The sequence below is a fragment of the Streptomyces sp. NBC_00328 genome (assembly GCF_036139655.1).
Classification (GTDB): domain Bacteria; phylum Actinomycetota; class Actinomycetes; order Streptomycetales; family Streptomycetaceae; genus Streptomyces.
In genome coordinates this window covers 3,278,433-3,392,330 of record NZ_CP108013.1, presented here as the reverse complement: position 1 = coordinate 3,392,330, position 113,898 = coordinate 3,278,433, and the positions used below count along the sequence as shown (strand labels likewise).

Sequence of the window (113,898 nt, the reverse complement as noted above, 5' to 3'; positions counted from 1 at the left end):
ACGGTCCTGGCTTCCCGGACCGTCCGGACGCTCGGGTTCCGCGGGGTGCTCCGGGCCGCCGGCGCCGGTCAGTGCCGGTGTATTCGGTTGGCGACCGCGTGGCCGATGAACAGGTAGACGACGGCGGCGAGGCCGTAGCCGGCGACGACACGCGCCCACTCCTTGTCGAAGGTGAACAGGTCGCGCGACCAGCCGGCCAGCCAGGCCGCGGTGCTGTGGATGAACTGCACGAGGTCGTTGCCACGATTGGCGTCGAGCAGATACATCAGGATCCAGAGACCCAGGATGACGGCCATGACATCCGCGATGATCGCGATGACCGTACCCGCCTGATTCGAACCGTTGCGATATCTAGGGGACATGTCCAGCGGATTGCCCGTCGGCCCCGGATGAAACCCGAACGGGCCGCGCCGACCGGCACGGCCCGTTCGGGCCCGGGTGGGGCTGCCGGGGAGAGCGCGGGCGCGGAGGTCGGGGACAAGGCGGCGTCGGCGTCCCGGCTAGGTGGCGGCCGACGACGCCGTCGGGGCGTCCTAGGCGTTCAGCTCGGCCAGTACGCGCAGGGTGTGGGGGTCCGGGGACAGGACCAGCAGGTCGGTCACCGGGCCCTTGCGCCACAACTCCAGCCGCTCGGCGATGCGTTCACGCGGTCCGACGAGCGAGATCTCGTCCGCGAAGGCGTCGGGGACGGCCAGGACGGCCTCTTCCCGGCGCCCTTCCAGGAACAGCCGCTGGATCCTGCGGGCTTCCTCCTCGAAGCCCATCCGGGCCATCAGATCGGCGTGGAAGTTGCGGGCCGCGTGCCCCATCCCGCCGATGTAGAAGCCGAGCATCGCCTTGACCGGCAGCAGCCCTTCGGCGACGTCGTCACAGACGTGCGCGCGGGCCATCGGCGCCACGAGGAAGCCCTCGGGCAGCTCGGTGAGCGAGGCCTCGTACGCCTGGGGACGCGTCGGCGACCAGTACAGCGGCAGCCAGCCGTCCGCGATCCGCGTCGTCTGCGCGATGTTCTTCGGGCCTTCGGCGCCGAGCAGGATGGGCAGTTCGGCCCGCAGGGGGTGCGTGATCGGCTTGAGCGCCTTGCCGAGTCCCGTTCCGTCGGCGCCCCGGTAGGGGTGGGAGTGGAAGCGGCCGTCCAGCTCGATGGGCCCCTCGCGCCGCAGGACCTGGCGTACGACGTCGACGTACTCCCGGGTCGCGGTCAGCGGCGACTTCGGGAACGGCCGCCCGTACCAGCCCTCGACGACCTGGGGCCCCGACAGACCGAGCCCCAGCATCATGCGCCCGCCCGACAGATGGTCGAGGGTGAGCGCGTGCATCGCGGTGGTGGTGGGGGAGCGGGCCGCCATCTGCGCGATCGCCGTGCCGAGCCGGATGCGCGTGGTCTTCGCGGCGATCCAGGTGAGCGGGGTGAACGCGTCCGAGCCCCAGGACTCCGCCGTCCACACCGAGTCGTAGCCGAGCCGCTCCGCCTCGACGGCGAGCGGCACATGGTCCGCCGAGGGGCCGCGCCCCCAGTAGCCGAGCGCGAGACCGAGCCGCATGTCGCCTCCAGAAACAGAGTCCTGATGGTCCGTCAGATCATGGCGTGCTGCGACTGTACGACAACGGCCCCCCGCCGGAAAGGGCGAGGGGCCGTCGCGAGAGCGATGCGCGGATCAGCCGCGCTGGATCCCCGAGGTGTCCTGAAGCACACCGCGACGGCCGTCCTGCGTCTGCGCCACCAGGGTCGCACCACGCTGCTCGACGGCCAGGTACCAGGTGCCCGGCGCCAGTTCGGCGATCGGCGACGGCGAACCGTCCTCACCGAACAGCGGCCGCGCGACCGGAACGGCGAACCAGAACGGCGAGAAGTCCTGGGCCGGGGTCTGCGTCTGCGGCGTCGACGGCAGGCTCGGCTGGCCGCCGAACGGCTGCGTGGGCTGCGAGGGCTGGGCGCCGTAGGGCTGCTGGCCGGGCTGACCGGGCTGGCCGGGCTGCGAGGCGCCCGGGTAGCCGTAACCACCCTGCGGCTGGCCGCCGTAGGGCTGAGGGGCGATCGGGGTCGGGGCGCCGACGAGCGCGGCCTGGAGGGCCGGAACGAGCGGGGTCGCGACGGCCGCGCCGGCCAGGACGAGGGCCGCGATGAAGCCGAGGATGAGGCCGGCGGAGGCGCTGGCGGTGTCCGGGACGTCCACGATCGACCAGAACAGGGTCCAGGCCACCAGCACCGTGAAGGCCGCACCGACCGTGCCCAGGTCGAGTCCGAGAACCTTGCGCGGCTGCGGCAGGCAGCGGTTGACGACGATCAGGGCCGCGCCGATGACCCCGCCCATGTAGATGCCGAGGCCTTCGCCGAGGCTGTCCCAGGCGTTCGAGTCAACGCTGTACCCGGAAAAGGAGTAGAGATTGAGGAACGACGCGATGAACAGCAACACCGCTGCTCCGATCACCACGCCGTCGCCTCGAGTGAGGGAGCGGATATTCACTTCAGGTCCTTCGTCAGTCGTCTCGTCGTCGGTGAGGCATCGCTGTGCACCGTGTCGCCGACATAGTGCCGTTGTCAGGACTCGGTGTGAAGCGCGGGGGTGGCCCTTTATCGTACGGACGACCTTATCGCCCGGACGATCAGGGTGTCCGCCGGGTTGAGTCCGTAGATCACTACCCGTGCAGGAAACCAACGATTCCTTCAGAGATCCCCCGTGCCGCCTTCTCTCGCCACGCGCCACTGGTGAGCAGCGCAGCGTCCTTCGTATCGCGCATGTTGCCGCACTCGATGAACACCTTGGGAACCGTTGACAGATTGAGACCGCCGAGATCCTTACGGACCACCAGTCCGGTGCCGTCACCGACGTAGTTGGAGGGCGCGCTGCCCGTCTCGCGGACGAACAGCCCGGCGATGTGCTCGCCGAGGTCGCGGGAAGAGGCGACGATCGGACGGGTGTCGGCGGCGCCCGCGTGCACCGACGCCGGGAGGATCACGTGGAAGCCGCGGTTGCCGGCCCCCGACCCGTCGGCGTGGAGGGAGACGACCGCGTCCGCGTGCGCCGTGTTGCCGATACGGGCCCGCTCGTCGACGCAGGGGCCGAAGGACCGGTCGCCGTCCTGGGTCAACTTCACCGTGGCGCCCTGCTTTTCGAGGATGGCCCGCATCCGGTGCGCGACGTCGAGGGTGAACCGGGCCTCCGTGTAACCCGCGTTGGTCGACGTGCCGGTCGTGTCGCACTCCTTCCAGTTCGTCCCGATGTTCACCTTGCGGTTGATCTCGGACGTGTGCCGGAAGTTGTCGGGGTTGTGCCCCGGGTCGATGACGATGACCTTGCCCTTGAGGGAGCCGGAGGCGGCGGGCTTCGAGGACGAGGAGGACGAGGACGAGGAGGACGAGGGCGCCGGGGTCGACGGCGTATCCCCCCTGCCGTCGTCCGTCGTGGAGGCGGATGCCCGCGAGGAGGGGGAGACGGAGCCGGGCGCGGAGGACGACGAAGCGGGAACGGCCCGGTCGGAACCGCCCCCCGAATCGTCTCCCACGGCCTGCCACACCACGTACCCGGCCAGTGCGCCGGGTACGAGCGCGGCGAGCGCGACGGTGAGCGGACCGCGCCGGGAGCGGCGCGGCTGGGGCGGATCGAAGTCAGGGCCTACGTACGACACGTCAGCCACCATACCGGCTGTCCATGGTGTGCATCGGGAATCAGCGGAAGCCGAAATACCAGGTCAGAGGCGCCGAATCGCATCACCGCACACAGTTTGTGAGGCACGCGTGATACGGCGCACTGCCGGTGCGGAAACACCGGCAGGCGCCTAGACCCGACCCGTCTGAACCAAGGAGGCAGGCCAATCGTGTGGACCGGTGACCACGGCGACGTGACGTTCCCCGAACCGTTCTGGTGCCTGGGAGAGCACGGGCAGGAGAGCCACCGCCCGCGCTTCGTTCCTTGAGGCCGGGGCTTTCGCGTGTCCTGGTACAGCCAGCCGACCAACGCGGCGTAGGCGGCGCCGACCCGGAGCAGGCCGCGCCTGGTCTCGCCCTTCGCCGACCGGACCAGCTTGTCGATCAGCTGGTACTGGGCAGAGACGGTGCCGATCAGGTCGTGCGGGCCGAGGAACATGTCCGCCCGGTAGTGGCCCTCCAGCTGCTGCTGAAAGTAGGTGATCAGGGCGGGGTCGACGTGCTGCGGCGCGATCGGGCCGACGATGAGCGCGGCAGCGGTGACGGACACGAACGCGCGGCGCTTCACATCGGCCTCTTCGTGATGCTCGGGGCGGATCCAACCGGGCGGCGTGGTGAATCCCAGATCTTCGGGCCAGCGGCCGAGCGCGTCATGCAGGACGATCGCGGTCTCCTCGGCCGGCCAGCCGGGACGCTCCCCTTCCCAGCGTCGCCAGGTACGCGCCGAGACGGTGAACTGGTTGTCATCGAGAAGCCGTTGCCCGTGCTCCGTCACCTCGACGGCGGCCTGCCCGATGGTCCGCCAGCCGGCACGGAGCCGTGCGGCTCTCAGCGCGTCGTTGTGGCCCATGCGTCCAGTCTGAGGTGTCATCGCGCCCTGCCCCGGCCGTGGCCGCTACGTGGCCGCGCGTGGCCACGCTGCGACCTATCCGCGTCTCACCGTGCACATTCATCATCGCGGTGTGGCTATGGGACGTACACAGAACGCGGCAGAGGACACCGAGGCAGAGCAGGGCTCACGCCCGGTGGACATCGAGACGATGCGCGCCTGCACGCGCCGACTGCTCGCTGAGGACGCCCCAGTTCCCGACCCGGACGAACTCGACACGCTAACGCTTCAGTTGCGCGGGCACATCATGCTCCTCATCCCCGGAGTCGAGGAGGCCGCGGCTCGTCTGCCGAAGAACGACATCCCCCGCTATTGCGCGCTCGCCTGCATCGGCGAAGCCCGCGGCAAGCTGAATGCCCGCCCGCGTCCTGGCCACGCAACCGAACTGGCTCACGCCCGCCGTCTGGCCCGCGTTGTCAACGCCCTCGTCGACCATTACGAGAGTCTCGGCTGAGCAGGCTCCCGCCCGTCCTCGCATCGCGTTGCGCCTGGGCAAGGGAGGGAACAAGCGGCCCCGGTCAGTGGGTGCATCCCGGCCGGGGTCCACTCGTACACTCCGCGCATGGATGGGTGGAAGTTCTGGTGGGGGATCGCTGCGTTCTTTCTCGGCGGCCTGTCGACGCAGTTGAACGGGTGGTTGACGTATCGGCGGCAGCGTGCAGACAAGAAGGCGGACGACGCGGCTGCAACGCAGGCCCGCAGTGACGAGTTCGAGTTGCAGCACCTCGTCGAGTTCAATCAGCTGCTACGCAATGCTGCCGAAGCACTGCATGCCTGGGAACAGGCAGACCGCCAGTTTCGGCATCTGAGGGATACCAACAGCCTGGACGACGACGCCGCAGAACGTCGGATGCAGGCGCACGATGCCTCAGAAGCCGCCATCGGCGCGGCTGAATCCCAGGTCGGCTACATCCTCGTAGATGAGATCAGAACCGCAGCTCACCGAGCCGTAGACGACTTCTACGCCCTCAACGCAATGATTTTCGAGGGCGTCGGTGATCATGGAATGATTCGCTTGCACGACCAGACGGCCGAGGTTCACAGTGCCATTGGGGCGCGAGTGCGGGGCATTTACGCTGGCCGGAACGCCATTTAGTGATCGGGCGTGATTATGCTGGCCCCTTTGTTTCTGAGACAGGGGGCCTTGCTTCCGGCTCCTGCTAAGGCGCTGGCGGCAGGTCCTCCGGACGAGCCTGGACGCCGAACTTAGGCATGCCTCTTCTCCCAGCGGGCACGGTTGACATCCCGCCTGGTGAGGAAGCCGCGCATCGCGGGTGAGAGGGGGCCGCGGACGAGGAAGTCGTCGCCATAGGTGGCTTCGAGGTCAGCCCACGCGATGGGCATGAGGCGTCGGCCGCGTTCGAAGGGATGGATCCAGATCCAATCCAGCACGCGATGCCCCTCCGCGAACGACAGCCCAGCAGCGCCGGCCGCGATCGGGAACGTCGCCGAGACCTCCTGTGCATCGAACAGGACCACTTCGGCTCCGTTCAACTGCCCGTAGAAGTCGATGAACGCAGCCTCGAAAGGTGGGAAGTCGAATCGCATCTCCCGCCGGAAGCACTTACCGAACGCCTCAACGATCCTCCGCAGGCGCATCTCTTCCCTTGCTGGGATGAGCGCATGACCATACTCGGGCTTGTCCGCGTACAGCAGCGGATACATCTTGATGGCGGTTCTCTCGCTGGCCCCGTCAGCGCCGGGCCAAAAGCCTGCCAACTCCTCACGACGCTCAGCTATAACGGCCTTACGGGTCTCGGGCGGCAACTCACTCAGGGACATGCCACCGTCCTTGCCGGTCACAGCCAGAGCAGCAGCGAAAAGCGGCGACTCCAACCGGGAGCTCAGATCCCCGTTCCGGTTCGCCGCAGGACGCGCAGGGAGCCGGTCACCGTGATCTCGGTGAACGCGCCCGATTCCAGGGCCCGGAGGTAGACGCGGTAGGGGGCCTGGCCGGTGAACTCGTCGGCGGGGTCCGGGAACACGTCGTGGATGACGAGGAGGCCGCCCTCGGCGACATGCGGCGCCCAGCCCTCGTAGTCGCCGCTCGCGTGCTCGTCGGTGTGGCCGCCGTCGATGAAGACCAGGCCGAGGGGCGTGCCCCAGAAGGCGGCGATCTGCGGCGAGCGGCCGACCAGCGCGACCACGTGGTCCTCCAGGCCCGCCCGGTGAAGGGTGCGGCGGAAGGTGGGGAGTGTGTCCATCAGGCCGATCTCCGGGTCGACCGTGGACGGGTCGTGGTACTCCCAGCCCGGCTGCTGCTCCTCGCTGCCCCGGTGGTGGTCGACCGTGATCGCGGTCACCCCGGCCTCGCGGGCCGCGTCGGCGAGCAGGATCGTGGAACGTCCGCAGTAGGTGCCGACCTCCAGGAGCGGCAGCCCGAGCCGTCCGGCCTCGACGGCGGCCTCGTACAGCGCGAGTCCCTCACCCCGCGGCATGAACCCCTTCGCGGCCTCGAAGGCGGCGAGGATCTCGGGCTTGGGTGCCGCGGGCATGGGTTCCTCCATCGGTGCGAACAACAGGGGTGCGTGGAGCACTGCCCGGGTGTACGGATCCCCGGCCGCCCCATCGTGCACCACACCCCCGCCGCACGGGCGGCGGGGGTGGCGATGATCACTCGTGGGGAAGGTCCCCGGGTCAGGCCGTGACCTCGGCGTTCTCGCCCGGCAGCGACAGGTCGAGGGCGACCGGACGGTCGTCGCCGGTGTGCGTCGCCGACGAGGCGAGCGGGCCGTGGCCGGCGGCACGGGCGGCGAGCACGTAGGCGCCCTCGGCCGGTACGGCGAGCGCGTAGCTGCCGTCCTCGGCGGAGAAGGTGGCGCCCGCCTGGCGGCCGCGCCGGTCGATCAGGGTGACCTTGGCACGGGCGACCGGGCCGCCCTCGGCGTCCAGGACCTGGCCGCGGAAACCGCCGAGCACCTCGTGCGCCCGCTCCAGCGCCGCGTCCTCCTCGCTGCTGGCCACCAGCGAGGGCTTGGTGGCCGGTCGGCGGCCGGGCAGGAACAGTGCCATGAGCACGCCGACCGCGACCGCGCCCGTGGCGATCAGGAAGGACACGCGGAAGCCGTGCATGGTCGGGACGGCGGCCCCGCCGACGTGGTGCGCCGTGTTGGCGAGCACCATGCCGATGACGGCGCTCGACACCGACGTACCGATGGAGCGCATCAGGGTGTTCAGACCGTTGGCCGCGCCCGTCTCCGAGGCAGGGACGGAACCGATGATCAGGGCGGGCAGCGAGGAGTAGGCGAGGCCGATGCCCGCGCCCAGGATCACCGCGATGACCAGCGACTGCCAGGCGGCGCTCATCAGGCCGAGACCGGCGCCGTAGCCGATCCCGATGATCACCATGCCGATGATCAGCGTGACCTTCGGGCCGTACTTCGCCGACAGCCGGGCGTACACGGGGGCGGTGAGCATCATCGTCAGGCCGAGCGGTGCCACGATCAGGCCCGCGTTCACCATCGACTGGCCGAGGCCGTACCCGGTGGACGTCGGGAGCTGGAGGAGCTGCGGCAGGACCAGCGAGACGACGTAGAAGGAGACACCGACCATGATCGAGGCGAGGTTGGTGAAGAGGACCGCGGGGCGGGCCGTGGTGCGCAGGTCGACCAGGGGGGCTTTCAGCCGCAGCTCCATCACGCCCCACAGCAGCAGTACGGCGACGGACGCGCCGAACAGGCCGAGCGTGGTGGGCGCGGTCCAGCCCCAGTCGCTGCCCTTGGTGATCGGCAGCAGGAAGAGCACGAGCCCGGCGGACAGGCCGATAGCGCCCAGCACGTCGAAGGTGCCCTCGGCGCGCATCGGGGACTCCGGCACGAAGACGAGGGTGAGGATGATCGAGAGGACGCCGAGGCCGGCGGCGCCGTAGAAGAGGGCGTGCCAGTCCGCGTGCTGCGCGACGAGGGCCGCGGCGGGCAGCGCGAGTCCGCCGCCGACGCCGATCGAGGAACTCATCAGGGCCATCGAGGAGCCGAGCTTCTCGCGGGGGAGCAGGTCGCGCATCAGGCCGATGCCCAGCGGGATCGCACCCATCGCGAAGCCCTGGAGCGAACGGCCCACGATCATCGGCAGCAGTGCGCTGGTCAGCGCGCTGACGAGGGCGCCGACCACCATGATCGACAGGCTGGTCAGCAGCATGCGCCGCTTGCCGAAGAGGTCGCCGAGGCGGCCCATGATCGGGGTGGCGACCGCGCCCGCGAGCAGGGTCGAGGTCAGGACCCAGGTGGCGTTGCTGGGCGCGGTGTCCAGGAGCGTCGGCAGATCCTTGATGACCGGGACGAGCAGGGTCTGCATCACCGCGACAACGATGCCCGCGAAGGCGAGCACCGGCACGGTCGCGCCGCCCGGCCTGCGCGCGGTCCTGCCGGTCGTCGTGTGCGTCATTGCGGGGGGCCTCCAGGCCGTGAGTAAAGGGGGCTCTCGGGAGAGCGAGGGGAGGGGCGGTCCCTGTGGATGCGGGGAGGGCGGTCTGTCTGGTGATCCCTGGGGGCAGGGGGACGCCGGTCGGGTGGTCCACGCGGGTACGTGCAGAGGGAACCGGTCCGCCCGGGCAACTATTCCGATGCTTCGGCGTACTAACGAATTCTTGACCGAGCCATGGGTATCTGACCTATCGTCAGAATGGAACGTGTTCTAGTCTGGCGCGGATCCACGCACCTTGGGCCTTTGGGGAGGCATGCATGGGCATCGCGGTCACGCCGGAGCAACGGGAGCTCGCCGAGGCCGCGCGCGGCTGGATCGCCCGCGCCGTGCCGCCCGAGGAGGTCCGCAAGCTCCTGGACGCGCCGGGTGGCGGCAGGCCTCCGTTCTGGGACGCGCTCGCCGCGCAGGGGCTGCTCGCCGTGCACCTTCCCGAGGCCTGCGGCGGTGGCGGCGGCGACCTCGTCGATCTCGCCGTCGTCGTGGAGGAGGCCGCGCGGGCGGCACTGCCGGGACCGTTCGCCGCGAACGTCCTGGCGGCCGCGGTGCTGGCGGCGGAGCTTCTGGGCGAAGCGGGCGAGGCAGGTGAAGCGGATGATTCTGCGCGCGGGCCCGGGTTCGACCCTCCGGTGGGGGCGCCGGGGCACGAGGGCCTCGTACGGGAGGGGCCGGCTGATCTCGTACGGGATCCGGGTCGTGCTGATTTCTTAAGGGATCCGGGTCGTGCTGATCTCTTACGGGCGCTGGGGTGCGGGGAGCGCATCGGCGCCGTCGCGTTCGGCGCGGGCTCCCTGACGGCCCGGGCGGTGGACGGCGGATACGTGCTGGACGGGGCAGCGCCGCCCGTGCTGTCCGGTGCCGACGCGGACGTGCTCGTACTGGCGGCGTCGAGTGCCGTGTCCGGACACCCGCTCGGTGCGGGTGCCGTGTCCGATCGCACCCCCGACACGGGCGGCGTGTCCGAGCGCACCCTCTGGCTGGTGGTGGACGCCGTCGATCTGGAGGTCCGGCCGCACGACAGTGCCGATCCGACCCGGGGGACAGCCGAGGTCCGGGCCCGGGGGGTGCGGGTCCCCGCCGGCCGTGTCCTCGCGGTCGGCCCCTCACTGGTCCGGGACCTGGCCGCCGTCGTCCTCGCCGCGGACGCCTGTGGCACCGCGGCCTGGTCGCTGGACACGGCCGCCGGGCACGCCAGGGTCCGCGAGCAGTTCGGCCGCCCCATCGGACACTTCCAGGGCGTCAAGCACCTGTGCGCCGACATGCTGCTGCGGCTGGAACAGGCGAGGGCGCTCACCTGGGACGCGGCACGCGCCGGACAGGAGCCGCACGGCGTAAGGGAGTTGGCGGCCGCACTCGCGGCCGGCACCGCCCTCGACGCCGCCTGCTCCTGCGCCAAGGACTGCGTCCAGATCCTCGGCGGCATCGGGTTCACCTGGGAGCACGACGCCCATCTGTATCTGCGCCGGGCCCTGGTGGCACGGCAGTTGCTCGGGGCCGGGAGCGGACATCTGCGGCGGGCGGTACGGCTCGCGCGCGACGGCGTACGGCGGGAACTGCGCCTCGAACTGCCGCCGGAGGCGTCCGCGTACCGGGCCGGGACCCGGGAGGTGATCGACCGGGTGCGCGGGCTCGCTCCGGCGGACGCCCGCCGGTCCCTGGCGCCCACCGGGTACGCCGCCCCGCATCTGCCGCCGCCGTACGGCCTCGGCGCGGGGCCTGTACAACAGCTCGCCGTACAGCAGGAGTTGAACGAAGCCGGAGTGCGGATCAGTGATCTGGGGATCGCGACCTGGGTCGTGCCGTCCCTCATCGCGCACGGGACCCACCGGCAGCAGGAGCGCTATCTGCTGCCCACCCTGCGCGGCGACCTCCTGTGGTGCCAGCTCTTCTCGGAGCCCGGCGCCGGATCCGACCTCGCCTCGCTGCGCACCCGCGCCGAGCGCACCGCCGACGGGCGGTGGCGGATCAACGGACAGAAGGTGTGGACGAGCGCGGCGCAGTGGGCCGACCACGGGATCCTCCTCGCCCGGACGAACCCGGCCGCGCCCAAGCACAAGGGGCTCACCTACTTCGTCGTCGACATGAAGAACACGGACGGCATCGACATCCGCCCCCTGAAGGAGATCACCGGGGACTCCCTCTTCAACGAGGTCTGGTTCGACGACGTGCTGCTGCCCGCGGACGCCGTCGTCGGTGAGGTCGACGACGGCTGGCGGGTCGCGCGCAACACGCTCGGCAACGAACGCGTCCACATGGCCGACCAGTTGACCTTCGACACCGGCCTGGAGGCGCTGATACCGGCCGACGCCGACGGCCCCCGGCTGGGAGCACTGCTGGCCGAGGCGCACGCCCTGGCCTGCATCACCCTGCGTACCACCCTCCGCCAGGTCTCCGGCGTCGAACCGGGCGCGGGCGCCTCCGTCCGCAAACTCGTGCAGACGGCACATCAGCAGAAGGTCGCCGAGCTCGCACTCGAACTCCTCGGCCCCGAAGGCGCGTTGTGCGAGGGCCCCGGCGAGCGGGCCGTGCACGGCTTCCTGCTCTCCCGGTGCCTGACCATCGCGGGCGGCACCACCCAGGTCCAGCTCAACCTCGTCGCCGAGCGCATACTCGGCCTGCCGCGAGACTAGGAGTGCCATGACGGCCAGGAAGACGTACGTCGTCGGTGTCGGTATGACGAAGTTCGAGAAACCCGAGACCCGGGACTGGCAGTACTGGGACATGGTCCGGGAGGCCGGCTCGGGCGCCCTGGCCGACGCGGGGATCTCGTACACGGACGTGGAACAGGTCCCCGTCGGCTACTGCTTCCAGGCGTCCACCGCCGGCCAGCGCGCCGCCTACGAACTCGGCCTGACCGGCGTGCCCGTCTACAACGTCAACAACAACTGCGCCACCGGAGCGAGCGCGTTGATGCTGGCCCGGCAGTTCGTCGAGGGCGGCATCAGCGACTGCGTCCTCGCGCTGGGCTTCGAGAAGATGAAGCGGGGCTCGCTCGGATCGGGCGCCGACGGCGGGGACTTCGCCACATCACCCGTCGCCCGCCACTACGGAGTCATGGCCGCCCGGCACGGCTTCGAGATGTCCCCGCCCACCGCGCAGATCTTCGGCGACGCGGCCCGCGAGCACATGGAGCGGTACGGTACGACCGAGGCCCAGCTCGCCGCCGTCGGCGCCAAGAACCACCGCCACTCCGCGAACAACCCGTACGCCCAGTTCCAGGACGTGTACTCCGTCGAGGAGATCCTCGCCGCGAAGGCCGTGCACCGGCCGCTGACCCGGCTCCAGTGCTCACCCACCTCCGACGGGGCCGCCGCTGCCGTCGTCGTGTCCGAACGGTTCGCCGAGCGGCACGCGTTGGAGGACAGGGCGGTCGAGATCGTCGCGCAGGCGATGACCACCGACACCGAGGAGTCCTTCGCCTCCGGCTCCTGCGTCGACGTCGTTGGGCAGCCGATGTCGCGGGAGGCCGCGCGCCAGGTCTACGAGCGCTCCGGACTCGGCATCGAGGACGTGGACGTCGTGGAGCTCCACGACTGCTTCTCCGTCAACGAACTGCTGACCTACGAGGCGCTCGGCATGTGCGCGGAGGGCGAGTCGGGCGCACTCGTCGAGTCGGGGGCGACGACGTACGGCGGTCGCTGGGTGGTGAATCCCTCCGGCGGGCTGATCTCCAAGGGCCACCCCCTGGGGGCCACCGGGATCGCGCAAGTGGCCGAGCTCGTATGGCAGTTGAGGGGACAGGCCGAGGCGCGCCAGGTCCGGGGGGCGCGGGTCGGACTCGCGCACAACATCGGGCTGGGCGGCGCGGCGGTGGTCACGCTGCTGCGCGCGGGAGCCTGACCGGTCCTAGGTCCCATGCCGTACGCCGGCCTGCGCCGAAATCCTGATGCAAGGGGTGTAAGCGGGTTGAGAGCATGACAGCCATGCTCCGAGCCGCTGAAGACATCCGGACATCCGCCCCTGCCGCCCCGCCCACCTGGGTGGTGATCGCGCTCGCGTGTGCCGGGCAGTTCCTGGTCGTCCTGGACGTGTCCGTCGTCAACGTGGCCCTGCCCTCCATGCGGGCCGACCTGGGGCTGAGCGCCCCCGGACTCCAGTGGGTGGTGAACGCCTACTCCATCGCCTTCGCCGGATTCATGCTCCTCGGCGGGCGGGCGGGTGATCTGTACGGGCGCAAGCGGATGTTCCTGGTGGGCCTCGCGCTCTTCACGCTCGCCTCGGTCGCCGGCGGCCTCGCCCAGGAGGGCACCCAGCTGCTGCTCGCCCGCGCCGCGCAGGGCCTGGGGGCTGCGGTGCTCGCGCCCTCGACACTCACGATCCTGACGTCGGCCGTCCCCGAGGGCGCCGCACGCGCGCGGGCCATCGCGACCTGGACCGCCGTGGGCGCCGGCGGCGGCGCGGCGGGCGGACTCGTCGGCGGACTGCTGGTCGACGGGCTGTCGTGGCGCTGGGTGCTCCTCATCAACGTGCCCGTCGGCGCGATCGTGCTGGCCGGCGCGGCGCGATGGCTGGTGGAGAGCCGGGCCGGGGACGGGCGACGGCTCGACCTGCCGGGCGCGCTCCTGGTGACGGCGGGACTCGCGACCCTGGCGTACGGGATCGTCCAGACGGAGGCCGACGGCTGGACCGCGGCGGCGACGCTCGTACCGCTGTGCGCGGGAGCGGCTCTCATCGGGCTCTTCCTGGTCGTCGAGGCGCGGACGAGGGCGCCCCTGATGCCGCTGAAGCTGCTGCGGCTGCGGTCGGTGTCGTCGGCGAACGCGGCTGTGTTCGTCTCCGGCTCGGCGATGTTCTGCATGTGGTTCTTCATGACGCTGTACGCCCAGAACGTGCTCGGCTACTCGCCGCTCGGCGCGGGCCTCGCCCTCGTGCCGAGCTCGCTCGCCGTCGTCATCGGCTCGAAGTCGGCGCCCCGCCTCATGCCGGTCGTCGGCGCGCGCAACGTGGCGGTCCTCGGCACCCTTCTCGCCGCGGCAGGGTTCGGCTGGCAGTCGACCATGACGGCGGACGGCCCGTACCTCACGGCCATCATGTTCCCCGGCATCCTGATGATGGCGGGCGCCGGCCTGGCCGCGACGCCGCTGGCCGCGCTCGCGACCTCGGGCGCGGCGCCGGAGGACGCGGGAGTGGTCTCGGGCCTCGTCAACACCTCCCGGGTGATGGGCGGTTCACTGGGGCTCGCGGTCATGTCCACGATCGCTGCGTCCCGTACCGGGGGAAGCGTCGCCGGGGAGGCACTGACCGCCGGGTACGCGCTGGCGTTCCGCGTCAGCGGCGTGATGCTGCTGGCCGGGGCGGTCCTGATGCTGCTTTGGCTGCCGCGGAGTGCCGCGCGGCGGTGAGGCAACGAAATCCGATGCTCGCGGACTCCTTCAAATATCTAGGAGGTGCTCATGGGGGATCGGAAACAGGCTCGGGACGAGGAGTTCCAGAGCTTCGTCGTCGGCCGCTGGCCGCGGCTGATGCGTACGGCATTTCTCCTGACGGGGGAGCAGCACGCCGCGGAGGACCTGGTCCAGACGACGCTGGAGCAGGTGTACGTGGCATGGCGCAGGGTCGGTGCGGCCGACGAACCGGATGCGTATGTGCGGCGCGTGATGATCAACGCGCACGCTCGCAAACACCGCAGAAAACTCAAGGAGTTCCTTGCGCCGAAGGACGACTCGGGGCTGAACCGCGAGGTCCCCGACAGCGGTGACCCGATCGCCCGCGCCGACGACCGCGGCGCCCTGATCACCGCGCTCGCCCAACTGCCTCCGCGCCAGCGCCAGGCGGTGGTCCTGCGCTACTGGGAGGACCTGAGCGAGAGCCGGACGGCCGAGGCGATGGGCTGCTCGGTGGGCGCGGTGAAGAGCAACGCGGCCAAGGGGATCGCGAAACTCCGTGTCATACCGGGCCTTGCGGACACGGTGACGCACGGAGGGCGGAAATGATGAGTGCGAACCGGGAGATGAATCACGACATGGCGACGGACGCGGACATCGCCCTCCTGCTGGCCGAGGCGGCGGACGAGGTCGAGATCGGTATAGCTCCGTACCAGGCGGTGCTGCGCGGCGGCCGACGCCGCAAGGCCCGCCGCTGGGCGTTGGTGGCAGCGGCGGCCCTGGTCGTCGCCGGTTCCACGGGGACGCTGGCGTTGGCGGGGGGAACGGACGACCACGGTGGGCGGGTCGAGCCGGCCGTGACCGCGCCGTCGACGCCCGAGCAGCGGCACGTGTACGAGCCGCAGAGGACCACGCTGGCCACGGCGTGGGACCACGGCAAGGAGTGGAACCTCGACGTCAGCATCTGGGGGGCGCCGGAGAACGAGGCGGAGGCGCAGTACCAGCGGGCCGGAATGAGCGACTACGCCCTCACGCCGACGGGCACCCAGGTCGCCTCGGACCTCATCGGCAAGGGCTGGGTGTTCGTCCGGCTCGCGGTGGGGGACGACAGTCCGGCAACGGTGCTCGACGGGCCGGTCGAGAAGGGCGACTCGTTCTCGGGCACGGACATCGAGGCCGCGGCGGTGCCGCTGCGGACCGGCCGGGCCGGTACGGCGGGGGCCTATCGGCTGCTGGTGATCGGCAAGGTCGCAACGACCGCCCGGGAGGTCACCTGCCGGTGGGACGACGGCACGTCGACCCGGGTTCCGATGGCGCCCGAGGGCGCCGGTTTCACCATGGAGTTCAAGCCGATGATCCGCCGGGTCGCGGGTTCCTCGGCGAACTGGTTCGTGTGCCTCGCCCCGGTGGGTACGAACTACAAGTCGGCGGCGGTGACGAGGTGAGGTGAGCGGAGGGGCGCGCCCCGCCCGTACCACCCGGGCGGGACGTGCGCCGGCGGGCGCCGGCCGAGGGATCGCGGGCCGGTGCCCGCTACAGCCACCCCTGTTGGCGGGCCTCCCGCATCGCCTCCATGCGGTTGCGGGTGCCCGTCTTGCCGATGGCGGAGGACAGGTAGTTGCGGACGGTGGACTCGGAGAGGTGCAGCTTGCCGGCGATGTCGGCGACAGTGGCACCGTCCACCGAGGCCTTCAGCACGTCGCACTCGCGGGCCGTGAGCGGATTGGGCCCGGCGCTCAGTGCGGCGGCGGCGAGCGCCGGATCGATGACGGTCTCCCCGGTCAGCACCCGGCGGATCGCCTCGGCCAGTTCCTCCACGGGCCCGTCCTTGACCAGGAACCCGGCGGCACCCGCCTCCATGGCCCGCCGCAGATAGCCGGGGCGGCCGAACGTGGTGAGGATCAGCACCCGGCAGTCGGGAGCCTGCTCACGCAGTTCGGCGGCGGCGTCCAGCCCGCTCATCCCCGGCAACTCGATGTCCAGCAGGGCCACATCGGGCCGGCTGGTCAGCACCGTGTCCACGATCTCGTCCCCCGCGGACACCTGCGCGACCACCTCGATGTCCGGCTCCATCCCGAGCAGCAGGGCGAGCGCCCCGCGCATCATCTGCTGGTCCTCGGCGAGCAGGACACGGACGGACTTGGCGGGCCGGTGGTCCCGGGGCATCTCGTTCACGCCGCCAAGCGTAAGGCGAGAGGGGTGCCCGGCCGCCCGTTCCGCACGCTCCGGCGGCCTTCCGAAAAATCGCCCTGGTTCCTGTCCGCGCGTCTTGACGGCCCCCGGTCGCGGGCAAATAATCGCCTCGGAATTCAGCGCTCCCCTTTGTCATTCCCGAGCCGGGCCGCTTTCCGTAAACGTTCGGAATTTCGACCGGGAATTGGTTCGGTATCTCGATCGAACAATGTCCGGTATATCGAACCGGGCACCCGCACTGTCCAACAAGGAACGGAAGAGGTGCACCGTGATGTCATCCTTCGTGCGCTTACAACACCTCAGAAACACGGTCCTGGCCGTGCTGTCGGTGATGGCGGCCGTCGTCGCGTTCGCCGTCGGCGCGCCGCAGGCCACCGCCGCGGGGTCGCTCCCCTGCGACATCTACGCCACCGCGGGCACCCCCTGCGTCGCCGCGCACAGCCTCGTCAGGGCGCTCTACTCGTCGTACAACGGCTCGCTCTACCAGGTGCAGCGCGCCTCCGACGGCGCCACCGCGAACATCGGTCTCCTGGCGGCCGGAGGATACGCGAACGCGGCGGCGCAGGACTCCTTCTGCAACGGCACCACCTGCATCATCACGAAGATCTACGACCAGTCCTCGCGCCACAACGACCTCACGATCGAGGGCGCGGGCGGGGCGGGCGCGGCCGACGTCGGGGCGCCCGCGGACGCGCTGCCGGTGACCGCCGGCGGCCACCAGGTCTACGGTCTGGAGATCTCGGCCGGCATGGGCTACCGGGACAACTCCACCTCGGGAGTCGCCACGAACGGTGCCGCCGAGGGGATGTACATGGTGACCTCCGGCACCCACGTCAACGGCAGCTGCTGTTTCGACTACGGCAACGCCGAGACCAACAACCTGGACACCGGCAACGGCCACATGGACGCGATCAACTTCGGCACCGAGTGCTGGTTCTCGCCCTGCTACGGCCAGGGCCCGTGGGTGCAGGCCGACCTGGAGAACGGGCTCTTCCAGTCGGACGCCGGATACAGCAAGAACACGTCGAACACCGGAACCGGTGCGATGCCCTTCGTGACCGCTTTGCTGAAAAACAACGGTCAGGACCATTTCGCGCTGAAATACGGCAACGCCCAATCGGGCAGTCTCACGACCACCTATTCCGGGGGTGAACCCACCGCCGGCGGCTACTCGCCCATGCACCAGGAGGGCGCGATCGTCCTGGGCACCGGCGGCGACAACAGCAACGGCTCCATCGGGTCCTTCTTCGAGGGTGTCATGACCTCGGGCATCCCGACGGACGCCGCGGACAGCCTGGTGCAGTCGAACATCGTCTCCGTCGGCTACGGCGGACCGACCGGCGTCACCGGCTCGCTGACGGCCGGGTCCGAGATCTCGCTGCGCGCGACCACCTCGTGCTGCACCACCGACTACATCCGCCACCAGGCCAACGCGGCGGTCGTCTCGGCGATCACGTCGAGCAGTCCGGCACTCGACAAGAGCGACGCCACCTGGATCGTCCGCCGGGGTCTGGCCGACAGCTCCTGCTACTCCTTCGAGTCGCGGAACTACCCGGGCGACTTCCTGCGGCACTACAACTACCAGCTCCTCCGGCAGCCCATGACCGGCACCACGCAGTTCAGACAGGACGCCACGTTCTGCGCCCAGGCCGGCAAGAGCGGTACGGGGACCTCGTTCGCGTCGTACAACTACCCGACGAGATACCTCCGGCACTACAACTACAACGTCTACATAGCGAGCAACGGCGGCTCGAACGCCTTCGACAGCGCCACCTCGTGGACGGACGACGTGAGCTGGGCCGTCACGGCCCCCTGGGCTCCGTAGCCGCCCGGCCGAAACGCGGCGGCGGGCCGGCCCGTGAGGGCCCGGCCCGCCGCCCCCTTCGAGGGGGTGCCGCTCACACCGGCGCCTCCGTCAGATCCACCGCCTCCACGGGGAGTTCGGCCCGCACCTCGAAGCCGCCGCGCGCAGTCCGTCCCGCCCGCAGGGAGCCGCCGGCCGTCGCGAGGCGTTCGGTGAGGCCCTTGAGGCCGGTGCCGCCGAGGCCCGGATCGGGATCCGCCGGGGAGGCGTCGGTGCCGTTGTCCGAGACGGTCAGACGGACGAGGTCCGCGGTTCCGTCCACGGTGATCTCGCAGCGCGTCGCGTCGCTGTGGCGTACGACGTTGGTGACGGCCTCACGCAGCACCCAGCCGAGCAGGGCCTCGGTCTGCGGGACCAGGGGCGGCCCCGACTGCCGGACGACCGGCTCCACCCGCGCGGCGGACAGCGCCGAGCGGGCGCCGTCCAGCTCCGTGGCGAGGCTGCCCTGGCGATAGCCGGTGACCGCCTCGCGGATCTCCGTCAGCGCCTGCCGGCCGACCGACTCGATGTCCGTGACCTGCACGAGTGCCGCGTCCAGATCGCGGGGAGCGAGGCGACGGGCCGCCTCCGACTTCACCACGATCACGGAGAGCGTGTGCCCGAGCAGGTCGTGCAGGTCGCGGGAGAAGCGCATCCGCTCCTTCTCCACCGCCCGGCGCGCCAACTCCTCGCGGGCCGAACGCAGTTCGCGTACCGCCTCGGACAGGGAGAGGATCGCGGCCGTCACCATCGTGGACAGGAACGTGCCGTAGGCGACGTTCACAGCGTCCCAGCCCGCCCGGACGACGGAGACCGCCGCGGCGACCGCCGTCAGACCGAGGCCGATCCTCCCGAGCCAGGGGCCGCGCACCACCGCCCCGGTGGCCAGCCCGAGCAGTGGGAAGAAGAACAGCCAGCTTCCGCCGTACCCGAGGGCCAACGCGAAGGTGATCACCCCCATCAGGACGAGCGCGACCCGGGTGGAGCGGGCCTCCCGCTTCGACTTCACGAACGCGCGGAACGTGACGTAGATGTACAGCGAGTTGAAGACGAACAGGCCCAGTGCGCCGACCCAGGGCTGCGGTGTCCTGCCCTGGAAGAGGTTGGAGAAGGCACCCATCCCCAGCAGCAGCCATGGCAGCAGTGCGAAGCCGGTCGGCGGCGGGCCTGGGTACTCGGGCGTCTCGCCGTCGCTCCCGCGCGCGGTCCGCCGCTCGGCCTTGAACCGTTCCATGTCGGCCTTCCAGCGGCTCCGGTCGGCCCGCAACGCGCGGACCTGGCAGCCGACGCCTCTCATCCAGGACATGTTCCGATCCCCGTTCAGACGGTTCGTGCGGATCGACGGTACGAGACCACAGCGTACGAACCGAACGCCAGCAGCCAGGCGATCAGCACCGCCACCGCCGTGAGGTCCGGCGCCCGGCCCTCGGTGACCGACACGCCGAGCTGCGCGAAGCGGTTCGTGGGCGTGTACGCCGAGACCGAGCGCAGCCAGCCGGGGAAGAGGGCGAGCGGGAACCACAGGCCGCCGACCACCGCCAGCCCCAGATTGCACACCATGTTCGCGACACCCGTCGTCTGCGCGGTCATCCGGTATCCGTTGCCGAGGCCCAGCAGGGTGAAGGGGACCGAGCCGAGCCACAGCAGCAGGGCCGTCGCGGCCCACTGCCAGGCGTCCAGCCGTACGCCGTTGACCAGGCCGCCGGCCGCGAGCACCGCGACGATCGCGGGCAGCACGGTCACCGAACCGGTCAGCGCCCGCCCGAGCACCACCTCGCGCGACGTCATCGGGGTCACCCGGAGCTGCCGCAGCCAGCCGGTCACCTTGTCCTCGGCGACCCCGCCGCCCGTGTTCAGCGCCGAGCCGACCGCCCCGTACGCGGCCATGCCGACCATCGACGCGGTCTTCCACGCGCCGTCGTCGCCACCGCCGAGGTTGGTGAACAGCAGGTACATCATCACCGGCATCGCGATGCCGCCGATCACGAAGCCGGCGTCGCGCAGCGTCCGGCGCACTTCGAGCCGCAGATAGTCGAACATCACACCGTCTCCCGGTCGTGCGAGGTGAGGGCCATGAACGCGTCGTCCAGGGACGCGGGGACGACCTCCAGGCGGCGTATCGCCCCCCGCTCGGCCAGCGCGATCACCGTCGCGTCCGAGTCGTCCGTGCGCAGCCGGGCCCGGGGCCCGCGCACCTCCACGGCCACCACGCCGGGCAGCAGCGCCAGATCCTCCGTGCCGAGCCCCGCCAGGTCGAAGGAGACCAGATTGCCGCCCGCCGACCGCCTGAGCTCCGCCCCGGTCCCGTTCGCGACGATCCGCCCCCGGTCGACGACGACGATCCGGTCGGCGTGCGCGTCGGCCTCCTCCAGGTAGTGCGTGGAGAACAGCACGGTGTGGCCGCGCCGGGCGTAGGCCCGCATCGACTCCCAGAACGCGTGCCGTGCCTCCACGTCGAGCGCTGCGGTGGGCTCGTCGAGCACGATCAGCGCGGGATCGCCGGCGAGCGCCACCGCGAACCGCACCCGCTGCGCCTGCCCTCCGGACAGCCGGTCGACGCGCCGCCCGGCCAGTTCCGTGATGCCCGCGAGCCGCAGCGCCTCGGCCACCGGCAGGGGCGCCGGATAGCGGCCCGCCACGAAGGACACCAGTTCCTGGACGGTGACCCGCGGTACCGGCCGGGCGTCCTGGAGCATCGCGCCGACCCGTCCGGCGCGCACCGACTCCTGCGGGCTGCCGCCGAAGAGCGCCACCGAGCCCTCGTCCGGCTCGTTCAGCCCGAGCAGCAGGGAGATCGCCGTCGACTTGCCCGCGCCGTTGCGGCCCAGCAGCGCCACCGTATCGCCGCTCGCCACGTCGAGGTCGAGACCGTCCACGGCGCGCACGTCGCCGAACGTCTTGACCGCACCCCTGAAGCGCACTGCCGGTGTCGTCCCCGTCGGCGGCGGTGCGGACGTTCCCCGCGGCTCGCGCGCCGTTGTCCCCGTTGTCCGTGTCATGAGAACGACGCTAGAGGTCCGGGGCGGTGCCCCGGCAGATGCACTTGTCGGCGATCGGCCGGGACAAATGTCACGGCCGTCGGCGCGACGCGTTCCCCTGAAGGACCGGTACGGCCACTCGATCTGACATGGCGTCAGTAGTCTTCACAAGTACTGCACGCTGGGCTATACAAGGGTGCGCCGGACTGGAACGCGTTCTAGAACGAGCGGGTTCCACGGCCCAGTGTCGACCTCGGTGCGGCCGACGGTGCGGACGGCCGCACCGAGGTCTTTCGCGCAGTCGAGTCAGGAGCCCCATGCCCATTGACGCCGCCAAGGCCGTCGCAGCGGAACCGCGGACCGGCGAGATCGCCTGGAGCCACAAGGACGTCCAGCTCTACCACCTGGGCCTGGGCGCGGGCGTCCCCGCGACCGACCCCGACGAGCTGCGGTACACCCTCGAATCCAGGCTGCACGTCCTGCCGAGCTTCGCCACCGTCGCGGGCGCCGGCTCACCGGGAGTGATCAGCGGGCTCTCGATGCCCGGCGTCGACGTCGACCTCGCCCGCGTCCTGCACGGCGGCCAGAGCGTCCGGCTGCACCGCCCGATCCCCGCCGAGGGCACGGCCACCGCCACCGGGCGCATCGCCGCGGTCTACGACAAGGGCACCGCCGCCATCCTCGTCATGCGCACCGAAGTGGCGGACGCCCAGGGCCCGTTGTGGACCAACGACGCCCAGATCTTCGTGCGCGGCGAAGGCGGCTGGGGCGGCGACCGCGGACCGGGCACCCGCCTCGAAGCCCCCGCCGGCCCGCCGGAGCGAACCGTGGAACGCCCGGTCCGCGAGGACCAGGCCCTGCTCTACCGGCTGTCCGGGGACTGGAACCCGCTGCACGCCGACCCCGAGTTCGCCAAGCTCGCCGGGTTCGACCGGCCCATCCTGCACGGGCTCTGCACGTACGGCATGACGCTCAAGGCCGTCGTCGACACCCTGCTCGGCGGCGATGTGACCCGGGTCCGCTCGTACACCACCCGTTTCGCCGGAGTCGTCTTCCCCGGCGAGACCCTGCGCATCCGGATGTGGCGGAGCGACGGCCGGGTCCGGGTAGCGGTGAGCGCGGTCGAGCGGGAGGACGCGCCGGTCCTCGCCGACACCGTCGTCGAACACGTCTGACACCCGTACGAACCGTCCTGAGGGGAGCCGCACCATGCGCGCAGCCGTACTGCACGAGATAGGCCAGGACAAACTCGAGGTCCTCGACGACGTCGAGGCGGTGGGCTTCGGGCCCGGCAAGGTGCGCATCCGGGTGCGGGCCACGGGACTGTGCCACTCGGACCTGTCCGCGATGAACGGTGTGCTGCCCCAGCCCGCGCCGTTCGTGCCCGGGCACGAGGGAGCCGGCGAGATCACCGAGGTCGGCGAGGGCGTCACCCATGTGAAGCCCGGCGACCGTGTCGTCATCTGCTGGCTTCCCGCCTGCGGCGCCTGTCCGGCCTGCAAGCGGGGTCAGACCGAACTGTGCCTGGCTGGATTCATGAACGCGGGCACCCCCAACTTCAAGCGCCCCGGCGGTGACGTCTTCGGCTTCGCCGGCACCGGCACCTTCGCCGAGGAGGTCGTCGTCGCGGCCGGCTGCGCGGTCCCCGTCCCCGACGACGTGCCCTTCGACATCGCCGCCCTGATCGGCTGCGGCGTCACCACCGGACTCGGCGCGGCCCTCAACACCGCCGACGTGGAAGCCGGTTCGTCGGTCGCCGTGATCGGCTGCGGAGGCGTCGGCATCTCCGCGATCCAGGGCGCCCGGCTCATGGGGGCCGCCGAGATCGTCGCCGTCGACCCGGTCGCCTCACGCCGGGAGGCCGCCCTCGGCTTCGGCGCCACCAAGGCCGTCTCGCCCGACGAACTCGCCGACGCCAAACAGTCGGTGACCGCGGGCGAGGGCTTCGACTACGTCTTCGAGGTCGTCGGCAAGTCCGCCACCGCGCGCGCCGCCTACGACCACACCCGCCGCGGCGGCACCCTCGTGGTCGTCGGCGCCGGCGCCATGGACGACTTCCTCCAGCTCAACATGTTCGAGCTGTTCTTCGACGAGAAGCGCATCCTGCCCTCCATGTACGGCGGCGGGGACGTCCTGCGGTCCTACGAGCGCACGATCGCCCTGTGGCGCGCGGGCCGCATCGACCTCGAAGGCCTGATCACCCACCGGGTGCCGCTGGCCGGGATCAACGAGGCGCTCGACCAGATGCGTTCGGGCACCGCGCTCCGGACGTGCATCGAGATCTGACCCGGGCGGCCGCCTGCGCGGACCTCCACCACAACCGCTAAGGACCCTGATGTCACTGCCACTCGAAGGGCTCACCGCGATCGTCACCGGCGCGGGCCGCGGGCTCGGCCGGGCCGAGGCGCTGGAACTCGGCCGGCTGGGGGCGGCCGTCGTCGTCAACGACTACGGACAGCCAGGACGGGACGGGTCGGGCGCGGCCTCGGCCACCCCGGCCGAGGAGGTCGCCGCCGGGATCCGTGCGGCGGGCGGCCGGGCCACAGCCCACACCGGGGACGTCGCCGATCACGAACAGGCCCGCGAACTGGTCGAGTCGGCCGTCGCGGAGTTCGGGAAACTGGACATCCTCGTCAACAACGCGGGCATCCTGCGCGACCGGATGGTCTTCTCGATGACCGAGGACGAGTGGGACTCGGTCATCAGGGTCCACCTCAAAGGCCACTTCAACACCACCCACTTCGCCTCCGCGCACTGGCGGGCCCGCGCCAAGGCGGCCGACGGTCCCGTCTACGGACGGATCGTGAACACCTCCTCGGAAGCCTTCCTCGCGGGTTCCGCCGGACAGCCCAACTATGCGGCGGCGAAAGGCGGGATCGTCGGCCTGACCACCTCGACGGCGCTGGCACTCGCCAAGTACGGCGTAACGGCCAACGTCATCTGCCCGCGCGCCCGCACCCGTATGACAGAGGACGTCTTCGCCGGACTCGGACAGCCCGACCAGGGCCTGGACCCGCTCGCCCCCGAGCATGTCGCCCCGCTCGTCGGCTACTTGGCCTCGCCCGCCGCCGGGCACGTCAACGGGCAGCTCCTCGTCGTGCACGGAGGGATGGTCGCGGTCGTCGAACGCCCGCGGGTGGCCGCGAAGTTCGACAGCAAGCAGGACACGTTCAGCCACGACGAACTCGACGCGCTGCTCACCCCGTACTACGCGCAGCGCCCGAGCGGCGAGACGTTCGCGGCGATGGAGGTCCTGGGGCTCAAGCGGGAGGGCGCTCCGCACTGAGCGGACGTCCGCCGGCGAGAGACCCGTACGCCCCATGCGGATACAGCGATACAGCCCCGCTCGCCATGGTGCGAGCGGGGCTGTATCCCGGTTTCTGCTTGCCGTGAGATTCGTCAGGCCGTCGTGGCCGACTGGCCGGACGGCTTGCGGTGGCGGCCCTGAGTGGGCGCCTCGCCGTCGTGGCCGGAGACCGGGCCGCGGTGTCTGCCGTGGCCTTCGGACCAGGCCGCCGACGTCTCGTGGACGTCCGTGCCCGGTGCTTCCATGGTGCTCGAGTCGTTCATTGAAGTGTTCACCCCGTATGCAAGATCCTTCTTTACAGCCGGGGGAGTCTAACGTGCGGTCATCGCACGGGAGTCGGAGGGTGACGTTTCTTCGCCCGTACTGCCCCTTTTCTCCTTGTCCGTGTGGGCGGGTACACACGGACCCCCGGATTCCGCGGGCGTCCGCGGCAGGGTGGCGAGTGTCCCCGCCACGGTGGTGAGCGCCGAGGCCGGTCGGGTGTCGGAACCCGGACGGCCGACCGCGGGCCTCAGGGTCACCTGGCCCCTGAACTCGCCGACGGCCGGCAGCGCGTCGCTGGTCCCGTCCCCGAGAACGGTGCCGCCCGCGGGTGTTGTACCGGCCCGGGTGCCGAGGCTCATGCCGGCCGGGGGCGTTTCGGCGACCTTGGTCCAGAGACCGGGCTCGGTGGTGGAGGCCCCGGCGACACCGGTGACGCCCGCCCACGGGTTCGGCGGGAACGGCTCGGCGGGAACGGCGGAGGGGCTCGCGACGGCCGGGAGGGGGCCGGTGGTCCCGTGACCGGGGCCCGCGACGGCCGGGAGCGGCTCGGCGGTCCGGGCGCGGTGACCCGCGACGGGCGGGAGCGGTCCGGCCGGGAGGGGTCCTTCGACGGACGGGGTCCCGCCGTCGGCACGGGTACGCGCGGTGACCCCGGCACCGTTACCGGCATGCGTGACGGCACCGGCAGCGGCACCGGCCCCCCGACCCGGATGGGTGTCGGCCCCGGTGGCGGCCGTGGTCTCGGTGCCGGAGCCGATGTCGGGACCGCCACCGATTCTCATGACCGGGGGGAGCGGCTGTGCCGTTTCGACGACGACGGTCATGCCGCCCGGAAGCGTCCCGTCGGCCCTGGTCCTGAGGCCCATGCCGGGTGGGGGCGTTTCGGCGACCTTGGTCCAGAGGTTCGCCTCGGTCGTGGGTGTTCCGGCGGGCTCGGCCCGGCGCTCCGGCGCGGGCGCGGGCGGCAGGAAAACCCTGGTCCAGCGGCTCGGCTGGGGCCGGGCGGCCGGTTCGCCGGATTCGGGGGCGCGTCGCACGACCGGCCGGGACGGTTCGGACTGTCCGTCGGCGGGCCGCACGACCGGCGGGAGCGCCCCGCCGGGCTCGTGGCCGGGGTTCGTGTCCGCCCGCCGCGCTTCCGCGGGGGAGGCGGAGGACGTCCTGGGGGTGAGGCTCGCGACCGTCGACAGCGGCTCCCCGCCCCCGGGCGCGGGGCCCGTACCGGCGGACGGCACCCGGTGTCCGTCGAGGGCGCGGACCGCGTCGTCCTCCGGGGCGCGGGCGGTGCCGCTGCCCAGGGCCAGGTGGGCCGGGAGTGCCCGGGGCGGCTCGGCTCCCGGGGCCGGGTGCGGCCGGCCGACCGGGCGGTCCGTCCGCAGGTGTGCCTGCTGGAGCGGGACCGGCCGCGGTGCGGGGAGCCCCGGGGAAGCCGGATCCCCCGTGTCCGGCTTCCCCGCACGCTCGGGCGCTTCCAGCCGGGCGACACCACACGGGACGGCACCCGTGGCGTACGGCAGGCGGAGCACCCCCTCGGCGGTCCACAGCCCGGTGCCGGGGAACCAGCCCTCCGGCACCGGACGGTGGTGGATCCGGCGCTCGGCCGGGCGCCACACACCCACCCAGGTGCCGCCCGGCCCGTCCATGCGCAGGGCGACCGCGCAGGACTCCGGGGTCAGCACCTGGCCCGGCTGGATCGCGAACGGGCTGACCGAACAGCCCGTCGCGGACAGACAGTCCGGGAAGCGGACGGGCAGGGTGCTGCCGAGCACGCCCCAGCCGAGACGGTCCCGGCCGGGGGACGGCGCGTCGGACCGGATGAGCAGAAGTCCGCTGTCCGCGTCCGCGAGGAGCAGCCGGTCGTTGCTGTGCTCGGCGATCTGGAGGAGCGGCGACACCTCTCCGCCGCGCTCCAGATCGACGACCACGGTCTTCGTGCGGCCGTTCTGGAAGCGGTCGAGCGCGAGCAGGCGCCCCGTGCCGTCCAGCCACACCCCTCCCGAGCAGTGGCCCGGCACCTCGGCCAGGTGCTCCGGGCCGAACGCGCCGCCCGCCACCAGCCACACCGCCGTCGACCCCCGGCCCACCGCGAGGGCGTAGGCGCGCTCCCCGTCCGGCGCGGGCGGCAGCAGCCGCAGCACGGTGCCCGCGTCGGGGCACTCCACCGCGCCCAGCGGGAGCTCGCCGGTGCCCGGCCCGGTCGGATACAGGAGGGAGAAGGCGTGGCGCCCGTCGTCCACCCGATGGATCAGCACCCTGCCGTCGGTCAGCGGCAGCACCTCGGTGCCCGGCTCCTCCGGCTGCGGACCGGGCAGCGGCACGGCGTACGGCTCGGGGCCGTCCAGGGTCCAGCGCTCCGGGTACCAGGACTCGCCGTCGCGGGCGAGCCGTGCTCCGTAGGTGCCGTCGGCGGTGAGCACGCAGACGGGAGGAGCGGCCCACCGGCTCGCGCTGTCACCGTACTCGCCGCCGTTCGCGCGCTCGCTCCGCAGCATGGGTTCTCTCGCACCGGCCGTCATCGTTCGGTCACCTCCGGCGACGAAGGTAGTTTTCGTACGCACAGGCGGGGGAGCGACGGGCTGTTGCTTCACACATAAGGGTGGCCCTGTCGGGATTCGCCTGAGGGAACGGGTCGGATGTGCTGAACCATGGCGGGAAGGCGCGCGCCGGGAGGGGCGGGATCCACGTCCCGGCGGCCGCCCCGGCACGGGCCCCGCACGTCCGCCGGCCGTCCCGGCAGGAGCCCGTGGGCCGCGACCGGTCGGACAGGGACATAAGACAGGTAGCCTTTTCCCCGTGCCCCGTCTGTCTGAAGTCATCGCCGCGCTCGACGCCCTCTGGCCTCCGGAGCGGGCCGAGGGGTGGGACGCGGTCGGTACCGTCTGCGGCGACCCCGACCAGGACGTCACGCGCGTCCTGTTCGCCGTCGACCCGGTCCAGGACATCGTCGACGAGGCGGTGAAACTGGAAGCCGACCTGCTCGTCACCCACCACCCGCTCTATCTGCGCGGTACGACGACGGTGGCGGCCGGCACCTTCAAGGGCCGCGTCGTGCACACGCTGATCAAGAACGACATCGCGCTGCACGTCGCCCACACCAACGCCGACCGTGCCGACCCGGGAGTCAGCGACGCGCTGGCCGGGGCCCTGGACCTGCGGGTCGTACGGCCCCTCGTGCCCGACGCGACCGACCCCGAGGGACGCCGTGGCCTCGGCCGCGTCTGCGAGCTGGACCATCCGCTGACCTTGCGCGAACTCGCCGCCCGGGCCGCCGAGCGGCTGCCCGCCACCGCGCAGGGCATCCGCGTCGCGGGCGACCCCGAGACGCTGGTGCGGACCGTCGCGGTCAGCGGCGGCTCCGGGGACAGCCTCTTCGACGACGTCCGCGCCGCGGGCGTGGACGCGTTCCTCACCGCGGACCTGCGGCACCACCCGGTGTCGGAGGCCCGCGCCCACAGTCCTCTCGCGCTGCTCGACGCGGCGCACTGGGCCACCGAGTGGCCCTGGTGCGAGCTGGCCGCCGCCCAGCTCGACGAGATCTCCGACCGGAAGGGATGGGGACTGCGCGTCCACGTCTCCCGGACGGTCACCGACCCCTGGACCGCCCACGCGGCCTCACACACCGACACATCAGGAGCCCCCAACTGAACGCCGAGCCCGCCGACCAGATCCGACTTCTCGACGTCCAGGCACTCGACGCCCGCCTTCAGCAGCTCGCGCACAAGCGGAGGTCGCTGCCCGAGCACGCCGAGATCGAGTCGCTGAACAAGGACCTCACCCAGGTGCGCGACCTGCTCGTCGCCGCGCAGACCGAGGAGAGCGACTGCGCCCGCGAGCAGATCAAGGCCGAGCAGGACGTCGACCAGGTGCGTCAGCGCGCCGTCCGCGACCAGCAGCGCCTCGACTCGGGTGCCGTCACCTCCCCCAAGGACCTGGAGAACCTCCAGCGCGAGATCGTCTCCCTCGCCAAGCGCCAGGGCGACCTGGAGGACGTCGTCCTCGAGGTCATGGAGCGCCGCGAGTCCGCCCAGGAGCGGGTCGCCGAGCTGACCGAGCGCGACGCCTCCGTCCAGGCGAAGACCGACGACGCGACCGCGCGCCGGGACGCCGCCTTCGAGCAGTTCGACGGCGAGACGGCGTCGGTCACCAAGGAGCGCGAGGTCATCTCGGCCTCGGTGCCCGCCGATCTCCTCAAGCTGTACACCAAGCTGCGTGACCAGCAGGGTGGCGTCGGCGCCGCCCGGCTCTACCAGCGCCGCTGCGAGGGCTGCCGCCTGGAGCTCAACATCACCGAGGTGAACGACGTGAAGGCGGCCTCCCCCGACACCGTGCTGCGCTGCGAGAACTGCCACCGCATCCTGGTGCGTACGTCCGAGTCCGGCCTGTAGGGGGTCCGGTTCGTGCGGGAGTTCATCGTCGAGGCGGACGGGGGTTCCCGGGGCAACCCGGGGCCCGCGGGCTACGGCTCCGTGGTCATCGACGCGGCCACGGGGGAGACGCTGGCGGAGCGCGCCGAGTACATCGGCGTCGCCACCAACAACGTCGCCGAGTACCGGGGCCTGATCGCCGGTCTGGAGGCGGCCCGTGACCTCGACGCGAGCGCCCGGGTCAGGGTCCGGATGGACTCCAAGCTCGTCGTGGAGCAGATGTCCGGACGCTGGAAGATCAAGCACCCGGACATGAAGCCCCTGGCGGCGCGGGGGGCCCGGGTCCTTCCGGCCTCCCAGGTCACGTACGAGTGGATCCCGCGCGAGCGCAACAAGCACGCGGACCGGCTGGCCAACGAGGCGATGGACGCCGGCAAGCGTGGCGAGGCCTGGTCGCCGTCGGCGTCGACGGCCGAACTGAACGCCCGCGCGACCCGCTCCGCGACACCAGAACCGACGGGCCCGCCCGGCGACGCGACAGCGGGCGCGGCGAAGGCCCGAGCAGCCCTGAAGGAAACCCGCGGCGAAGCGCCCCACGAGGGCCGCGAGGAACCACGCGCCCAGCCTCCGACGGGCGACACCCGGGCGACGGCGCCGGGTGGTACGCACGTGCCCCGTGAGGGGCGCGAGGAACTGCGCGGCCGGCCCGCGCCGGGCGGCAGTCGGGTGACGGCGACGGGTGGTACTCCGTCCCCCGGTGGCGAAGCTGCGATTCCGGCGGTGGGGGCGGTGCCCCGTGAGGGGCGCGAGGAACTGCGCGGCCGGCCCGCGCCGGGCGGCACCCGGACGGCGGCCACGGGTGGCACCCCGTCCCTCGGCGGCGAAGCCGGCAAGGAGGCCGCAGGGCCGGGAGACGCCGGCCGAGCCGGGAAGGCGGACGACGATCAGCGGGCCGCGAGAAACCTGGCCGCCACCCCGACCACCACGCCCGCCGCAGGCTGGAGCGCACCCCCGGACATGGGCGCCCCCGCCACCTTCGTCCTGCTGCGGCACGGCGAGACACCGCTGACCCCGCAGAAGCGGTTCTCGGGCAGCGGCGGCAGCGATCCGTCGCTGTCCGACGTGGGAAGAGAGCAGGCCGAGCGCGTGGCCGCGGCGCTGGCGGCGCGCGGCACCATCCAGGCGATCGTGGCCTCCCCGCTGGCCCGGACCCGGGAGACCGCGGGTGCCGTCGCCGCCCGGCTTGGCCTCGACGTCGCCGTCGAGGACGGTCTGCGCGAGACGGACTTCGGCGCCTGGGAGGGACTGACCTTCGGAGAGGTGCGCGAACGCCACCCGGAGGACCTGAACGCCTGGCTCGCCTCACCGGAGGCCGAACCGACCGGCGGCGGCGAGAGCTTCGCCGCGACGGCGCACCGCATGGCGGCCACCCGCGACAAGCTGATCGCCGCCTACGCCGGCCGCACGGTCCTGCTCGTCACGCACGTCACCCCGATCAAGACCCTCGTACGGCTGGCCCTCGGCGCCCCGCCGGAGTCCCTGTTCCGGATGGAACTGTCGGCGGCGTCGCTCTCGGCGGTCGCGTACTACGGGGACGGCAACGCGAGCGTCCGGCTGTTCAACGACACCTCACATCTGCGCTGACCCGGAATGCGCTGACCCGGAATGCGCTGACCTCGACCGCGCTGATCCCGGCGGCGGCCTCACCCCCGCCGGGCGGCTCGGTCGCGGAGGATCCCGGCGGTCTCCGGGTCCGCCGGGAGGAACGCCTCCAGATGGAGTTCGGCGAGCGTGACGTCCACCGCGGTCGCGAACGAGGTGAGCGTGGTGAGCAGCCTCAACTCGCCCTCCGGGCACCGCAGTCGCAGCGGCACGGCGAAGCCGAGGTAGTCCGCGCCGGGCTCGCTCGCCGGCACGTGAGCCGCCAACTCCGCCACCAGTGCGTCGAGATGGGGGTCGGGGCTGCGCAAGGAGCGGGCCCGCAGGTTCTCCACGATGTGCCGGCCCCAGGCGTCCAGGTTCACCACCCGTGACGCCATCCCGCGCGGATGCAGGGCCAGCCGCAGGACGTTCACCGGCGGTGCCAGCAGCTCGGGAGCGGCTCCCTCGGCCAGGACGTCGAACGCCGCGTTGGCGGCGACGAGTTCACCGCGCGGCCCCGCCACCACCGCCGGATACGGCAGATGCCCTTCGAGGATGCTGTCCAGCGCCTCGCGTACGGGCTTCAGCGCGGCCGCGTCGAGCGCCGACTCGGTGAACGCGGGAGCGTAACCGGCCGCCAGGAGCAGCGCGTTGCGCTCCCGCAGGGTCAGGCCCAGCGACTCGGCGAGCCTGATCACGATCTCTCTGCCGGGGACCGAACGCCCGCGCTCGATGAAACTGACGTACCGCTGGGTCGTCCCCGCACGGGAGGCGAGCTCCAGCTGGCTCACCCGGCGGGCGTGCCGCCAGCGCAGCAGCTCCCGGGCGAAGGGAGGAGGCTCGGTGGGGATACCGGTCGTCATGCGGTCAGTTGTACGTCACGGGTGCGGCGGCGGCACGGCGGCACTCGTCATACCTCGCCGGGAATTGAGCGGGACATCGGCTCCCGCCAGCATGGACGCGACCACTCAGGAGCCCACCCAGGGAGCGGACATGCGTGCCTACCACCTCGAAACGCCCGGCACCGTCGACGGGATCGTGTCACGTGAGTCGGCCCGCCCGGAGCCGGGGCCCCGCGAGATCCTCGTCCGCGTCCGTGCCGCCTCCCTCAACAAGCGCGACCTGCTGATCCTGAGGGGGACCTATCCCCTGAAGGCCGTGCCGGACGTGATCCCGCTGAGCGACGGAGCGGGGGAGGTCGTCGCGGTGGGGCCGGGGGTGACCCGGTTCACGGTGGGCGACCGGGTGGCGGGCACGTACTTCCCGAACTGGCTGGACGGCCGGATCACCCCGGACCGCTTCGACCAGCCGGGCGCCACCCTCGACGGCATGCTGACCGAGTACGCCTGCCTGGGCGAGGAGGCCGCCGTACGCGTTCCCGACCATCTGACCTGGGAGGAGGCGGCCTGTCTGCCCTGCGCCGGGGTGACCGCCTGGCACTGTCTGACGGGCGGCGAGCCGCTCACCCCCGGCCAGACCGTACTCACCCTCGGCACCGGGGCGCTGTCCCTCTTCGTCGTGCAGTTCGCCAAGATGCTGGGCGCCGAGGTGATCGCGACGACATCGAGCGAGGCCAAGGGCGACCGCCTCAAGGCGCTTGGCGCGGACCACGTCGTCGACTATGCCGAGAACCCCGAATGGGGGCGCGCGGTCAGGGAGTTGACCGGCGGTCGCGGCGCCGACCTCGTCGTGGAGACCAACGGGCCCGACACCATCGAGCAGTCGGTGCGCGCCTCCGCGCTCTACGGCCAGATCGTGCTCCTGATCACCGGCAACGGGCGCGGGTCCGGAATCGAGATCTCCAACGCGGCGTACGCGGCGAGTCTGGCCACGATCCGCCGGGTCTTCGTGGGCAGCCGCGCGCACTTCGAGTCCATGAACAGGGCCCTGGAACTGCACGGGACCCGTCCGGTCGTGGACCGCGTCCTCGGCTTCGACGAGGTGCGGGAGGCGTTCCGGTACTACGAGAGCGGCGCGGCCTTCGGGAAGGTGGTCATCCGTGTGAGCTGAACTGAGCCGGGGCGAGGCCTTGTGAGCCGAGCGGGGGCAGAACCGTTTGAGCTGAGCGGGGCGGGCCGTCCGAGGTGAGCCGGGGCGGGCCGCGGCTACCGTCGCAGTGCCGACGCCGCCCGTGCCAGATCCTCCACCCGGCGCCAGTCCCGCGCGGCGACCGCGTCGGCCGGGAGCATCCAACTGCCGCCCACGCAGCCCACGTTGGGGAGCACGAGGTAGTCCGGCGCACACTCGGGGCCGATGCCCCCCGTCGGGCAGAAGCGCGCCTGCGGGAGCGGCCCCGCCAGTGACTTCAAGTAGGCCGTACCGCCCGCCGCCTGCGCGGGGAAGAACTTCATCTCGCGCACCCCCCGTTCCAGCAGCGCCACCACCTCGGAGGTCGTGGACACCCCCGGCAGGAACGGCACCCCGGAGGCCTTCATCGCGTCCAGCAGTCCGTCCGTCCAGCCGGGGCTGACCAGGAAACGGGCGCCAGCCGCCACCGACCCGGCCACGTGCTCCGGCGTCAGGACCGTGCCCGCGCCCACCACCGCGTCCGGCACCTCGGCCGCGATGGCCCGGATCGCGTCGAGTGCCGCCGGGGTCCGCAGCGTCACCTCGATCGCGGGCAGGCCGCCGGCGACGAGCGCCCGCGCCAGCGGCACCGCGTCGGAGGCGTCCGCGATCACGACGACGGGGACGACGGGCGCGAGATCCAGGACGGAGGCGTGCGGAGACGGGGGCGATGACGACGTCATGCCCTCATCCTGCCCGGGGTGCTCATCCTGCGCAAAGGTCGTTGCACATGTTGCAACGCCCGTGAAGTGACAGCCACCGCACGCCGGACGGCCACTCGGGGAACCCCTGTCACCGACGGCCGGTCAGCGGACGCCTGTCACCAGGGCAACCACTCGGCGACCCCCTGTCACCGGACGGCCGGTCGCCGGACGAACGCTCAGTGGATCTCCCTCACCACCACGTCGAGCGCCCACGGCGTGCCCGCCCGGCCCGGGGCTTCCGCCTCCACCGTGTACCCGAGATCCCGCAGCGCCTCCACCAGCTCCGCCGGGTTCTTCGGCGCGGCGTTCGCGGTGAGCAGGCCGCGGACGATCCGGCCCTTGGTCGCCTTGTTGAAGTGGCTGACGACGGAACGCTTCTCGACCCCGTCCACCAGCTGTGCGTGCAGCACCCGTACGGTCGCCGTCCGCCCCGCCACCTCGCCCTTGGGCTTCCACGTCGCGGTGTACGCCGAGGACCGCAGGTCCAGCACGAGCCCGTCGCCGGCGGCTTCGGGGAGCGCGGCGGCCATCGGCGCACGCCAGTGCGCGCCCAGCGCTCCGAGGCCCGGCAGCCTCACGCCCATCGAGCAGCGGTACGAGGGGATCCGGTCGGTCACCCGCACCGCGCCCCACAGCCCGGAGAAGACGAGCAGCGAACGGCCCGCGCGCCGCTTGGCCGCGGTGTCCAGCGAGGCCAGGTCCAGGGCGTCGTACAGGACCCCCGTGTAGATCTCCCCGGCCGGGCGCGTGCCCGCGGTCCTCAGCTCCGTGTTCTTCGCGATCTCGCCCCGCAGGCCCTCGCTCAGCCCGAGCACCTCGCGGGCCTTCTCCTCGTCGGCCACGCACAGTTCGACCAGCTCGTCGAGGACCGCCTGACGGGCCTCCGCGAGACCGGGCAGGGACAACGACTCCGGCTTGAGCGCGGTTCCCCGGCCGGAGGGTGCCTTGCCCTCGGAGGGCGGCAGCAGCACGAGCACGGTTGGTTCTCCTCACGGTGGATACGGACCGCCGTCAGCCTACGGCGTACGCCCGGACCCCCTTCCCGTCCGGCCCCGTCCCTGCCGGGCCTTCGGACCCTGCCGAACCCTGCCAGGCGGGCCCACCGGATACCGCGGGGCCTGCCGAACCCCGGACCCTGCCGAACCCTGCCGGACCGGCGGAACCCTGCCAGGCGGGCCCACCGGATACCGCGGGGCCTGCCGAACCCCGGACCCTGCCGAACCCTGCCGGACCGGCGGAACCCTGCCAGGCGGGCCCACCGGATACCGCAGGGCCTGCCGAACCCCGGACCCTGCTTGATCCCCGGACCCTCCCAAGTCGGCGGCCGGACCCCCGCCACGCGCCGGCCGCGCGGCACCCGCGCGGCCGGCGCGAACCGGTCCCCTCGCCCGGAGGGCGCCCCGCTCCGCGTGCTCAACGGTTGGCCCCGGCCTACGCTCGACCCATGCCCCGCCGTCACTTCCGCGTCACCGGTGCCCCGCAGGCTCCGCTGCGAGCCGCTCTGCGCGCGCTGCGGACCGAGCTCGGCGTCCCCGGGAGTTTCCCGGCCGACGTCCTCGCCGAGGCCGGGCGGCCGGCCCGCCTGCCCGCGTACGACGCGACGGACATCCCCCTCTTCACCATCGACCCGCCGGCCTCCGAGGACCTCGACCAGGCGATGCACCTGTCACGCCGCGAGCGGGGCGGCTACCGCGTCCAGTACGCCATCGCCGACGTCGCCGCCTTCGTGGCGCCCGGCGGAGCCCTGGACGCCGAGGCGCACCGGCGCGTGACGACCCTCTACTTCCCGGACGGCAAGGTCCCCCTCCATCCGACCCGCCTCTCCGAGGGCGCCGCGAGCCTGCTCCCGGGTCAGACCTGTCCGGCCGTCCTGTGGACGATCGACCTCGGCCCGGACGGCCGCACCGAGGTCACCGACGTCCGCCGTGCCCTGGTCCGCAGCCGCGCCAAGCTGGACTACGCGACCGTGCAGCACCGGATCGACGACGGAACCGCGGAGGAACCGCTCGCTCTGCTCAAGGAGGTCGGCACCCTGCGCGAGGCCCTGGAGGTCGAGCGCGGCGGCATCTCCCTCAACGTGCCCGAGCAGGAGATCGTCGAGAAGGACGGGACGTACGAACTCGCCTACCGGGCCCCGCTGCCCGCCGACGGCTGGAACGCGCAGATCTCCCTGCTCGCCGGTATGACGGCGGCCGAGCTGATGCTCGACCACGGCACGGGAGTGCTGCGGACACTGCCCGCGGCGCCGGACGGGGCGGTCGGACGGCTGCGCCGTACCGCTCTGGCCCTGCGCATCGACTGGCCGCACCACGTCTCGTACGCGCAGCTCGTCCGCTCCCTCGACCCGCACCGGCCGCACCACGCCGCCTTCCTCCAGGAGTGCACGACCCTGCTGCGCGGCGCCGGATACACCGTCTTCCGGGACGGGGTGCTGCCCGAGGTCACCGCGCACGCCGCCGTCGCCGCGCCCTACGCCCACTGCACGGCCCCGCTGCGCCGGCTCGTCGACCGCTACGCCTCGGAGATCTGCCTCGCGGCCGCCGCCGGTCTGCCGACTCCCGAGTGGGTCCTCGCGGCTCTCGACGCCCTGCCCAAGGAGATGGCCGACGGCAGCAGGCGGGCCGGCACCGTCGAGCGCGAGTGCGTCGACATCGTGGAGGCCGCACTCCTCAAGGACCGCGTCGGCGAGATCTTCGAGGCCTGCGTGGTGGACGTACAGGAGCACGACCCCACGGTCGGGACCGTGCAACTGGAGTCCCCGGCGGTCTTCGCCCGGATCTCGGGCGGGACGACCGGGCTGCCCCTGGGCGAACACCTGCGGGTCCGGCTCACCCGGGCGGACCCCGGAACCGCGAAGGCGCAGTTCGAACCCGCCTGATCGGGCGACGGACTCCGGCATGAAAACGGGGTCCGCGGGTGTTGCCCCGTAGAGCGGACGCGGCGAGCGCGTCCGGCCACGCCGGCGAGGGAGAGAGACGGCCATGACCGGAGGGGGAGAGGCGACGACCGGGACCGTACGGCGCCGGCCCTCGCGGCACTCCGCGAAGGAGGAGGCCCGCTGGACCCGGACCGTCCTCGGCCGGGACGGCCGGCCCCTGGACCTGCTGACCGCGCGCTTCGACCAGCACCGCTACGCCCCGCACACCCACGACGAGTTCACCATCGGCGTCAGCGTCGGCGGCTCGGAGCTCATCGGCTACCGCGGCGGCCACATCCGCACCGGCCCGGGGTCCATCGTCGTACTGGCCCCCGGCGAGATGCACACCGGCGGTCCCGCCGCCTGCGACGGCTACGCCTACCGGGCCCTGTACGCGGAGCCGTCCCTGCTCTCCGAGGGCGCCGTCGGCGGCGTCCCGCACTTCCGGGAACCGCTGCTCGACGACCCCGAACTCGCCGCCGCGCTGCGCGCCGCGCACACCGAACTGAGCGTCTGCCCGGACCCGCTGGAGGCCGAGTCCCGCCTCCCGTGGCTGCTCGCCGCGCTGACCCGGCGCCACTCCACGGCCCGTCCGGACCGCGACGAGGTCCCCGGGGCCGCGCGCATAGCCGACGCCGTACGGGACCGCCTGGCCGACGAGCTCCAGGCGCCGCCCTCCCTCGCCTCCCTCGCCACGGACCTCGGCCTGTCCCGCTACCAGCTCCTGCGCGCCTTCCGTACGACGACGGGGATACCGCCGTACGCCTGGCTGGCCCAGCACCGGGTGAACCGGGCCCGCCGGCTCCTGGAGTCCGGACTGCGCCCCGCCGAGGTCGCCGGACTCGTGGGCTTCGCCGACCAGGCGCATCTGACCCGCTGGTTCCGCCGCGTGCTCGGCGTGACGCCGGCCGCGTACCGCGCGAGCGTGCTCCCGGCGCCGTAGGACAGCTGGTCACGGCGCCGGCGGCGGTGCGGCGCAACAGCGTTCAAGACGCCCCGCCGGACTGGGACCGAGACTGCAGCCATGACTGCACGCGGCTGGTTTCTGTTCTCCCTGATGGGAGTGATCTGGGGCATCCCCTATCTGATGATCAAAGTGGCGGTGGACGAGGTGTCCCCGTCGGTGGTGGTGTTCACCCGCTGTGCGGTCGGAGCCGCGCTGCTGCTCCCCTTCGCGATCCGCCAGGGGGGCCTGACCGGGACCGTACGGGCCCACTGGCGCCCGATGCTGGCCTTCGCGGTCATCGAGATCATGGTCCCCTGGTGGACCCTCACGGACGCCGAACGCCATCTGTCCAGCTCCACCGCGGGCCTGCTGATCGCCGGTGTGCCGATCGTCGGCGTCGCCGCGGCCCGCTTCCTCGGCGACACGGAACGGCTCGGCGCCCGGCGCGTCACGGGCCTCGCCCTCGGCCTGGCCGGAGTCGCGGTCCTCACGGCACCGCATCTGACCGGCGGCGACGCCCGGTCGCTGGTCGAGGTGCTGCTGACGGTCGTCGGCTACGCCACCGCGCCGCTCATCGTCGCCCGCCGCCTCAAGGACGTCCCCTCGCTCCATCTGACGGCCCCCTGCCTGGCGGTGGCGGCGCTCGTCTACGCCCCCGCGGCGGCCTTCACCCGGCCGGAGGCGATACCTTCCGGACACGTCCTGGCCTCCCTCGCGGGCCTCGGCGTCATCTGCACGGCCGTCGCCTTCGTGGCCTTCCTGGAACTGATCAAGGAGGCGGGCCCGACCCGGGCGACGGTGATCACGTACGTCAACCCGGCGGTCGCGGTCGCGGCGGGCGCCCTCTTCCTGGGCGAACGCCTGACTCCCGGGATCCTCGCCGCCTTCGCCCTCATCCTGGCGGGCTCCGTCCTGGCCACGGCGACCGCCGGTCCCCGGCGTCCCGCCCGCCCGGTACCATGGTCGGCACGGCAGACGAGCCGGGCGGACGGCCGCGTGGAGGTCCTTGTGGACCTTCCCGAGGAACGTCCGGGCTCCACAGGGCAGGGTGGTGGCTAACGGCCACCCGGGGTGACCCGCGGGACAGTGCCACAGAAAGTAAACCGCCGAGAACTCCGGTTCCCGGTAAGGGTGAAACGGTGGTGTAAGAGACCACCAGCGCCTGAGGTGACTCAGGCGGCTAGGTAAACCCCACCCGGAGCAAGGTCAAGAGGAGCCGCTCTCTCGGAAGGGAAGGCGGCTCTGCGCGAACGTTCGAGGGCTGCTCGCCCGAGTTCGCGGGTAGACCGCACGAGGCCGGCGGCAACGCCGGCCCTAGATGGATGGCCGTCTCCCCGGCCGCCGCGAGGCGACCGGGCGACAGAACCCGGCGTACAGCCCGACTCGTCTGCCGCTCAGGGCCTCTGACCAGTAGAAACGCAGGTCAGAGGCTTTTCCGTGTATGGGCGGGTCTCGCTGGACCCTGGTCCGCACCGGTTCAACAGGCCCGTGCGGCTACGTACGCAGCCAAGAAGGTAGCCATGCCTCGTGGCGTCGGCGGGTCGGGAGCCCCGGCAGCTGCTTGCCCGGCCAGGGATCTTTCTGGGTTCCGGATGAAGCTCGGTGCCGGGACTGTCGCGGGGCCTGAGGCTTCCGGTGCCCTGCCGGTTCCGGGACCGAGCTTCGGCGCCGCCCCCGAGGCTGGGGCGACCTTGTTGTCGGGGTACAGGATGCGCTGTGCCTCGGCGAGGTTCACCGCGAAGCCGTAGAACTCCCGGATGTGCCCGTTCCATCGCCCGATCACGCGGGGTGCCTCAGGAATCAGATGCCAGGGCGAGTTGGTGGTGGAAGTCACGGTCGGGGACGTGACCGTGGCGTACGGCGTTGGCGGTGAGTTCCGCCGTGATGAGGGTGAGCGTCTCGTTGACCGGGGTCGTGTAGGGGTGGCCCCAGCCGTTCAGGCGGTGCGAGACGAGTCGGCGGGCAAGGCGGGCACCGCGTGGGGTTGAGGTGAAGCGCATGGTGAACTCGCGTTCGGGTGCGAGGTGCTGTGGCATATGCCCGTTCGGGGGAGTCGCTGACTTCATAGGGTCAACGGTCGCGGACTCTGCGTAGCGTTGACCAGGAGCGATGCGCCGACGGGTACGGGCTGTACACGCGGGCCGTGCGCTTGTACGTGGTGTTGGGCGTGACCGGTTCCCGGGCCCAGAGTTGGCTGACTGGGCGGTTGTACGAGAAGAGCTGCGGCGTGGAGACGAGGTTCAGCAGCCGGAGTACGAGGTCGGAACGGGCATGCGGTGTGTGTTCGGGCGGCAGTTGAAGCTGTTCCGGGAGCGGGCGGGGATGGACCGCGCGAGGCTCGGGTCGCTGACCGGGTACTCGGCCCCGACGATCGCGTCGTTCGAGCAGGCAAGACGTATTCCGCCGCCGAAGTTCATCGACCGGGCCGATGAAGTGCTGCAAGCGGGTGAGGTGTTGAGCGCGAGCAAGGAGGAGGTGACTCGGGCTCAGTATCCGGCGTTCTTTCGGGGCGCGGCCAAGTTGGCGGCCGAGGCGGTTGTACTGCACGTGTACGCCCCCAGGCTGTGCCAGGACTCTTGCGGACCGAGGCGTACGCGCGGGCGGTGTTCGCCATGTGACGACCGCAGTTGGATGACGAGGTCATCGAGCAGCGGTTGGCCGCTCGACCGGCACGGCAGGAGATCTCCTCCCGAGGCCCGGCGCCTTGGTTGCCGGGTGCCGCGCCGACGCTGGCTGCCATGGCGATCAACGTCCGCCCAGAGAAGCTCGGTTCGTGAGGCGGTCGCCTTCCCGGGGGACGATCGACATCGTGAGGGACCCGGCCCGCACGCCACCGTCGCTCGCATGACGAGGCGTCAACGGAGTTGACACAGTCCGGCCCTTGGAGCGCGGGCCTACTGTAGGTTCCTGCTGTGAAACAGGGCAAAGCTATCGAGAACCCCGAGTCGCGCTTCTCCGCGGTGCTGGTGGGCGCAGCGAAGCTTCCGGGTGTGCGTATCAACAGGGAGGCGTACCTCCGAAGCGCGCTGGCTCGCCACTGCTCCGAGGAGGACATCCGAAGAGCGATAGAAGAGACCCCCGCTGCGGCGGGCATCACTGTCGAGGTTCTCGGCAAAGTTGCCAACGACTCCATCCGCTACGAAACCGGCAAGGTCAGCGCTCTCTCCGCCGCCGCCGGGATACCCGGCATCATCGCCCTTCCCGCCACTGTGCCCGCAGACATGGCCCAGTACTTCGGCCACATGCTGCGTATCGCGCAGAAACTCGCGTACCTCTACAGCTGGCCCGATCTGTTCTCCGACGACGGCGACGACCTCGATGACGCGACCATGGGGGTGCTCACGCTGTTCTTCGGCGTGATGTTCGGCACCCAGTCGGCGAACGCCGCTGTGGGGAAGGTCGCCGGGATGATGTCGAAGCAGGTCGCCAAGAAGTTGCCCCAGAAGGCACTCACCCAGGGTGTCATCTACCCGATAGTGAAAAAGGTCGCGGCTTACCTCGGCGTCCAGATGACAAAGCAGTCCTTCGCGAAGACCGTCTCGAAGGCCATCCCCCTCGTCGGGGCCGTCGTTTCCGGCGGGCTCACTCTTGCCACCTACCTTCCGATGGCACGGAGGCTCAAGAGTCACCTCTCCAGCTTGGAGCTGACGAAACCGTCGCACCGAGTCGTGGATGGGGAAGTCGTGGAAGACCACGGACCTTTCGCCACAGCACACGCTGAACAGCGCGGCGCGGACGCCGCTGCCGTCAAGCTGGAGGAACCTCGGTCTTGACACCGCGAGCGCACTCCTGAATTCCGAAGGGGTGGCTGATGCGGCGGGTGTCGCCGAAGGCGCGCATCCAGGCAAGCAGCGCGCGGTAGCCGGCCCGGGTCGTGGAGAACGTTTCGGTGCCCAGGACGTGGTCGTCGGTGTCGATCACGGCAGCGACGTGCAGGTCCTTGTGGGTGTCCACGCCGCCGATGACGACGCGGGAGACGGTGGAATGCTGGCCATGCCGGCCTCCTCTCCCGGGCCACCGACAAGTCCGAGGAAGGACAGCGCCGTCGATCGGAGTGCGGGTCGGGAGGCCGCGAGAGCATCCCGGTACCGGCATCCTGGCGCGTCCATCGCTGTGCGGGTCAAGAAGCCCGGGACATCCGGTACTTCACATACTCACTGTCGCTGCGGAAGATGACGCCTTTGATTGCCGTCACGGGTGGCCGCGGCCATGTTCAAGGACGCCACGACGGGTTCTGCGTCGCGACGTGCACTCATTGCGTAGCCGAGCAGACGGCGCGAGAACAGGTCGATGACGGTGGCCGGATACAGCTTGCCCTCACCGGTGGCGGTCTCTGTCATGTCGCCGCACCACACCTGGTCCGGAGTGTCGGCGGTGAAGTCGCGGCGGACAAGGTTGCGAACGCGGGCCGTTTGACGGGGCGGGTCGGCCCGCCCCGTCGGCGGATCTTCCGTCCGACCGGGTCGAGTTCGGCCATGAGACGCGCGACGGTGTTCACCGAGACGCGCCAGCCGGCGCGGATCAGGAGGAGCCAGACCTTCGGAGAACAGTAGGTGCCGCCGGAGTTCCTCGAAGATCTGCCGGAACGCTGTCGTACGCGCCGGGTAGGGGGCGTACGACGAGCATGACGAGGCGCGCCCGGGTGATATCCGCCTCTGTTGCACGAGCAGCTGATGGTCGGTGATACCGAGCTTGTTGCGCAGCACGCCGTTGGGCATGGCGTACGGATCGTTCACCCTGCCCGCCGCTCCGACGTCTGTCGGTGGCGGGCGATCGCGCGGGCGACAAGGGTGTCCGCGTCGAGGTCGCCCTTCACGTACGCCTCGGTGTCGCGGTCGGAGGCATTGGAGGCATGGAGCCCCTCGGCCTCGATGGAGCCGGTGGCCGAGGCGACGGCCGCACGTCGTGCCGCTCGGCCGCTCAGCGCCTCGATTCCGGGATTTTCTTCGCGCAGTGCTCCGAGTTGACGCGTGAGGGGCCGGCAGCGAGCTGCCGGCCCCTCACAGGGTGAACTCCGTGCCGGGCGGGCCGAGCCCAGCCTCCGCAGGCTCAGTTCGTGACCGTGAACCAGGTGGCCCGGGACTTCTTCCACTCGTCGTGGGTCAGGTCCTTGGCCTCCGTGCCGTCGGCGTACAGATCGGCGGAGCCGTCGTCGGTGATCAGCTGGGCGCGGGCACCGGACACCGTGAGGTCGGGGACGTCGGCGATCGCCTCCCAGCCGCCGGGGTCAGAGGTCGGCAGGTCGAGCCGCTTGACCGGCGCGTGCGCCGCGACGCCGTCCCAGGAGTAGAGGGCGTACGGGTCGGAGTTGTCGTCCGCGGCCCAGGAACCGGCCACGATCAGATACTGGTTCGACGCGTTCTTGCGGATGTCGCGGATCGACAGACCACCGAGGTCGAGTTCGATCGGCGTGCCGAACGCGGCCGCGGAGCCGCTGCTCAGTACCTTGTCGAAGTTGGTGACCGGCACGATCAGGGCCTTGCCGCCGGTCACCGCCGGGGCGAGCGGGGCGCGGAAGCCGACGTAGGCCGTGGTCGTCGAGCCCGGCGCGAACTCCAGGCCCTCCACGTTGAACCCGTCGATCTGCTTGGGCACCTGGCCGGTGGCGGTGCCCGCCGCGAAGCCGTAGCGGTTGCCGTTCGCCTTGTCCCAGGCGACGAGGTTGTCCCGCAGCTTCTTGTACGAACGGCCGTACGCCAGCGCGGTCGAGGCGCCGGAGCCGGTCACCGTCGTGGTGAAGACCGTGTTGCGGTCCGACTTGTACTCGCCGTCCTTGTTGTTGCCGAGCGAGCCCGTCCAGTAGATCGTGTTGCCGACGCGGGTGGCGGCCTCGATGTCGACCTCCTTGGAGGCGCCGATGTTCGAGGAGAAGTCCCAGGTCTTGACCGGAGCGCCCGACGCCGAACGGTCGTACAGACGCAGGACGTTGGACTCGTCGTCCGCGACGACCACATAGCCGCCGCCCATGTCGACGGCCGCCGAGGCGTCGCTGGAACCGGTGAAGTACCGGGTGCCGGCGGCGCCCTGGACGGCGGCCGACGCGGCGTAGTGCAGCGTCTTGGTGACCGTCCTGCCGTCCACGCCGGTCACCTGGACGGTGAGGTCGGTGTAGCCCTGGCCGCGCGCGGCGACGGCGACCTTGCGGGTGGCGCCCGTGCCCGTGACGGTGGCGTCCGCCGTGGTCGCCACCGCGGTCCTGGTGCTCTTGGTGACCGTGACGGTGAGCGCGGCGGCGTCGGCCCCGCTCTGCGCGACGGTCACGGTCACGGCCGGATCGCCGGTGGCGCCCACCGCGCCCGACAGATACGAGGCCGACAGCGACAGGCTCGGCGTGCCGTAACTCGCCGCCTGCGCCTGGCTTCCCAGCCCCACGGCCGTGAGTGTCAGCACGGCGCCGATCACCGCGGCGGTCCTGCGGCCCGAGGGGAAAACGTAGTCCTGCACGGGGACCCTTTCGTCGGCTCTGCGTCGACGAGAAGGCTGAGCCGCGCCCGCCAACGTCAGGCCGCGTGAACCTGTCCCCGGAGTGAACAGTGCAGGTCACCGCGGGCGTTACCGGTCAGGCCGGCGAAATCCCGCTCCCTGCAAGGGTGTTGGGGGTGAGCATCCCCAAGGCCGCGGGGACGCTCCTACTCGTCGAACAGGGCTTCCTGCATGCCCTCCCGCGCCGCGCGCACCCGCTTGTTCCGGACGCCCACGACGACCGCGGTGACCGCGGCCGTCGTGCCCAGCGCGATCGGCACCATCCAGCCGCGGTTCACCGTGTGGCCCATCAGATGGTCCAGGGACAGCCGGCCCGGACCCGTCACCGCGAGCCCCGCCGCCGCCAGGCCGAGCGAGGCCGTGTACTCGTAGCCACCGCTCTGCGCGAAGAACCCGTTCGGTACGTGCACGGCCGCCGCGCCCGCCATCGCGCCGGCCGCCGCCGCACCGGCCGCGGGCGTGGCGAGGCCCAGCGCCAGCAGAGTGCCGCCGCCGGCCTCCGCGAGGCCGGCGGCCGTGGCGCTCGCCTTCCCGGGCGCGTACCCCATGGCCTCCATGGCCTGTCCGGTGCCCTCGATACCGCCGCCGCCGAACCAGCCGAACAGCTTCTGCGCTCCGTGCGCGGCCAGGACGCCGCCCGTGCTCAGACGGAGCAGCAGCAGTCCCAGATCACGCCGGTCGATACAGGTCACGGTGACTCCCAGTCCAGACGGCGGCAACGGTTTCCTCCCGGGTGACCACCGTCGCACCGATCGAACGGGGGCGACGGGCGCGCGCCGCCGTTCGGGTGGCGGGTGCGGGGAGCCGGTGTGAGGGTGACTCCCATGACCATTCAGGTAACGCGCCTCAGCGACCCGGCGGTCCGGGCCTTCGTCACCGCGGTGAACGCCCATGACCGGGACGCCTTCGCGGCGCTTCTCGCGCCGGGCGCCACCATGTCGGACGACGGCTCCGACCGTGATCTCGGGGACTGGACCGACCGGGAGATCTTCTCCTCGCGCGGCCATATGGACGTCGACAACGAGTCCGCCGAGGGGCGTTCCCTCCTCGTGCGGTACCGCAACGACACCTGGGGCGAGATGAAGACCAGGTGGAGCTTCACCGTCGACGACGGCGGCAGGATCAGCCGCTTCGAGACCGGCCAGGCCTGAGCGCCCGTCGCCCGTCGCTCCCGCCATCGCTCCCGCCCGTCGCCCCGCCCCGCCCCGCGCCTTGTCCGGGTGCGCTCCGGCTCCCGGGCGGTCGCCGAAGGGCCGCTCACCGAGCACGCGGTCGACCGAGGCCGACGGCGTGGTCGGACGGTGAGCGGCCCGGGTGCCCCGGAAGGCGCGGGAGGCGACACGGGGCGTCTGCGGGCGGCGGGGCCGCCGTGGAACTCAGTAGCCCTGGGCCGCGCCGTACTGCTCCGGCGTCAACTGCCCGGGCGCGTACGGCTGCTGCGCGTACTGCCCCTGTCCGGAGAGCTGAAGGTGGTCGGCCCCTCCGGGGACGGCCCGGCGGGCCCCGGCCTGCTCGGTCAGGCTGATCTGCCCGGCCTTGATGGTCGCGAGGCGCGGCGCGCGGCGGGCGATGGACGAGTCGTGGGTCACCATGATGAAGGTCAGCCCGTACTCGTGCCACAGCCCTTCGAGCAGGCCCATGATGTCGTCGCGGGTGCCCTCGTCGAGGTTGCCGGTCGGCTCGTCGGCGAGCAGCACCTTGGGCTTCTTGACCAGGGCCCGGGCGATGGCCACGCGCTGCTGCTGACCGCCGGACAGCTCGGTCGGGACGTGCGTGAGCCGTTCCCCGAGGCCGACCGAGCGAAGCGCCTCGGCGGCCCGCTCGCGCCGCTCGGCGGGCTTGACCCCGAGGGGGACGAGAGCGGTCTCGACGTTCTCCTGCGCGGTCAGCGTCGGGATGAGGTTGAACGACTGGAAGATGATGCCGATCTTCTCGGCCCGCAGCCGGGTCAGCTTGGCCTCGCTGATGGTGGCGAGGTCCACGCCGTCCAGCTCGACGCTGCCGGAGGTCGGCCGGTCGAGCCCGCCGATCATCTGGAGCAGCGTCGACTTGCCGCCGCCCGTGGGGCCCTGGATGACGAGCTGGTCGCCGTCCTCGATGGTGAGGTCGACGCCACGCAGGGCATCGACCGTCTCCTTGCCCCGCGTGTAGCGCTTGGTGACGCCGGTGAGCTTGTACATGAGGTTCTCCGAGGATGAAGGGGGTGGGGGCGCCGCGGCCCGGGGGGAGTGGCCGCGGCGCCCCGGCTCAAGGGGTGTGGCCCGGGGGCGGGTTACGAGACGCTGCGGAGCGCGTCCGCCGGGCGCATCCGGGAGGCGCGCCAGCCGCCCATCGCGCCGGCGATCAGACCGCCGGTGACGGCCAGGCCCACGGCGAGCGCGATGGTGGTCAGCGAGACCGGCGCGGACAGGGCGATGTCGACGGTGTTCTTGGCCGCGGAGGACGCCGGCCCGCCGGGACCGCCGCCGCCGGGGCCGCCCATTCCGCCGCCGCCGGTGGAGCCGAGCTCCGCCGTCAGCTTCGGGCTGATCGCGGTGACCGTGTAGGCCGCGCCGAGCCCGAGGGCGATACCGAGGACGCCGCCGAGCAGACCGTTCACGATGGACTCGCCGACGACCTGACGGGTGACCTTGCGGGAGGGCCAGCCGAGCGCCTTCAGGGTGCCGAACTCGCGCACCCGGCGGGAGACGGCGGAGGAGGTGAGCAGCGCCGCGACCAGGAACGCGGCGACCAGGACCGCGATGGACAGCCACTTGCCGACGCTCGTGGCGAGGTTCGAGGCGGTGGACAGCGAGCCGGAGACGGTGTCCGCGAGGTCGGCGGAGGTGGTGACGGTCGTCCCGGAGATGTTCTTCTGGATGGTCGTCTTGACCGTGGAGATCTGCTTCGAGTCGGTCGCCTTGACGTAGATCGTGGTGACCTTGTTCTTGGCGTCGCCGAGCGTCTGGGCCTGCTTCAGCGGCACGTAGACGTCGGTGGTCGACTCGCTGCTGTCGGGCGTCGCGATGCCGATGACCTTGTACTTGGTACCGGAGATCTTGAAGGTCGAGCCGACCTTGTACTTGTTCTCCTTGGCGTACGACTTGCTGAGCACCGCGACCTTCGCGGAGGTCTGCGCGGCCGTGAACGTCCTGCCCGTGGTGATCTTCGAGGTGGCCAGCGGGCCGAGGTCCTGCTGGGTCACGTCGACGCCCGCGACGGAGTAGGAGTTCACGTCGAAGGAGGCGCCGCCGCCCTGCACCTGCGGCGCGCCGGTGCTGCCGCTCTGGCCGCCGGGCCCGCCCTGCTGGCCGGAGCCCGAGGTGGTGGACTTCGCCTTGCCCTGGGTGAAGGAGCCGTCGACCTTGGTGACGTTCAGGCTCAGCGCGCCCACCGCGCTCGCCACGCCCTTCTGCGCGGCGACCTCGGTGACGAGCGAGGACTTCAGGGACTGTCCTCCCTGGGTCATCACCCGGTCCGAGCTCTGTGTCTTGCTGCTGTCCGACTTGGCGTCGAAGTCGAACTTCGGGCGGCCCGACGAGTTGCCCGTCGGGGCCGACTGGGCCTTGGTGACCGTCATGTCCGTGCCGAGCCCGTACAGCGACTTCAGGACCTTGTCCTGGGCCTGCTGCATGCCGGCCGACACCGAGTTGACGGTGATGACCAGCGCGATACCGAGCGCCAGACCCATGGCGATCACCAGCGCCGCCTTCTTGCGCCGGCTCAGCTCACGCTTGAGATAGATGCCAAACATCCCGTTCCTCAAAGGTTCTTGGCGCCCCGGTGGGCGCGGCCAAAAACTATGGAGAAACCTTTGAGCCGGGCTGAGTAAGAGATGTGTGAGGGCTGAGAATCCGGACCCCGGAATCAATATTGGGTCAGACAGCCCCTTCTCAGCCTTTCAAGGGCTCATTGCCAGGAAACCCCTGTTGAGTGGCTCCGCGTGCGGACGGGCGGGCCCGCCGCGGCGCATTTCCGGTGGACGTGTGGCCGGTTCCGGCGGTCGGCCCCGCTTCCGCGCGCACGGTTTTGCGCTCGCTTGGGAATCGGCGTTCCTTCTCTTGGTCACCCCGCTGTCAGGCTTCGCGGACGGACTTTGTACGGTCCCGGGATGCGTGATTCTTCCGGGCTCTCCCGCCGTGCCGCTCTGGGCCTCGCCGCCGCCGTCCCCCTCGCCGCCGCGACGGCCACGACCGCGTACGCCACGACGACGATCGGCGGTGCGAGGCTGGCCCGTGCCGGGATCCAGACGAGCGGCGCGTCGGGGCTGCCCGAGCACCTCACCGCCCGCTCCTGGCTGGTCGCCGACCACACCAGCGGCGAGGTGCTCGCCTCGTACAACGCGCACCGGCGTCTCGCGCCCGCCTCCACCCTGAAGATGCTGTTCGCGGACGCCGTGCTGAAGAAGTTCGAGCGCACGCGGACGTACAAGGTGGTCGACGCCGACCTCGCCGACGTCCCCTCCGGGTCCAGCCTCGTCGGCGTCAAGCCCGGCATCACGTACACCGTCGATCAGTTGTGGCAGGGCGTGTTCCTGCGCTCCGGCAACGACGCGGTGCACGTGCTCAGCCACATGAACGGCGGCATCGAGGCCACGGTCGCCGAGATGCAGGCGCTCGCGAAGGACCTTCAGGCCCTGGACACCCATGTGGTCAGCCCCGACGGCTTCGACCACCCGGGCCAGCTGTCGTCCGCGTACGACCTGACGCTCTTCGCCCGGCACGGTCTCGCGGACGCCGATTTCCGCGGCTACTGCTCGACCAGGACCGCGGACTTCCCGGCCGGCGGCAAGAAGACCTTCCAGATCCAGAACACCGACCGCCTGCTGACGGGCGCCTGGGGCATGAAGCCGTACGAGGGCCTGATAGGCGTGAAGAACGGCTACACGAGCCATGCCGGCAACACCTTCACCGGCGCGGCGACCCGCGACGGACGGACCCTGCTCGTCACGGTGATGCACCCCAAGAGCGGCGGCAACGGGGTCTACGAGGAGACGGCCCGGCTTCTCGACTGGGGTTTCGGGAAGGGTGCGGACGCCGAGCCGGTCGGCACGCTGGTCGGTCCGCTCAGCGAGGGCGGCGCGAGTGCGAAGCCCACGCGGAAGGCGGCGAAGGCGGCGGCGGGCGCTCCGGCTCCGGCGGCCGCCGGGGAGGGAGACGGCGCGCCGTGGGGACTGGTCGGCGGGGCCGGGGCGGCGCTGGCACTCCTCGCGGGCGGCGCGTTCGCGCTGCGCAACCGCAGGCGCCGGTCCGCCGGGGAACCGGCCGAGGCGGAAGGCGGCGGTCAGGGCTGATGACGGGGGCAGCCGCTCCGCGGTCCGGTGCACGCCTCGCGGTCCCGCGCGAGGCGGGCCCCCGCCCGGGCCGCGGAGTGACTGCCACCTCCCCCTCGGAGTGGACCGTGGTCGTACCGAAGTCGTGTGCTCCAACTGTGAAGCCCTGATGGGGGAGATGATGAGCATAAGCGCACCAACGGCTTATATGGTCCGGAGATGCGGCTTCCGTATGTGAGGGTTGAGCCGTTGACCGTTTCTTGGTGAACCACCGGGGCCCGCCGTACGTGAGGCCCGGCGGATCCGGCCTCTACGCCTACATCTAGGCCTGCGCCTACGCCTGCACCTAGGCCTGGCGCTGCGCCTCGCCCGGGTAGCGGACGCCGACGTGCTCGCGGATCGTGTCGAGCGTCCGCATCACGGCGAGCGTGCCGTCGAGCGGGACGAGCGGGGACTCGGTCTCGCCGGCGCGCAGGGCACGCATCACCTCGGCGGCCTCGTGCTTGAGGCTGTTGCGGGGGCCGGAGGAGGGGTCGGCACGGAAGGTCTCCGGTTCGCGGCCGTCGCGGTGCAGGACGAAGTGCTCCGGGAAGAAGAAGCCGCCCGGGATGTCGATGCGGCCCGCGGAGCCGGTGACGGAGGCGGCGACGGGCGTGCCGCCGTTGATGGAGCAGTGCACCGAAGCCAGAGCGCCGCTCTCGAAGGAGAGCAGTGCACCCGTCTGGAGATCGACGCCCTCGTCGGAGAGCACTGCTCTCGCGGCGATGTCCGAGGGCTCCCCGAGCAGCAGCTGCGCGAACGACACCGGATAGACGCCGAGATCGAGCAGCGCGCCGCCGCCCTGCGCGGGATCCCGCAGCCGGTGCGAGGGCGGGAACGGCCCGGCCAGACCGAAGTCGGCCTGCACCGTGCGCACGTCACCGATCACCCCGTCGTCGACCAGCGCCTTCAGCCGCCGGACCAGCGGATTGCAGTACATCCACATGGCCTCCATCAGGAAGCGGCCGTTGCCCCGGGCGAGCGCGACCAGCTCCTCGGCCTCCCGCGCGTTCAGCGTGAACGCCTTCTCGCACAGGACATGGCGGCCCGCCTCCAGGCACATCCCCGCGGCCACCCGGTGGGCCGAGTGCGGCGTGGCGACGTACACGACGTCGACGTCCTCGTCCGCGGCGAGCGAGGCCCAGTCCCCGTACGCCCGAGGAATCCCGAACCGTTCCGCGAACGCCTTCGCCGAGGGTTCCGTCCGTGAGGCGACGGCCACCACCTCGGCGTCCGGCATGTCGACCAGGTCCGCCGTGAACGCCGCGGCGATCCCGCCGGTCGCCAGAATCCCCCACCGCACGCGTTCACGCTCGCCCGTCATGCCCGCCCCTTGATCCGTGACTCCGAACTCGCTGCTCGAACTGAGAGCATAGGGGCCGCATCTTTCCGAGAGGGGGGCACATGCCCGAGCGTGGCCGCACCACGCGGGACCAGGAGAGCCCGCGAGGGCATATACCGGAGGCAGGGACCGCGGGCACCGCGCCGACGGTCGCCGAGGCGTCACCGCCGGCCGCCGGAGCCGAGTCCGGCGCCCCGGCGCGACCGCACGCGGAACCCCGCGGTCCGCGCCGCACCGGACTCCTCGTCACCCTCGTCCTCGGCGGGCTCACCGCCACACCCCCGCTCGCGATGGACATGTACCTCCCCTCGCTGCCGGAGGTCACCGGCTCCCTGCACGCCCCGGCCGCCACCGTGCAGCTCACGCTCACCGCGTGCCTCGCGGGCATGGCGCTCGGGCAGCTCGTCGTCGGACCCATGAGCGACAGGTGGGGCCGCCGGCGCCCGCTGCTCGGGGGCCTCGCCGTCTACGTCCTCGCCACCGCCCTGTGTGCCCTCGCGCCCGGCATCGGCCTCCTCGTCGCCTTCCGCCTCGTCCAGGGGCTCGCCGGCGCGGCCGGGATAGTGATCGCCCGCGCGGTCGTCCGCGACCTGTACGACGGCGTGGCGATGGCCCGCTTCTTCTCCACCCTCATGCTGATCTCCGGCGTCGCCCCGGTCGTCGCGCCCCTCATCGGCGGACAGATCCTGCGCTTCACCGACTGGCGGGGCGTGTTCGTGGTCCTCACCGCCGTCGGCATCGCGCTGACGGCCCTCGTCTGGGCGAGACTGCCCGAGACCCTCGAACCCGCGGACCGGCACGGCGGCGGCGTCGGCGAGGCGCTACGTGCCATGCGCCGGCTGCTCGCCGACCGCGTCTTCACCGGGTACATGCTCGCGGGCGGCTTCACCTTCGCGGCCCTGTTCGCCTACATCTCGGCCTCCCCGTTCGTGATCCAGGACCTGTACGGCGCCTCCCCGCAGACCTTCAGCCTGCTCTTCGGCGTGAACTCCGTCGGCCTCGTGATCGCCGGGCAGATCAACGGCAAACTGCTGGTCGGCCGGGTCGCCCTGGAAAAGGTCCTCGCCACCGGCCTCGCCCTCGTCGTCCTCGCCGCGACCGCGCTGCTGCTCATGTCCACCGGCGCCCTCGGACGGGTCGGGCTCGCCCCGGTCGCCGCCGCGCTGTTCGTGCTGATGTCCGCCATGGGCCTCGCCCTGCCCAACACACAGACGCTCGCCCTCATGCGCGTACGGCACACCGCCGGTTCCGCCTCCGCGCTGCTCGGCACCTCCTCCTTCCTCGTCGGCGCGGTCGCCTCACCCCTCGTCGGCGTCGCGGGAGAGCACACCGCCGTCCCGATGGCCGTTGTCCAGCTGGTGGCCGCGCTGGTGGCCGTCGGCTGCTTCGTGGGACTGTGCCGTCCCCGGCGGACGGGACACACGGTGAACGGGAAAGGGGCGGAGAACTGAGCGCGCCAAGACTGCGGCACGGCACGCCGGAACGCGCCGGACTCGACGCCGGTGAACTGCGCGGGCTCGTCCACGAGGTCCGTGCCCTCACCCGCGGGGACGACCCGTGGGCGGCGGGCGTCGTGGTGGTCGCGGGGCGCGGCCCGGTCATCGCCGTCGAGGAGGCGGCGGGCTGGGCGGTCCGCTGCACGGCCTACGACGCGGACAAGGACACCGGGGTCGAGCTGCCGCCGCACGCACGGGTGCCGATGACCGTGCACACGCCCTTCGACCTGGCCTCCCTCACCAAGCTGTTCACGGCGGTCGCCGCGGTGCAGCAGCTGGAGCGCGGCACGCTGGGCATCGAGGCGCGCGTCGGCGCGTACCTCCCGGAGTTCCGCGCGGCCCGCGAGCACGGCATCACCGTACGGCAGCTGCTCACCCACACCTCCGGGCTGCGCCCCGAACTCCCGCTGTACGACTGCCCGGACGACACGGCCCGGCTGGCACTGCTGCGGGCCGAGGCCCCCTCGTCGAAGCCGGGCGAGTACCGGTACTCCGACATCAACCTGCTGCTCCTCCAGTTCGTCCTGGAACGCGTCACCGGCCGGGGGCTCGACGTCCTCGTCCGGGACGGCATCACGCGCCCGCTCGGGATGAACGCCACCGCCTTCGGACCCTGCCCCGGCGCGGCGGCCACGGAGGACCAGCGGCGGCCGTGGGCCAAGGCGGACCGGGGCATGCTGCGGGGGGTGGTGCACGACGAGAACGCCTGGGCGCTCGGCGGGGTGGCCGGGCACGCCGGCCTGTTCTCCACCGCGCGCGATCTGGCCGTGTTCTGCCGCACCCTGCTCGCGGGCGGTTCGTACGGCCCCGCCCGCATCCTCGGCCCCGACTTCGTCGAACTCCTCCTCACCCCGCCCGGCCTCGGATTCGCCCTCGACCAGCCCTGGTTCATGGGCACCCTCGCGGGCCACGGCGCGGCCGGCCACACCGGGTTCACCGGCACCTCCCTGGTCCTGGACCCGGCGACGGACACGTTCCTCGTCCTGCTCGCCAACACGGTCCACCCCCGGCGCCGCCCGGCGGACAACGCGCCCCGGGCGGCGGCGGCCACCCGGCTGCGGCGGGCGGTGCGCGGGACCTGAGCGACCGGCCGGGCGGTACGGGGTGCGCCGGCACCTGAGAGAATCGGGCCGTGAACGCCCCCGTACCCTCCGCCGACACCCTGCGCAGCGCCCTCGCCGGACTGCTCGACGGTCTGCCGCCCAAGGCCGCCGCGCAGGCGGTCGAGCGGCTGATCGCGAACTACCGGGGGACCACCCCGACCCACACGCCGATCCTGCGGGACCGCTCGGACGTGGCCGCCTACGCCGCGTACCGGATGCCCGCGACGTTCGAGGCGGTGTGCGCGGCGCTGGAGGCGTTCGCGGACGCGGTGCCCGGCTGGGCGCCCGGGAGCCATGTGGACGTCGGCGGCGGCACCGGCGCGGCCACCTGGGCGGTGAACGCGACCTGGGACGGCGTCCGCCCGGTGACCGTGCTCGACTGGGCCGAGCCGGCCCTCGCGCTCGGCCGGGAGATCGCCGCCGCCAACCCGGAACTGGAGGGCGCCGCGTGGCAGCGCTCTCGTATCGGAGCGGCGCTCACCATCGAGAGCACTGATCTCGTCACGGTCTCGTACGTCCTCGGCGAGCTCACCGAGGACGACCGCGCCTCGGTCGTGGACGCGGCCGCGAGCGCCGCCCAGGCGGTGGTGATCATCGAGCCCGGCACCCCCGACGGCTACACCCGGGTCCTCGCCGCGCGCGAGCGCCTGATCGGCGCCGGCTTCCACGTCGCCGCCCCCTGCCCGCACAGCGCCACCTGCCCCATCGTCCCGGGCCAGGACTGGTGCCACTTCTCCGCGCGGGTCGCCCGTTCCTCCCTGCACCGGCAGGTCAAGGGCGGCTCCCTGCCGTACGAGGACGAGAAGTTCAGCTACGTCGCCGCGACCCGCTTCGAGCCCGCCCCGGCGCCCTCGCGCGTCGTGCGCAAGCCGCAGATCCGCAAGGGGCAGGTCCTGCTCGACCTGTGCGGGCAGGACGAGGCACTGCGCCGGGAGACGGTGACCAAGCGTCACGGACCGTTGTACAAGGCGGCCCGCGACGCCGAGTGGGGCGACGCCTGGCCGCCGCCCGGGGACGCCTTCTAGGTGCCCCGCAGCTCCTGGGTGCAGCACTTCACGCTTCCGCCGCCCTTGAGGAGCTCGCCGAGATCGACGCCCACGGGAACGAATCCGCGTTCCCGGAGCGGGTCGAAGAGGCCCGTCGCCTCCTGCGGCAGCAGCACGTGCAGTCCGTCCGAGACCGCGTTGAGGCCCATCGCGGCGGCGTCCTCCGGTGTGGCGGTCAGCGCCTCCGGGAACAGCCGGCGCAGGACCTCGCGGCTGCCGGGGGAGAAGGCCGGCGGGTAGTACATGATCTCGTCGGTGCCGTCGTCGAGGACGGCGAGGGCCGTGTCCAGGTGGTAGTAACGGGGGTCGACCAGGTCCAGGCCGATCACCGGGCGGCCGAGGAACTCCTGTGCCTCCCCGTGCGAGAGCGGGCTCGCGCGAAAGCCCCGGCCCGCGAGCAGGTACGACCCCGTGACGACGAAGTCGCCCTCTCCCTCGTTGACGTGCTCCGGTTCGCGGATCCGGCCGTACCCGCGGGCGCGGAACCACTCCAGATGCGCCGCCGCCTCCGCCTCGCGCTGCGGGTAGGCGAACCGGGCACCCAGCACCCGCCCGTCCACGACCGTCGCGCCGTTCGCCGCGAAGACCATGTCCGGCAGACCCGGGCGGGGGGCGAGTTCCTCGACCGAGTGGCCGAGAGAGCGGTAGCGGTCCCGGAGGTCCTCCCACTGGGCGAGGGCGAGCGGCACGTCGACCGGCTTGGCGGGGTTCATCCACGGATTGATCGCGTACGTGACGTCGAAGTGCACCGGTGGGCACATGAGGTAGCGCCGGGGCGTGGCGCGGCGAAGAGGGTGCAAGGAGGGCTCCTTACGCAACCGCAGGGGCAGTTGATGCTCATGGTGCGGTGCGCCCGGCCCCGGGAGCGGGAGGCGTGCGGGAGGCGTACGGGCGGGGGTCCCCCGATCCGCCCCACCGCGCCCGATCCGCCGCCTCCCGCGTCACCGGGCCCACGCTGCCCCGGTCCGCCCGAGTGGCGTCGGTCTCGTACGACTACACGGGCGCGCCGGTCGACTACACCCCGCACGGGCCGGCCCCCTGCCCGGTGTCCGTGAAATCGCCACTAATCATGCAATAACACATGATCAGGGCCTGGTGGACGCATCGCCCCACCTACCCCGGTTGTCTGCTCCGGCCACCCGGAGCGCAGGATGGTGGGACGATGGGGCAAGGACGAGTCGCACTACGGCGAGGCGAGGGGATAGATGAGCGCAGAGTTCGGTCACCGCTCCGGCACGCGGGGCAGGATCTCGAAGTGGCTGCGCGGACGCCGGCCCAAAGCCCCGGCGCAGACGTCCGCCGACGGCCGTGAGGCCCTGCTGCTAGCCGCCGCCGCCGCGGGGCTGCCGCTCGCGCAGGCCGCGTACCCCTCCGGCTACCGCTGTTCCTGTGACCGCGTCGGCTGTCCCACCCCCGCGCGCCACCCCGTCTCCTTCGCCTGGCAGACGCAGTCGACCACCGACCGCGCGCAGATCGAGCGCTGGGCCCGGCACCAGCCGAAGGCGAACTTCATCACCGCGACCGGCATGGTGCACGACGTCCTGGACGTGCCGCTGGACGCCGGGCGCGAGGCGCTGGAGCGCCTGCTCGCCTCCGGCATCGAGGTCGGACCCGTCGCGGAGACCGGCGACGGCCGCATGCTCTTCTTCACCCTCACCCGCGGTACGCCCGAGGACGAGGACGAGTGGTGGCCCTGCGAGCTGGACTGCCACCCCGAGACGATGGACGAACACCCCGGCCTCCGCTGGCACTGCCGCGGCTCGTACGTCCTCGTGCCGCCGGCCCAGCTCCCCGGCGGTCTGGGCGTCGACTGGGTGCGCGGCCCCGAGCATCCGCTGCCGGACCCGCTCACGCTCCTGGAGATCCTGACCGACGAATGCGCCCGCTACGCCGGGGAGAACGGCGCGGACCGGCTCGCCGCCTGGCCCCACCGGGGCTGAGCCCCGGCCGGGCGGGGGACCGGCCCCGGACTACTCGCCCTTGGCGCCCGTCAGCCCCTCGACCCGTCCGAGGACGGACACCTGCCCTCGGCCCGAGCCCTTCAACGGGTCGATGACGACCTGGTTGGAGACGAACTCCAGGGTCAGGGACTGGTTGATCTCACCCCTGGTCAGGGCCTGCACCTCCGCGCCGGGGGCCGGGATCTCGGTGCCCGCGGCGGCGGTCTCCTTCTCGAAGCGGTGCGTGGCGAAGAACACCAGCGCCCCGCCGTCCGCGGTGCGCAGCCCCACCGGCGCGTAGTCGCCCGAGGTCAGCGGCTGGTCGATGTACTGCCGGGCGAGTCCGGGCCGGCTGGCGAACTTCTCGCGCTGGACCCGCCACTGCGAGGTGTGGACGCCGGTGGCGAAGGTGTCGCCGCCGGTCCTGAGATAGGTGGCGTACGTCTGCCCGAGCTTGCGCGGCTCGACCGCGAGCGCCGCGTCGTCGGCGGCGACGGGCTGCGCCCAGCCGTCCTCGTCCTTCGCGAACTCCGGTACGTCACCGGCCCCGAGGACCGTCAGATACGAGGCCTGCCACAGCTCGCGGGCGTCGTCCCGGGTGAAGACGAGTAGCCAGCGACTGCCCGGTACGCCCTTGTTGGCGGTCGCGTTCGCCACGAACCAGCGGGGCCAGCCGGCCTTCGCGGGGATCGAGAACTCGGCGTCGTCGAACTCCAGCGGCGAATGCGTGGGATTCCCGCCCGGTCTGCCGATGCGTCCGGCCTTCAGCTTGGCGCCGTCGATGTCCGCGAGCGGACCGGTCACCCGGTCCGCGTCCTTCGAACGGTCGTACGTCGCGTCCGCCTTGTTGTAGGCGGCGGTGAAGTCCTCCAGCGCGCGGGCGGCTTCGGCGCGGGTCGTGGCCGGCACGACCTCTCGTTCGCCGTGCACCACCACGCAGCCGCTCGCCGCCGCCCACAGCGCGGTCACCGTCGTCGCCGCCAGGGCGGGACGGCCGAGACGACGGAGACTAAGAGGCCTTCGAGGGCTGCGACCCGTGCGATCCCTGCTCATCAGGTGCCTTCACCTTCTTCTTCCCGGAGGCGAACCCTACCGGGGCGAAGAAGATCGTGAGCGTCGGCACCAAGTACAGGGCCCACACCGTGACCTGAAGGACGGTCGGGTCGGGCTGGAAGTTGAAGACGCCCTTCAGCAGGGTGCCGTACCAGCTCGACGGGTCGATCGTGCCGCTGATGTCGAAGGCCAGGTTCGTCAGTCCCGGGACGAAGTCGGCCTCCTGGAGGTCGTGGACGCCGTACGCGAGCACGCCCGCGGCGACGACGACCAGCATGCCGCCGGTCCAGGTGAAGAACTTGGCGAGGTTGATCCTCAGCGCGCCGCGGTAGAACAGCCAGCCGAGCAGGACCGCGGTGGCCAGGCCCAGCGCCACGCCGATCAGCGGGCGGGGCGTGCCGTCGCTGGCCGCGTGCACCGACGCCCACACGAACAGGGCCGTCTCCAGGCCCTCCCGGCCGACCGCCAGGAACGCGGTCGCGACCAGCGCGCCCGTTCCCATGGCGAGCGCCGCGTCCAGCCTGCCGTGCAGCTCGGACTTCAGGTGCCGGGCGGTGCGCCGCATCCAGAAGACCATCCACGTCACCAGGCCCACGGCGAGGATCGACAGCGAACCGCCGAGCAGCTCCTGGGCCTGGAACGTCATCTCCTGGGAGCCGAACTCCAGGGCGCAGCCGAAACCGAGCGCCACGGTGATCGCGACACCGATGCCGATCCAGATCGGCTTCAGGGCGTCCCTGCGCTCCGTCTTCACCAGGTAGGCGATGAGGATGCAGACGACGAGGCTGGCCTCCAGGCCCTCGCGGAGTCCGATGAGGTAGTTGCTGAACACGGCTACGCCTCCTTGGAGAACAGCGCCCGGCCCCACCAGTCGTCCTTGTCCCGGACGCCGGGCGGAACGGCGAAGACCGCCGAACTCACGTGCTGGATGTACTCGTTGAGCGCGTCGGAGCGCGACAGGCTGCGCTGGAGGGGGATGAACCCCTTGCGTACGTCCCGCTGGTAGGCGAGGAAGAACAGGCCCGCTTCGAGGCGGCCGAGACCGTCCGTGCCGTCCGTGAAGGAGTAGCCGCGGCGCAGGATCGTCACCCCGTCGTTGGAGTCGGGGTGGGCGAGCCGGACGTGCGCGTCGGGCTTCATCGCCTTCAGGAACGGCTTGTCGTGCTCCTTGGCCTTGCCGACGGGGGCGCCCTCGCCCTTGTCGCGGCCGAAGATGTCCTCCTGCTCCTGGAGCGAGGTACGGTCCCAGGTCTCGATGTTCATCCGGATACGCCGGGCGACGAGGTAGGAACCGCCGGTCATCCAGGCGGAGTCCGGGCCGTTGTCCTTCTCGTCGGCCCACACGAACTTCCGCAGCCGCGCGGTCTCGGTGCCCGCGATGTTGCGGGTGCCGTCCTTGAAGCCCATCAGGTTGCGCGGGGTCTGCGCGTCCGGGGTCGTGGACGACGTCTTGCCGAAGCCGAGCTGCGACCAGCGGATGGCGACCTTGCCGAAGCCGATGCGGGCCAGGTTGCGGATGGCGTGCACCGCCACCTGCGGGTCGTCCGCGCAGGCCTGGATGCACAGGTCGCCGTCGCTGCGCGCCCTGTCCAGGTTGTCGCCCGAGAAGGCCGGCAGATCGACGAGCGCATCAGGCCGCCGGTCCGCCAGATCGAACTTCCCGAACAGTGACGGACCGAAGCCGATGGTCAGCGTCAGCCGGGACGGCTTGAGCCCCAGCGCCTCACCGGTGTCGTCCGGCGGAGCCTCCGCCAGACCGCCGTACGCGCCCTCGCCGACCGCCTGTCCGGCGGTCATCCGGGCGGCGGCCTGCGTCCAGTCCTTGAGGAGCTGGACGAACTCGGCGCGGTCGTCCGTCTTCACGTCGAACGCGGCGAAGTGCAGCCGGTCCTGCACCGCTGTCGCGATGCCGGCCTGATGCGGGCCGTGGAAGGGGACGCCGGCACCGGTGTCGGCGCCGGCCGGATCGACGTCGTTGCCGACGCGGGTCATCGCGACGGCACCGCCGGCCGCGGCGGCGCCGAGCGCGAGCCCGGCACCGCCCCAGCCGATCAGGGAACGCCGGCTGGGCGCGGAGCCGGCGCGGGCGGGCTCGACGGGGCAGGCGCCGTCCGTGGCGTTCGTGCTGTCCGTGGCGTTCGTGCTGTCCGGGGTGTCCGTCATGGCGCTGCTCCTACTTCACGACGGCGGCGGCGAGCTTGGACAGGGGCTCGGCGAGCGCGTTGACGGCGTCCGAGAGCTCCTTGCGGTCGGCCTTGCCGACCTTGTCGTACGAGGTGAAGTCGTACGAGGTCTTGTCCGTGCGGTACTTGTCGAGCAGCGTGTTCAGCGCGGCGAACTGCTTGTCGAGCTCCGCCGTCAGCGCCGCGTCGTTCTCCGAGGCGACCGGCTTGAGCAGCTCGTACGCCTTCTGCGCGCCCTCGACGTTGCCCTTGAAGTCGCTCAGGTCGGTGTGCGAGTAGCGGTCCTCCTCGCCGGTGACCTTGCCGCTGGCGACCTCGTCGAGCAGTTCCTTGGCGCCGTTGGCCATGGAGGTCGGGGTGATCTCGGCCTTGCCGACCCGCTTCTGCCAGTCGGTCAGGTCGGTGACGAGCTGGTCGGCGAGCTCCTTCTCACGGTCGCCGATCTTCTTGTCCTGCCACAGGGACTTCTCCAGGCGGTGCCAGCCGGTCCAGTCCGTGGCCGGGTCCTGGCCCTCCTCCAGGCCGTCCTCGCGGACGTCGACCTTCGGGTCGATGTCACCGAAGGACTCCGCGACCGGCTCGGTGCGCTCCCAGCCCAGACGCGAGGAGGCGAACTCCTTCTTCGCGGCCTCGAGGTCACCGGCCTTGACGGCCTTGGCGAACGCCTCCGCCTTCGGCAGCGTGGCGTCGGCCTGCTCCTGCGCGTACTCGCGGTACGCGGCGACCGCCTTGTCCAGACGCGGGTCGCGCTTGGCGACCTTGCCGCCGGTGACCTTGACGGCCTGGCGGATGCCCTTGCCCTTCATCCCGGGCTTGCAGGCGATGGTGTACTCGCCGGCCTTCACCTCGGCGGTGACCCGCTGCTTGGTGCCGGGACCGATGTTCTCCCGCTCGCTGACGATCCGGTCGTCCGGGAACAGCAGGTAGACCTCGGTGACCTTGGAGCCCTTGTTCTCGATGTCGAGCTGGACGTGCCCCGCGGGGAACTCCTTCTTGGACACCTTGCACGCGGTGTCGCTGGCCGTTACCTGGATCGCGTCGCCGTTCTTGGCGTCGCTCTTCTGGGTGCAACCCGTGACGGCGGCCAGAGCGGTCGCGGTGGCGACAGCGGTGACAACGGACAGTCGAACGGCTCGCATGCAGGCTCCAAGAGAAGTCGGACAAGCCGCACGGCGGGGCCCGTTCGGCATGGTGAGGCTGGCCTAACTTATCTGAGGCTTGCCTCACTGATACCCGCCCGTGCGGTGATTCACCTCTCACAGACGCCGTACAGGAACGGCTTGATCACGGCGACTCAAAACAGACCCCATGGAAAGGTCAAGGGATGGTCAAGTGGAAGGGTTCGTCGCGTTTCGGGGCGATGAGCGCGGCGCCGGTCCTGGGGTGCGGGAACACCTCGACCGGCTGCCGGTAGACCTCGGTCAGCAGTTCGTCGGTGAAGACCTCCGCCGGCCGGCCGTGGGCCGCGACACGACCGGCGCACAGGATCGCGACCCGGTGCGCGTACGCGGCGGCGAGCCCGAGGTCGTGCAACACCACGACCACCGCGTCACCGGCGTGCGCCCTTTCCCGGCACACCCGCAGCACCAACTCCTGGTGCCGCAGGTCGAGTGCGGCGGTCGGCTCGTCGAGCAGCAGCAGTGGCGCGCGCTGCGCGAGCACCCGGGCGAGCGCCACCCGGGCGCGCTCCCCGCCGCTCAGCGCGGCGAACGAGCGGGCCGCGAAGCCGGTGACCTCGGCGGCGGCCATGGCCGCGCCGACCGCCGCGTCGTCGTCCTGCGGGCTGTGGGCCCAGGGAGCCCGCCCCATGCGGACGACCTCCTCCACGGTGAACGGGAAGGAGAGCGTCGCCGACTGGGGAAGCACGGCCCGGCGCAGGGCGAGTTCGGCGGCCGACCAGTCCTGCGCGGGACGCCCGTGCAGGCGTACGACCCCTTCCGCGGTGCGCAGATCGGCCGCCAGCGCGGCCAGGAGGGTCGATTTTCCCGCCCCGTTGGGCCCGACCAGTGCGAGGACCTCGCCCGCGCGGGCGGTGACGTCGACCCCGTGCAGCACCTCCCGGTCGCCGAGCCGGACCCGGAGGCCCTCGGTCTCGGCGAGCACGTCGCCGGGGGCGGGCGCGGACGGCGGCAGGAGCCGTGCCGTACGCGCGAGCCGCAGCCGCCCGGCGGTACGCGCGAGCCGGGACCCGGCCCTCGTGCGCGGGAATCCCGGGAGTCCCGGGAGCGTGCGCCCGGTGTCGCTTCCGGCGGATCTCACGCCCAGCCTCCTTGCCTGCGACGGGTCCTGCGCAGCAGCCACAGGAAGAACGGGCTGCCCAGCAGGGCGGTCAGGACACCGAGGGGGAGCTCGGCGGGCTGTGCGATCGTCCGGGCGGCGAGGTCGGCCGCCAGCAGCACGGCCGCGCCGCCGAGCGCGCTGCCGGGGATCAGGAAGCGGTGTCCGGGCCCGGCCGCCATGCGCAGCAGATGCGGTACGACCAGACCGATGAAGCCGATGATCCCGGAGACGCTGACGGCCGCCGCGGTGAGCAGCGCGATGACCAGCACGAGGACGAGCCGCAGCCGTTCGACGTCGACGCCCAGGTGCCGGGCCGGCCGTTCGCCGAGGGACAGCAGATCGAGCCGGCGGGCGTACAGCGGTGCCAGGGCCAGGCCGGTCGCGGCGCAGGGCAGGACCGCGAGAACCTTCGGCCAGGTCGCCTGAGCCAGCGATCCCAGCTGCCAGAAGGTGATCTGGCTGACGGCGGCGGAGTCCGCGAAGAACAGGAACAGTCCGATCAGGGCGCCGGTGAAGGCGTTCAGGGCGATCCCGGTGAGGATCAGCGTGACGACCTCGGTGCGGCCGCCCGAGCGGGACATCGCGTAGACGACCAGGACCGCGGCCAGTCCCGTGACGAAGGCGACGGCCGGGACGGTGAAGGTGCCGAGGAAGCCCAGGCCGAGCGCGATGGCGGCGACCGCGCCGACCGCCGCGCCCGACGAGACGCCGATGACGCCCGGTTCGGCCAGCGGATTGCCGAACACGCCCTGCATCAGAGCGCCCGCGCAGCCCAGCGAGGCGCCGATGAGCAGCGCGAGCACGATCCGCGGGAAGCGCACGTCCCACAGGACCGACTCCGGGACCCGGTCCAGCGCGGCGCCCCCGAGACCGGCGCGGTGCGCGACGGAGGCCAGCACGTCCCCGGTGGGGATGGGGTACGCGCCGAGCCCGGCGGCCACGGGGACCAGGGCGAGCAGGACGGCGAGCAGCCCGGCGGTCAGGAGCCAGGGGGCGCCGTGGGCCCGCCCCCGCACGGGAGCGGTGGCGGCCTCGCCGGTGACCGGTTCGGCGGGCGCCCCGGACGCCGGGCGGTCGAGGGCGGTCATCGGGCGTCCCCGTACAACTGCCGTACCAGCGAGCGCAGTACCTGGTCCGTGCGCGGCCCGTAGTTGAGAAGCACGCCGTCCTCGACGGACACCACCCGGCGCTTCGTGCCGGCCGGGGTCTGCGCCACCCCCGGGATCTTGACGAGTCCGTCGGTTCCGCCGACGGACGCGAGGCCCTTGGACATCACGAGGATCGCGTCGGGCGCGGTCCGGACGAGCGCCTCGGTGGTGATGGCGGTGAAGTCCTTGTCCAGGCCCGACTCGGCGCCCGCGTCGACCGCCCCCGCCGCCTCCAGCAGCGAGGTCGCGCCCGAGCCGCGGCCGCCGATGAGATAGACGGAGGCGGAGCCGCGCAGATAGAGGAAGGCGACGCGCGGGTGGTCCGCGTGCGGCGGAATCGCCTTGCGCACGGCGGCGATCCGGTCCTGCGACCGCTGTGCCAGCCGTTTCCCCGCCGCCGGGACCCCGAGGGCGTCGGCGACCGTCCGGATGCGCGGGCCCACGTCGGCGAGGCCGCGCGCGGGGGCGACGACCAGGACGGGGACACCGGCGTCGCGGATCTGCTCCATCGCTTCCTCCGGTCCGGTCGTCGACTCGGCGAGGACGAGGTCGGGGTGGAGGGAGAGCACGCTCTCGGCGGAGACGTCGTGGTTGCGGGTGACGACCGGCAGTTCCCTGGCCTGGTCGAAGGTGGCGGTGATGTCGCGGGCGACGACCCGGTCGCCGAGCCCGAGCGTGAAGACGATCTCGCTGAGGCTGCCGGACAGGGGAACGATCCGGTCGGCCTTCTCGACGGTCGTCCGCGGTCCGCCGAACGACCGCACCGTGACCGGGAGTCGGGGCTTGCCGGGGGACGCCAGGGGTTCGACCCGGTCGGTGCCGTCCGATCCGTTCGTCCCGGCGGCTCCGGTGGCCGCCGTCGGCGCGGGGCCGGCGGAGCCCCCGCATCCGGTCAGGGTGAGGGCGAGCGCGGACAGCAGCGCCCCCGCCAGTCGTGTGCGCAAGCGTTGCACTGTCCCGTTGTTCCTCTCGGTCCTCTTCCAGCACGTCCGGTCGATAGTTTAGGTTAGCCTTACCTAAGTCGCCAGGGGTTCTCCGGACCCCGGAATCCGGAGGACACCCATGACCGCGCGTTCGAGGGCCCTGGGGGCCGCCGTGGTCTGCGTGGCCGTGCTGGGGGCCCTGCTCACCGCCACGGCCGCGCACGCGGCGAGCCGCACCGTGCGGGGCGGCCGGCTCGACTGGGGCATCAAGTCGTCCTTCCAGAGCTATGTCACCGGGCCCATCGCGAAGGGGAGTTACTCCCTCACCGGGGGCGCGGCCACGGTCGGCGCGAGCCAGTTCCGCTTCCACTCCGCCACCGGCTCCTACGACGGCGACACGGGCGCCTTCACCGCCGCCTACTCCGGCGGAGTCCGCTTCACCGGACACCGCGAGAGCGGCGGCGGCTACGAACTCGACCTCACGATCAGCCGTCCCGTCGTCCGCATCACCGGCGGTGGCGGCACCCTCTACGTCGACATCACCAGCAAGGCGAAGGGCACCGGGACGGTCACGACGTCCACAGGGGTGCCCTTCGCCGCCCTCTCGCTCGGCGGCATCGACATGAAGGGCGGCGGCACCGCCGTCCGGCTCGACAACCTTCCGGCCAGGCTCACTTCACAGGGAGCCCGGTCCTTCGCCGGCTACTACACGGCGGGTACGGCACTCGATCCGGTGAGCCTGGAGGCGGACGTCCCGGCCCCGGCCCGGCCGTCGGCCACGCCCACCGCGAAGCCGTCCGGGTCCCCGGCGAAGAAGGCCGGGAGAGCGAAGGCGGACGCGATCGAGGACGGAGTCGTCGACTGGGGAGTGCGCCGCACGTTCCGCGAGTACGTCACCGGGCCCGTCGCCGACGGGAAGTGGACGCTGACCTCCGGGGCCCAGGACGGCGGCGCGCTCTTCCGGTTCCCGGCGGGCGAGGGAACGTACGACGCGAGGAAGCACGTCCTGAGGGCCGCCTTCGACGGGGCTCTGCGCTTCACCGGCCGGCAGGGGCTCGACCTCGGGCTCGGCGGAGTGCGGGTCACCGTCGAGGACGGCGAAGGCACGCTCTACGCCGATGTGGCGAGCGCGGACCTCACCGGGAAGAAGGTCCCGCTCGTGACCTTCTCCGCCAAGGGCATGAAGCCGAAGGGCGGACTGCTCCAACTCGCCGAGGTGCCGAGCACGTTGACGGCCCGTGGCGCCAAGGCGTTCGGCGGGGTCTACCGAGCAGGCACGCGCATGGACCCGGTGACCCTCTCGATCGCCCTCACGGACGACGCACGGCTCCCCGCCCTGCCCGACCTCGGCGAGTCCGCGTCCCCCTCGCCCGCGCCGCGTGCGTCGCGGACGCCCGGCGCGAAGGCTGCCACCGCGCCCCGCGCCGAGAACACCGCGAGCGGCGGCCCCGTCGGCGGATCGGCCCTGCCGGTCGCCCTCGCCCTCGGAGCGCTCCTCACGGCCGCGGCCGCCTTCGGCGTCGTCCGCAGGCGCCGCACGCCCACCGACTGACCCGACCCACTCCCACGCCCAACACGCCCCCGACCGAACCCCGGCGCCGGCTCGCCCCCAACTCCGACGCACCCCCCGAACCACTCCCCGTCCACTCCACTTCGTTCCCCGTACTCCACCGATCCCTGCGCCCCGGCGCAGGACGCTCACCCCCGAGGAGACCCACGACCATGGCCGCCCATCGCCACCGCCCTCTCGCACTCGCCGCCGCCGTCGCGGTCGCCCTGGGGGCCGGCGCCTTCGCCGTGACCAGCGCGTCCGCCGCCGAAGCGCCGCTCAAGGACTACGAGTTGACCTGGGGCATCAAGCAGTCCTACCGCTCGTACGTGACCGGGATGGCGGCCGGGACCTTCACCCCGTCCGGCGGAGCGACGCAGGCGGACGGCAACGGCGTCTTCACCTTCACCGACGGCAGCGGGACGTACGACTCCGGCACCCATGCCGTACGGCTCGGCTTCGCGGGCAGTCTGAAGATCGCCTCCAAGCTGCACGGCTTCGAACTCACCCTGTCGGACGTGAAGTTCGACAGCGCGGCGGCGGAGATCACCGCCGATGTCACGAGCGGCGGCACGATCCGGGAGGACGTCCCGCTCGCCGATGTCACCGTGACCCGCACGATGACGGACATGGAGACCAGGCTGACGAAGGAGGCGGCGACCGTCCTCGGCAGCGCGGGCTACGAGGGGGCCGCGGGCGATCCGCTCTCCGTGACGCAGAAGCCGGCCGCGACGCAGACACCGACCGCGACCCCGACCGGGACCGCGACCCCGACCGGGACCGCGACCCCGACCGGGACCGCGACGGGCTCCGCGTCCCCGGAGCCGACCTCGTCCGCCTCGGCGTCCCCGTCGTCCTCGGACCCGGCCTCGGAGAGTGCGAGCCCGACCGCCTCGGCCTCCGGGACCGGCGCCCCCGCACGGGGCGAGATAGCGGACGGCACGCTCGGCTGGGGTGTGAAGCAGTCCTTCCGTACGTACGTCGTGGACGGTGCCGCCCAGGGGAAGATCACCGTGTCCGGCGGCGCCACGCAGGCCGCCGGCAACGGCGCCTTCACCTTCACGGACGCCACCGGTACCTATGACACCGACGCCGACACGCTCTCGGCCTCCTTCGAGGGCGCGGTCAACTTCAAGGGCCATGAGGCGAACGGCAGTTACGGCCTCGACCTCACCCTCAGCGACCTCGGCGTGGAACTCGACGGCGGCTCCGGCGAGCTGACCGCCGACGTCGACAGCCTCGGCAAGACCTCCGACGACGTCGTCCTCGCGGACCTGAGCACGGACACCGAGGGCCTGACGGCGCAGGACGACGTGATCACCCTCGACGGAGTGACCGCCAAGCTCACCAAGGCCGGCGCGGAGGCCTTCGGGGGCTTCTACGCCGAGGGCGCCGAGCTGGACCCGGTCGGTCTCTCGGTGGCGCTGAGCGACGACGCCGAACTGCCGGACGGGAACGGCGGGTCGGGCTCCGGTTCCGGTTCCGGCTCGGGCTCGGACGGCTCCGGTACGTCGTCGGGCACCACGGGCGGCGCGGGGACGACCGGGTCCACGACGGGCGGTGTGAGCGGTGCCCTGGCCTCGACCGGGTCGGAGGTGCCGGCCGGCGCGCTGGGGGCCGCGGCCGCGGTGACCCTCGCGGCGGGCGCCGGTGTGGTGGTCGCCATGCGACGGCGGCAGAACGCCTGATCCGCCGGAACCGGTCCGGACGCGTTCCCGTCCGGACCGGCCGGCCCGGACCGCCCGCCTCCGGCAGCGTTCCCGATGATCAGGGAGCTTTCGGAGGCGGGCGGTCCGGTCTTGTGGGTCACCGGCCAGGCGGATGAATGTTTGAATGCCGGAGTGACTGACTACGACGTGCTGCGGGTCTTCTGCGGACCAGGCGGCGGGTATGGCAATGAGCTCTGTGTCGTGCGCGAGGGCTCGGTGATGCCGGACCGCGCCGAACGGCAGGAGTTCGCCGCGAAGCTCGGCTTCAGCGAGACCGTGTTCGTCGACGACCCCGAGCGCGGGATCATCGACATCTACACCCCTTCGCTGCGGCTGCCGTTCGCCGGACACCCGTGCGTCGGGGTGGGATGGCTGCTCGACGTGCCCGAACTGGTCACGCCCGCCGGTGTGGTGGGGGTCCGGCTGGACGGAGAGTTCAGCTGGATCGAGGCGCGGGCCGAGTGGGCGCCGCCGAGGACGCTGCGGCGGCACGGGACCGCGGCCGAGGTCGAAGCGCTGGCCGTGCCGCCGTCGGGCGAGTGGATCTACGCCTGGGCCTGGGAGGACGAGGCCGCCGGCCGGGTGCGGGCCCGCGCCTTTCCCGGCCGCAACGACGGCATCGAGGAGGACGAGGCCACCGGAGCGGCGGCGTTGTTGCTGACCCAGCAGCTCGGCCGGGCCCTCAACATCACCCAGGGCGTCGGTTCGCAGATCCTCACCGCACCGCAGCCGGGTGACTGGGTCGAGATGGGCGGCCGGGTCCACCTCGAACGCTGAAGCGGTGCGGCCGGGGCGGCCGCGCCCTTCGGGGGCGCGGGGAACTGCGCGATCGGCCCCCACCAGCCCGCAGGCGTACGGACCGGGTGGTTCCCCCGCACCGGGGGAACCACCCGGGGACACGGGCCCGGAGCACTCCGGCGGCCGGGGCCCGGGTGCTGACCCCGCGCCCGGGGCGAACCCTCAGGCGGTCAGCGGGAACTCTTCGCCGAGGGCCCTGAACACCCCGGTGTTCAGCGCGAACGCCCGCTTGCACTCCGCCACGATCCGCTGCTTCTCCAGGTCGTCGGCCCGGACCCCGTCCAGCAGCTCGCAGTACTCCCGCTTGAACGCGGCCGGGTTGGAGATGTCCTCGAAGACGTAGAAGCGGACCCCGTCGCCCTTGCGGCTGAAGCCCCAGGTCCGCTCCGCCCTGCCGCGGATGATCTGGCCGCCGGAGAGGTCGCCCAGGTAGCGCGTGTAGTGGTGGGCCACATAGCCGCCCGGCCATGCGAGGGCACACTCCGTGACCCGGTCCGCGTAAGCACGGGTCGCGGGCAGCGCGCTGAGCGTGTCCCGCCAGTCCGGCCCCCGCAGGTGGGCGAGGTCGCGCTCCAGGGCGGTGCGGCGCAGCAGCTCGGGCCGCAGGAACGGTCCGGCCACCGGATCGGCGGCCAGCCGCTCGGTCCCCGCCTCCAGTGCCTCGTACACGAACCACAGTTGTTCCGTGTAGCGCGCGTACGCCTCGACGCCGAGCCGGCCGCCGAGGAGGTCGCTCATGAACGTCGAGGTCTCCGCCTCGGTGTGCTGTTCGTGCGACGCGGTGCGGATGAGCGTCGAGAAGGGTGTGCCCGCCGGGTCCGTGGTGTCCGGCGTGCTCAGCGTGTCCGACGCGTTCATGGGGCCTCCGGAGCCGGTGAGGAAGGGCGAGAGCCGTTGCGAGATCAGTCGAATCTTCTATGGTTAGGCTTACCTAAGTCAATACTCTTCCCGACGTGCTGTCGGTAAAACCGTACCCCGATCGCGGGCCGTGCCCACATGGGAAAACCCGCCCTGTGGACAGGGCGGGTTTCAGTGATTGCGGGAACTCCGGGCGGCTACGGCAGGGTCAGGATCTCCGCGCCGCTCGCCGTGACGACGAGGGTGTGCTCGAACTGGGCCGTGCGCTTGCGGTCCTTCGTCACGACGGTCCATCCGTCGTCCCACATGTCGTAGTCGTGCGTGCCGAGCGTGAGCATGGGCTCGATGGTGAAGGTCATCCCGGGCTGCATGACGGTGGTCGCCTGCGGGTTGTCGTAGTGCGGGACGATCAGCCCGGAGTGGAACGAGGAGTTGATCCCGTGCCCGGTGAAGTCACGGACGACCCCGTACCCGAAGCGCTTCGCGTACGACTCGATGACGCGCCCGATGATGTTGATCTGCCGTCCCGGCCTGACCGCCTTGATCGCGCGGTCGAGCGACTCCCGGGTCCGCTCCACGAGGAGCCTCGACTCGTCGTCGACGTCTCCGACCAGGTAGGTCGCGTTGTTGTCGCCGTGCACACCGCCGATGTAGGCCGTCACGTCGAGGTTCACGATGTCACCGTCGCGCAGCACCGTGGAGTCGGGGATGCCGTGGCAGATGACCTCGTTGACCGAGGTGCACAGCGACTTGGGGAAGCCGCGGTAGCCGAGGGTCGAGGGGTAGGCGCCGTGGTCGCACATGTACGCGTGCGCCACCCGGTCGAGTTCGTCCGTCGTCACACCTGGCGCGATGAGCTTGGCGGCCTCGGCCATCGCCCGCGCGGCGATCCGTCCGGCGACACGCATCGCCTCGATCGTCTCGGGCGTCTGCACCTCCGGTCCGGTGTACGGCGTGGGGGCGGGCTTTCCCACGTACTCGGGGCGCCTGATGTTTCCCGGCACGGGGCGGGTGGGAGAAAGCTCCCCTGGTACGAGCAGCGACTGGCCAGACATGGCAGCGAGTCTAACCAGCGGGCATGGGGGAACATGTCCCTGGCGAAAGGAGCTGGTGATGGCCCTGTTCAAGAAGCGGACGGTCGGCAAGCCCGGCGAGTGGTACTACTGCCTGGAGCACAAGAAGGTCGAGGAGGGGCCCGAGTGCCCCGCCAAGGACCGCTTCGGCCCGTACGCCACCCGTGGGGAGGCCGAACACGCGATGGACCTCGCGCGGGAGCGGAACCTCGAATGGGAGACCGACCCGAAGTGGCACGACGCGTCGGGCAAGGCGCCGGACGCCGAGGACGACTGAGGCGGGTGCCCCGGCCGGCCGCGGCACCGGGTTCCGGGACGGCCGACGGCTGACCGCCGGGGCAGGGCCAGGGGTCCTGGGCGGACCCTCGTACGCGCTCGTCAGGACGCGGTCACCGGAGGTGCGGGGCGGGATCCCCTCCGCCCGCGCGGAGCGCCCAGGAGCTCCGTGCGGCTCCACGCGTGGCGCCCGCCTCCGGCGATGGACCGCAGGGACGGTTTCGCCGCCTCGTGCGAGGACTGGTTCACGGGGCCGACGACCCCGCGTCGGCCGCGACGCTTCCGGCGGGCGCAGGGGCGGCCCTGCGGCCCCGGCCGAGTCGTCGGCCTCGCCGGGAAGGGCGAGGGGGAGAGGGAGGGACAGGGCCCGCTACCACCGGTGCGACGGTGGGGCCGTCAACTGGTCCGCGAGGCGGGACAGGCGGTCGCGGAAGCGGTGGCGGCCCCGGGGCGAGGGCAGCGCGTTCTCCCCGGCGGCCGCGCTGACCAGATGCTGCACGGTGTCGAGGTCGAGCTCGGGGTCCTGCGGCACCGCGAGCGACTCGTGGGCCAGCGCCGGCAACTCGCCCTCCCCGTGGGACAGGGCCAGTACCGTCGCCCCGGCCCGCCGGGCGCCGTGCACCCGCTCCAGCAGCGCGTCCCCGGGAACGTCCGGCGCCACCACGAGCAGGGTCTCGCCGCGCCGGGCCGCCTCGATCCGTCCGAGGCCCACCGCGAGGTGAGCCGGATCCGACTGCCGCGCCCCGTGCCGCACCAGCGTCGGCGACAGCTCCGGCGTCCCCGACCAGGCCGCCTCGTCCACGAGGTGTGCCGCGAGGTGCCAGGGCTCGTACGCCTCGGAACCGACCAGCAGCAGACCGCCGCCGTGCGACACCACGGACCCCCGCAGCGTTCCCCCGAACCGCCGTGTCGCACCCAGCCATTCGGTCCCGGCAAGCACTTCGCGCAGCAACGCGACCCGTACGGCATCCATGGCCGCATCCTGCCGCAACGGGCCACTCGTGACCCGGAGTTCACCACGAATTCGCCCAAGTTGGGCAGAAGTCCACACCACCGACCCCATGAGTGACCGCAGCAGGGAGCCCGGCCATGACACAGTCGAGCGCAGAGACCGGCACCGGTACGGACGGCACGACCGGCCCCGGTACGGACGGGACGACCGGCACCGGTACGGGCACGGCGACGGGCACCGATCCCGCGGTGAGCGTCCCCTTCCGCGCCGGGCGCGAGGGCTACGCCAGCTTCCGGATCCCCGCCGTCGTCGCCACCCGGACCGGCACACTGCTGGCCTTCTGCGAGGGCCGGGTCGGCTCCGCGAAGGACCACGGGCACATCGACATCGTGCTCAAGCGGTCCGGGGACGGCGGCCGGACCTGGGGCCCGCTCCAGGTCGTCGCGAACAACGGGACCAACCTCGCCGGCAACCCGGCGCCCGTCACCCTCGACACCGGCCGCGTCCTGCTCGTCCACGTCCGCAGCGCCGCCGCCGCCACCGAGGACGCCCTGCTGCGCGGCAAGGTGAAGGCGGCCGACGGGCGGCGCGTATGGGTGCAGCACAGCGACGACGACGGACGCACCTGGTCGGCTCCCAAGGAGATCACCGCACAGGTGAAGAAGGCGGGCTGGCGCTGGTACGCCACGACACCGGGGCACGCGCTCCAGCTCGGCTCCGGCCGGGTGGTGGTCCCCGGCAACCACACCCTGCCGCCCACCGGCACGGACAACGGCACCGAGGCGAAGTACAACAGCGGGCACTGTCTGCTCAGCGACGACCGCGGGGCGACCTGGTACCTCGGCTACCTCGACGAGAACACCAACGGCTACGTCAACGTCAACGAGACCACCGCCGCAGAACTCCCCGACGGCCGCGTCTACTTCAACACCCGCAACGACTCCCCGTCCCCCGGCAACCGCGCCGACGCCCACTCCCTCGACGGCGGCAGAACCCTGGTCAAGCCCTTCCGCCCGCAGGCCGGCCTGGTCACCCCGGTCGTCCAGGGCAGCCTGCTCCAGCTCCGCGACCCGGACCTGCTCCTGTACTCCGGTCCCGCGGACCCGGATCTCCGCGCCCTGATGACGGTCCGCGCCTCGGCCGACGGCGGCACCACCTGGCGGTCCGCGCTCACGGTGGACGGGCTGCCCGCCGCGTACTCCGATCTGGTCCGCGTCGACACCGCGACGGTCGGACTCCTCTACGAGACGGGCGACTTCGGCGCGTACGAGACGATCACCTTCCGGCGCCTCCCGGTGACCGCGCTCGGGTGACCGTCCTCACCCCGGGCGCTCGGCCGACCCGGACGTCCTGGCGCGGCCCGCGCACGTAAAGTCGGCCCATGACCTCTACTGACAGTGCACAGAAGGCCCCCGCCAAGGACCCCTGGGACCTGCCCGACGTGTCCGGGCTCGTTGTCGGCGTGCTCGGCGGCACCGGTCCGCAGGGCAAGGGCCTCGCCTACCGTCTCGCCAAGGCGGGACAGAAGGTGATCATCGGCTCGCGCGCCGCCGACCGCGCACGGGCCGCGGCCGAGGAGCTCGGCAACGGTGTGGAGGGAGCCGACAACGCGGAGACCGCGCGGCGCAGCGACATCGTGATCGTCGCCGTGCCGTGGGAGGGCCACGGCAAGACCCTCGAATCGCTGCGCGAGGAACTGGCCGGAAAGCTCGTCGTCGACTGCGTCAACCCGCTCGGCTTCGACAAGCAGGGCGCGTACGCGCTGAAGCCGGAGGAGGGCAGCGCCGCCGAACAGGCCGCCGCCCTGCTGCCCGGCTCCCGGGTCACCGCGGCCTTCCACCACCTCTCCGCCGTGCTGCTCGCGGACCCGGAGATCGAGGAGATCGACACCGATGTGATGGTCCTCGGCGAGGTGCGCGCCGATGTCGAGATCGTCCAGGCCCTCGCCGGCCGCATCCCCGGTATGCGGGGTGTCTTCTCCGGCCGGCTGCGCAACGCCCATCAGGTCGAGGCCCTGGTCGCCAACCTGATCTCGGTGAACCGGCGCTACAAGGCACACGCGGGCCTGCGGGTGACGGACGTCTAGGGTCTGTCGTCCCGGCCGACGGCGGTGCCCGGGGGTGCGCCACCCTCCGGCTCCCGTGGGGGACACTGGTGCCGAAGCAGTGTCCCCCCGACAGGAGCCGACCCCATGCCCCGCCTCGCTCTCTACGCCCTCGCCGTCTGTCTGCTGTCCGTGGCCGCGGCCGTCGTCTCGTTCGTCCAGGGCAGCTGGCTGGGCATCGTGTGGGTGCTGCTGGCGGGCCTGTCGTCGAACATGACCTGGTACTACGCACGGCGGGGCAGGGCGTAGCTTCTGGGCAGGGCGTGGCCGCCGGGCAGGGCCCGGCGGCCGGGGACGCGGGTTCCCGCCCCCCGCCCTGTCAGGAGGACCGCAGGCAGATATCGCTGTTCGACTCCCAGAAGCGGTAGAGCCACTGTCCGCAGTCGGTGTCCCGGCCGTCGATGCCCAGGCCGCCCAGGACGGCGTCGATCAGGTGGAAGAACTCCCGGTTCACCGACGGGATCCACAGCAGCCCGAACACCGCGATCAGCCCGAACGGCGCGAAGGGCTCGACCTGACGGCGGACTCCGTACGACAGCCAGGGCTCGATCACGCCGTAGCCGTCCAGGCCCGGGACCGGCAGGGAGTTCAGGATCGCGGCCGTGACCTGGAGCAGCGCGAGGAACGCCAGCGCGTAGCGGAAGGCCGGGGGGACGCCGTCCAGGGCGTGCAGCCAGAACGGGGCCGTGCACACGACGGCGAACAGCACGTTCGTCAGCGGGCCCGCCGCCGAGATCAGGCTGTGCTTCCAGCGGCCCTGGATACGGCCCCGCTCGATGAAGACCGCGCCGCCCGGCAGACCGATGCCGCCCATGATCACGAAGAGCAGCGGCAGCACGATGCTCAGCAGCGCGTGCGTGTACTTCAGAGGGTTCAGGGTCAGATAGCCCTTGGCGCCGATCGAGATGTCGCCGCTGTGCAGCGCGGTGCGGGCGTGCGCGTACTCGTGCAGGCAGAGGGAGACGACCCAGGCCGCCGTCACGAAGAGGAACACGGCCACGCCGGGCTGCTCGGCGAAGCCCGTCCACGCCGCCCAGCCGGTCACCCCCATGACGGCCACGATGCCGACGAAGACGGGGCTGATCCTCCGGTCACTGCGGCGGGTCGCGACGGTGGTCATGGGGCTCCCTGGACTGGCTCGGCCGACGATCGTGTGCTGGAGACTGCCCGACCGTACCGGGCTCATGCGGAAAACGTCTCGCCATGGGGCATCGGTTCCGGGGAGGCTGGGGGAATGGGGCTGTGGCGGGTGTTCTACGCGGACTGGCAGATGGAGTGCTGCGGCACCCCCTTCTCGGTCGGGGACGAGGTGACCTGGCCTCTCCTGCTGGACGAAGGGGGCGAGACGCTCGGCGGCGGCTGGTCCGGGGCGCTCAGCGCGATCACGGCGACGCCGGAGTACGTGCGCGACGACGGAGCCGAGATCCGGGTGCTGCGCGCGGACGACGGCCTGGTCGTCGCCCTGCGCAGCGATCCCGACGATGAGGCCGCAGACATGGGCACGGGCAGGGGCAGTGGCAGGGGCAGGAGCAGGGGCACCGGCACCCTTACCGGTACCGGTACGGACCGCGACGGATCGGGGCCGGGTCCCGGCCGACGGGTCGCGAGGAGCGGTCTGCTCACCGTCGAGCGGCACGGTGCCCGGTGGCCCGAGACGACCGGCACGGTCCGTACGATCCACCTGGTGCACCAGGACTTCGCGGAGACCGCGCCCGGCTCGCGCACCTTGGAGCCGGTGCCCGCGTCGCGCTCGTTGGAGGCCGTGGACCGCAGCCCCAGGTGGTTCGGCGAGGGCCGGGCCGGAGTCCTGGCCGAACTGTACGTACCCGGCTCCCGCACCTGACGCCACCGGAGACAATGGACCCCGTGCGCTACCGCATTCTCGGCACCACCCAGGCACTCCGCCCCGACGGCACGCCCGTCCCGGTCGGCGGGGCGCGGCTGCGTGCCCTGCTGACCGTTCTCGCGCTGCGGCCCGGACGGACGGTTTCCGCAGCCGTCCTGGTCGACGAGGTGTGGGACGGCGACCCGCCCACCGACGCGACAGGAGCGCTGCAGGCATTGGTCGGGCGGTTGCGTCGGGCCATCGGCGCGGACTCCGTCGCCTCGGCCGACGGCGGTTACCGGCTCGAAGCCGCGCCCGACGACGTCGACCTGCACCGCTTCGAGCGACTCGCCGGTGAAGGCAGCCGGGCCGCCGCCGACGGGGACCCGGCCAAGGCCGCCGTCATCCTCGACGACGCCCTGGCTCTGTGGCGCGGCCCCGCCCTCGCGGACCTGCCCGACCGCACCGCTGAGGCAGCCCACTGGGAAACCCGTCGCCTGCACGCCCGGCACGCCCGCCTCACCGCGGCGCTGGCCCTTGGACACGCCGAATCCGCCCTTCCCGAACTGACCGCCCTGTGCGACGCCCACCCCCTGGACGAGCCCCTCCAGGTCCTGCGTCTCCGCGCTCTGCGCGAAGCGGGCCGCACGGCAGAGGCCCTGGCCGCGTACGAGGACGTACGACAAGCGCTGGCCGATCGCCTGGGATCCGACCCCGGCTCGGAGCTGCAGTCCCTGTACGGGGAGCTGCTCCGCCCTGCCGGGGCCGGCGGCGGGGCGCACACGCAAGGCGCGGAGGCTCGCTCCACGGGGGTTGATCATGGGGTTGATCACGACCTCGTCGAGCGGCGTGCCCGCCCCGTGTCACCGCCCCCCGGCAACCTCCGTGCCCGGCTCACCTCCTTCGTGGGACGTGAGAAAGACATCGATGCCATCCAGGGCGATCTCGCGACCGCCCGGCTCGTGACCCTGCTCGGGCCCGGCGGCGCGGGCAAGACACGGCTGTCGCAGGAGACGGCCGAGGCCCTGGCCCCCACCCTGCGGGACGGGGTGTGGCTGGCCGAACTGGCCCCGGTGGACGACCCGAAGGCCGTGCCCGAGGCCGTACTGACCGCCGTCGGCGCCCGCGAGACCGTCCTGCGCGGAGCCGGTGCCGAGGAGATGCGTGTCGTGGCCGACCGGCACGACGACCCGCTCACCCGGCTCACCGAACACTGCGCCAAGCGCCGGATGCTGATCGTCCTCGACAACTGCGAACATGTCGTCGACGCCGCCGCGCACCTCGCCGAGGCCCTGCTGGAACGCTGTCCCGGTGTGACCGTGCTCGCCACCAGCCGTGAACCCCTCGGTGTACCGGGGGAGTTGCTGCGCCCGGTGGACCCGCTGCCGGAGCCCGTCGCACTGCGGCTGCTCGCCGACCGGGGTGCCGCGGCCCGGCCCGGCTTCCGTGTCGAGGACGACCCCGGGGCGGCCGCCGAGATCTGCCGGCGCCTCGACGGCCTCCCGCTCGCCATCGAACTCGCCGCCGCCCGGCTGCGGATGCTCACCCCGCGCCAGATCGCCGACCGGCTCGACGACCGGTTCCGGCTGCTGACCTCGGGCAGCCGTACCGTGCTGCCCCGGCAGCAGACCCTGCGCGCCGTCGTCGACTGGTCCTGGGACCTGCTCGACGAGACCGAACGGGACACCCTCGGGAGGCTGTCGGTGTTCGCGGGCGGCTGCGACCTCGCCGCCGCCGAGGCCGTCTGCGGTCCCGCCGCGCTTGACGTCCTCGGCTCGCTCGTCGACAAGTCCCTTGTCGTCGCCGCCCCTTCGGGCGAAGCGGACCTGGAGATGCGCTACCGGCTGCTGGAGACCGTCGCCGAGTACGCGCGCGAACGCCTCGACGAGTCAGGGGCCCGCGAGGCCACCGAGCGCGCCCATCTCACGTACTACCGCGAACTCGCCCGCACCACCGACCCGTTGCTGCGCGGCCCCGGACAGCGTGCCGCGATCGACGTCATCGAGCGCGAGTACGAGAACCTGCGCACCGCCCTGCGGCACGCCGTCGCCGAACGCGACGAGCAGGAGGCGCTGTGCATGGTCCTCTCGCTGGCCTGGTACTGGCAGATCCGCGACCAGCGCGTCGACGCCCGTGCCTGGTCCATGGAGGTGATGGGCCTCGGCCCCGACCCCTTCGCACCGCCCGCGCGCCCGGCCGTCCCGCTGTACGAGCGCTGCACGGACGCGCCGCCGCCGATGCGCGAGGAGGTCCTCGAAGAGGCCCGGCGCGGCGTCCACCTCGTCCATCTCGCCTATATGGACATGGACATGGGGGCCTGGCAGACCCCGGAGGCCCAGGAGAAGCTCCGTACCATCAGCGTGACCTACGAGCCCGGGATGCCGCAGACCTGCCGCACCCCCGGCTACCTCTGGTTCTACGCCGTGCTGCTCACCGGCACGATGGAGCGGTTCACCGAGGTGATCAACAAGACGGTCGACACCTGCCGCGAACTCGGCTACGACTGGGAACTGGCCACCGCCCTCCAGATGCGCGCCAACATCCTCGCCAACCGCACCGACATGGCGGGCGACGCCACCGTGGACGCCGACGAGGCGCTGGAGCTCTTCAGGCGCATCGGTGACGCCTGGGGCGCCGCCGAATCCCTCTCCGCGCGCGGGGAGGCCCATGAACGCAAGGGCGACTTCCGGGCCGCCGCCGCGGACTACGCGGAGGCGGGGAAGTACGCCGAGCGTCTGGGCGCGCGCGCCCAGACGGCCGTGCTCGACGTCCGGCTCGGCTGCATGTACATGGAGCTGGGGGAGGCCGAGCGCGGCGAGCGGATGATCCGCGACGTCCTCGCGAACGGACACGGCGCCCACAACGAGGCCATGCCGGCGGCCCACCTCCTCCTCGCGACCTGGCTCGGCCGCAGTGGCCGGATCGATGAGGCGCGTGAGCAGATACGGCTGCTCCGACAGGACTTCGGGGCCGGCTCCTTCGTCCTGTTCGACGGGTTCATGCTCGGCATCGAAGCCTGGCTGGACGCGATCGAGGGGCAGAGCGAGAGCGCCCTGGACAAGGTGCGCGTGGCTCTGGAACGGTCCGCCGACCGGCTGTCGCGGATGATCGCGCCGCACATGCCCTCCGCCCATCTGACGACGGCCGCCATCGCCCTCGGCGAACTGGACGGCGGCCGTCGCGCCCCGGACGCGGCCCGGCTGCTGGGCGCCGCGGACGCCCTGCTGCCGCCGGGCCACTTCGCCGGTCCCATGGAGGTCGAGGTGCGCGAGCGGGCCGAGGCGGGCGCGCGGGCCGTGCTCGGCGACGTGGCGTACGAGGCGGCATACGCGGAAGGCGGTGGCCTCTCCCTGGAGGAGGCCACCGCCCTCATCTGAGGCGCGGACGCGAACCGGCGCGCCCCGGCCCCGGTGACGGAGCCGGGTCCGTGCGTCGGACGTCAGCTCTTGGTGCGGAACTTGTGGATGGCGATGGGCGCCATCACCAGCGTGAGGGCCGCCGACCAGGCGAGCGTCACCCACAGGCCGTGCGCGACCGGACCGCCCACCATCAGCCCGCGTGCCGCGTCCGCGAGGGAGGACAGCGGGTTGTACTCGGTGAAGTTCTGCAGCCAGCCCGGCATCGACTTGGTCGGAGCGAAGATCGACGAGCCGAACTGGAGCGGCATCAGCACCAGGAAGCCCATCGCCTGCACGGACTGCGCGCTCTTCATGATCACGCCGAGGGTGAGGAACACCCACATCAGAGCTGAGCCGAAGACCGCCGACAGGCCCACGGAGGCGAACAGACCGGGCCAGTTGGTGATGTGGAAGCCGACCAGGACGCCGACGATCATGAGGACCGCGGTCGCGATCAGCATCCGCATCACCTCGACCGCGATCTTGGCGAAGAGCACCGAGCCGCGCCCGATCGGCAGGGACCGGAACCGGTCCATGACACCGGAGTTGAAGTCGGTGTTGAAGCCGGTGCCCACCCCCTGGGCCATGTTCATGCCCATCATGGCCATCAGGCCGGGCACGACGTACTGGACGTACGCCTCCTGCCCGCCGCCGAGCGACTGCCCGATCGAACCGCCGAAGACGTAGACGAACAGCAGCGTGAAGATGACCGGGAACAGGATCGCGTCGAACATCGACTCCGGGTCCTGGCGGATCCACAGCAGGTTGCGGCGGATCAGCGCGCCGGTGTGGCGGGCGTGCGCGCGGGGCGAGATGCGGGGGTCGGCCTCGACCGTGAGGGGGGCTTCGACAACGGCGGTACTCATACGGAGACCTCCTCGTAGGCGCGGGCGGGGTTCTCGTCCTGCGGGGCACTGGCCTTGTGGCCGGTGAGGGAGAGGAACACCTCGTCCAGACTGGGCAGTTCGGTGGAGATGGAGGCGATGGTGATGCCGCGGGCGGTGACCGCGCCGACGACGGCGGTGAGCTGCTCGTCGCTGAGGATCGGGACCAGCACGCTGCCGGTCTCGCTGTCCACGATCGTCGTGGCGAGGCCGGTGAGCCCCATCTCGTCGAACATGGAGGCCAGCGGGCGCAGTTGCAGCGGGTCCACCGGGCGGATGCGCAGCGTCCGGCCGCCGACGCGGGCCTTCAGCTCGTCGATCCGGCCGCTGGCGATGACCTTGCCGCGGTCGATGACCGTCAGCTCGGAGGCGAGCTGCTCGGCCTCCTCCATGTACTGGGTGGTGAGCAGCACGGTGACGCCGTCGGCGACCATGCGCTTGACCTCCTGCCACACCTCGTTGCGGGTGCGCGGGTCGAGGCCGGTCGTCGGCTCGTCCAGGTACAGCACGGCCGGGCTGCCGATCATCGAGGCGGCGAGGTCGAGCCGGCGGCGCATACCGCCGGAGTACGTCGACGCCGGGCGCTTGGCGGCCTCGGTGAGGGAGAAGCGCTCCAGGAGCTCGTCGGCGCGGCGGCGGGCCTCCTTGCGGGGCAGGTCGAGCAGCCGCCCGATCATGTAGAGGTTCTCCCAGCCGGGGAGCTTCTCGTCGACCGAGGCGTACTGGCCGGTGAGGCCTATCACCCGGCGAAGCTGCCGGGGCTGCTTCAGCACGTCGAAGCCGGCGACCGTGGCCGTGCCGGCGTCGGGGGTGATGAGGGTGGACAGGCAGCGGACGAGGGTGGTCTTGCCGGCGCCGTTGGGGCCCAGTACGCCGAGGACGGTGCCCTCGCGCACATCCAGGTCGATCCCGTCCAGCGCCTTGGTCTCGCCGTAGTGCTTGACCAGCCCCCGTACGGTGACGGCGCTGCGGCCGGTCGCAGCTTGCCGGGGCGTGTTGTCGATTCGCGTCATGTCCATCAAGGTGCCAGGCGCCACCGACAAACGACCGACAGGCCGCCTACAGAACCCGACCGTTACCGATAGGTCGCCGACAGTCGTCCGGCGGGACGCGGATATGCGGCGACAACCCGCCGACAGGACGCGAGAACGGCGACAACCCGCCGACGGGGGAAGATCGGCGGGTTGTCTCTGGTGCCGCAGTGGCTCGGTGCCTCGGGACCCCCCGTGTCCTGGGGGTTCCGAGAGGTTCAAGGGACCCGGCGTCCCATCGGCCGCGAGGGCCGGGGTCCCGGCTGTCGGGGTGTCTCAGTGGACGGAGTGCTCCTCCAGCGGGAACGTCCCGCCGACGACGTCCTCGGCGAACGCCTTCGCCGCGTCGCCCATGATGCCGCGCAGGTCGGCGTACTGCTTGACGAACTTCGGCATCTTGCCGCCGGTCAGGCCGAGCATGTCGGTCCACACCAGGACCTGCGCGTCGGTCTCGGCGCCGGCGCCGATGCCGACGGTCGGGATGTGCAGGATGCGCGTGACCTCGGCGGCGAGCTCCGCCGGGACCAGTTCGAGGACGACGGCGAAGGCGCCCGCGTCCTGGACCGCCTTGGCGTCCCGCAGCAGCTGCTGCGCGGCCTCCTCGCCCCGGCCCTGGACGCGGTATCCCATGGAGTTCACGGACTGCGGGGTCAGGCCGATGTGCGCCATCACCGGGATGCCGGACTCCACCAGCAGCTCGATCTGGCGGTGCGAGCGCTCGCCGCCCTCCAGCTTCACCGCGCCCACCCCGGCCTCCTTGACCAGGCGGGTCGCCGAGCGCAGCGCCTGCACCGGACCCTCCTGGTAGGACCCGAAGGGCAGGTCGCCCACGATCAGAGCGCGGCTGGTGCCCCGGACGACCGCGGCGGACAGCATGGTCATCTCGTCCATGGTGACGGGGACGGTCGTCTCGTACCCCAGGTGGCAGTTGCCGGCCGAGTCGCCGACGAGCATGACCGGGATGCCGGCCTCGTCGAAGACGGACGCGGTCATCGCGTCGTAGGCGGTGAGCATGGGCCACTTCTCGCCGCGCTCCTTGGCGGCGGTGATGTCGCGCACCGTGATACGGCGGGTGCTCTTGCCCCCGTACAGCGCCTTGCTGCTGCCGGCGGCCTTGAGGACACCCTCCGCAGGCTGCTTCTGGGCAGCCGAAACCTGCGTCATCGCAACGGCTCCTTATGTCATCTCGAGGCACCCTGACGGCGTCCCCGGATCACCCCCCATGGTGGCACTTCGTGCTACGCGAGGCTAGACCGGGCCCGCCCGGCCCGATGTCGTTCACGCCACGCTCACCCCGCCCGCCCCGCCTTCCCCTCGTCCTCCCCTCCGCCTCCGTCCGGAGTCCTAGGTCTCTTCGTAAGTTCTGCGTAAAGCATTTCCGATACGAGACGGTGCCGTATCGAAATTCCTCTAGGGTGGTCGTCATGACAACTTCCGCTCCTCCGCTCGAACGACGAGTTCCCGAGGCGGTGCACAGGCGCCGCTGGGCGATCCTCGGCGCGCTCATGCTGAGCCTGCTGATCGTGGTGCTCGACAACTCCATCCTGAACGTCGCGATCAAGACGATCTCGACCCCCGCGCCCACCGGGCTCGGAGCCACCCAGGGCGAGCTGGAGTGGGCCATCAACGCCTACACGCTCGTCTTCGCCGGTCTCCTGTTCACCGCGGGCCTCCTCGGTGACCGGCTCGGCCGCAAGAAGGTGCTGCTCGCCGGTCTCGCCGTCTTCGGCATCGGTTCCGCGCTGGCCGCCGAGTCCGGCTCGCCCGTCCAGCTCATCGCGTTCCGTGCGCTCATGGGTCTCGGCGCCGCCTTCGTGATGCCCGCGACCCTCGCCATCCTCATGAACGTCTTCGAGCGCGACGAGCAGCCCAAGGCCATCGGCATCTGGGCCGGCGGCGTCGGCCTCGCCATCGCGATCGGCCCGATCACCGGCGGCGTGCTCCTCGACCACTTCTGGTGGGGCTCGGTCTTCCTGATCAACGTGCCCATCGTGGTGCTCGCGATCGGCCTGATGATCTGGCTGGTCCCCGACTCCCGCGACCCGAACCCGGGCCGCCTGGACCCGGTCGGCGTGGTCCTCTCGATCATCGGCCTCGTCCTGCTCGTCTACGGCATCATCAAGGGCGGCCAGCTCGCCGACTTCACCGACCCGCAGGTCCTCGCGACGATCGGCGCCGGACTCGCCGTCCTCATCGGCTTCGTGCTGTTCGAGAAGCGCAGCGACCACCCGTCCATCGACGTCACGTACTTCAAGAACAAGGTCTTCTCGGCGGCGATGTCGGCCATCGCGCTGGTCTTCTTCGCGCTGATGGGCGTGACCTTCTTCTCGGTCTTCTACACCCAGAGCGTGCGGGGCTACTCGCCGCTGCAGACCGGCCTGCTGATGCTGCCGCTGGCCGTGGCCCAGCTCATCTTCGCGCCGCGCGCCCGGCTGGTCGTCGACCGTTTCGGCAACCGCGCCACCTGCACGGCGGGCCTGGTGCTGATCGCCGCGACGCTGGCCGCGTTCGCCACCCTGGAGGCGGACACCCCGATCTGGCTCCTCGAAGTCATCTTCTTCCTGATGGGCACCGGCATGGCGCACATCATGACCCCGACCAGCGTCGTCATCATGCAGGCGCTGCCGCGCGAGAAGGCCGGCTCCGCGTCCGCGCTGAGCAACACCTTCCGCCAGGTCGGCGGCGCTCTCGGTATCGCCGTCCTCGGTTCCGTGCTCTCCACGGCCTATCGCAACGGCATCGAGGACAAGCTCAGCCTCGTCCCGGCCCCGCTGCGGCACACCGCGGGCGAGTCCATCGAGGCCACCCTCGGTGTCGCCGCCAAGCTCGGCCCGCAGGGCAAGGCCCTCGTCACCCCGGCGAACGACGCCTTCCTGCACGCGATGCACGTCACCGCCCTGTGCGGCGCGGGTGTCGCGGTCATCGGCGCGGTGGTCGTCGCGCTGTTCCTGCCCGGCCGTCCGGCGGACGGGCAGGAGGGCAAGAAGGAGGAGGCCGAGCTGGTGACGGCCGACCTCGGACAGGACTGACACGCGCGTACGCGACCGTGGGCACCCTCGACCGGGGTGCCCACGGCGGGGCGCGTCGCGCGGTGTGCCGCCACCGCTGTGAACGGGGGAGAATGACACCTGGTCGCCGATGGGAACGGAGTTCGACGTGAGCCTCGCGGACAGCCGAGACATGCAGGTGTGCCCCAGCCGGGGACGTCCCCGCAGCGAGGCGGTGGAACGAGCCATCGTCGAGGGCGTGATGAAGCTCCTGGAGGACGGGGTTCCGCTCGCCGACATCTCCATCGAGCGGCTGGCACGCACCGCCGGCGTCGGCAAGGCGACGATCTACCGCCGCTGGAGCGGCAAGGAAGAACTCTTCGTCGACGTCCTGCGCGGCGCCGAGCCCGCCGACCCCGAACTCCCCGGCGTCTCCATGCGCGACGACCTCGTCGTCCTGCTGGAGTCGCTGCGCCGCCGCGGTCTCGTCAGCCGCTCCTCGGCCATCCTGCACAACGTCTACGCGCAGATGAAGAGCAGCCCCAAACTGTGGGCCGCGTACGACGCCACGGTCATAGCGCCGCGACGCCAGCTGGGCAATGAGGTGCTGCGCCGCGGACAGGAGAACGGCGAACTCCGCGACGACGTCGACGTCGAGCTGCTCAACGACATGTTCGTCGGCCCCATGCTCGTCCGCTCCGTCATGCGCCCGGACACCGAACTCCCGGAGGGCCTCGCCGAACAGATCGTCGACACGCTGCTGGAGGGCCTGCGCCCCGCCCGGCCGTGACACGAGCCGTTTCTGACGGGGTGAATGTGCGCGTTTCGTCACAGAGGCCGCACCTTGTGCCAGGATGCGGAACTCCGAGCGCGAAGTTGTACGTCCCCTTGCCTGTACGGCCGTCCTGGACGGCGAGAACCACACCGGACATCCCCTAGGGTCGTAGTCGAGGGGCAGACGGTGCGCACGGCATTTTGTGAGGCGACGGTATGGCGCAGGCGTATATGACGGAGACGGGCAGCGACGGCCGGGGGCCGGAGCGCAGAGATTCCCGGCTCCGGCGCCTGCTCGACGGCTGGCGCGGCGACCGCGGCATCTGGCGGCGCGGACTGGTCCTCGCCGCCCTCGCGCTGCTGCTCGCCCTGGTGATGCTGACGCACGCGCGGATCCCGAACCGGATCGGCAACCTCGGCAGTCTCACCGAGACGTTCCTGCCGTGGCTCGGGGTGTTCATCCCGGTGCTGCTGGTCCTCGCCTTCGTCCGCAGGTCCGCCAGTGCCCTGATCGCCGTTCTGGCGACCGGCGCGGTCTGGCTGAACCTCTTCGGCGGACTGCTCACCGACAAGACCGGCGCGGGCGGCGATCTGACCGTCGCCACCCACAACGTCAACGCCGACAACCCGGACCCGTCCGGCACGGCCCAGGACGTGGCCGCCTCCGGCGCCGACGTGCTCGCCCTGGAGGAGCTGACGGCCTCGGCGGTGCCGGTGTACGAGAAGGCGCTCGCGTCGACGTACAAGTACCACTCGGTGCAGGGCACCGTCGGGCTGTGGAGCAAGTACCCGCTCGGTGACGTCCGGCCGGTGGACATCAAGCTGGGCTGGACGCGCGCCATGCGGGCGACCGTGACGGCGCCGGCCGGCCGGGTCGCGGTGTACGTGGCCCATCTGCCCTCGGTGCGGGTGAAGATGAAGGCCGGGTTCACCGCCCACCAGCGCGACAAGAGCGCGAACGCGCTGGGCGAGGCCATCGGCGACGATCCCCTGAAGCAGGTCGTCCTGCTCGGCGACCTCAACGGCACGATGAACGACCGGGCGTTGAACGCGGTCACCGCTCAGATGCGTTCCACGCAGGGGGCGGCGGGCAGCGGCTTCGGGTTCAGCTGGCCGGCCTCGTTCCCGATGGCCCGGATCGACCAGATCATGGTCAAGGGCATCGAGCCGGTGACCTCCTGGACCCTGCCGTCGACCGGCAGCGACCACCTCCCGATCGCGGCCCGCGTGAAGATGGACGCCACGGCCTCTTAACCCGCCCGGAATCGCCTTTCAACCTCCTGGAATACTGGGCTCGGCAGACTTTGTTCACCGGCTAAACTTAATAGCCGGTGTTCCACCGACCGTGTCCCGCGCACATCGCCGTGCGCGGACGCGCCCGTACCAGCGCGACTTCCCGCAGACCGCCGCGCCCGTACGGAGTCCCGCTCGCCCCAGCTCCCTCGAAAGGCATCTCATGCCTCTGGCCCTGCTCGCCCTCGCCGTGGGCGCCTTCGGCATCGGCACCACCGAGTTCGCCATGATGGGCCTGCTGCCCGACGTGGCGGGCGACCTGGGCATATCCATCCCGGACGCCGGGCACCTGGTCTCCGCCTACGCGCTCGGCGTCGTCATCGGCGCCCCGCTGCTCGCCGCGGCCACCTCCCGGATGTCCCGCCGCACGGTCCTCATCGCCCTGATGGGCCTCTTCGTCGTGGGCAACGCGCTCTCCGCCCTCGCCCCCGGCGAGAACTGGCTGCTCGCCGCCCGCTTCCTCAGCGGCCTGCCGCACGGCGCGTTCTTCGGCGTCGGCGCCGTCGTGGCCACCGGCCTGGTCGCGCCCGAGCGCAAGGCCCGCTCCGTGTCGCTGATGTTCCTCGGCCTGACCGTCGCGAACATCGCCGGCGTTCCGGCCGCCACTCTCGTGGGGCAGCACCTGGGCTGGCGGGCCACCTTCCTCGGGGTGAGCGCGATCGGCGTGGCCGCCATCGCCTCGCTGTACCTGCTGATCCCGCGGACTCCCGGCCACACCCCGGGCGGCGGCCTGCGCGGCGAACTCGCCGCCCTGCGCCCGCTGCCCGTATGGCTCGCCCTCGGCACGACGGTCACCGGCTTCGCGGCCCTGTTCTCCGCGTACAGCTACATCACGCCCATGCTCACCGACGCCGCCGGATACGCCCACGGCAGTGTCACGCTGCTGCTGGCGCTGTTCGGGGTCGGTGCCACGGCCGGCAACCTGCTCGGCGGGCGGCTCGCGGACCACGCGATGCGCCGCACCCTGTTCGGCGGCCTGGCCTCGCTGGTGGCCGTGCTGGCCGCCTTCCCGGTGCTGATGCGTACCGAGTGGAGCGCGGCGGTGGCGGTGGTGCTGCTCGGTACGGCCGCCTTCGTCACCGGCTCGCCCCTCCAGCTGATGGTCATGGAGAAGGCCGCCGCCGCGCCGTCCCTCGCGTCCTCCGCCAACCAGGCCGCGTTCAACCTGGCCAACGCGGGCGGCGCCTGGATCGGCGGGCTCGCCCTGGCGGCGGGCTTCGGCGCGACCTCTCCGGCCCTCGCCGGAGCGGGACTCGCGGTGCTCGGCCTCGCGGTGGCCGCCGCGGGCCTCGCGGTGGACCGCCGCCGCGCGGCGGCGGTCGCGGGGACACCCGGCCGACTCGTCGCCACCCACCTGCCCGCGCCCGCGGAACACGCGCACCGGTGAGGACGCCTGACGGCGTCGCCCGACGGCGGTGCCCCGGGCGGCGCGCCGTCGCCCTCCCGGGGGTGCGGCACCCCGCCGGGCTGCCGCACCGGCTCGCCCCGCGCGGCCGGTAGCACCGGCCGGGGCGCCCCCGGGGAGTCAGCCGTCCCCGGGGAAGTCAGCCCTCCGACCCCGGGAGGTCGAAGCGGGCCAGGTCGCGCAGCCAGGTGCGGGCCGAACTGTCGGACGGCGCCCGCCAGTCGCCGCGCGGCGAGAGCGAACCGCCGGCCGAGACCTTCGGCCCGTTGGGCATGGCCGAGCGCTTGAACTGCGCGAACCCGAAGAAGCGGCGGCAGAACACCTCGAGCCAGCGCCGGATCTCCGGCAGGTCGTACGCGACCCGCTCGGCCTCGGGGAAGCCGGGCGGCCAGGCACCGCCGTCCGGGTCGTGCCACGCGTGCCAGGCCAGGAAGGCGATCTTCGACGGCCGGAAGCCGTAGCGCAGTACGTGGAAGAGGGTGAAGTCGTGCAGCGCGTACGGGCCGATCTTCGACTCGGTGGACTGCATCTCCTCGCCCGGCACCAGCTCCGGGCTGATCTCCGTGTCGAGGATCGCGGCGAGCGTCCGGTCGGTGTCCTCGCCGAACTGGTGGCTGCCGATGACCCAGCGGATCAGATGCTGGATCAGCGTCTTCGGCACACCCGAGTTGACGTTGTAGTGGCTCATCTGGTCGCCCACGCCGTACGTGGACCAGCCGAGCGCCAGCTCCGACAGGTCACCGGTGCCGAGCACGATGCCGCCGCGCTGGTTGGCGAGCCGGAAGAGGTAGTCGGTGCGCAGACCTGCCTGCACGTTCTCGAAGGTGACGTCGTACACCGGCTCGTCGGAGGCGAAGGGGTGGTCCATCTCCTTCAGCATCAGCCGGGCGGTCGGCGTGATGTCCAGCTCGGCCGCGGTGACACCGAGGGAGCGCATCAGCTCGTGCGCGTTGCCCTTGGTGTGGTCGCTGGTGGCGAAGCCCGGCAGGGTGAAGGCGAGGATGTCGCTGCGCGGGCGGCCGGCCCGGTCCATCGCGCGGGCGGCGACGATCAGCGCGTGCGTGGAGTCGAGGCCGCCGGACACGCCGATGACCACCTTCGGGCCACCGATCGCCGCGAGCCGCTGCTGGAGCCCCGCGACCTGGATGTTGTACGCCTCGTAGCAGTCCTGGGCGAGCCGGTCGGGGTCCGCGGGCACGAACGGGAAGCGCTCGATACGGCGCCGCAGTCCCAGGTCGCCGGCCGGGGGGTTCAGCCGGAACGACAGGGTCCGGAAATCGGCGGTGCGGGTGGTGTGGGTACGCCGGTTGTCGTCGAAGCTGCCCGTCCGGCTCCGCTCCTGCCGCAGCAGGTCGAGGTCGACGTCCGCCACGGCGGACTGGTCGTCGAGCGGGAAGCGGTCGGACTCGGCCAGCAGCGCCCCGTTCTCGTAGATCATGGTCTGGCCGTCCCAGGACAGGTCGGTGGTCGACTCGCCCAGTCCGGCCGCCGCGTAGACGTACGCGGCGATGCAGCGTGAGGATGCCGAGCGGCACATCAGCTTGCGGTCCTCGGCCCGGCCCACGGTGATCGGGCTGCCGGAGAGGTTGGCGAGGACGGTGGCGCCCGCCAGGGCCGCCTCGGCGCTCGGCGGCACCGGCACCCACATGTCCTCGCAGATCTCCGCGTGCAGCACCAGGCCCGGTACGTCCTCGGCGGCGAACAGCAGGTCCACGCCGAACGGCACCGGCTCCCCGCCGACCCGGATCACGCCACCGCGCTCGTCGTCGCCGGAGGCGATCTGCCGACGCTCGTAGAACTCCCGGTAGTTCGGCGGGTACGACTTGGGCACGACCCCGAGCACCCGGCCGCGGTGCACCACCACCGCGCAGTTGTAGACCCGGTTGCGGTGCCGCAGCGGAGCGCCGACGACCAGGACCGGCAGGAGCTGCGCCGACCCGGTCACCACCTCCTGGAGCGCCGTCTCCACCTGGTCGAGCAGCGCGTCCTGGAGCAGCAGGTCCTCGATCGAGTAGCCGCACAGCCCCATCTCCGGGAAGACGGCGACGGCGACGCCCTCCCCGTCGCACCTGCGCGCCTGCCGCAGCACGGCCTCGGCGTTGGCGTGCGGGTCCGCGATGACGGTGTGGCCCGTGCAGGCGGCGACGCGTGCGAAGCCGTGCTGGTAGAGGGACCGGAACTCCGGCGGCTGCTGGGGAGAAGGGTGAAGTCGAGGCACCCGCCCAGTGTAATCGTCAGACCGACGCGATGGGGTCCCGGACCCTGCCGGACACCCCGGCCGCCGTACGTCCGACACGCGTCCCGGCCTCCGTACCCCTCCCGCACGCACGAGCGCGCCCGCTCCCGGAGGAGGCGGGCGCGCCCGGCCGACGGCCGTGGAGCGGACGTCAGCGGTGGTGCTTGGTGGTGGCGTACGACTCGACGTAGCCGTTCGCGGGCGTGCCGACGCCGGTGACGTCGTCGTAGCCCTTGACCGCCTTCAGCGAGCTGTCCTGGCCGAGGCTGCGGACCGAGGTCGCCACGCCGTCGGCGGCGTCGAAGCCGTTGACGAAGTCGACGCGGGCCACGGCGTACTGCTTGCCGCCGGGCGTGTCGGTGACGTCGTGGTACGCCTTCGAGCCGGCCTTGGCGTAGATCGACGGGTTGGCGAAACCGATCGCCTTGCCGCCGCGCGCCTCCTGGGCGAGCGCCTGGACGGCCGCGATCACCGGGGCCGCCAGCGAGGTGCCGCCGATCCGGTACTCGCTGTACTGCTCCGTCCCGTCCGGGAAGGTCTGCGTCTGGCCGACCTTGAAACCGGTGTTGGGGTCGGCGATCGCCGAGATGTCCGGGACGACCCGGTTGCCCGCCGCGTTGTTGGCCTTGACCAGCGCGTTCGGGACGACACCCTTCTGGTAGTAGGGCGCCGCCACGGTCTTGCTGGTGCCGCCGCCGGCACCCGAGGTGAACGCGCCCGGGAACCCGGTCCAGCTCTTGCCGTCCTCGGACAGCGTGGCCTTCTCGGTGCCCCAGCCGGTCTCGAACAGGTACGTGTCGTTCTTGCCGACCGCCAGCGAGGTACCGCCGACCGCCGTCACCCACGCCGAGTTGGCCGGGGTGTCGACCTGCTTCGTACCGGTGTTGGCGACCTCGTCGCCGTTGTCACCGGAGGAGAAGTAGAAGCCGATGCCCTCGACCGCGCCGAACTGGAACGTCTGGTCGTAGGCCGCGGCCAGGTCCGGGGTCTGGTTGGCCTCGATGTCGCCCCACGAGTTGGAGACGATGTCGGCCAGGTGCCCGTCGACGATCTTGTTGAGCGAGTCGAGCAGATCGTCGTCGTAGCAGGAGGCGGCACCCACGTACGTGATGCTCGCGCCCGGCGCGACCGCGTGCACGGCCTCGACGTCGAGGGTCTCCTCGCCGTACCAGCCGGCCGCCCCGCACTCCTCGGTCTTCGTGTACTTCTTGGGCAGCACCTGACGGAGCTGACCGCTGGAGTACGCGGCGTCGCCGTGCTTGCCGGCGTAGGTGGCGGCGTCGAACGCGATGGTCGGCGAGGCGTACGCGTCGGTGATGGCGACCCGCACGTTCTTGCCGGTGCGCTTGCCCGCCCCGTACGCCGCGCGCAGCTGCTTTCCGGTGTAGCCCTGGACGGCGTACGGGATCTTCGTTCCGTACGCGTCGGGCAGCGTGCTCGCGGTCTTCGAGCCGTAGTACGAGGAGAACGGCCCGGAGTTCTTGAACACCGCGTCCGGAGGCGGCAGTTGATCGGCGTGCTGCGCCTTGTGCGGCGCGTTGTCCAGGCCGGTGACGGTCAGGACGGCGCCGTTCAGGGCGGCAGGCGCGGAAGCCGTCTTCGACGGCGCCCGGTAAGTCTTGCTGCCCTTGGCGTAGTTGTGCAGCTGGGTGCCGAACGCCTTCTCGGCGGCGGCCACGTCGCCGGTCACCGAGACGTAGTGCTGCGTCGTTCCGGTGACCTTCAGGCCCGCCGACTTCAGCCAAGAGGCCACCGCGGTGACCTGGGCCTTGGAGGCGCCGAAACGTGACTGCGCCTTCTTGGCGCTGAGGTATTTCCCGTACGAAGCCGAGTGCGGGTCGGACACGGACCTGGCGTACGCGGCCAGGCCCTTGGCGTCCCGTCCGGCGAAGTACACCCGGGCCGAGACCTGGGAGCTGTCGGAAGCCGCTCCCTTGTCCGCGTGGGCGGTCGCCCACGCGGGTTTCGTGCCCGCGAGCGTGTCCCGGCTCGGGCCGTCCGCGGCGGATGCCGCGGGTATGCCGAGCGCCAGCGCGCCGGCGAGCAGGGGCAGCGTTGCCGCCAGACTCACTCCGGCGCGCGCGGTGGCGCGGTTGGATCTCATAGAACCCCCTGCGATGCGATTCGTCGCATGTAGTGGTTGCGGTGATCCATGCGAAAGCCCCACGTCCTGCCGGAGCGTGAGGAATGGATCACAGATGGGGGCAACTCTTACCGTGAACCGTTCATGCCAGGGGAATGAAAAAGCCAAGGAAAGACCAAGTGGCAGCAATTGGCGATCATTTGGGGTGGTTTGACATGCACCCTCGCCCATAGTCGAGGGTTTTCCCTCGATCCCGATCCGAACTCTGTAAAGAGGCACGCGACTTCTGTGAGCGGATCGAGTCTCCCCCCGTCCCTGCGCCGGTCAGGCTCTGGTCAGGCCCTAAGGCCTGTGTCGAATGTGTTGGTCACGGCCACTCGTCGATGGCCCTGAAGAGGACGTTGCCTCGTAGCGGGATCGCAAGCCTGTGCAGATGGCCAGTTCCCAAGGGCACGGTCAGGACTGGTCCGCCACGGCGGCGGTGAAACGCGCCACGACCGCCGCAACCGCGGCACGCAGTTCCTTCCCGCCTTCGACGCGGAAGGCGAACGGCACCCTCGCCAGCCATTCCTGCGCGTACATGTCCGGGTTGCGGGTGCTGCCAACCAGCACGCATCCGTCCCCCAAGGGCTCGAGCCGCCCCATGGGCGGCCGGATCCACGGGGCCACCTCGGTCAGGGGAGCGTCGAACACCACGCGGGTGGCGAACTCCCATCCGATGCCCAGGTTCTCCTCGAGCGCCGCGACCGGGTCGAGGCCCTTGGGCGGCTCGAAACCGTGCTCGGTCGGCCGGACCGCGCGGACCCGGTCGACCCGGTAGGTGCGGATTGCGTCCACACGATGGGAATGGCACAGCAAGTACCAGCGCCCGTAGCGGACGACGATGGACCAGGGATCCACTTCCGCCTCCCACTCGTTGCCGGCCTCGCTGCGGTACGTGACCAACACGCGGCGCCGGGTCGCGACGGCGTCGACGAGTTCGCTGGTGATGGCCGGATCGGGGCGGGCCGAGTACGGGTCCGCTGCGGCCGACGCGTACTCCCGCAGCATTGCCGCCTGTTGGCCGACATTCTCCGGAAGCGCCTTGACGACCTTGCCCAGGGCGGTGCCGACCAGGTCGTCGGTGTCGGCCGCGGTCGGCTGGCCGCTGAGTACCGCCATCACCAGGCCGAGGGCCTCGGACTGCGTGAAGTGCACAGGGGGCAGCCTCGTCCCGCGCCCCAGCCGGTACCCGCCATGCGGCCCCCGGGCCGACTCTACGGGGATGCCGGCCTCTCGGAGGATCCCGACGTACCGGCGCGCGGCTCGCTCCGTGACGCCCAGCCGCACGGCGAGTTCGCCGGCCGTCGTACCGGGGCGGGTCTGGAGGATCTCCAGGGTGCGCAGCGCACGCGCGGTGGGGCTGAGATCGTTCGACACGAGAGCAGGCTAATCCGCTCCGCTGAGCTCCACGGTCAAAGGAGTCCGAGGCTTCGCCCCGGACCCGTGGGGCGAGGGCGACCGGGTCTGGTTTCCATACGTGGACCGCCACCGGACTTCGCCCAGGACGCTCGGGTGATCGCCGGATAAACCGGCAGCGGATTGTCCGGATCTCCTCCTACGGTGCCATCCATGAAGCTGGAGAAGGGGAACTGACCATGGACATCCTGCTCATCGGTGGCCTGTGGCTGAACGGATCCGTGTGGGGCCGCGTCGCGTCCGCGCTGGAGTCGCTCGGCCATCGCCCCGTGCCGCTCACCCTCCCGGGCCAGGGGGACGGCTCCGTATCCGCCACGCTCGACGACCAGTTGGAGGCGGTGCTCGCCGCTGTGGACGCGGCGTCCGGCAAGCCCATGGTGGTGGGGCATTCCGCCGCCTGCACGCTGGCCTGGCTGGCCGCCGATCTGCGGCCGGATCGGCTGGCCAAGGTCGCCCTCATCGGCGGTTTCCCGACCGCCGACGGCCAGCCGTACGCCGACTTTTTCGAGGTGCGAGACGACGTCATGCCCTTCCCTGGCTGGGGCCCGTTCGAGGGGCCGGACGCCGCCGACCTCGACGACGGGGCCAGGCGAGAGTTGGCGGCTGCCGCGATCCCCGTGCCCGCAGGCGTGGCCAAAGGAGTGGTACGGCTGACAGACGAACGGAGGTTCGACATCCCGGTCGTGGTCGTATGTCCGGAGTTCACGCCCGCGCAAGCGCAGGAGTTGATCAACGCCGGCGACGTCCCGGAGCTCGCCCGGGCCAAGCACGTCGACTTTGCCGACATCGACTCCGGCCACTGGCCCATGATCACCCAGCCTGCCGAGCTGGCCCGGATTCTGGCTGCGGCAGCCAACGCGGCCTGACGGGGGAATTACCAGGCACGAGCAAGACCCTGGGTGTGCTGGTCACAGCCACTCGTTGATGGCCGCCACCGGAACCGTCGCCTCGTGGCGCACCGCGAGCTTGTCGTATCTGGTGGCCACGGCGCGGTGACGCTTGAGGCGATTGATGCCGCATTCGACGGCGTGGCGCTCGCGGTGGTCGGCCTTGTCGAACGTCGGTGGCCGACCGCCGCGGGAGCCGAGCCTGCGGCGGTCGGCCAGCTGGTCGACCTTGTTCGGAATGGTGCGGCGGATCCCGCGTCTGCGCAGGTAGGCGCGGTTCTTCCGGGACGAGTACGCCCTGTCGGCGTGGACGCGGCGGGGGCCGGGTATGGGGCCGGCCCGCAGTCGATCGGGGCACCCGGATGCGGCCGAGCACGGCCTCGAACTGCGGGGAGTCGCCCCGCTGACCAGCCGTGATCACGATGGACATGGGCTTCTGGCCCTGCTCCACCGCAAGGTGAAGCTTGGTGCTCGGCCCGCCGCGCGAGTGGCCGAGCCCGTGGTCGCCCGGCTCCGCGGCGACGCCGCCAGGCGGCTCTTTTGGGAGATCCCCCTTCCGTGCCCCGGCGGCGTGCTGGTGGGCCCGGCACACCGTGGAGTCGACGCTAATGTCCCAGGTGATCAGGTCCTTGGCATCCGCCCGGGCCTGCAGCGCGGCAAAGACCCGCTGCCAGGAGCCGTCCCGCTGTCACCGGCGGAACAGGTCGTATGCCCGGCCCCAGGGACCGTACTCGTCGGGCATGTCCCGCCAGGGGGATGCCGGTGCGGACCCGGAACCGTATGCCGTTGATCAGCTGCCGTCGGGGCCGTATCGGCGGTCGGCCTGGCTTTCCACCCTTGGGCAAGAGTGGTTCCAGCACGTCCCATTGTTCGTCCGTCAGATCTCCACGTGACACGAACCAAGATCGTCACATGCAAGATCCACTTTCGATGCACGCCCTAGTCGCGGGCCTCCGCGCCCCGGGCCTTCAGCATGTCCGCCATCAACGTGATCTCCGACTGCTGGGCGTCGACCATGCCCTGTGCGAGCCGCTTCTCCACGCCGACCTCGCACTTGGCGACACAGCCCTCGGCCATGTGGATGCCGCCCTTGTGGTGATCGGTCATCAGCTGGAGGTAGAAGACCTCGGCCTGCTTCCCGTCGAGCGTGCCGAGCCGCTTCATCTCGGTGTTGGTGGCCATGCCCGGCATCAGCGAGCCGTCCTTCCCGGACGCCATGTCACCCATGCCCATCCAGGTCATCGGCGGGTCCGGGGACACCTTCGGCAGCTCCCACAGGTCGAGCCAGCCGAGCAGCATGCCCCGCTGGTTGGCCTGGGTCTGGGCGATGTCGTACGCGAGGCGCCGTACCTCCGTGTCCTTGGTGCGGTCCCGCACGATGTAGGACATCTCGACGGCCTGCTGATGGTGGACCGCCATGTCCCGGGCGAAGCCCGCGTCCGCGGAGTCCGCCGCGGGCGTTCGCGTCCCGGAGTCGCCGCCGTCGGCTACCGCGTACGTGACCGCCCCGGCCGCGACGAGCACGGTCGCCGCTGCACCCGCGACCCACCCGACGTGCCTCACTGCGACAGGCCGTTGGTGCAGGCCGCGCCCGGCTCGGGAGTCTGCTTGCCCTGCACGAACTCCGAGAGGAACGCGTCGACGTTCTTGTCCTTCGCGCCGGTGACCGAGCGCTGCTTGCCCCAGGCGCTCAGCATGATCGGGTCCTTCTGGTCCTCGACCGGGCTCATCAGCGTGTACGGGGTCTTCTCGACCTTCGCCGCGAGCGCCTTCACATCGGCCTCGGACGCCTTGCTGTTGTACGTCACCCAGACCGCGCCGTGCTCCAGGGAGTGCACGGCGTTCATGTTGTCGACGGCCTTGGTGTAGACGTCGCCGTTGCAGTTCATCCACACCTGGTTGTGGTCACCGCCGACCGGCGGCTCCATCGCGTACGTCACGGTCTTCGAGACGTGGTTGCGCGTCAGGGTGCCCTTCCAGGTGTTCACCCCGTCCGCGCCCGTGACGAAGTGCCCCGACTGCTGCTTCGAGTCGCTCGCCGTGTCCTTCTTGCCGTCGTCCGACTGCGACTGGACGAGCACGACAGCACCGGCGACAAGACCGGCGACGGCGACCGTGCTGGCCGCGATCACGAGGAACCGGTTGCGCCGTTCACGGGCGCGCTCGGCACGGCGCAGCTCCTCGATGCGGTCCTTGCGCGATCCGGTGCTGGTGTTCTTGGCGGAACCCATGGTGAATCCTTATGAGGATGGGACGGGCGGGTGCGCCGATCGTAATCGGGCAGGGAGGCGCGTCGGCAGGGAGGGCGCGGGATTGGCCCAGGGAATGCACGGGATTGGCCGAAGGAGTGGGTGGACGAGAGCGGGGTGGAGGTGCGCGGGCCGGATGCGAACCGTCCCCGGACCCGAACCGCCCCGGACCCGAACCGCCCCGGACCCGAACCGCCCCGGACCTGAGCCGGAAGAAAATTTGAACCGGAGATGCGCATTACCTACCCTGTCGGGTATGCGGCTGCTGCGCTCCACCGACCTGGCTCTTCGCGTCCTGATGCGACTGGCCGTCGTCGGCGACTCGACGCCCACCACGCGCGAGGTCGCGGACGACATGAGGGTCCCCTACACGCACACCGCCAAGGTCGTCGCCGAACTTCAGCACCTCGGGCTGCTCGACGCCCGGCGCGGCAGGGGAGGTGGTCTCACGCTCACCGAGAAGGGGCGCGCGGAGTCCGTCGGCGCGATCGTGCGCGTCTTCGAGGGAGAGGGTGACGTCGTCGAGTGCGAGGGCGCCACACCGTGCCCGCTCGTCTCGGCGTGCCGGCTGCGGGGCGCCCTGCGGCGGGCCCAGGAGGCCTTCTACGCCACTCTGGACCCGCTGACCATCGCCGACGTCGTCGCCGAGCCGACCGGGCCCGTGCTGCTGGGGATCACCCGCAGGCCGTAGCGCGTCCGGACCGGTCCGGACGGCACCCCTTCGGGCCCGCGGCCGGCCAGAGGTCCGGTGCGGGCCCTGGCCCTGGGCCGGTCACGGGTACGGTCCCGGACCTCACGGGGCACTGCACCTAGCCCTGGGCCAGCCAGAGGTCCGGTCCGAACACCTCGTAGTGGATGTCGGAGGCGGGCACGCCCTTGTCGAGGAGCTGCGTCCGTACCGCGCGCATGAAGGGCAGCGGGCCGCACAGGTAGGCGTGCGTGCCCGGTCGCACGGTCACTCCGGAGAGGTCGACCAGACCGGTCCGCTCGGCGGGGTGGCCGGGCTCGGGACGCTCGTACCAGAAGTGGGTCTCCGCGTCGGCGAGCTTGCCCGCGAACGCCTCGTGGTCGGCGCGCAGCGCGTGCTCGGCGGGGGAGCGGTCGGCGTGCACCACGGTGACCGGGGCCTTGTGGCCGGAGATCGTGAGCTGCTCCAGCATGGCGATCATCGGGGTGACACCGATGCCCGCCGAGGCGAGGAGGAGGGGGGCGTCCGTGTCGTCGAGGACCAGGTCGCCGTACGGCGCGGAGACCTCCAGGACGCTGCCCTCGCGGACGTGGGCGTGCAGATGGTTGGAGACCTCGCCCTCGGGGCTCGTCACGCCGGCGTTCTCGTCCGCGCGAACCCGCTTGACGCTGATCTGGCGTACCGGCGAACCGGGCGCGCTGGAGAGGCTGTACTGACGTATCTGGCGGGCGCCGTCCGGGAGTTCGACGCCGACGGAGACGTACTGGCCCGCGCGGAAGTCCGGCAGGGCTCCGCCGTCGGCCGGGCGGATCCGGAAGGTGGCGACGTCGGCGGTCTCCTCGATGCGCTCGGTGACCACCCAGGGGTGCAGGGCCCCGTCGTCCGCGTTCTCGTCGTACAGGCGCTTCTCGATGGCGATCAGGGCGTTCGCCATGAGCCAGTACACCTCGTCCCAGGCGGCGGCGACCTCCGCGGTGACCGCGTCGCCGAGCACCTCGACGATGGCGGCGAACAGGTGCTCGTGCACGACCTTGTACTGCTCGGGCGCGACGCCCAGGGAGGCGTGCTTGTGGGCGATGCGGCTCAGCATCGCGTCGGGCCGCTCGTCGGGGTGGCCGACCAGGTAGGTCGCGAAGCCGGCGATGGATCCCGCGAGGGCCTGACGCTGGGTGCCCGCGGCCTGGTTGCCGCGGTTGAACAGGTCCCGGAGCAGCTCGGGGTGCGCGCTGAACAGCCGGGAGTAGAAGCGCTCGGTGATCTCACCGATGGCGGCGCCGACCACGGGGAGAGTCGCGCGCACGGTGACAGCGGATTGTTCGGACAGCATCAGGACTCCTCAAAGCCGGGGCCGGAGCGGTGGGTTGCACCTCTCCGCATGGATCGCACACTAATAAAACTTGCATCTGAGATGCAAATTTAAAGACGAGGGACGGGTGAGTACCGGCCTGCCCTTACGGGTGCGCGTGTGAGCAGGCAGTATGTGCGGCAGAGCAGGACACCTTCCGTACGCGAGGCGTTCAGGCCGAGGTCGCCCGGCCGATCATGGTCCGCAACGCGCATGAAATGGTGTTGTGGTGGGATGCTCAGGTGCGCCGATCGTCTTCGAGGCGTGGGAGCAGGCGGCCTGACCAGCAAGGATGGGTGGAAGCGGAAGATGGACAAGCAGCAGGAGTTCGTGCTCCGGACACTGGAGGAGCGTGACATCCGGTTCGTACGTCTGTGGTTCACGGACGTACTCGGCTTCCTCAAGTCGGTGGCCGTGGCCCCGGCCGAGCTGGAACAGGCCTTCGACGAGGGCATCGGCTTCGACGGCTCGGCCATCGAGGGCTTCGCCCGCGTGTACGAGTCCGACATGATCGCCAAGCCGGACCCGGGCACCTTCCAGGTGCTGCCCTGGCGCGCCGAGGCCCCCGGCACGGCCCGCATGTTCTGCGACATCCTCATGCCGGACGGCTCCCCGTCCTTCGCGGACCCGCGCTACGTCCTCAAGCGCGCCCTCGCCAAGACCTCGGACCTGGGCTTCACCTTCTACACCCACCCCGAGATCGAGTTCTTCCTGCTGAAGAACCGCCCGCTGGACGGCTCACGGCCCACCCCGGCCGACAACTCCGGCTACTTCGACCACACCCCGCAGAACGTCGGCCAGGACTTCCGGCGCCAGGCCATCACGATGCTGGAGTCGATGGGCATCTCGGTCGAGTTCAGCCACCACGAGGGGGCCCCCGGCCAGCAGGAGATCGACCTGCGCTACGCCGACGCGCTCTCCACGGCCGACAACATCATGACCTTCCGGCTGATCATGAAGCAGGTCGCGCTGGAGCAGGGCGTGCAGGCCACCTTCATGCCGAAGCCGTTCTCGGAGTACCCGGGCAGCGGCATGCACACGCACCTCTCCCTCTTCGAGGGCGACCGCAACGCGTTCTACGAGTCCGGCTCGGAGTACCAGCTCTCCAAGGTCGGACGCTCCTTCATCGCCGGCCTCCTGAAGCATGCCGCGGAGATCTCCGCCGTCACCAACCAGTGGGTCAACTCCTACAAGCGCATCTGGGGCGGCTCGGAGCGCACCGCGGGCGCCGGCGGCGAGGCCCCCTCGTACATCTGCTGGGGCCACAACAACCGCTCCGCCCTCGTCCGCGTGCCGATGTACAAGCCCGGCAAGACCGGCTCCGCGCGGGTCGAGGTCCGCTCGATCGACTCGGGCGCGAACCCGTACCTCGCCTACGCGCTGCTCCTGGCCGCGGGCCTGAAGGGCATCGAGGAGGGGTACGAGCTCCCGCCGGGCGCCGACGACGACGTCTGGGCCCTCTCCGACGGCGAGCGCCGCGCCATGGGCATCGAGCCCCTCCCGCAGAACCTCGGCGAGGCCCTGACGCTCATGCAGCGCAGCGAACTCGTCGCCGAGACCCTCGGCGAGCACGTCTTCGACTTCTTCCTGCGCAACAAGAAGGCGGAGTGGGAGGAGTACCGCAGCGAGGTCACCGCCTTCGAGCTGCGGAAGAACCTGCCGGTGCTGTAGGGGCAGGTCAGGGGCGTTTTCTCTCGTCCAGCACGTGGGGCCCGCGGTCGATGACCGCGGGCCCCACGGCTGTCCTCTGGACGTGGTGGCAGCGGACTGCGGGCGTGTGTGGACGTAGGGCGCGGCGGGTGTAAAGATCACGCGGGCATCCGCCCTGGATCTGGCACTCGGAGGGGACTCATGGCCATCTACTTCGCGGCACTTGTTGCCCTGTGCGCGTTGGTGGCCGCCGTCGGCGGCATCGCGGCGATCGCTGTCGGCTGGGTACTTCCCAACGTCCGGCCGGCGGTGGAGCACACTCGCGTCTACGGCTTGGGGGTGCTGATGTTCGCCGCCGGCCTGTTCTCGATGGCGGCCGGAGAGGCGGCGTCCAGCGATCTGATGCATTCGGCGGGAAGAACGGTTGGCGCCGTAATCATGGCTTTCAGCGTCGGGGTGGTCCGGGCGAGCCGGCGTCCTGCGGGCGCGGACAGGGGAGATCGGGGTTAGCGGCGTGGGCCGGATGGTGCTGGGGACCGTCGTGTTCGGCTTCGCACGGTCCAGCACGTGGGGCCCGCGGTCGATGAGCGTAGGTCCCACGGCTGTCCTCACCGCCCCTGGGCCGTCTGTGGCAGTCGGTCGGGCTCAGGACCAGCCCGGCGTCGGCGGGAGCGGCCATCGGGGCGGGTCCGGTAGCGGAGCGTCCGATCGGAGTGGCGTGTCCGTGCCTCGTCCGGCGAGCCAGGCGAGGACGGAGCGACCCGAGCCGGTGACGGTGGGGCCGGCCGGGGCCAGGGTCCAGGCGCGAGCGAGGTCGGTGGCCTGGATGCGGGCTACCGGGAAGCCGCGTGCAGCGAGCGCGGCGACGGTGTCGTCAAGCGCCCATGTGACGTAGTCGGAAGGCCAGTCGGCTGTGGTGTAACCCAGGTTCAGGTCGACGTGATGGGTCTCGAGTTCACGCCGGCAGCGCTGGAGAGTGAACCAGGCAGGGTGCCGCCACCCTGCGAGTGCGGTGACGAGGACGAACCAGCGTTCGGCCGGCATGACCTGGGCCTCGTCGAGCAGTCGGTCAAGACTGCCGCGCAGGTCGGCGACGAGCTCACCGGCGGAGCGCCCGGCGCCCTCGCGCAGCGCACGGTCGAGGACGGCGGCGTTCGCCCGTGGGCCGGGCTCCGTGCCGGTGCGGGCCAGTGTCAGCAGCCACCGGTAGACGTCGGCGCTGCGGGCGAGGTGGGTGATGACGTGGCCGCGGCTCCAGCCGGGCAGTGCTGACGGCTCGCGGGCCTGGAGGTGGGTCAGCGAGCCGAGGCTGGTGCCGATTCGCGCGACGGAGGCTCGGATCTCGTCGAGGAGGAGATCGATGTCTGCGAGAACGATGCTGGTGGTCTCGGTCACGGCCGTTACCTTACGGTCGGCCGACGAGCCGGAGGGCGTGGGTGCAACAAGCAGCCCACGGGCCCGGGTCGCTTCCTGCGGTTCGGGCCCGTCGTCCGTCTGTTGCCGTGGTGCCGTCAGACGGTGGGGATCCCGCCGGCGTTCCGGACCTCGGACAGCGCCTTCTTGATGGTGACCTTCGCGAAGCAGCCGGCGCCGAAGAAGATGCACTCGACGACGTACCAGAACTTCCCGGCACCGGTCAGCTCGACCAGCCCGTACTCGCTCGGCGCCTTCTTCACCGGGACCTTCTGGAAGTAGGCGGCACCGAAGTAGATGCAACCCGGGATGTACCAGAACTTCTCCGCCGAGGTGGTGGAGCCCTGACCCTCTTTTCTCGAACGGTCGCACAACCCTCGGCGCCTCTCAGGTGTCCAGTACGTGACCGGACGGTTGACCTCCGGTCGTCGTCCGTCAGGTTCCGACGAGGAGACCCCACCGTGCGTCAGCGCTTCCGCCCGTCACACCTTCGTAAGCCGGCGGCATTCGTGGCCGCCGCCGCGTTCGCCGCGGCCGTTCCCGCGCTCTCCGCGGCCCCGGCGTACGCCGAACCGGGTGAGGCCTCCCTGGAGATATCGACTCTGCCGAGCGCGTCCCCCAAGCCCGGTGACGTGTACGACAAGAACGTCGTCATCACCAACAAGGGCACCGCGGCCGCGGACGGTTTCACCTTCCGGGTCCGGCTGACCCGCGGGCTCGACTTCCCCGAGGAGGTGAAGGGCTGTACCTACTCGACCATCGCGGACCAGGTCAGGCAGGCCCTCTGCGAGCTCGACACGGTCATCGAGCCCGGTGCCTCGGTCGAGACGCCCGTGCGGTTCAAGGCGCTGCCCAAGGCGCTGATGGAGGTGGTCGAGTACGGCACCTCGGCCACGGGCGCGGCCCCGGGCGAGGGATTCTCCGAGAGCTACCGGCGGCTGACCCTGGACGCCGACAGCTCGGCCGACCTCGTGGCCGTCGGTGAGGACACCGAAGCCCTCGCGGGCGGTCAGCAGTCCATCAACGTGCAGCTCCGCAACGACGGCCCCGGCTGGATCCAGAACCAGACGAGCGACGACCAGCCGGCGCTCATGGTGCGGATACCCAAGGGCACGACCGCCTCCAAGGTTCCCCAGGACTGCCAGCCGTTCGGGATCGACGGCCCGAACGCGCCCGGGGGGACGCCGGGCAGGGCCACGTACGTCTGCTCGCCCGACGACCACACCATCGAGGTCGGCCAGGCCCTCACGTACACCTTCATGCTGGATGTCGCGAAGGGCACGAAGACCACCGACGGCTCGGTGAAGGCGACCTCCGTCTACGACATCCACCCGGCCTTCGACAAGAACCCGGCCAACGACACGGCCAAGATCCACGTCGCCATCCCCACCGACAACGAGGAGGACCCGAGCCCGTCGGCCTCCGCCACCTCCCCGGGGACCTCCTCCGGCGGCAACGACCCCGAGGGCCAGTCCACCGGCGGCTCCGGCAGCACGGGTGGTACGGGTGGTACCGGCGGTACGGGCTCCACGTCGGCCGGCTCCACCAGCGGTGACGTCGACGGCAGCCTCGCGAATACCGGCTCCGACGGCACCCCGCTCCTCGTCGGCGCCGCGGCCGCCACGGCCGCCCTCGGAGGCGGCCTGGTCCTGGCCGTCCGCCGTCGCCGCGCCGTCTGATCCGGACGGCGGACGGCGGGCGACGGGCCCTAACGCACGTACGCGGGTGACACGGCCGCGGTGCTGACGCGCCGCGGCTTTCCCGTGCCGTCGGACGGGAGTGTCCACAGGTCGGCCCCGTAGTCGCCGGGGAGGGCGTAGAGGAGGGTGTGGTCGTCGCGCCAGACCACCTGGTCGTCGACGCTGCGGGGCTCGGCGAGCGCCGTTTCGTGTCCCGTGCGCAGATCCAGCACGTACAGATGCCAAGGAGCGTCCTCGGGAAGGCCCTTGACGCGCTTCTTGAAGGCGACCCGGGTGCCGTCGGGGGAGAGGGACGGGCACTCCACGTTCGTGTGCAGGGTGGTGACGGTGCGGGCGGCCAGGTCGCCGCGGACCAGGTAGGTCGTGCCGTGCGTGGCCATGGTGGCGTAGAACCCGCGGTCGTCGTCCGTGAACGTGACACCCCAGAAGTTGACGTCGGCCGACCGGTAGGTCCTGCCGTCCTTCACCACCCGGTACGCCTCCAGGGACGGCGTCAGCCTCCCCGTGCGGGTGTCGACGATCGCCGCCCGGGTGGAGAAGTTCGTGCCCGCGTAGGAGTCGCCGCCCACGAACGCGGTCCAGGCGGCGTACCGGCCGCTGGGCGAGACGCGGGCGCGGGACGGGATGCCGGGCACGTCGTAGCGGGCCCTGACGTGCAGAGCGCCGTCGAGGATCACCGCCCGGTAGGTGTCCTGGACCGTGCCGCGCACCGCCTGGAGGCACACCCCGGTGCCCGAAGCGGCGTAGAAGCGCAGGCACTTGACCTTGGACGCGGTGCGCGGGCCCGACGGGTCGGACGCCGGGACGGACGTCAGCTCGTCGCGGTGCGGGCCCCACGCCATGTTGCGGAAGACCAGCCGCCGGGAGTCGGTCAGGGAGACCGGCCCCGCGGTGATCCGCGGGCCGCCCGGCTGGGCCCGGTCGCGGCGCTCCGCGCGGGCCGAGGCGTGCAGCACGGAGGCCGTCGCGACGCCCGCCAGGACGACCAGGGCCGAGACCAGGACCAGGATGCGGGTGCGCAGCGTCATACGAGGCCTTCTGAGGGAGTGCGGCGGACGGGGCGCAGGATCGTCGAGAACAGGGCGCACAGGGCGAGTGCCACGGCCGACGCCGTGAGCGCCGTACGGTCGCCCCACGCCGTCCAGGCCGCGCCGAAGGCGAGCGAGCAGACGAAACGGGCCAGCGCCTGCCCCGTCTGGACCAGCGCGAGCCCGGACGACCGCAGCTCCTCGGGCACGCTGTCCGAGGCCGCGGCCATGAGTACGCCGTCCGTCGCCGCGTAGAAGCCGCCGTGCAGGAACAGGACGGCGAACGGCAGCGCCGTACCGTGCCAGGACGTCAGCAGCAGGCCGTAGGCGAGGAGCAGGGCGCCGTGACCGGACAGGAACACCCGCCATCGGCCGGCCCGGTCCGCGAGCCGGCCCAGCGGTACCGCCAGCAGCAGGAACGCGGCGGCGGTGCCTACGGGCAGCAGCGCGAACCAGTGGTCCGGCACCCCGAGCCTGCGCTGGAGCAGCAGGAACATGAACGAGTCGCTGACGGTGGCCAGACCCAGCAGGAGCGCACAGAGCGTGATCCCGCGCAGCTCCGGGCGGCGCAGCAGGGCGAGGGCGGCGCGCAGGGTGGGGCGGGGCTCGGCGCGGACGGCGGGCGCGGCGGTGCCCTCGGCCGCCGCAAGCGGACTCTGGGAGCCAGGGGAGCCAGGGGAGCCAGGGGAGTCCGGGAGGCTTTCGGAGGCGCTGCCGGGGGTGCCCGTTTCCCGGATGTCCACGGTCGGGGCGGGGGACGCCCCGGACCCCGGACGGGCTGCCGGTGCCGACGCCGGCACCGGCGTCGTACGTGTGGACCGCGCGGCCGGACCGCCCGGCACGAACAGCACCAGGACCAGGACGCCCACGACGGCCACGCAGAAGCTCACCATGAAGACCGCGTCGTAGCCGTCGACGGTCGCCCGGAGGATCAGGAAGGCGACGAGCGGGCCCAGCAGGGCGCCCGCCGTGTCCATCGCGCGGTGGACACCGAAGGCGCGGCCGCGCGTCTCCGGGCTGCTCGACAGGGAGATCAGGGCGTCGCGCGGGGCGGTGCGCAGGCCCTTGCCGGTGCGGTCGGCGGCGAGGACCAGGCCGATGGGGGTCAGGGTCTGTGCCACCAGGAGCAGCGGTTTGCAGACGGCCGAGAGGGCGTATCCGGCACCCGCCACCCACTTGTGGCGGCCGCCGCCCCGGTCGGCGAGGTGTCCCCCGGCCAGGCGGACCAGGGCCGAGAAGCCGTTGTAGATCCCGTCGAGGAGCCCGAATCCGAGGGGCGACAGGCCTAGTCCCGCCACCAGGTACAGGGGCAGGACCGCCGTCACCATCTCCGAGGAGACGTCGGTGATCAGGCTGACCGCGCCGAGTGCCAGCACCGTGGGAGCGACCGCGGCGACGCGCCGCCCGGCTTGTGGCCGGGCGGCGCTTTCCGCGGACGCCGCCGGAGTCTCCGGTCTGCTGGCGCGGCTGTCCGCTACGTACATGTCAGGACGTCCAGATGCCCGTGATGTCCTTGCCGGAGGCCGCGTTGCCGGCGTGCGTGAGGCCGTGCATGTCCTCCAGCGTGCGCAGCAGGTCGTAGTGGTTGTAGGTGGTGGTGGAGGAGGAACCCGCGGTCACCTGCTGGCCGTACAGCACCGTCGGGATCTTGTTGCCCGCGAGCCGGTTGTCCTCGTCGAAGGTGACGACGAGCAGGCTGTTGTGGGTCTTGGCCCAGGTGGCGTAGGCGCTCAGGTTGTTCTTCAGCCAGGTGTCACCGGTGGACACCGAGCAGTCGTGCATGTCGCTGCACAGGTTCGGGACGACGAAGGAGACCTGCGGAAGCGTCGTGTAGTCCGTCGGGAACTGGGTGAACGTCCTGGCGCTGGACGTCGGTACGTTGCTGAAGCCGAACCAGGGGTTGTGCTTGCGCGCGTAGTTCCCGCTGCTGCACGTGGTCGAACCCTGGCTGGGCAGCGTCTCGTTGTAGCTGCCCCAGGTCTTGCCCGCGGCGATCAGCTCGGAGGCGAGGTTGGGGGCGGAGGAGAAGCCGGGTGTGTAGCAGCTGTCGTCCGTGATGCCCTGGGTGGAGCCGGAGAACAGGGCGAAGTAGTTGGGCTGGCTCGGGTGCGTCTCGGCGTACGACTGGGAGAGGTTGGCCCCGCCGGTCTTGAGCGAGTTGATGTACGGGGCGCTGGAGGAGCCGATCACCTGACTGTAGGCGTGGTTCTCGAAGACCACGACGACGACGTGGTCCGGGGTCGGGACCGCGGCCGCGGCGTGCGCGGGGGCCGAGCCGGCGAAGCCCGTCCACAGCCCGACCGCGGCCGCGGTGAAGGCGAGGGCGGATGCCACGACGGCACGGCTGCGGGTGTACACGTTTCTGCCGGACACTTCAGACCTCCGGTGGGGGGGAGAGGCGACGGTGGCGGTGCGGACAGAGCATGCACACGCCAATATTCCCCGGGCTCACATCCCTCAACCGGCGGGGTGAAGAGCCGGTGAACTACTGCCTTCCTGCCCTTTCCCCAGCCTCGCACGGACGTCGGTACGGGGCGCTACCGTGCGAACGGGAGTTAGGCTCGGGCCCGTACGGCCTTGATCGGACCGGCGAGCGGGACGGGACCGGGCGTACGGCATCGATCTACAGGAGGCCGGGATGACGGCGCCGGGGCGCAGGGGCAGTATCTTCACGCGGCTGCTGCGGCACGGCTTCACCGATCCGTCTGCGGCCGAGGGGCTCCTGGAAGGTCCCGAACTGGCACCCGTACGCTCCGACCCGGTCCTCCTGGACGCGCTCGGCGCCACCGCCGACCCCGATCTCGCCCTGCTCGGACTCGTCCGGCTCGTCGAGGCACAGGACGGCGACCCCACCCGGCGGGAGCTCCTGGACACACTGATCGCGTCCAAGCCGCTGCGGGACCGGCTGCTCGGAGTGCTCGGAGCCTCCGCCGCGCTCGGCGACCACCTCGCCCGGCACCCGCACGACTGGCAGGCACTCGTCACCTACGAGGCGCGGGACCTGCATCCCGGGGTCCAGGAGTTCGAGCGGGGACTGGCGGACGCCGCCGACCCCCTCTCGCTGCGCGTCGCCTACCGCCGCTGCCTGCTCTCCATCGCCGCGCGCGACGTGTGCGGCACCATCGACCTCGCCCAGACCGCCGCCGAACTCGCCGACCTCGCCACCGCGACGCTGCGCGCGGCGCTCGCCATCGCCGGGGCCGCCGCGCCCGACGACGCCGCGCTGTGCCGGCTCGCCGTCGTCGCGATGGGCAAGTGCGGGGGACACGAGCTGAACTACGTGTCCGACGTCGACGTGATCTTCGTCGGGGAGGGCGTGGAAGGGGCCGACGAGGCCAAGGCCGTGCAGGCGGCCGCCCGGCTCGCCTCGCACATGATGCGGATCTGCTCGGAGACGACCGTCGAGGGCAGCATCTGGCCGGTCGACGCCAATCTGCGCCCCGAGGGGCGCAACGGCCCCCTGGTGCGGACGCTCAGCAGCCATCTCGCCTACTACCAGCGGTGGGCCAAGACCTGGGAGTTCCAGGCGCTGCTCAAGGCCCGCCCGGTGGCCGGGGACCTGGAACTGGGCGAGGAGTACGTCGCCACCCTGGCCCCGCTCGTGTGGCACGCCGCCGAGCGGGAGAACTTCGTCGCCGATGTGCAGAAGATGCGGCGCCGGGTGGTGGAGAACATCCCGGCCGCCGAGATCGAACGCGAGCTGAAGCTCGGCCCCGGAGGACTCAGGGACGTCGAATTCGCCGTGCAGCTCCTCCAGTTGGTGCACGGCCGGGCCGATACGACCGTGCGCAGCGGCACCACCCTGGACGCCCTGAAAGCACTCGCCGCGGGCGGATACGTGGGCCGCGCCGACGCCGTACAGCTCGACGAGGCCTACCGCTTCCTGCGGTCGATGGAGCACCGCATCCAGTTGTTCCGGCTGCGGCGCACGCACCTGGTGCCGCGGGACGAGGCCGATCTGCGCCGGATCGGACGGTCGCTGGGGCTGCGCGTCGACCCGGTCAGGGAACTGAACCGGGAGTGGAAGCGGCACGCGGCCATGGTCCGGCGGCTGCACGAGAAGCTTTTCTACCGGCCGCTGCTCGACGCGGTCGCTCAACTAGCCCCGGGCGAGAGCAGGTTGAGCCCGGACGCGGCCAGGGAGCGGCTTGTCGCACTCGGGTACGCCGACCCGGCCTCCGCCATGCGCCACCTGGAGGCCCTGGCCTCCGGGGTCAGCCGCAAGGCCGCCATCCAACGGACCCTGCTCCCCGTGCTGTTGGGCTGGTTCGCGGACTCGGCCGATCCCGACGCCGGTCTGCTCAACTTCCGCAAGGTGTCGGACGCGCTGGGCAAGACCCCTTGGTATCTGCGGCTGTTGCGGGACGAGGGCGCCGCCGCCGAGAACCTCGCGCGGGTGCTCTCGGCGGGCCGGCTCGCCCCCGACCTGCTGATGCGCGCGCCGGAGGCGGTGGCCCTGCTGGGCGACGGGGAGAGCGGCGGCCTCGAACCGCGCGGCCGTGCCCAGCTCGAGCAGGAGATCCTCGCCGCGGTGCGGCGGGCCGACGGCGGCGAGCAGGCCGTGACCGTCGCCCGCGGCGTCCGGCGCCGGGAGCTGTTCCGTATCACCGCGACGGACATCGTCGCCTCGTACGGGACCGAGGAGACGCCGGCGGTCGCCGATCAGGGGGCGCTGGTCGACCTCGTCGGCGGGGCGGTCTCGGACCTGACGGCGGCGACGCTCGCGGGTACCCTGCGGGCCGTGGTGCGCGACGGCTGGGGCGACACGCTGCCCACCCGGTTCGCGGTGATCGGGATGGGCCGCTTCGGCGGTCACGAGCTCGGCTACGGCTCCGACGCGGACGTGCTCTTCGTGCACGAGCCCCGCGAGGGCGTGGACGAGCAGGAGGCGGCGCGGGCCGCGAACGCCGTGGTGTCCGAGATGCGGCGGCTGCTCCAGCTCCCCAGCGCGGATCCGCCGCTGCTGATCGACGCGGATCTGCGGCCCGAGGGAAAGTCCGGGCCGACGGTGCGGACACTGAAGTCCTACGAGGCGTACTACCGGCGCTGGTCGCTGGTGTGGGAGTCGCAGGCACTGCTGCGGGCGGAGCCCGTGGCCGGGGACACGGACCTGGGGAGCCGGTTCATCGAGCTGATCGACCCGCTCCGGTATCCGGCGGAGGGGCTGGGCGAGGAGGCCGTACGGGAGATCCGGCGGCTGAAGGCCCGGATGGAGTCGGAGCGGATGCCGCGCGGCGCCGACCCCACCCTGCACACCAAGCTGGGGCGCGGCGGTCTGTCCGACGTGGAGTGGACGGTTCAGCTCCTCCAGCTCCGGCACGGCTGGGTCGAGCCGGGCCTCAGGACGACCCGGACCCGTCAGGCGCTGGCCGCGGCGCGAGCGGCGGAACTGCTGTCGACGGAGGACGCGGCGACGCTGGACGAGGCCTGGGTGCTGGCCACCCGGGTACGCAACGCCGTGATGCTCGTGCGGGGCAGGGCCGGCGACACCTTCCCCTCGGACGGGCGGGAGCTGGCCGCCGTGGGCCGCTATCTCGGCTACGACCCGGGGCACGTCGGCGACATGCTCGACGACTACCGGCGTACCACCCGGCGGGCCCGGGCCGTGGTGGACGAACTGTTCTACGGCGCGCCCGGCGGCCACTGAACGTGAGGGCCTGACGCCGTTCAGGCCCTCCGAACGAGTCCCGAACGTCGTCCCGAACGTCGTCGTTCAAGCCCTCATCCGTACGTCGTCGCTCAGGCCCTCGTCCGCACGTCGTTCAGGCCTTCGTCCGCAGGACCACCGGTGACCCGCCGCGTCCCCGGCACCCACTGCGGCAGCGCGTACGGCAGCGCGCCGTACCACAGGCGTGCCACCAGGAAGCCGAAGGCGAGGCAGAGCGCGCCGCCCACCGCGTCCAGCCAGAAGTGGTTGGCGGTGGCGACGATGACCATGAGCGTGGCCGCCGGGTAGAGGACGCCGAGGATGCGTGCCCAGGGGGCCTTGGCCAGCGCGAAGAGGCTCAGCCCGCACCACAGGGACCAGCCGATGTGCATGGACGGCATCGCCGCGTACTGGTTGGACATGTGCTTCAGATCGCCGGAGGCCATCGAGCCCCAGGTCTGGTGGACCATGACCGTGTCGACGAAGGTGCTGCCGGTCATCAGACGGGGTGGCGCCAGCGGGAAGAGGTAGTAGCCGACGAGCGCCACCACCGTGGTGGCGAAAAGTGCGAGACGGGCCGCCGCGTAGCGGCCGGGATGACAGCGGTACAGCCAGACCAGAACACTCAGTGTCACCACGAAGTGCAGGGTCGCGTAGTAGTAGTTCATCCCGATGATCAGCCACCCGACCGAGTTCACCGCGTGGTTGACCGATTCCTCGACGGCGACCCCGAGGTGGTGCTCCATCCGCCAGATCCAGTCCGCGTTGCGGAGCGCTTCGTGTCTCTGCTCCGGCACGGCGTTGCGGATCAGCGAGTACGTCCAGTAGCTCATGGCGATGAGCAGGACTTCGAACCAGACGCGGGGACGACGCGGGGCCCGCATACGACGCAGGAGTCTGTTCCCCGCCTTCTCCTCCGCGACGGGCTGTGGAGCGGCCTGGTTCCGGCCTTCCAGTGTCGTCACGGTCGAATCACCCATAGGCGCAGAGTCTGCCAGAAAAGCCTTCCCTCACCGATGATGCTCCGGTCGGGTTCTGGCCGCACTTTCTACGCCTGTGGGAGTGCTTCGCCCCCTTTGTCGTCCTGCTCAGGGACGATTTCGGTCCCCAGGGGCAGAAGCGGTCGAACCGCGCACCACGAGTTCCGGCATGAACACGAATTCGCTGTGCGGCGCGGGCGTCCCGCCGATCTCCTCCAGCAGCGTGCGCACCGCGGCCTGGCCCATCGCCGGCACCGGCTTGCGGACCGTCGTGAGCGGCGGGTCGGTGAAGGCGATCAGCGGCGAGTCGTCGAATCCCACGACCGAGATGTCCGTGGGGACCTCCAGGCCCCGCTGACGTGCCGCCCGTATCGCACCGAGCGCCATCATGTCGCTGGCGCAGACGATCGCCGTGCAGCCGCGGTCCATGAGCGCGCTCGCGGCGGCCTGGCCGCCCTCCAGCGTGTACAGAGAGTGCTGGACCAGCCGCTCCTCGACGTCCGCGGGGCTCAGGTTCAGCTGCTCCTGCATCGTGCGCACGAAGCCCTCGATCTTGCGCTGCACCGGCACGAACCGCTTGGGGCCGAGGGCCAGTCCGATGTTGGTGTGCCCGAGGGAGGCGAGGTGGGTGACCGCGAGAGCCATCGCGGCGCGGTCGTCCGGCGAGATGAACGGCGCCTGCACCTTCGGCGAGAAGCCGTCGACCAGGACGAAGGGGACACCGCGTCCCCGAAGCTGCTCGTAGCGCTGCATGTCGGCCGAGGTGTCGGCGTGCAGTCCGGAGACGAAGATGATGCCGGCGACCCCGCGGTCGACCAGCATCTCGGTCAGCTCGTCCTCGGTGGAACCGCCCGGAGTCTGGGTCGCGAGCACGGGGGTGTAGCCCTGGCGCGTCAGGGCCTGCCCGATCACCTGCGCGAGGGCAGGGAATATCGGGTTCTCCAGCTCGGGGGTTATGAGGCCCACCAGGCCCTCGCTGCGCTGCCGCAGACGCACCGGGCGCTCGTAGCCCAGTACGTCGAGCGCGGCCAGGACGGACTGCCGCGTGGTCGCGGCGACGCCCGGCTTCCCGTTCAGGACGCGACTGACAGTCGCCTCACTGACCCCCGCCTGGGCTGCGATGTCGGCAAGCCGTGTGGTCACAGGATTGGACTGTACCGGTCGCATCTCACCCTGCCCACCAACCAGACGCCGTGTGCGGGCGGTCGATCGGCCCGCTCCGGGCTGCTGCGTCATCGCGCTCCCTCGTGTTCTGGTCGGCTCGGTGTCCCGTGCGTGCGCCGCGCGGGAAGGGGTGGCTCCTGCAAGGCACTGACGGCCGATGATCCCCGTACGCGCCACCCGTGGCAAGAGCTTGCAGAGTCTTGCACAGACGTCCGTATGTCTGCTGAGCGGCCTGGTAGCGGGGTTTCGGGACGGCTGCCGCGAGGTCACGGGCCCATAACTGTCGTCAGGTCTTGCACTTTTTTGCTGCAAGGTCTTTCGCGCCGCTTACATCGCTGTTACGTTCACGTCGCCCGGCGGACGCAACGGCGCAGTCGGCAAGTCGGCAAGGGGACCGGGCGGGACCGGTTCCCCACCTACTCGGGCTTTCACCCTCAAGGAGAACTCATGCGGCGTGGCATAGCGGCCAGCGCGCTGGTGGCGTCTTTCGCCCTCGCGGCGACGGCCTGCGGCGGCAGCGGCAGTGACAGCAGCGACAAGGCCAGCGGGCCGGTCACCATCACGTGGTGGGACACGTCCAACGCCACCAATGAGGCGCCGACGTACAAGGCCTTGGTCAAGGAGTTCGAGGCCGCCAACAAGAACGTCAAGGTCAAGTACGTCAACGTGCCCTTCGACCAGGCGCAGAACAAGTTCGACACGGCCGCCGGTGCCTCCGGCGCCCCGGACATCCTGCGCTCCGAGGTCGGCTGGACCCCGGCCTTCGCGAAGAAGGGCTACTTCCTGCCGCTCGACGGCACCGCGGCCCTCACGGACCAGGCCAAGTTCCAGCCCAGCCTGATCGAGCAGGCCAAGTTCGACGGCAAGACGTACGGTGTGCCGTTCGTCACCGACACCCTCGCGCTCGTCTACAACAAGGCGCTGTTCGAGAAGGCCGGTATCAAGGAGGCCCCGAAGTCCTGGGCCGACCTGAAGACCGCCGCCGCGACGGTCAAGAAGAAGACGGGCGTCGACGGCTACTGGGGTTCGACCCAGGCCTACTACGCGCAGTCCTTCCTGTACGGCGAGGGCACCAACACCGTCGACGCCGACGCCAAGAAGATCACGGTGAACTCGGCCGAGGCCAAGAAGGCGTTCGGCACCTGGCAGGGTCTGTTCTCCGGCAAGGGCCTGCACAAGGCGGACACCACCGCCGACGCGTACGCCCACATCCAGGACGCCTTCGTCAACGGCAAGGTCGCCTCGATCATCCAGGGCCCGTGGGAGATCACCAACTTCTACAAGGGCTCGGCCTTCGCGGACAAGGCGAACCTCGGTATCGCCACCGTCCCGGCCGGCTCCACCGGCAAGGCGGGCGCCCCGACCGGCGGCCACAACCTCTCCGTGTACGCGGGTTCGGACAAGGCCCACCAGGCGGCCTCGCTGAAGTTCGTCAACTTCATGACGTCGGCGAAGTCCCAGGCGACCATCGCGCTGAAGAACTCCACGCTGCCGACGCGTGAGGACGCCTACACCGCCGAGGTCAAGGCCAACCCGGGCATCGCCGGCTACCAGGGTGTGCTCGCCGCCGCCCAGCCGCGCCCGGCGCTTCCTGAGTACGGCTCCCTGTGGGGCCCGCTCGACACCGAGCTGCCGAAGATCGCGGGTGGCAAGGAGTCCCTGGACAAGGGCCTGAGCAACGCCGAACTGGCGATCGCCAAGCTGGTCCCGGACTTCAGCAAGTAGGCCCGTGCGGCCGCCGGATCTGATCCTTTCCCGGCCCGACTTCCGTCGGGCCGGGGGGACCCCCACAGTGGGGGAACGGAACCGGCGGCCACCGGCTGTGTGCGCCCAACTCCTGATCTTGCAGAAGGTGTCGAACCATGACAGTCGCCATCGACCGCGCGACCGGCAAGCGCCGCGGTGACCGAGCACCGCGTCCCGGCCGGATGCAGCGTCTCAAGCACTCGTACCAGAAGTACTGGTACGCGTACGCGATGATCGCCCCGGTCGTCGTCGTACTCGGCGGATTGGTGCTCTATCCCCTGGTACGGGGCCTCTATCTGACGCTGACGGACGCCAACAGCCTCAACTCGGCCCGCACGATCGGCGTCAACCACATCGACGCCACCTACAAGTTCATCGGTCTGGACAACTACAAGGACATCCTGTGGGGTCCGACGTCGTACGACCGCTTCTGGTCGCACTTCATCTGGACCATCGCCTGGACCGCCATCTGCGTCGCCCTGCACTACTGCGTCGGCCTGGGCCTCGCGCTGCTGCTCAACCAGAAACTGCGCGGCCGTACGGTCTACCGGCTGATCCTGGTGCTGCCCTGGGCCGTGCCGACCTTCGTCACCGTCTTCGGCTGGCGCTTCATGCTCGCCGACGGCGGCATCATCAACTCCATGCTCGACGCGGTGCACCTGCCGGCGCCCTCGTGGCTGGAGGACACCTTCTGGCAGCGCTTCGCCGCGATCATGGTCAACACCTGGTGCGGTGTCCCGTTCATGATGGTCTCGCTGCTCGGCGGACTCCAGTCCATCGACGCGACGCTGTACGAGGCCGCCGAGATGGACGGCGCCAACAAGTGGCAGCAGTTCCGCTTCGTGACCCTGCCGGGTCTCAGGTCGGTCAGCTCCACCGTCGTGCTCCTCGGCATCATCTGGACGTTCAACCAGTT

The 113,898-nt window shown here is 71.5% G+C and carries 97 protein-coding genes, 1 other RNA gene and 6 pseudogenes (1 of these 104 cut by a window edge); 48 read left to right on the top strand and 56 right to left on the bottom strand.

The features are described 5' to 3' along the window. Positions 1 to 68 precede the first annotated feature (68 nt). From OG485_RS14865 to OG485_RS44025, 5 genes and pseudogenes are all read right to left on the bottom strand, one after another. Entirely contained in the window at positions 69 to 362 is a 294-nt protein-coding gene (locus OG485_RS14865) for a hypothetical protein (RefSeq protein WP_326788091.1), read from the bottom strand. A 171-nt stretch (positions 363 to 533) separates the two neighbouring features. Continuing rightward, a complete protein-coding gene (locus tag OG485_RS14860; RefSeq protein ID WP_328668791.1) occupies positions 534 to 1,544 on the bottom strand; it encodes an LLM class F420-dependent oxidoreductase in 1,011 nt (336 codons plus the stop codon). A 114-nt stretch (positions 1,545 to 1,658) separates the two neighbouring features. Further along, a complete protein-coding gene (locus OG485_RS14855; RefSeq protein ID WP_328668790.1) occupies positions 1,659 to 2,435 on the bottom strand; it encodes a hypothetical protein in 777 nt (258 codons plus the stop codon). Positions 2,436 to 2,640: 205 nt separating this feature from the next. After that, positions 2,641 to 3,630 (bottom strand): N-acetylmuramoyl-L-alanine amidase, encoded by a 990-nt coding sequence (locus OG485_RS14850; protein ID WP_328668789.1) that lies wholly within the window; start codon positions 3,628 to 3,630, stop codon positions 2,641 to 2,643. A gap of 305 nt (positions 3,631 to 3,935) precedes the next feature. Further along, a pseudogene (locus tag OG485_RS44025) lies at positions 3,936 to 4,499 on the bottom strand (Twin-arginine translocation pathway signal); the annotation flags it as partial. A gap of 118 nt (positions 4,500 to 4,617) precedes the next feature. Between OG485_RS44025 and OG485_RS14840 the strand changes: the two are divergent. Both OG485_RS14840 and OG485_RS14835 read left to right on the top strand, forming a co-directional pair. Beyond that, positions 4,618 to 4,992, top strand: a complete 375-nt coding sequence (locus OG485_RS14840) for a DUF6415 family natural product biosynthesis protein (RefSeq protein WP_328668787.1) — start codon at positions 4,618 to 4,620, stop codon at positions 4,990 to 4,992. Between the two features lie 108 nt (positions 4,993 to 5,100). Further along, on the top strand, positions 5,101 to 5,634 hold the full coding sequence (locus OG485_RS14835) for a hypothetical protein (protein WP_328668786.1): 534 nt from the start codon (positions 5,101 to 5,103) through the stop codon (positions 5,632 to 5,634). 110 nt (positions 5,635 to 5,744) lie between these two features. Here OG485_RS14835 and OG485_RS14830 read toward each other — a convergent pair whose 3' ends face one another. The 3 genes from OG485_RS14830 to OG485_RS14820 all read right to left on the bottom strand — a co-directional run bounded on the left by OG485_RS14830 (position 5,745) and on the right by OG485_RS14820 (position 8,921). After that, the gene (locus OG485_RS14830; RefSeq protein WP_328668785.1) at positions 5,745 to 6,320 is read right to left on the bottom strand and encodes a hypothetical protein; all 576 of its coding nucleotides are present in this window, start codon (positions 6,318 to 6,320) and stop codon (positions 5,745 to 5,747) included. A gap of 62 nt (positions 6,321 to 6,382) precedes the next feature. Further along, positions 6,383 to 7,033, bottom strand: coding sequence for a class I SAM-dependent methyltransferase (locus OG485_RS14825; RefSeq protein ID WP_328668784.1), 651 nt, complete (start codon positions 7,031 to 7,033; stop codon positions 6,383 to 6,385). Between the two features lie 142 nt (positions 7,034 to 7,175). Continuing rightward, the gene (locus OG485_RS14820) at positions 7,176 to 8,921 is read right to left on the bottom strand and encodes an MFS transporter (protein WP_328668783.1); all 1,746 of its coding nucleotides are present in this window, start codon (positions 8,919 to 8,921) and stop codon (positions 7,176 to 7,178) included. 296 nt (positions 8,922 to 9,217) lie between these two features. Between OG485_RS14820 and OG485_RS14815 the strand changes: the two genes are divergently transcribed. The 5 genes from OG485_RS14815 to OG485_RS14795 all read left to right on the top strand — a co-directional run bounded on the left by OG485_RS14815 (position 9,218) and on the right by OG485_RS14795 (position 15,726). Beyond that, positions 9,218 to 11,587 carry an acyl-CoA dehydrogenase gene (locus OG485_RS14815; RefSeq protein ID WP_328668782.1) on the top strand — a complete coding sequence of 790 codons (2,370 nt, stop codon included), beginning with the start codon at positions 9,218 to 9,220 and terminating at the stop codon, positions 11,585 to 11,587. Between the two features lie 7 nt (positions 11,588 to 11,594). Continuing rightward, on the top strand, positions 11,595 to 12,797 hold the full coding sequence (locus OG485_RS14810; protein ID WP_328668781.1) for a lipid-transfer protein: 1,203 nt from the start codon (positions 11,595 to 11,597) through the stop codon (positions 12,795 to 12,797). Positions 12,798 to 12,871: 74 nt separating this feature from the next. Next, positions 12,872 to 14,299, top strand: a complete 1,428-nt coding sequence (locus tag OG485_RS14805) for an MFS transporter (RefSeq protein ID WP_328668780.1) — start codon at positions 12,872 to 12,874, stop codon at positions 14,297 to 14,299. Between the two features lie 51 nt (positions 14,300 to 14,350). Then, positions 14,351 to 14,890 carry a SigE family RNA polymerase sigma factor gene (locus tag OG485_RS14800; RefSeq protein WP_328668779.1) on the top strand — a complete coding sequence of 180 codons (540 nt, stop codon included), beginning with the start codon at positions 14,351 to 14,353 and terminating at the stop codon, positions 14,888 to 14,890. Between the two features lie 29 nt (positions 14,891 to 14,919). Continuing rightward, a complete protein-coding gene (locus OG485_RS14795) occupies positions 14,920 to 15,726 on the top strand; it encodes a hypothetical protein (protein ID WP_328668778.1) in 807 nt (268 codons plus the stop codon). An 88-nt stretch (positions 15,727 to 15,814) separates the two neighbouring features. Here the strand turns inward: OG485_RS14795 and OG485_RS14790 are convergent, their stop codons facing one another. Then, a complete protein-coding gene (locus OG485_RS14790) occupies positions 15,815 to 16,447 on the bottom strand; it encodes a response regulator transcription factor (protein ID WP_328674454.1) in 633 nt (210 codons plus the stop codon). Between the two features lie 298 nt (positions 16,448 to 16,745). On the opposite strand from OG485_RS14790, the gene OG485_RS14785 reads away from it, so the two are divergent. Then, positions 16,746 to 18,299 carry an alpha-L-arabinofuranosidase B gene (locus tag OG485_RS14785; RefSeq protein ID WP_328668777.1) on the top strand — a complete coding sequence of 518 codons (1,554 nt, stop codon included), beginning with the start codon at positions 16,746 to 16,748 and terminating at the stop codon, positions 18,297 to 18,299. A gap of 73 nt (positions 18,300 to 18,372) precedes the next feature. Here the strand turns inward: OG485_RS14785 and OG485_RS14780 are convergent, their stop codons facing one another. From OG485_RS14780 to OG485_RS14770, 3 genes are read right to left on the bottom strand one after another with little or no spacing between them, the layout of a single operon-like run. After that, complete coding sequence (locus OG485_RS14780) at positions 18,373 to 19,623, bottom strand: sensor histidine kinase (protein WP_328668776.1); 1,251 nt, start codon at positions 19,621 to 19,623, stop codon at positions 18,373 to 18,375. Positions 19,624 to 19,637: 14 nt separating this feature from the next. After that, complete coding sequence (locus OG485_RS14775) at positions 19,638 to 20,357, bottom strand: ABC transporter permease (protein ID WP_328668775.1); 720 nt, start codon at positions 20,355 to 20,357, stop codon at positions 19,638 to 19,640. Beyond that, positions 20,357 to 21,238, bottom strand: coding sequence for an ABC transporter ATP-binding protein (locus tag OG485_RS14770; protein WP_328674452.1), 882 nt, complete (start codon positions 21,236 to 21,238; stop codon positions 20,357 to 20,359). Before OG485_RS14770 ends, OG485_RS14775 begins: the two co-directional genes overlap by 1 nt. A gap of 374 nt (positions 21,239 to 21,612) precedes the next feature. Here OG485_RS14770 and OG485_RS14765 point away from each other — a divergent pair, with 374 nt between their 5' ends. From OG485_RS14765 to OG485_RS14755, 3 genes are read left to right on the top strand one after another with little or no spacing between them, the layout of a single operon-like run. Next, positions 21,613 to 22,470: a MaoC/PaaZ C-terminal domain-containing protein gene (locus OG485_RS14765; RefSeq protein WP_328668774.1), complete on the top strand. Its 858-nt coding sequence runs from the start codon at positions 21,613 to 21,615 to the stop codon at positions 22,468 to 22,470. 34 nt (positions 22,471 to 22,504) lie between these two features. Then, on the top strand, positions 22,505 to 23,581 hold the full coding sequence (locus tag OG485_RS14760) for a Zn-dependent alcohol dehydrogenase (protein WP_328668773.1): 1,077 nt from the start codon (positions 22,505 to 22,507) through the stop codon (positions 23,579 to 23,581). A gap of 49 nt (positions 23,582 to 23,630) precedes the next feature. Then, the gene (locus OG485_RS14755) at positions 23,631 to 24,581 is read left to right on the top strand and encodes a 3-oxoacyl-ACP reductase (protein ID WP_328668772.1); all 951 of its coding nucleotides are present in this window, start codon (positions 23,631 to 23,633) and stop codon (positions 24,579 to 24,581) included. 113 nt (positions 24,582 to 24,694) lie between these two features. Here OG485_RS14755 and OG485_RS14750 read toward each other — a convergent pair whose 3' ends face one another. Both OG485_RS14750 and OG485_RS44020 read right to left on the bottom strand, forming a co-directional pair. After that, positions 24,695 to 24,865, bottom strand: a complete 171-nt coding sequence (locus tag OG485_RS14750) for a hypothetical protein (protein WP_328668771.1) — start codon at positions 24,863 to 24,865, stop codon at positions 24,695 to 24,697. Positions 24,866 to 24,913: 48 nt separating this feature from the next. Next, on the bottom strand, positions 24,914 to 27,382 hold the full coding sequence (locus tag OG485_RS44020) for a hypothetical protein (protein ID WP_443048698.1): 2,469 nt from the start codon (positions 27,380 to 27,382) through the stop codon (positions 24,914 to 24,916). A 277-nt stretch (positions 27,383 to 27,659) separates the two neighbouring features. On the opposite strand from OG485_RS44020, the gene OG485_RS14740 reads away from it, so the two are divergent. From OG485_RS14740 to OG485_RS14730, 3 genes are read left to right on the top strand one after another with little or no spacing between them, the layout of a single operon-like run. Continuing rightward, on the top strand, positions 27,660 to 28,511 hold the full coding sequence (locus tag OG485_RS14740) for a Nif3-like dinuclear metal center hexameric protein (RefSeq protein ID WP_328668770.1): 852 nt from the start codon (positions 27,660 to 27,662) through the stop codon (positions 28,509 to 28,511). Beyond that, the gene (locus OG485_RS14735) at positions 28,508 to 29,251 is read left to right on the top strand and encodes a zinc ribbon domain-containing protein (protein ID WP_328674449.1); all 744 of its coding nucleotides are present in this window, start codon (positions 28,508 to 28,510) and stop codon (positions 29,249 to 29,251) included. The genes OG485_RS14740 and OG485_RS14735 overlap by 4 nt, the downstream gene beginning before the upstream one ends. 12 nt (positions 29,252 to 29,263) lie before the next feature. Beyond that, positions 29,264 to 30,874, top strand: a complete 1,611-nt coding sequence (locus OG485_RS14730) for a bifunctional RNase H/acid phosphatase (protein WP_328668769.1) — start codon at positions 29,264 to 29,266, stop codon at positions 30,872 to 30,874. A gap of 59 nt (positions 30,875 to 30,933) precedes the next feature. On the opposite strand, the gene OG485_RS14725 is transcribed toward OG485_RS14730, so the two are convergent. After that, entirely contained in the window at positions 30,934 to 31,734 is an 801-nt protein-coding gene (locus tag OG485_RS14725) for a helix-turn-helix domain-containing protein (protein ID WP_328668768.1), read from the bottom strand. Between the two features lie 91 nt (positions 31,735 to 31,825). Here OG485_RS14725 and OG485_RS14720 point away from each other — a divergent pair, with 91 nt between their 5' ends. Continuing rightward, positions 31,826 to 32,881 carry a zinc-dependent alcohol dehydrogenase family protein gene (locus OG485_RS14720; RefSeq protein WP_328668767.1) on the top strand — a complete coding sequence of 352 codons (1,056 nt, stop codon included), beginning with the start codon at positions 31,826 to 31,828 and terminating at the stop codon, positions 32,879 to 32,881. Between the two features lie 95 nt (positions 32,882 to 32,976). Here OG485_RS14720 and eda read toward each other — a convergent pair whose 3' ends face one another. Both eda and yaaA read right to left on the bottom strand, forming a co-directional pair. Then, on the bottom strand, positions 32,977 to 33,621 hold the full coding sequence (gene eda / locus OG485_RS14715) for a bifunctional 4-hydroxy-2-oxoglutarate aldolase/2-dehydro-3-deoxy-phosphogluconate aldolase (RefSeq protein WP_328668766.1): 645 nt from the start codon (positions 33,619 to 33,621) through the stop codon (positions 32,977 to 32,979). Positions 33,622 to 33,818: 197 nt separating this feature from the next. After that, positions 33,819 to 34,619 carry a peroxide stress protein YaaA gene (gene yaaA / locus OG485_RS14710; protein WP_328668765.1) on the bottom strand — a complete coding sequence of 267 codons (801 nt, stop codon included), beginning with the start codon at positions 34,617 to 34,619 and terminating at the stop codon, positions 33,819 to 33,821. Positions 34,620 to 35,086: 467 nt separating this feature from the next. On the opposite strand from yaaA, the gene OG485_RS14705 reads away from it, so the two are divergent. The 4 genes and pseudogenes from OG485_RS14705 (at position 35,087) to rnpB (ending at position 38,895) form a co-directional block, all read left to right on the top strand. Beyond that, positions 35,087 to 36,520 carry an RNB domain-containing ribonuclease gene (locus OG485_RS14705; protein ID WP_328668764.1) on the top strand — a complete coding sequence of 478 codons (1,434 nt, stop codon included), beginning with the start codon at positions 35,087 to 35,089 and terminating at the stop codon, positions 36,518 to 36,520. A 103-nt stretch (positions 36,521 to 36,623) separates the two neighbouring features. After that, positions 36,624 to 37,502 (top strand): AraC family transcriptional regulator, encoded by an 879-nt coding sequence (locus OG485_RS14700; RefSeq protein ID WP_328668763.1) that lies wholly within the window; start codon positions 36,624 to 36,626, stop codon positions 37,500 to 37,502. Positions 37,503 to 37,583: 81 nt separating this feature from the next. Then, positions 37,584 to 38,411: pseudogene (locus OG485_RS44015) on the top strand (DMT family transporter); the annotation flags it as partial. A 70-nt stretch (positions 38,412 to 38,481) separates the two neighbouring features. Continuing rightward, positions 38,482 to 38,895, top strand: an RNA gene (gene rnpB, locus OG485_RS14690) — RNase P RNA component class A. An 87-nt stretch (positions 38,896 to 38,982) separates the two neighbouring features. On the opposite strand, the gene OG485_RS14685 is transcribed toward rnpB, so the two are convergent. Both OG485_RS14685 and OG485_RS14680 read right to left on the bottom strand, forming a co-directional pair. Further along, positions 38,983 to 39,288 carry a hypothetical protein gene (locus OG485_RS14685; RefSeq protein ID WP_328674447.1) on the bottom strand — a complete coding sequence of 102 codons (306 nt, stop codon included), beginning with the start codon at positions 39,286 to 39,288 and terminating at the stop codon, positions 38,983 to 38,985. A 25-nt stretch (positions 39,289 to 39,313) separates the two neighbouring features. Further along, positions 39,314 to 39,541 (bottom strand): annotated as a pseudogene (locus tag OG485_RS14680) (ATP-binding protein); the annotation flags it as partial. Between the two features lie 235 nt (positions 39,542 to 39,776). Between OG485_RS14680 and OG485_RS14675 the strand changes: the two are divergent. Together OG485_RS14675 and OG485_RS14670 are read left to right on the top strand one after the other, a co-directional pair. After that, positions 39,777 to 40,216, top strand: a pseudogene (locus tag OG485_RS14675) (Scr1 family TA system antitoxin-like transcriptional regulator); the annotation flags it as partial. 201 nt (positions 40,217 to 40,417) lie between these two features. Then, positions 40,418 to 41,278 carry a hypothetical protein gene (locus OG485_RS14670; RefSeq protein ID WP_328668761.1) on the top strand — a complete coding sequence of 287 codons (861 nt, stop codon included), beginning with the start codon at positions 40,418 to 40,420 and terminating at the stop codon, positions 41,276 to 41,278. 37 nt (positions 41,279 to 41,315) lie between these two features. On the opposite strand, the pseudogene OG485_RS14665 reads toward OG485_RS14670, so the two are convergent. From OG485_RS14665 to OG485_RS14645, 5 genes and pseudogenes are all read right to left on the bottom strand, one after another. Further along, a pseudogene (locus tag OG485_RS14665) lies at positions 41,316 to 41,468 on the bottom strand (IS110 family transposase); the annotation flags it as partial. A gap of 191 nt (positions 41,469 to 41,659) precedes the next feature. Further along, a complete protein-coding gene (locus tag OG485_RS14660; RefSeq protein ID WP_328668760.1) occupies positions 41,660 to 42,241 on the bottom strand; it encodes a DDE-type integrase/transposase/recombinase in 582 nt (193 codons plus the stop codon). After that, positions 42,238 to 42,597: a hypothetical protein gene (locus tag OG485_RS14655; RefSeq protein ID WP_328668759.1), complete on the bottom strand. Its 360-nt coding sequence runs from the start codon at positions 42,595 to 42,597 to the stop codon at positions 42,238 to 42,240. The genes OG485_RS14660 and OG485_RS14655 overlap by 4 nt, the downstream gene beginning before the upstream one ends. Then, complete coding sequence (locus OG485_RS14650; RefSeq protein ID WP_443048697.1) at positions 42,555 to 43,949, bottom strand: hypothetical protein; 1,395 nt, start codon at positions 43,947 to 43,949, stop codon at positions 42,555 to 42,557. Before OG485_RS14650 ends, OG485_RS14655 begins: the two co-directional genes overlap by 43 nt. Before the next feature lie 185 nt (positions 43,950 to 44,134). Beyond that, a complete protein-coding gene (locus tag OG485_RS14645) occupies positions 44,135 to 44,680 on the bottom strand; it encodes a DoxX family protein (protein WP_328668758.1) in 546 nt (181 codons plus the stop codon). A 132-nt stretch (positions 44,681 to 44,812) separates the two neighbouring features. Between OG485_RS14645 and OG485_RS14640 the strand changes: the two genes are divergently transcribed. Then, the gene (locus OG485_RS14640; protein WP_328668757.1) at positions 44,813 to 45,139 is read left to right on the top strand and encodes a nuclear transport factor 2 family protein; all 327 of its coding nucleotides are present in this window, start codon (positions 44,813 to 44,815) and stop codon (positions 45,137 to 45,139) included. 225 nt (positions 45,140 to 45,364) lie between these two features. Here OG485_RS14640 and OG485_RS14635 read toward each other — a convergent pair whose 3' ends face one another. Beyond that, positions 45,365 to 46,168 carry an ABC transporter ATP-binding protein gene (locus OG485_RS14635; RefSeq protein ID WP_443048696.1) on the bottom strand — a complete coding sequence of 268 codons (804 nt, stop codon included), beginning with the start codon at positions 46,166 to 46,168 and terminating at the stop codon, positions 45,365 to 45,367. Between the two features lie 92 nt (positions 46,169 to 46,260). After that, positions 46,261 to 47,721, bottom strand: coding sequence for an ABC transporter permease (locus tag OG485_RS14630; RefSeq protein WP_328668756.1), 1,461 nt, complete (start codon positions 47,719 to 47,721; stop codon positions 46,261 to 46,263). Between the two features lie 357 nt (positions 47,722 to 48,078). On the opposite strand from OG485_RS14630, the gene OG485_RS14625 reads away from it, so the two are divergent. Next, positions 48,079 to 49,260, top strand: a complete 1,182-nt coding sequence (locus OG485_RS14625) for a D-alanyl-D-alanine carboxypeptidase family protein (protein WP_328668755.1) — start codon at positions 48,079 to 48,081, stop codon at positions 49,258 to 49,260. A gap of 325 nt (positions 49,261 to 49,585) precedes the next feature. Here OG485_RS14625 and OG485_RS14620 read toward each other — a convergent pair whose 3' ends face one another. Further along, entirely contained in the window at positions 49,586 to 50,602 is a 1,017-nt protein-coding gene (locus OG485_RS14620) for a Gfo/Idh/MocA family protein (protein ID WP_328668754.1), read from the bottom strand. 80 nt (positions 50,603 to 50,682) lie between these two features. On the opposite strand from OG485_RS14620, the gene OG485_RS14615 reads away from it, so the two are divergent. From OG485_RS14615 to OG485_RS14605, 3 genes are read left to right on the top strand one after another with little or no spacing between them, the layout of a single operon-like run. Next, positions 50,683 to 52,071: a multidrug effflux MFS transporter gene (locus OG485_RS14615; protein ID WP_328668753.1), complete on the top strand. Its 1,389-nt coding sequence runs from the start codon at positions 50,683 to 50,685 to the stop codon at positions 52,069 to 52,071. Next, positions 52,017 to 53,198: a serine hydrolase domain-containing protein gene (locus OG485_RS14610; protein ID WP_328668752.1), complete on the top strand. Its 1,182-nt coding sequence runs from the start codon at positions 52,017 to 52,019 to the stop codon at positions 53,196 to 53,198. Before OG485_RS14615 ends, OG485_RS14610 begins: the two co-directional genes overlap by 55 nt. A gap of 50 nt (positions 53,199 to 53,248) precedes the next feature. Then, complete coding sequence (locus tag OG485_RS14605; RefSeq protein WP_328668751.1) at positions 53,249 to 54,244, top strand: small ribosomal subunit Rsm22 family protein; 996 nt, start codon at positions 53,249 to 53,251, stop codon at positions 54,242 to 54,244. Here OG485_RS14605 and ddaH read toward each other — a convergent pair. Further along, entirely contained in the window at positions 54,241 to 55,065 is an 825-nt protein-coding gene (gene ddaH, locus OG485_RS14600; protein WP_443048695.1) for a dimethylargininase, read from the bottom strand. The two genes, OG485_RS14605 and ddaH, sit on opposite strands and share 4 nt — an antisense overlap. Before the next feature lie 405 nt (positions 55,066 to 55,470). Between ddaH and OG485_RS14595 the strand changes: the two genes are divergently transcribed. After that, positions 55,471 to 56,205, top strand: a complete 735-nt coding sequence (locus OG485_RS14595) for a bifunctional DNA primase/polymerase (RefSeq protein ID WP_328668750.1) — start codon at positions 55,471 to 55,473, stop codon at positions 56,203 to 56,205. A gap of 30 nt (positions 56,206 to 56,235) precedes the next feature. Here the strand turns inward: OG485_RS14595 and OG485_RS14590 are convergent, their stop codons facing one another. From OG485_RS14590 to OG485_RS14560, 7 genes are all read right to left on the bottom strand, one after another. Further along, entirely contained in the window at positions 56,236 to 57,258 is a 1,023-nt protein-coding gene (locus OG485_RS14590) for a hypothetical protein (RefSeq protein WP_328668749.1), read from the bottom strand. Continuing rightward, a complete protein-coding gene (efeU, locus tag OG485_RS14585) occupies positions 57,215 to 58,090 on the bottom strand; it encodes an iron uptake transporter permease EfeU (protein ID WP_328453096.1) in 876 nt (291 codons plus the stop codon). Before efeU ends, OG485_RS14590 begins: the two co-directional genes overlap by 44 nt. 2 nt (positions 58,091 to 58,092) lie before the next feature. Next, the gene (gene efeB, locus OG485_RS14580) at positions 58,093 to 59,421 is read right to left on the bottom strand and encodes an iron uptake transporter deferrochelatase/peroxidase subunit (RefSeq protein WP_328668748.1); all 1,329 of its coding nucleotides are present in this window, start codon (positions 59,419 to 59,421) and stop codon (positions 58,093 to 58,095) included. 10 nt (positions 59,422 to 59,431) lie between these two features. Continuing rightward, complete coding sequence (gene efeO / locus OG485_RS14575; RefSeq protein WP_328668747.1) at positions 59,432 to 60,580, bottom strand: iron uptake system protein EfeO; 1,149 nt, start codon at positions 60,578 to 60,580, stop codon at positions 59,432 to 59,434. 178 nt (positions 60,581 to 60,758) lie between these two features. After that, the gene (locus OG485_RS14570; RefSeq protein WP_443048915.1) at positions 60,759 to 61,601 is read right to left on the bottom strand and encodes a heme ABC transporter ATP-binding protein; all 843 of its coding nucleotides are present in this window, start codon (positions 61,599 to 61,601) and stop codon (positions 60,759 to 60,761) included. Positions 61,602 to 61,696: 95 nt separating this feature from the next. Further along, the gene (locus OG485_RS14565) at positions 61,697 to 62,809 is read right to left on the bottom strand and encodes a FecCD family ABC transporter permease (protein WP_328668746.1); all 1,113 of its coding nucleotides are present in this window, start codon (positions 62,807 to 62,809) and stop codon (positions 61,697 to 61,699) included. Continuing rightward, positions 62,806 to 63,813: a heme/hemin ABC transporter substrate-binding protein gene (locus OG485_RS14560; RefSeq protein WP_443048694.1), complete on the bottom strand. Its 1,008-nt coding sequence runs from the start codon at positions 63,811 to 63,813 to the stop codon at positions 62,806 to 62,808. Before OG485_RS14560 ends, OG485_RS14565 begins: the two co-directional genes overlap by 4 nt. Positions 63,814 to 63,931: 118 nt before the next feature. Here OG485_RS14560 and OG485_RS14555 point away from each other — a divergent pair, with 118 nt between their 5' ends. From OG485_RS14555 to OG485_RS14545, 3 genes are all read left to right on the top strand, one after another. After that, a complete protein-coding gene (locus tag OG485_RS14555; protein WP_328668744.1) occupies positions 63,932 to 65,344 on the top strand; it encodes an HtaA domain-containing protein in 1,413 nt (470 codons plus the stop codon). 170 nt (positions 65,345 to 65,514) lie between these two features. After that, positions 65,515 to 67,029 carry an HtaA domain-containing protein gene (locus OG485_RS14550; RefSeq protein ID WP_328668743.1) on the top strand — a complete coding sequence of 505 codons (1,515 nt, stop codon included), beginning with the start codon at positions 65,515 to 65,517 and terminating at the stop codon, positions 67,027 to 67,029. Positions 67,030 to 67,182: 153 nt separating this feature from the next. Beyond that, positions 67,183 to 67,827 carry a PhzF family phenazine biosynthesis protein gene (locus OG485_RS14545; RefSeq protein ID WP_328668742.1) on the top strand — a complete coding sequence of 215 codons (645 nt, stop codon included), beginning with the start codon at positions 67,183 to 67,185 and terminating at the stop codon, positions 67,825 to 67,827. Between the two features lie 183 nt (positions 67,828 to 68,010). Here the strand turns inward: OG485_RS14545 and OG485_RS14540 are convergent, their stop codons facing one another. Next, positions 68,011 to 68,706 carry a biliverdin-producing heme oxygenase gene (locus OG485_RS14540; RefSeq protein WP_328668741.1) on the bottom strand — a complete coding sequence of 232 codons (696 nt, stop codon included), beginning with the start codon at positions 68,704 to 68,706 and terminating at the stop codon, positions 68,011 to 68,013. Positions 68,707 to 68,903: 197 nt separating this feature from the next. Then, positions 68,904 to 69,761, bottom strand: coding sequence for a type I methionyl aminopeptidase (gene map, locus OG485_RS14535; protein WP_328668740.1), 858 nt, complete (start codon positions 69,759 to 69,761; stop codon positions 68,904 to 68,906). A 58-nt stretch (positions 69,762 to 69,819) separates the two neighbouring features. Between map and OG485_RS14530 the strand changes: the two genes are divergently transcribed. After that, positions 69,820 to 70,056, top strand: coding sequence for a hypothetical protein (locus OG485_RS14530; protein WP_328453116.1), 237 nt, complete (start codon positions 69,820 to 69,822; stop codon positions 70,054 to 70,056). Positions 70,057 to 70,425: 369 nt separating this feature from the next. Here OG485_RS14530 and OG485_RS14525 read toward each other — a convergent pair whose 3' ends face one another. Beyond that, positions 70,426 to 71,028 (bottom strand): hypothetical protein, encoded by a 603-nt coding sequence (locus OG485_RS14525; RefSeq protein ID WP_328668739.1) that lies wholly within the window; start codon positions 71,026 to 71,028, stop codon positions 70,426 to 70,428. A gap of 116 nt (positions 71,029 to 71,144) precedes the next feature. Here OG485_RS14525 and OG485_RS14520 point away from each other — a divergent pair, with 116 nt between their 5' ends. The 3 genes from OG485_RS14520 to OG485_RS14510 all read left to right on the top strand — a co-directional run bounded on the left by OG485_RS14520 (position 71,145) and on the right by OG485_RS14510 (position 73,360). Then, positions 71,145 to 72,320, top strand: a complete 1,176-nt coding sequence (locus tag OG485_RS14520; RefSeq protein WP_328668738.1) for a sialidase family protein — start codon at positions 71,145 to 71,147, stop codon at positions 72,318 to 72,320. A 68-nt stretch (positions 72,321 to 72,388) separates the two neighbouring features. Beyond that, the gene (gene npdG / locus OG485_RS14515; RefSeq protein ID WP_328668737.1) at positions 72,389 to 73,093 is read left to right on the top strand and encodes an NADPH-dependent F420 reductase; all 705 of its coding nucleotides are present in this window, start codon (positions 72,389 to 72,391) and stop codon (positions 73,091 to 73,093) included. A 105-nt stretch (positions 73,094 to 73,198) separates the two neighbouring features. Beyond that, complete coding sequence (locus OG485_RS14510; protein ID WP_328668736.1) at positions 73,199 to 73,360, top strand: hypothetical protein; 162 nt, start codon at positions 73,199 to 73,201, stop codon at positions 73,358 to 73,360. 70 nt (positions 73,361 to 73,430) lie between these two features. Here the strand turns inward: OG485_RS14510 and OG485_RS14505 are convergent, their stop codons facing one another. Continuing rightward, on the bottom strand, positions 73,431 to 74,231 hold the full coding sequence (locus OG485_RS14505; RefSeq protein ID WP_328668735.1) for a site-2 protease family protein: 801 nt from the start codon (positions 74,229 to 74,231) through the stop codon (positions 73,431 to 73,433). A gap of 114 nt (positions 74,232 to 74,345) precedes the next feature. Between OG485_RS14505 and OG485_RS14500 the strand changes: the two genes are divergently transcribed. After that, complete coding sequence (locus tag OG485_RS14500) at positions 74,346 to 74,954, top strand: DUF6578 domain-containing protein (RefSeq protein ID WP_328668734.1); 609 nt, start codon at positions 74,346 to 74,348, stop codon at positions 74,952 to 74,954. A gap of 14 nt (positions 74,955 to 74,968) precedes the next feature. Then, entirely contained in the window at positions 74,969 to 78,313 is a 3,345-nt protein-coding gene (locus OG485_RS14495; protein ID WP_328668733.1) for an AfsR/SARP family transcriptional regulator, read from the top strand. Positions 78,314 to 78,375: 62 nt separating this feature from the next. Here OG485_RS14495 and OG485_RS14490 read toward each other — a convergent pair whose 3' ends face one another. The 3 genes from OG485_RS14490 to panB all read right to left on the bottom strand — a co-directional run bounded on the left by OG485_RS14490 (position 78,376) and on the right by panB (position 81,413). Then, positions 78,376 to 79,200 (bottom strand): ABC transporter permease, encoded by an 825-nt coding sequence (locus OG485_RS14490; protein ID WP_328668732.1) that lies wholly within the window; start codon positions 79,198 to 79,200, stop codon positions 78,376 to 78,378. Beyond that, on the bottom strand, positions 79,197 to 80,231 hold the full coding sequence (locus tag OG485_RS14485; protein ID WP_328668731.1) for an ATP-binding cassette domain-containing protein: 1,035 nt from the start codon (positions 80,229 to 80,231) through the stop codon (positions 79,197 to 79,199). The genes OG485_RS14490 and OG485_RS14485 overlap by 4 nt, the downstream gene beginning before the upstream one ends. A gap of 294 nt (positions 80,232 to 80,525) precedes the next feature. Further along, positions 80,526 to 81,413: a 3-methyl-2-oxobutanoate hydroxymethyltransferase gene (panB, locus tag OG485_RS14480; protein ID WP_328668730.1), complete on the bottom strand. Its 888-nt coding sequence runs from the start codon at positions 81,411 to 81,413 to the stop codon at positions 80,526 to 80,528. Between the two features lie 260 nt (positions 81,414 to 81,673). Between panB and OG485_RS14475 the strand changes: the two genes are divergently transcribed. From OG485_RS14475 to OG485_RS14460, 4 genes are all read left to right on the top strand, one after another. Then, positions 81,674 to 83,278, top strand: a complete 1,605-nt coding sequence (locus tag OG485_RS14475) for an MFS transporter (protein WP_328668729.1) — start codon at positions 81,674 to 81,676, stop codon at positions 83,276 to 83,278. A 127-nt stretch (positions 83,279 to 83,405) separates the two neighbouring features. Next, positions 83,406 to 84,026, top strand: coding sequence for a TetR/AcrR family transcriptional regulator (locus OG485_RS14470; RefSeq protein ID WP_443048693.1), 621 nt, complete (start codon positions 83,406 to 83,408; stop codon positions 84,024 to 84,026). Between the two features lie 200 nt (positions 84,027 to 84,226). After that, a complete protein-coding gene (locus OG485_RS14465) occupies positions 84,227 to 85,264 on the top strand; it encodes an endonuclease/exonuclease/phosphatase family protein (RefSeq protein ID WP_328668728.1) in 1,038 nt (345 codons plus the stop codon). A gap of 202 nt (positions 85,265 to 85,466) precedes the next feature. Then, a complete protein-coding gene (locus OG485_RS14460) occupies positions 85,467 to 86,690 on the top strand; it encodes an MFS transporter (RefSeq protein WP_328668727.1) in 1,224 nt (407 codons plus the stop codon). 157 nt (positions 86,691 to 86,847) lie between these two features. On the opposite strand, the gene OG485_RS14455 is transcribed toward OG485_RS14460, so the two are convergent. The 3 genes from OG485_RS14455 to OG485_RS14445 form a co-directional block, all read right to left on the bottom strand. After that, entirely contained in the window at positions 86,848 to 88,926 is a 2,079-nt protein-coding gene (locus OG485_RS14455) for an NAD(+) synthase (RefSeq protein ID WP_328668726.1), read from the bottom strand. Positions 88,927 to 89,095: 169 nt separating this feature from the next. Further along, a complete protein-coding gene (locus OG485_RS14450; protein WP_328668725.1) occupies positions 89,096 to 91,048 on the bottom strand; it encodes a S53 family peptidase in 1,953 nt (650 codons plus the stop codon). Between the two features lie 435 nt (positions 91,049 to 91,483). After that, entirely contained in the window at positions 91,484 to 92,446 is a 963-nt protein-coding gene (locus OG485_RS14445) for a helix-turn-helix transcriptional regulator (protein WP_328668724.1), read from the bottom strand. Positions 92,447 to 92,664: 218 nt separating this feature from the next. On the opposite strand from OG485_RS14445, the gene OG485_RS14440 reads away from it, so the two are divergent. Then, positions 92,665 to 93,351, top strand: a complete 687-nt coding sequence (locus tag OG485_RS14440; protein WP_328668723.1) for an alpha/beta fold hydrolase — start codon at positions 92,665 to 92,667, stop codon at positions 93,349 to 93,351. A gap of 42 nt (positions 93,352 to 93,393) precedes the next feature. On the opposite strand, the pseudogene OG485_RS14435 reads toward OG485_RS14440, so the two are convergent. The 3 genes and pseudogenes from OG485_RS14435 to OG485_RS14425 all read right to left on the bottom strand — a co-directional run bounded on the left by OG485_RS14435 (position 93,394) and on the right by OG485_RS14425 (position 95,603). After that, positions 93,394 to 94,268 (bottom strand): annotated as a pseudogene (locus OG485_RS14435) (IS5 family transposase). 43 nt (positions 94,269 to 94,311) lie between these two features. Beyond that, entirely contained in the window at positions 94,312 to 94,935 is a 624-nt protein-coding gene (locus OG485_RS14430; protein ID WP_328668722.1) for a DUF305 domain-containing protein, read from the bottom strand. After that, positions 94,932 to 95,603, bottom strand: coding sequence for a DUF3105 domain-containing protein (locus OG485_RS14425; RefSeq protein ID WP_328668721.1), 672 nt, complete (start codon positions 95,601 to 95,603; stop codon positions 94,932 to 94,934). The genes OG485_RS14430 and OG485_RS14425 overlap by 4 nt, the downstream gene beginning before the upstream one ends. 274 nt (positions 95,604 to 95,877) lie before the next feature. Between OG485_RS14425 and OG485_RS14420 the strand changes: the two genes are divergently transcribed. Continuing rightward, on the top strand, positions 95,878 to 96,312 hold the full coding sequence (locus OG485_RS14420) for an RrF2 family transcriptional regulator (protein WP_328668720.1): 435 nt from the start codon (positions 95,878 to 95,880) through the stop codon (positions 96,310 to 96,312). Positions 96,313 to 96,430: 118 nt separating this feature from the next. On the opposite strand, the gene OG485_RS14415 is transcribed toward OG485_RS14420, so the two are convergent. Continuing rightward, positions 96,431 to 97,636 (bottom strand): globin domain-containing protein, encoded by a 1,206-nt coding sequence (locus OG485_RS14415; RefSeq protein ID WP_328668719.1) that lies wholly within the window; start codon positions 97,634 to 97,636, stop codon positions 96,431 to 96,433. A 327-nt stretch (positions 97,637 to 97,963) separates the two neighbouring features. On the opposite strand from OG485_RS14415, the gene glnA reads away from it, so the two are divergent. Both glnA and OG485_RS14405 read left to right on the top strand, forming a co-directional pair. After that, positions 97,964 to 99,325, top strand: a complete 1,362-nt coding sequence (gene glnA / locus OG485_RS14410) for a type I glutamate--ammonia ligase (RefSeq protein ID WP_328668718.1) — start codon at positions 97,964 to 97,966, stop codon at positions 99,323 to 99,325. Positions 99,326 to 99,505: 180 nt separating this feature from the next. Beyond that, a complete protein-coding gene (locus tag OG485_RS14405) occupies positions 99,506 to 99,814 on the top strand; it encodes a hypothetical protein (protein WP_328668717.1) in 309 nt (102 codons plus the stop codon). 135 nt (positions 99,815 to 99,949) lie between these two features. Here the strand turns inward: OG485_RS14405 and OG485_RS14400 are convergent, their stop codons facing one another. Both OG485_RS14400 and OG485_RS14395 read right to left on the bottom strand, forming a co-directional pair. After that, positions 99,950 to 100,699, bottom strand: a complete 750-nt coding sequence (locus OG485_RS14400; RefSeq protein ID WP_328668716.1) for a maleylpyruvate isomerase family mycothiol-dependent enzyme — start codon at positions 100,697 to 100,699, stop codon at positions 99,950 to 99,952. A 116-nt stretch (positions 100,700 to 100,815) separates the two neighbouring features. Then, positions 100,816 to 101,091 carry a hypothetical protein gene (locus tag OG485_RS14395; RefSeq protein ID WP_328668715.1) on the bottom strand — a complete coding sequence of 92 codons (276 nt, stop codon included), beginning with the start codon at positions 101,089 to 101,091 and terminating at the stop codon, positions 100,816 to 100,818. Positions 101,092 to 101,178: 87 nt separating this feature from the next. On the opposite strand from OG485_RS14395, the gene OG485_RS14390 reads away from it, so the two are divergent. Further along, positions 101,179 to 102,396, top strand: coding sequence for an LPXTG cell wall anchor domain-containing protein (locus tag OG485_RS14390; RefSeq protein ID WP_328668714.1), 1,218 nt, complete (start codon positions 101,179 to 101,181; stop codon positions 102,394 to 102,396). A 29-nt stretch (positions 102,397 to 102,425) separates the two neighbouring features. On the opposite strand, the gene OG485_RS14385 is transcribed toward OG485_RS14390, so the two are convergent. Genes OG485_RS14385 through OG485_RS14375 form a run of 3 tightly spaced genes read right to left on the bottom strand, consistent with a single transcriptional unit; the run spans position 102,426 to position 105,818 of the window. Then, complete coding sequence (locus tag OG485_RS14385) at positions 102,426 to 103,445, bottom strand: TolB family protein (RefSeq protein WP_328668713.1); 1,020 nt, start codon at positions 103,443 to 103,445, stop codon at positions 102,426 to 102,428. Continuing rightward, a complete protein-coding gene (locus OG485_RS14380) occupies positions 103,442 to 104,929 on the bottom strand; it encodes an MFS transporter (RefSeq protein ID WP_328668712.1) in 1,488 nt (495 codons plus the stop codon). Before OG485_RS14380 ends, OG485_RS14385 begins: the two co-directional genes overlap by 4 nt. A 1-nt stretch (position 104,930) precedes the next feature. Further along, the gene (locus tag OG485_RS14375; RefSeq protein ID WP_328668711.1) at positions 104,931 to 105,818 is read right to left on the bottom strand and encodes an alkaline phosphatase family protein; all 888 of its coding nucleotides are present in this window, start codon (positions 105,816 to 105,818) and stop codon (positions 104,931 to 104,933) included. Positions 105,819 to 106,083: 265 nt separating this feature from the next. Between OG485_RS14375 and OG485_RS14370 the strand changes: the two genes are divergently transcribed. Further along, positions 106,084 to 109,092, top strand: coding sequence for a bifunctional [glutamine synthetase] adenylyltransferase/[glutamine synthetase]-adenylyl-L-tyrosine phosphorylase (locus OG485_RS14370; protein ID WP_328668710.1), 3,009 nt, complete (start codon positions 106,084 to 106,086; stop codon positions 109,090 to 109,092). 92 nt (positions 109,093 to 109,184) lie between these two features. Here the strand turns inward: OG485_RS14370 and OG485_RS14365 are convergent, their stop codons facing one another. Next, positions 109,185 to 110,072 carry a phosphatase PAP2 family protein gene (locus OG485_RS14365; protein WP_328668709.1) on the bottom strand — a complete coding sequence of 296 codons (888 nt, stop codon included), beginning with the start codon at positions 110,070 to 110,072 and terminating at the stop codon, positions 109,185 to 109,187. 108 nt (positions 110,073 to 110,180) lie between these two features. Next, complete coding sequence (locus tag OG485_RS14360; RefSeq protein ID WP_328668708.1) at positions 110,181 to 111,215, bottom strand: LacI family DNA-binding transcriptional regulator; 1,035 nt, start codon at positions 111,213 to 111,215, stop codon at positions 110,181 to 110,183. Positions 111,216 to 111,683: 468 nt separating this feature from the next. Between OG485_RS14360 and OG485_RS14355 the strand changes: the two genes are divergently transcribed. Then, positions 111,684 to 112,961: an extracellular solute-binding protein gene (locus OG485_RS14355; protein ID WP_326788173.1), complete on the top strand. Its 1,278-nt coding sequence runs from the start codon at positions 111,684 to 111,686 to the stop codon at positions 112,959 to 112,961. Between the two features lie 137 nt (positions 112,962 to 113,098). Further along, a protein-coding gene (locus OG485_RS14350; protein WP_328668707.1) for a carbohydrate ABC transporter permease crosses the window boundary here: on the top strand, positions 113,099 to 113,898 show its 5' portion. The gene runs 205 nt beyond the window's last position; only the first 800 of its 1,005 coding nucleotides appear in the window; it begins with the start codon at positions 113,099 to 113,101; the stop codon falls past the right edge of the window.

Coding starts and splice junctions, on each gene's coding strand:
- OG485_RS14865 (WP_326788091.1), bottom strand. CDS start 362: ATGTCCCCTAGATATCGCAACGGTTCGAATCAGGCGGGTACGGTCATC.
- OG485_RS14860 (WP_328668791.1), bottom strand. CDS start 1,544: ATGCGGCTCGGTCTCGCGCTCGGCTACTGGGGGCGCGGCCCCTCGGCG.
- OG485_RS14840 (WP_328668787.1), top strand. CDS start 4,618: ATGGGACGTACACAGAACGCGGCAGAGGACACCGAGGCAGAGCAGGGC.
- OG485_RS14835 (WP_328668786.1), top strand. CDS start 5,101: ATGGATGGGTGGAAGTTCTGGTGGGGGATCGCTGCGTTCTTTCTCGGC.
- OG485_RS14830 (WP_328668785.1), bottom strand. CDS start 6,320: ATGTCCCTGAGTGAGTTGCCGCCCGAGACCCGTAAGGCCGTTATAGCT.
- OG485_RS14825 (WP_328668784.1), bottom strand. CDS start 7,033: ATGCCCGCGGCACCCAAGCCCGAGATCCTCGCCGCCTTCGAGGCCGCG.
- OG485_RS14820 (WP_328668783.1), bottom strand. CDS start 8,921: ATGACGCACACGACGACCGGCAGGACCGCGCGCAGGCCGGGCGGCGCG.
- OG485_RS14815 (WP_328668782.1), top strand. CDS start 9,218: ATGGGCATCGCGGTCACGCCGGAGCAACGGGAGCTCGCCGAGGCCGCG.
- OG485_RS14810 (WP_328668781.1), top strand. CDS start 11,595: ATGACGGCCAGGAAGACGTACGTCGTCGGTGTCGGTATGACGAAGTTC.
- OG485_RS14805 (WP_328668780.1), top strand. CDS start 12,872: ATGACAGCCATGCTCCGAGCCGCTGAAGACATCCGGACATCCGCCCCT.
- OG485_RS14800 (WP_328668779.1), top strand. CDS start 14,351: ATGGGGGATCGGAAACAGGCTCGGGACGAGGAGTTCCAGAGCTTCGTC.
- OG485_RS14795 (WP_328668778.1), top strand. CDS start 14,920: ATGGCGACGGACGCGGACATCGCCCTCCTGCTGGCCGAGGCGGCGGAC.
- OG485_RS14790 (WP_328674454.1), bottom strand. CDS start 16,447: ATGCCCCGGGACCACCGGCCCGCCAAGTCCGTCCGTGTCCTGCTCGCC.
- OG485_RS14785 (WP_328668777.1), top strand. CDS start 16,746: ATGTCATCCTTCGTGCGCTTACAACACCTCAGAAACACGGTCCTGGCC.
- OG485_RS14780 (WP_328668776.1), bottom strand. CDS start 19,623: ATGTCCTGGATGAGAGGCGTCGGCTGCCAGGTCCGCGCGTTGCGGGCC.
- OG485_RS14775 (WP_328668775.1), bottom strand. CDS start 20,357: ATGTTCGACTATCTGCGGCTCGAAGTGCGCCGGACGCTGCGCGACGCC.
- OG485_RS14765 (WP_328668774.1), top strand. CDS start 21,613: ATGCCCATTGACGCCGCCAAGGCCGTCGCAGCGGAACCGCGGACCGGC.
- OG485_RS14760 (WP_328668773.1), top strand. CDS start 22,505: ATGCGCGCAGCCGTACTGCACGAGATAGGCCAGGACAAACTCGAGGTC.
- OG485_RS14755 (WP_328668772.1), top strand. CDS start 23,631: ATGTCACTGCCACTCGAAGGGCTCACCGCGATCGTCACCGGCGCGGGC.
- OG485_RS14750 (WP_328668771.1), bottom strand. CDS start 24,865: ATGAACGACTCGAGCACCATGGAAGCACCGGGCACGGACGTCCACGAG.
- OG485_RS44020 (WP_443048698.1), bottom strand. CDS start 27,382: ATGACGGCCGGTGCGAGAGAACCCATGCTGCGGAGCGAGCGCGCGAAC.
- OG485_RS14725 (WP_328668768.1), bottom strand. CDS start 31,734: ATGACGACCGGTATCCCCACCGAGCCTCCTCCCTTCGCCCGGGAGCTG.
- OG485_RS14720 (WP_328668767.1), top strand. CDS start 31,826: ATGGACGCGACCACTCAGGAGCCCACCCAGGGAGCGGACATGCGTGCC.
- eda (WP_328668766.1), bottom strand. CDS start 33,621: ATGACGTCGTCATCGCCCCCGTCTCCGCACGCCTCCGTCCTGGATCTC.
- OG485_RS14705 (WP_328668764.1), top strand. CDS start 35,087: ATGCCCCGCCGTCACTTCCGCGTCACCGGTGCCCCGCAGGCTCCGCTG.
- OG485_RS14700 (WP_328668763.1), top strand. CDS start 36,624: ATGACCGGAGGGGGAGAGGCGACGACCGGGACCGTACGGCGCCGGCCC.
- OG485_RS14640 (WP_328668757.1), top strand. CDS start 44,813: ATGACCATTCAGGTAACGCGCCTCAGCGACCCGGCGGTCCGGGCCTTC.
- OG485_RS14635 (WP_443048696.1), bottom strand. CDS start 46,168: ATGTACAAGCTCACCGGCGTCACCAAGCGCTACACGCGGGGCAAGGAG.
- OG485_RS14630 (WP_328668756.1), bottom strand. CDS start 47,721: ATGTTTGGCATCTATCTCAAGCGTGAGCTGAGCCGGCGCAAGAAGGCG.
- OG485_RS14625 (WP_328668755.1), top strand. CDS start 48,079: ATGCGTGATTCTTCCGGGCTCTCCCGCCGTGCCGCTCTGGGCCTCGCC.
- OG485_RS14620 (WP_328668754.1), bottom strand. CDS start 50,602: ATGACGGGCGAGCGTGAACGCGTGCGGTGGGGGATTCTGGCGACCGGC.
- OG485_RS14615 (WP_328668753.1), top strand. CDS start 50,683: ATGCCCGAGCGTGGCCGCACCACGCGGGACCAGGAGAGCCCGCGAGGG.
- OG485_RS14595 (WP_328668750.1), top strand. CDS start 55,471: ATGAGCGCAGAGTTCGGTCACCGCTCCGGCACGCGGGGCAGGATCTCG.
- OG485_RS14590 (WP_328668749.1), bottom strand. CDS start 57,258: ATGAGCAGGGATCGCACGGGTCGCAGCCCTCGAAGGCCTCTTAGTCTC.
- efeB (WP_328668748.1), bottom strand. CDS start 59,421: ATGACGGACACCCCGGACAGCACGAACGCCACGGACAGCACGAACGCC.
- efeO (WP_328668747.1), bottom strand. CDS start 60,580: ATGCGAGCCGTTCGACTGTCCGTTGTCACCGCTGTCGCCACCGCGACC.
- OG485_RS14565 (WP_328668746.1), bottom strand. CDS start 62,809: ATGACCGCCCTCGACCGCCCGGCGTCCGGGGCGCCCGCCGAACCGGTC.
- OG485_RS14555 (WP_328668744.1), top strand. CDS start 63,932: ATGACCGCGCGTTCGAGGGCCCTGGGGGCCGCCGTGGTCTGCGTGGCC.
- OG485_RS14550 (WP_328668743.1), top strand. CDS start 65,515: ATGGCCGCCCATCGCCACCGCCCTCTCGCACTCGCCGCCGCCGTCGCG.
- OG485_RS14540 (WP_328668741.1), bottom strand. CDS start 68,706: ATGAACGCGTCGGACACGCTGAGCACGCCGGACACCACGGACCCGGCG.
- map (WP_328668740.1), bottom strand. CDS start 69,761: ATGTCTGGCCAGTCGCTGCTCGTACCAGGGGAGCTTTCTCCCACCCGC.
- OG485_RS14530 (WP_328453116.1), top strand. CDS start 69,820: ATGGCCCTGTTCAAGAAGCGGACGGTCGGCAAGCCCGGCGAGTGGTAC.
- OG485_RS14525 (WP_328668739.1), bottom strand. CDS start 71,028: ATGGATGCCGTACGGGTCGCGTTGCTGCGCGAAGTGCTTGCCGGGACC.
- OG485_RS14520 (WP_328668738.1), top strand. CDS start 71,145: ATGACACAGTCGAGCGCAGAGACCGGCACCGGTACGGACGGCACGACC.
- npdG (WP_328668737.1), top strand. CDS start 72,389: ATGACCTCTACTGACAGTGCACAGAAGGCCCCCGCCAAGGACCCCTGG.
- OG485_RS14510 (WP_328668736.1), top strand. CDS start 73,199: ATGCCCCGCCTCGCTCTCTACGCCCTCGCCGTCTGTCTGCTGTCCGTG.
- OG485_RS14505 (WP_328668735.1), bottom strand. CDS start 74,231: ATGACCACCGTCGCGACCCGCCGCAGTGACCGGAGGATCAGCCCCGTC.
- OG485_RS14500 (WP_328668734.1), top strand. CDS start 74,346: ATGGGGCTGTGGCGGGTGTTCTACGCGGACTGGCAGATGGAGTGCTGC.
- OG485_RS14495 (WP_328668733.1), top strand. CDS start 74,969: ATGGACCCCGTGCGCTACCGCATTCTCGGCACCACCCAGGCACTCCGC.
- OG485_RS14490 (WP_328668732.1), bottom strand. CDS start 79,200: ATGAGTACCGCCGTTGTCGAAGCCCCCCTCACGGTCGAGGCCGACCCC.
- OG485_RS14485 (WP_328668731.1), bottom strand. CDS start 80,231: ATGACGCGAATCGACAACACGCCCCGGCAAGCTGCGACCGGCCGCAGC.
- panB (WP_328668730.1), bottom strand. CDS start 81,413: ATGACGCAGGTTTCGGCTGCCCAGAAGCAGCCTGCGGAGGGTGTCCTC.
- OG485_RS14475 (WP_328668729.1), top strand. CDS start 81,674: ATGACAACTTCCGCTCCTCCGCTCGAACGACGAGTTCCCGAGGCGGTG.
- OG485_RS14465 (WP_328668728.1), top strand. CDS start 84,227: ATGGCGCAGGCGTATATGACGGAGACGGGCAGCGACGGCCGGGGGCCG.
- OG485_RS14460 (WP_328668727.1), top strand. CDS start 85,467: ATGCCTCTGGCCCTGCTCGCCCTCGCCGTGGGCGCCTTCGGCATCGGC.
- OG485_RS14450 (WP_328668725.1), bottom strand. CDS start 91,048: ATGAGATCCAACCGCGCCACCGCGCGCGCCGGAGTGAGTCTGGCGGCA.
- OG485_RS14440 (WP_328668723.1), top strand. CDS start 92,665: ATGGACATCCTGCTCATCGGTGGCCTGTGGCTGAACGGATCCGTGTGG.
- OG485_RS14425 (WP_328668721.1), bottom strand. CDS start 95,603: ATGGGTTCCGCCAAGAACACCAGCACCGGATCGCGCAAGGACCGCATC.
- OG485_RS14420 (WP_328668720.1), top strand. CDS start 95,878: ATGCGGCTGCTGCGCTCCACCGACCTGGCTCTTCGCGTCCTGATGCGA.
- OG485_RS14415 (WP_328668719.1), bottom strand. CDS start 97,636: ATGCTGTCCGAACAATCCGCTGTCACCGTGCGCGCGACTCTCCCCGTG.
- glnA (WP_328668718.1), top strand. CDS start 97,964: ATGGACAAGCAGCAGGAGTTCGTGCTCCGGACACTGGAGGAGCGTGAC.
- OG485_RS14405 (WP_328668717.1), top strand. CDS start 99,506: ATGGCCATCTACTTCGCGGCACTTGTTGCCCTGTGCGCGTTGGTGGCC.
- OG485_RS14385 (WP_328668713.1), bottom strand. CDS start 103,445: ATGACGCTGCGCACCCGCATCCTGGTCCTGGTCTCGGCCCTGGTCGTC.
- OG485_RS14380 (WP_328668712.1), bottom strand. CDS start 104,929: ATGTACGTAGCGGACAGCCGCGCCAGCAGACCGGAGACTCCGGCGGCG.
- OG485_RS14370 (WP_328668710.1), top strand. CDS start 106,084: ATGACGGCGCCGGGGCGCAGGGGCAGTATCTTCACGCGGCTGCTGCGG.
- OG485_RS14365 (WP_328668709.1), bottom strand. CDS start 110,072: ATGGGTGATTCGACCGTGACGACACTGGAAGGCCGGAACCAGGCCGCT.
- OG485_RS14355 (WP_326788173.1), top strand. CDS start 111,684: ATGCGGCGTGGCATAGCGGCCAGCGCGCTGGTGGCGTCTTTCGCCCTC.